The sequence below is a fragment of the Limisphaera ngatamarikiensis genome (assembly GCF_011044775.1).
GTDB classification, from domain to species: Bacteria; Verrucomicrobiota; Verrucomicrobiia; order Limisphaerales; family Limisphaeraceae; genus Limisphaera; species Limisphaera ngatamarikiensis.
The window spans coordinates 69,405-184,747 of sequence record NZ_JAAKYA010000053.1 but is presented as its reverse complement, the minus strand read 5'-3'; the positions used below and the strand labels follow the sequence as shown (position 1 = coordinate 184,747).

Here is a 115,343-nt window from a genome sequence, read left to right as displayed (position 1 = left end):
CACCACCTCCGGTCAAGGCCAGGCTCCGCCCCAGCCACAAGGGCGCTGTGTCGGTCGTCACGAAGTTGCTTACGGTCACGGCCGGGCTGTTGGTGCAGTTGCCGGCCATGTCACAAACGCCCAGTTCCACCTGGCCGGCGGCCGACACGCGCGCCGTGATAAAGCGCCAATCCGAGCCGGTGGAGCTCGCCGTGAGGGTCGGTCCCGCCACGATCGCACCGTTCAAATTCAGCTTCAGTTGAAACAGACCGCCGCCAAGCGCCTCCAAGTAGAGGGAGTAGCCGTTGGTGGTGGCTACATCGAACTTTTCCATCAGGGGTTGGGACGCCCCGCTTCCCGGCGAGGGCCAGGCCCACAACGTGACCGTCCACCCATTGCTCCCGATGTTCAGCGCGGGATGATGGGGCACTTCAACATAGGCCGAGGAAATCAGCAGGGCACCACGGGGCGGAATGGTGGCGGGATCCACCACCACCGGCAGCACCCCGGGAAGAGCGGGTCCCGGCAGCGACCACAGCCCCGGCGTTCCAATGGGCGTGACCGTTCCCGCGCTGTTGCGCGTCACACCCTGGTGCGCTCCGACCAGTTCCAGGACCGCGGTTTGATTGGTGGCGTCGTCCAGAGGCCACCAGGCAACCATGCCGGATGGTGGCTGAAAGCAGGGTTGCCCGGCGCAGTCGGGCAAGGTGATGCAATGGGGGACCTCGCACACGATCTTCCCCTGGGTCGTCAGAACCACTTGCAGACAGACCGTCGCACCCGGCACGGCGTTGGATCCGCCCAGCGTCACCGTGCCCGTAATGGATTGGCCCGGCGACAGGGTGGTGGGAATGGATGCCGGCGTGACGGTGATCCCGGCCGGTGCGATGAGCTGAATTCCCGTCACAACCGCGCTCGAACCGTTGCCCAGCGTGGCGGTGTAACTGAACGTGCCATTGGTCTGACACACGATCGAGCCGTCGGAGACCATGGCACACCGGCATTTGCCAGCCGAATCGGCCGCATACAATGCCTGCACCTCCTGCGGGGTCAGCGCGCGGTTGAACAACTCCAACTCGTCAATGGCAATCGGACACCGAAGGCCGGGCACACGGATCTCGCCAATCCACAGGGGCAGGGCATTCGTGATCCCGCCGGACGGTGGCACAAAACTCCCGGCAGGGGACCCGTTGATGTAGAAGGTGCCCACGCCCGCCGTGCGATCCACCGTAACCGCCACGTGAACCCACGGGCCGATATTGACCCAAGGACCGGTATTGGTTAAGGGAGCCCCACTTGTTGGTAGTGATGCCGCGCTCGTGAAGAGTGCATTGTTGAGCTGCAACTTCAAAAATCCGGTGCCCGGCGAAGGTTGATCCACGAAAAACGAGAAGCCTGTTTGAGTAATCGGGTCCCATTTATCTAGGATCGGTGCAGGATTACCACTTCCAGACGATCCACAGTCGTTCACTCGTATCCAGGCATCAATGGAAAAGTCGCCAGTGAAATCGAGATCCGGGCTGGGGGGCACCTCAATGAAGCTAAGGTGGAACCACAAAGCCCCGGTTCCAACCTTGCCAGGCATGGGGAGGAGGACCGGGCTACCGATGGGGTAGGGTTTGGTCATCCCATGGTCCGGCACCGTGGAATCGGGTGCGGCGGCAATATCACTGACCGTGGACCACCCCGACGGCTCATCCAATGGGTACCAGGCCACCAGACCCGGAGGTGGCGGCACACAGGCCGTTCCTTGCGCAAAACCCAGAGAAAACCCGCCCAGAAGGAGACCAAGAACCAGATACCTGCAGCTGAAGGGGCCAGACGACCTGCGCCCCGCCCCAGCACCCCAACCCAAACCGTTCATGAACATCATCAAGACGCCTTCTGCCCCAGCCGGGACCTTTCGTCAAGCGCAGGTTTCGCAGGGGACCCGATGTCCCTCGTGCGTGAATCCGGAATGCACGCGAGGCCAGGACAAGACGACGACACATGGAGGATACTCCCGTGGCCCGAAGCACAATGGGCCACCGAGTCGGCTCCGGACCACCGACAGCCCCGCCCGGTGGAAAGATTCCCGGCGACGGGCTCTGCCCCCGGGGCATCACCGTTCTGCAGCGCATTCATGAGTTGTCTGCTGAGCAGTCCTGTGACCACGGCGCGAGGACCTATCCTGTCCCACAAGTCGGTTCGGAAGGGTTCAGTGGGGACGTTCGTCAACCGCCGGCCTCTCCACAAAGGGTTCCAACTTCCGCACCTGAATACGCGGGAACACCGCTCGGCCATCCGGGACTCATTTCACCCGAGTCTGGTCCTCGTCCGCTGCTGCCCCATCCTTTCAAAGGCACGGAAAAGCGTGTCGCATCCGTTCGCAGGCCAGAGTCGGTCCATGGGGTGGTGGGTCCCAGACAACCCGTCCGGATCCCTTGTGCCGGGGCACCAGAAACGTCTGTGGGCCGGCGGAGAACGCCCGGGTCGGCCGGCAACGGCAGCAATGGCATGGTTTTTGGCAGGAATCTGCCTTGTCGGTTTTCCGGCCCGGTCTCCATGTTGGGTTGGGTCGGGAGGTTGTTGGAAATGAACAGCTCTCAAGACCCGCAGCTCGACGGGCGTGGTCAAACGCCCGGTGCCGGGATTGCGTCGGATGCAAACCGCCGGCACCGGGCAGCGGGCGCGGCTTGCCCGATCCGGCCGGGGCCGGTCACAGCCGTCAAAATCCATTCGATGACAAACCATTCTTTCAGGAAAGGGATGCCGGGAGGATCGTGGTGGAAGGCGGTCGTGTGCGCCGCCGCACTGATGGTTCCGTCCGTCCTGGCGCAGGAGCTCAAGGTGGATATCAACAACAACAACCGGCCGCTGGCCGAGGGACTCCAACCGGGGTACACGGCCTGGTCGACCAACACCTCCTGGTTCCCCGGGGGCGACGTGATCTCCAACACCTTCGGGACCGTCACGGTGGTGCTGCGTCGGGTGGGTCCGGTGGGTACGGCCCTGAGCCCGGGGTACTGGAAGGACGGCGTTCAGAACCCGGCCTACGATGCCAGGCTGGTGTCGGACGGAATCAAGGTGGCCGACGGCGATGCGGGGGCGCAGATCGAAATGCGGTTGATCGGCCTGGACCCGGGGCCGCACACACTGCTGACGTACCACAACGACTGGGACAACCACGTTTCGACTTCTGTGGCACCGCTGAATATTTACGTGAATGGCGAGTTGGCGGTCACGGGCCTGAAGCCCACCGTCCGTGTCACCAACAACCTGCTGGCCGCCACGGCCTACCTCGCCTTCGAAGTGGGGGCCGATCAGGAAGTGACCATTCTGTTTGCCGCTGACACCGGGACTGACGCGGTGATTCGCAACGTGTATCTGAACGGATTTGAACTGGACACGCCCCATCCCGATCGCCGGGCGACGCAACCCGACCCGGCTCACGAGGACGAACACGTGGACGCCGACGCCGGCGAACTCTGGTTGCGGTGGAGTCCGGCCACCGGTGCCGTGGGGCATGATGTCTATGTGGGAACAGACAGCAACGCCGTCCGCCTGGCCACCCGGGTCTCACCGGAGTATCGCGGGCGATGGACCGAACCCGCCTTTCGCCTGGCACCCGTGAGCCGTCTGCACCGATATTACTGGCGCGTGGACGAGGTGGACGCCGCGGGCGTGGTCACCCGGGGTGACGTCTGGATGTTCCGTGCCCGACGCGTGGCGTTCGAAGGGGCCGAGGGGTACGGCCGTTTCGCCATTGGCGGCCGCGGAGGTGTGGTGGTCAAGGTGACGAACCTGAACGACCGCGGCCCGGGCAGCCTGCGCGATGCCATCGAGGGCGATTACGGCCCGCGCACCATCATTTTCGACGTGGGCGGCCTGATCACGCTGGAATCGGACCTGGTCATCAACGCGGCGCGCCCGTACATCACCGTGGCGGGCCAAACCGCCCCCGGCAAGGGCATCTGCATCCGCAAACACCAGTTCGGTCTCAGCGGTGCGCGGGACGTGATCGTGCGGTTCCTCCGCGTGCGCGTGGGCGACATCAGCGGCGAGACCCAGAACGCCTCCGGCATGGCCGGCGCGGACCACTGCATCATGGACCATTGCTCCATCAGCTGGGGGATTGACGAGGAGATCAGCACCCGCAACGCCAGAAACGTGACCCTGCAACGCACGCTGATTGCCGAGGCGCTGAATATTGCCGGACACGACCATTATCCGCCCGGCACGCGGCATGGATATGCGGCCAGTGTGGGCGGCGACATCGCCAGCCTGCACCACAATCTGCTGGCCCACTGCGAGGGCCGCAACTGGAGCCTGGCCGGCGGCCTGGACGCGCAGGGCCGGTTCGCCGGCCGCCTGGATATCTTCAACAACGTGGTGTACAACTGGGGCGGGCGCACCACCGACGGGGGTGCTCACCAGGTGAATTTCGTGAACAACTTCTACAAACCCGGCCCGGCTTCACGTCACTTCTACATCCTGACCGCCCAGTACGACAATTTCCCGGGCACCCAGCAATACTACTTCGCCGGCAACGTCATGCCGGGCTATTACCAGACCAACCAGCAGGCCCAGGCCCGCAGGGCCACCGGCTATGTACCCACCACCTACAGCCCGTGGGTGGACCAGCCGTTCTTTCCGTCGTATGCCACCATTCACGAGGTGACCAACGCCTACAAAATCGTGTTGTCCGATGTGGGCTGCAACCTTCCGCAACCGGACGACATGGACCAACGCATCATTCACGAGGTGCTCAATGGCACGTTCACCTACCGCGGCAGCGTCAGCGGGGACCCCGGCCTGCCCGACTCCCAGAACGACGTGGGCGGCTGGGAGGACTACCCGGAGGTGCACCGCCCGCCGGACTGGGACACGGATAACGACGGCCTGCCCGACTGGTGGGAAGAGATTCACGGGTTGAACCCGCGATCGCCCGCCGGCGATTTCTCCGATGCCAACGGAGACCTGGACGGCGACGAAATCACCAACCTGGAAGAATATCTGGACTGGCTCGCCCGGCCGCATCTGGACTGCACCAACGGCGTGCCGCTCGAGGTGGATCTGACCGCCTATACGCGGGGATTCACCAACCGCAATCCGGTGTATTCCGTGTTTGATGCCCGGAACGGCGTGGTGAGTCTGGTTGCACCCGGCCGCGCACGGTTCCTTTCCACGGTAAACACCAATGCACTGGGTTCCTTCCAATTTGCCGTGGTGGATGCGGACGGGCACACCATGACCAACCGCATTCATTTGCGACTGATCGCAACGGCCGCGCCGGCCCTGGACCGGCCCCGGCTGGGCATCCGGTTGGCCCAACAGCGGCCGGTGCTGGACGTGACCGGGCCGGCCGGGCGCACACTGGAACTTCAGCAGAGCCACGACCTGCTGAACTGGACCACCTGGACCAACGTGGTCGGTGCCGGGGAAACGGTCACCGTGCCGCTGCCCGATCCAAATGCCGGGTCGCCACGGTTTTTCCGTGCTGTGCTTCGATGAGCCGGAACGTGCGCGCAACCCGCAGTGCCATCCGGGCCGTGTCTCCGGGGCCGGTCCGGAACCGGGCCGGCGAGCGTGTCCGGTTCGGCCGCAACGTCTGCGGTCCGCAAGTCGCCGGATCGCGCACCCGGCCGATGGATTATCCGTCGAAGGTTGATGGATATGAAAGGTTCGGTTTGGCAACCGGTTGAGGGGATCATCCCGCCGCTGGTCACACCGTTGTCGGGGCCCGACGAGCTCGACCATGCCGGGCTGGAGCGGTTGCTGGAGCGGGTGTTGCAGGGCGGGGTTCACGCCGTCTTCATCTTGGGCACCAGCGGCGAGGCACCCAGCCTGAGCTATCGTCTGCGTCGGGAACTGGTGCGGCGCGTTTGCCAACAGGTCAACGGACGAGTGCCCGTCTGGGTGGGAATCACCGACACGGCCATGGCCGAGGCGGTGGCCCTGGGGCGCCTGGCGGCGGAGGCGGGCGCGGCCGCGCTCGTCACCGCGCCGCCCTATTATTTCCCGGCCGGCCAGCCCGAGCTGATCCATTTCATCCGGCTGCTGGTGGCCGAGCTACCCCTGCCGCTCATCCTTTACAACATGCCGCAGATGACCAAGGTCCGATTCGAACCCGACACGCTGGCCGTGCTGATGGAGCTGGAGAAGGTCGTGGGCCTGAAGGACAGCTCGGGGGATCTCGATTATTTCCGCCGGGCGGTGGAGCTGGCGCGGCGCCGGGCGGATTGGCGGGTGTGGATGGGGCCGGAGGAATGGCTGGCGGAGGCCCTGGAACTGGGCGGGCACGGCGGTGTGAACGGGGGCGCCCAGATCGTGCCGGAATGGTTTGTCGGGTTGTTCGAAGCCCATCGTAAGGGTGACATGCCGCGGGTGATGGAGTTGCGCTCGCGGATCCGGGAGCTGGGCCGGATTTACACGGTGGGCCGGCACGCCTCCGCCGTGGTGAAAGGGTTGAAATGCGCGCTGGCCCTGTTGGGGGTGTGCCGCGATGACATGGCTCCGCCGTTCGAAAGTTTCCGGGCTCCGGAACGGGAAAAGGTGCGCGCCATTCTGGCAGGGCTGGGTTTGTTGGACGCGACGGTGCGGGCGGGCTCCGGACAGGGCTGATTGCATGGGCCGACCCGTAACATCGCAGGGGCCACCGGCCGGTGAGTCTGGTCCGGCGGGCGTGTTCCTGGCGGAAAGGTGATCCCAATGAACGAGGCTGGATTACCGGCGGTGGATCTGGTGGTGCTGGCGTTGTACCTGGCCGGCATGTTGTGGCTCGGCTTTGGCTTTGGGCGGCGGGTGACCGGGAGCGACCATTTCATGCGGGCGGGCGGGCGCGTGCCGGGTTGGGCGGTGGGACTCTCCATTTTCGGGACGTACGTCTCGAGCATCAGTTTTCTGGCGTTGCCGGGCAAGGCCGTGGCAGAAAACTGGAATCCGTTGGTGTTCAGCCTGAGTCTGCCGCTGGCGGCCTGGGTGGCCGCGCGCTGGTTTGTGCCGTTTTATCGTCGTGAGGGCGAAGTCTCCGCCTACCATCACCTGGAGAGCCGGTTCGGTCCGTGGGCGCGGACGTATGCGGCGCTCTGTTACATCCTGACCCAGCTGGCGCGGATGGGCACGATTCTGTATCTGGTGGCGCTGGCCCTGGCTCCGTTGACGGGGTGGAGCGTGCCGGCATTGATCCTGCTGACCGGGGTGATCACGCTGGTTTATGCCTGGCTGGGCGGGATTGAGGCGGTGGTTTGGGCGGATGTGATTCAGAGCGTGGTGTTGCTGGCCGGGGCGGTTGCCTGTGCGATCCTTCTGGTGGTGCAACTGCCCGGCGGGGTGCGCCAGTTGTGCGAGGTGGCGGCCGAGCACGACAAGTTCAGCCTCGGCAGTTTCCGATTCACGGTATCGGAGCCGACCTTCTGGGTGGTGCTGGTCTACGGTCTGTTCATCAACCTGCAGAACTTTGGGATCGACCAGAACTATGTGCAACGCTATGCGGTGGCGGCATCGGAAGGCGCGGCGCGTCGCAGCGTGTGGTTGAGCGCGTGGCTTTACCTGCCCACCTCGGCGCTGTTCCTGTGGATCGGCACGGCGTTGTTTGTCCGGTACACGGTGCAACCGGAGTTGTGGACGGGTGCGGTGCCCTGGACGGAAAAGCCGGACACGGTGTTTCCGTATTTCCTGCGGACGGGTTTGCCCCCGGGCGTGACCGGGTTGGTGGTGGCGGCGCTGTTCGCGGCGGCGCAATCCACCCTGTCCAGTTCCATCAACGGTTGCGCAACCCTGACGTTGTGCGACGGGTACCGGCGGTACGTGCGGCCCCGGGCAACGGAAGCGGAATCGTTGCGGGTGCTGCGGGGTGCGACACTGTTCTACGGGTTGGCCGGGATCGGCGTGGCCCTGGCCATGACGCGGGTGCGAACCGCGCTGGATGCGTGGTGGGAACTGGCCAGTGTGTTCAGTGGCGGGATGTTGGGTCTGTTTTTGCTGGGGCAAATTGCGCGGCGCTCGCGTCGGCCGGCGGCGCTGAGTGGTGTGCTGGCCGGCGTGGTGGTGATCGGCTGGATCAGTCTGTCGCGATATCTGCCCGGGGAGTGGTCGGGCTGGCGCAGCCCCTTGCACCCGTTTCTGGCGGTGGTGGTGGGGACGTTGACCATCCTGTGCGTGGGGTTGTTGTGCGGCCGGCGAAGGGGTACAGCAGGGTTACCGGGCTGATTTCGGCCGGTGGGACGGGCCCCGGCGGGTGCAGCGGTCAGGGGCTGCCGGTTCAGGGCTGGGTTCGGGGGTTCTCTGATTGGGTCTGTTGGGTGGCCGATCCGGATTTTGGCGGGGCCGGTGGGGTGGGTTCGGCCTTTTCGAATTTCAATGCGGCGGAATTGATGCAGTAGCGGAGCCCGGTGGGCAGGGGTCCGTCCGGGAACACGTGCCCGAGATGTCCGCCGCAGCGGGCGCAGAGGACCTCGGTCCGGACCATGTCGTGGCTGTAATCGGGTTGCGTGACCACGGCGTCCGGGGAGACTGGCGCGAAGTAGCTCGGCCACCCGCAGCCGGAATCGAACTTCGTGTCGGAAGTGAACAACAGGGCGCCACATCCGGCACAGCGGTAGACCCCTTTTTCCTTGTGGTCCCAATACGCCCCGGTGAAGGCCCGTTCGGTCCCCTTGAGCCGGAGAATGCGGTACTGTTCGGGCGTCAACAATTTGCGCCACTCCTCCTCGGTTCGTTGGATGGGGAAGTCCATGTTGGGTTGGGTCAGTCGAGGTTGCGCGTTTGTGGTCGAGGTTGGATTGTGCGGGGGAGGGGCTTGAGCCAGCGAACCGTGCCACGCCGCCGTTGCAAGGGTGGCTGCCACGGTCAAGGCACGGTTCGGTTGACGAAATCGTCTCCCATGCATGACTTCAATGTCCGCCCGGAACCCGGGAAGTCAACCCGGCGCGGGCGGAATTTCGGCGGGAGTTGTTGGGACGGGGGCGGTGGTGCGGAAGATCCAGTCGGGTTGGGAGTAGCGGGTTTGGATGAGGTGGGCGATGGCGTCGGCCGGGGGCGGTGTTCCGGTTTGGTGGGCGGACCAGATGTGGACGAGTGCCTGGCGGACCGCTTCGGCGGTCAGGGGCAGGGTGGTGAGAAAGTCCGCATGGGATCGGCCCTGGCGGTAGTCCGGCTGCCGCGACGGCATTTTCAGGACGGCGGTCATCAGGTCCAGGGGAATCTGCAGCAGGAAGGTGCCGTGGAACAGGAGGCAATGCCGGCGTCGTCGCTGGGCGTTACCGGAGAATTTGCGTCCGCCGAGGGTTAAATCCGTTTCGCCCTGGAGTTGGACCGGCGGGGAGTTGCGGCCGAGAAGGGCGGTCAGCGCGGTGCGATGGCGTTCGAGGATGTAGCGGTTGGTGGTGGGGACGGATCGGGTCGGGCCGGCCGGGTCGATGCGCAGGATCAGGGTGTAGTTCAGGCAGCCGGGTGCCTGGAGCACGGTGCCCCCGCCGGAACAGCGCCGCAGCACCGGGATCCCCAACCGCCGACAGGCCGCAAGGTCCACCTCCCGTTCAACCTGTTGGCCGTAGCCGACGACCACAAAGGGTCGGTCCGGCATCCAGAAACGCAGGTATTCCTCGGTGCAGCCCGTCTCGGCTCGGGCTTCGCACCAGTCCAGCAGGGCTTCGTCGGCGGCCAGATTGGCCTCCGGCGCGGGCAATGTCCATTCCAGGAGTTTCACCGGGCTCCGGTTGTGCTACGTTTCGGCCTGACAAGTTGTCGGTTTTGAGTTTGGCTGTTGGGCCGTCCCGGTCGGGTTTGGGTGTGGTGCGGATCCCGATCCGGGGCGGGACTTCAACGGAATGCATTGGACAACGTGAAAACGCCAGACAAAGTTCAGGTTGCCTCTGCGGTGGCCGCGATCGGCCGGCCCCGGCAATGGTACGAGTCGCTGGATACGGTGGTGGAGAAGGCCCTGCAACCTTACGGACCCGAGGTGGCGGGGCGGTTTCTCCAGAGTCTGACCCGACGGCTCATTCCGCCCGGTCAGGGCGGGTTCCGCCCCGTCAGCACGCCGTACATCAATACCATTCCGCCGGAGGAACAGCCGGCATTTCCCGGGGACCGTGAACTGGAACGGCGCATCAAGAGCATTGTGCGCTGGAACGCGATGGCGATGGTGGTGCAGGCCAACACGCGGACCAACGTGGGCGGCCACATTTCCAGCTTCGCCTCCAGTGCCACGCTGTATGAAGTGGCGTTCAACCATTTCCTGCGCGGGCCGACCGAGGATTTTGTGGGCGACCTTGTCTTTTTCCAGGGCCATTCCGCGCCCGGCATTTACGCCCGTGCGTTCCTGGAAGGGCGATTGACCGAAACGCAGTTGCGGAACTTCCGCCAGGAACTGGCCCCTGGCGGCGGCTTGTCCTCGTATCCGCATCCCTACTTGATGCCGGATTTCTGGCAGTTCCCCACCGTCTCCATGGGACTGGGGCCCATCGTGTCCATCTACACCGCCCGGTTCATCCGGTACCTGCGGGATCGCGGCCTGTTCAAGGGCGAGGAACCCAAGGTGGTGTGCTTCGTGGGCGACGGTGAAACGGACGAGCCCGAAACACTCGGCTCCATCACCCTGGCTTCCCGCGAGCAGTTGGACAACCTCGTCTGGGTGGTCAATTGCAATCTCCAACGCCTGGACGGCCCGGTCCGGGGCAACGGCAAGATCATCCAGGAACTGGAAGCGGTCTTTTCCGGCGCGGGTTGGAACGTCATCAAGGTCATTTGGGGATCGGATTGGGATCCCCTGTTGGCAGCGGACAAGTCGGGCCTGCTGCTCAAACGCATGGAAGAGGCCGTGGACGGGGATTACCAGAAGTACTCCGTCGAACCGGGCAGTTACACGCGGAAACATTTCTTCGGCAAGTACCCGGAGCTGCTCGAGCTGGTGAATCATTTGACCGACGACCAAATCCGCAAGCTCATGCGCGGCGGACACGATCCGGTGAAGGTCTACGCCGCGTACGCCGCCGCCTGGGCCCACAAAGGCCAGCCCACCGTCATCCTGGCCAAGACCATCAAGGGCTACGGGTTGGGCGAGGCCGGCGAAGGCCGCAACATCACCCACCAGCAAAAGAAACTGAACGAGAAGGAACTGCGTGAGTTCCGGACCCGCTTTGGCATCCCCATCAGCGACGAGGAAATCGCCGAAATGCCGTTTTACCGGCCGCCGGAGGACAGTCCGGAGATGCGCTACTTGCGGGAACGACGCCGGGCCCTGGGCGGTTTCCTGCCCCAGCGGCGCGTGGTGCCGCAAACGCTGCCCGTGCCCCCGCGGGAATTCTTCGCCGAATTCTTCAAGGGCTCCGGAAACCTGGAGGTCTCCTCGACGATGGCCTTCGTGCGGATCCTCACCCTCCTGCTCCGGCACAAGGAGATCGGTCCCAGGATCGTGCCGATCATTCCGGACGAGGCGCGGACCTTCGGGTTGGACGCCCTGTTCCGCGAGGTGGGCATCTACTCGTCGAAGGGGCAGCTCTACGAGCCGGTGGACAAGAAATCGCTCCTCTACTACCTGGAGAAAAAGGACGGGCAGATCCTGGAGGAGGGCATCACCGAGGCCGGAGCCATGTCCTCGTTCATCGCAGCCGGCACTTCCTACGCCAATCTCCGGCTGCCGATGATCCCCTTCTACATCTACTACTCCATGTTCGGGTTCCAGCGCGTGGGGGATTTGATGTGGCTGGCCGGCGACATTCGGGCGCGCGGGTTCCTGTTGGGCGCCACGTACGGTCGGACCACCCTGAATGGCGAAGGACTCCAGCACCAGGACGGTCACAGCCTCCTGTTGGCCAGCACCATCCCCACGCTGCTGGCTTATGACCCCGCCTTCGCCTACGAACTGGCCATCATCATCGCTGACGGACTCCGGCGAATGTACGTGGACCAGCAGGACGTGTTCTACTTCATCACCCTCTACAACGAGAACATGCAGATGCCGCCCATGCCGCCCGGGGTCGAGGAGGGCATCCTGCGCGGTCTGTACAAGTTCAAGCCCGGCCCGGACGGCCTGAAACTCAAGGCCCACATCCTCGGCAGCGGCACGCTCATCCGTTCGGCCCTGCGCGCGCAGGAGATCCTGGCCGAACGTTACGGTGTCTCGGCCGACGTCTGGAGCGCCACCAGTTACAAGGCCCTGCGCAACGACGCCCTGCGCTGCGAACGCTGGAATATGCTCCACCCGACCCAGCCTCCCCGGAAACCCTACGTGGTGCAGCTGCTCGAAAAGGAACAGGGGCCCTTCGTCGCCGTGTCCGACAACATGAAAATGGTGCCCGACCAGATTGCCCCGTGGGTTCCGGGCGGACTCACCACCCTGGGCACGGACGGTTTCGGCCGCAGCGACACCCGGCCGCGCCTGCGCCGGTTCTTCGAAGTGGACGCCGAGTGCACGGTCATCGCCACGCTGTGGGCCCTGGCCAAACAGGGCAGGGTCAAACCCTCCCTCGTCGCCCAAGCCATCAAAGACCTGGACGTGGACCCGGAAAAGGCCCATCCAGAAATCGTGTAGGGCAGTCGGAGCCCTACAAGGCCCACAGTTCCCGGGCTCTTGAAAACGGTCGGCCAGGGCGGAAGGACCGCTTACAACCGGATGCCGGCTGCCCCTTCGAGGGCCAATAGTTTGCGTTTCCAGCCCGACCCGGCGCTGAAGCCGCCCAGACTTCCTCCGGCTCCAATCACCCGGTGACAGGGGACCAACAACGGAATGGGATTGCTCGCGCAGGCGCGGCCCACGGCTCGAGCCCCACCGGCCCGCCCCACCGCACGCGCCACATCGCCGTAGGTGCGCACCTCGCCGCGCGGGATTTGCAACAGCGTCCGCCACACCTCGCGTTGGAAGGGCGTCGCACCCCGCCAGTCCAACGGCGGACACACCGGCGGGGTCCGACCGGCCAGCACCGCCCGCACAGCCCGTTCCGTCTGCGCGTGCCAGCGTCGCACGCAGGCCGGAACAGCCCCCTCAAACGGCGGTGCTGGCGCCTGATCCGGGAATGCCAGCGCCATCAACCCGCAATCCGAATACCACGCCCAAAAACAACCCTGATCCGTTTCCACGGGCAGGGGGCCCACCCAACCGGCAATAGCTTCACGCCTTTCGCTGCGGTTTCGCATCCGTTCGACCAAGGTTGCTCGATTCAAGGTGCCCGGGTAAGCACAAACAGGATCCCGATCACCACCAACACCAGCACCGTCAACAGGGCCAGAAACCGGTTTCGGGCGATCCGCCGTTCGTACCGCAATGGACGCAGTTCCGGCGCTCCGCCCGCCGCCAACAACCGCACCAGCTCCGAGCTGGCCGGCGGCGGAGCCGCCGACCACCGGGCCTTCAACGAGCGCCACCAACCGGGCAGGTCGTACTTTCGCTGCCCGAACTCGTTGTAAAGATGCGGCGTGTGCGCCGGCGATTCCACCACCCCTGCACCGGACGAGCCCGCCGCCGGGAACTGGCGGGTCGTGGCCGGCGGCATGGTCGGCCGTGGATCCGGCGCGGTTGCGGTAAGCCGCCGGTGGGAGGGCGGGTGCGCCGGCCCAACCTCTTCCATACCGATATTGCGCACCCGTTGGAGTTCACCCTCCAAACGACGGATCTCCTCCTCCAGCGACCGAATGCGCTCCGCCAGTGCACGTTCGCGTTCGCTCCAGGGATCCGATTTTCGTCGCCACCACGCCATGCCACGGGCTTCGTGTTTCCGGTTTCCGACGCTCTTCAACCTACGCGGAGGGATTGCGCCCTCTCAAGGCCGCGCGCCGCAAAAAGCAGCCGACGGCCAGAAGGCTAAAACCCACGCAACCCTGCACGGCCAAAAACCGGTCGGACCGCGGCCATGCCGCCGACGGCAAGCCCGCCTCCAACATCACCGCCGCGCCACTCGCCATCAAACTCCAGCCCCCCAACAACCGCAGCAAACGCCGGCCGGTGTCCGTCTCCGAGGGCCCTGGACCAGGAAACCTCCGGTTCATCGCAACACCATCCACAGCACCCCCAGCAACAACACCACCGTGGCCACCGGCCAGGTCAGTGCCAGCCCCCACAAACACAGTCGCCCGAAGGAAACGCCCTCCCACCAGGGCGCCGCACCCACGGATGCCCGGACCGGGTCTGCGCCAGGCTCCACCCCGGCCGGCCGATTCAATACCGGGAACTTCAGCCGCGCACTGTTCCATTCCATGCGCGCATTCTCGATCACCGTCAGAGCCCGCGTCAGCTCCACATTCAGGTTCTCCGGTGTCCAGGTTTCCTCCCGAATGGCGCGAATCTTCTCCAGCGCTTCGCGAAAGGCCTCCAGGGTACGCCCCATCTGTTCGGCCTGCGCCCGCGCCTCGTGTTCGGCCTCCTCCAGAAGCGCGATGCCCCGGGTCAGGTTCTCCAGCATCTCCGCCCGACCCGTCTGGAGTTCGGTCTGCCTTCGACGCAACTCCTCCAGCGCGGCCCGTTCCCGTTCCAAAGCTTCCTGCGCCTGCTTCAGCTCCGCCAACCGCCGCTGCGTCTCCAATACCTTCGACTCCAGCTCCTCCCGGGAAAGGACCCGCGCCGATGCCCCCCGCGGCATCGCGCCCACTCCGGCACCGGTGCGATTCATGCCGCTGTCCGGATCCACAAACTCTGAAGCATCATACACCGAAGGCATACCGGGACTGTAGGTCGCCGCCCCGCCCCAGTAAAGCACAGCCCACCCCGATACGCCGCAGACCCCGATGGGCCCGGTTCAACAAGCGCGCGCGGATCCCACACCACTCTCTCGGGCGCGAACTCGACCTCACACGGTCCTCACACACTGCCCGGAGGCGTCCACAAGCCCGGCCCTGTGAAAAGCCCCACATTCAAACCCGGCTCCCGGTCTGTCCCGGCGCGTTTTGTCCCGCCGCATGCAACCATGCCCCTTGCACAATTTTGAGGGCTCTATGCAAAAGCTCGGGGTTGGAACCTGTGGCAACTCGCCTAAGATGACCGCTGAAGCCGTCATGAACGCAGCGGGTCAACCCAACCGTCGCTGCTCTTCGTGGTGGGTGCCCACCCGCGGTGGGGTTGTCACCACCTCGCGCCGGGGCATCGCATCCCGATGGCACAGACGGATGGTTGGCCCGGCCTTCAACTCGATTCAGAACCCAACCCCCGTAATCATATGAAAACACTGCTTAACCCCTCCGTGATCAGCCATGCGGTTCAATGCAGCCGGTGGATCGCCACTGGCCTGGCCGCTCTGGCTCTGCTCGCCGGCCCCGGCACGGCCCGGGCCGCCAAGATCGCCTACATTCACGACGGCCAGAACAAACGCGATACCGTCAAACTGATCCGGATCCTGCGGGCCCAGGGCCATGACCTGACCGTCATCGCCACCCCACCGGCGGCCAATGTACTCACCGCTGACCAGTATGCCGCACAGGGGTACCAGTTGCTGATCGTGGACGAAAACATCAGCTCCGGCAATGTGGGCAACAAGTTTCGCAATTCGCCCGTGCCGGTGATCAACTGGGAGGGCTTCCTTTACAGCGGTGACCGCAGCGCCCTGAACGCCGACTCGGGTCTGGTCGGTGGGACCTACAACACCGCAGCCGAGGCCGCAGCCGTCAACGGCGGCGCCGGGGCCGATTACGGTCAGGTGGTCAACGAAACCGCCATCAACATCGTCAACCCCTCCCACCCGCTCGCAGCGGGCCTGCCCGCGGGGCTGGTCCACGTGTTTGATCCCAATTTCGTGCCCGCCGACCCCTCCGAGGGCAGCGGCGTCATCACCTTCGTCGGGAACCGGACGCTGACACCGGCCGCGGTGGCCGTGGCCACAGTCCCCGGTTTCCCCAACGGCTATGCCATCATGGCCGTGGACGCCGGCGTGCCCAACGCCGACGGCACCACCACCCGGGCCCGATGGGTTCACCTGCCGTGGAACGACACAGACCCCAGCCGCCGCGTCATGGTCGAGCCGAGCTTCTTCCTCTTTGAAGCCGCGGTGGCGTGGGCCCTCGGCCTCCCCTCACCCACCAAGATCTACAACCTGCAACCCGAACCGGCGGGCTTCCTGCCCACCAACACCCCGATCTCCTTCTCCGTGGACAAAACCACCGCCAGCGGCAGCACCGTGGCGGCTTCCGGCATCCGCCTCACCATCAACGGCACGGACGTGACTGCCGACGCCACCATCACCGACGGCGGCAACCGCTGGAACGTCCTCTACAACCGGCCCCTGCAGCCCAACCGCAACTACGTGATCATCGCCTCCGCCACCGCCGCCGACGGCGGGTTCAGCGCCCGCCAGACTGAAATCGACACCTTCGACGCCAACAACTACACATTCGAAGCCGAGGATTTCAATTTCACCGACCCCTACCCGGGCGGCACACCCGGCCAGTACTTCGACAACCCCATCCTCTGTGACACCATCGGCGGAGGCACGCCCAACTGCTATTTCGACCGTGTCGGCACCCAGGGCATCGACAAATACGAGATCAACAGGGTTGTAACCGTTACCACCCCGGCCACCAACGAGGTGTACCGGTACGGTCCCCAGGTCGCCATCCGCGACGAGTTCATGGACACTTTCGTCAGCAATGACCCGGTCCGACGCCAGAAATACGTGGACGCCGGACTCCTCGAGTACGAAGTCCGCAACCTTGTAACCGGTGAATGGATGAATTACACGCGCACCTTCCCCGCCGGCACCTATCACATCTACGCGCGACTCTCCGCCACCGCACCTTTCACCCTCCAAATGGACTTTGTGGACAACCCTACCGTCGAAAACCAAACTCTCACCAAGATCGGCCGCTTCGTGGGCAATGCCACGGGTGGATATGTGCTGGTCCCGCTGACCGATGACGCCGGCACAGCCCCCTTGGTGGTCCAGTTCGACGGCACCCCGAAGACCATCCGCGTAACGGCCCTGTCCGACGGCGTGGTGCTCAACTACTTCATGCTGGTGCCCAGCGCGGCACCGGTGAACCAGGCGCCCTCCGTCACCATCACCCAACCCGCCGCGGGCGACCGGGTGTTCGAAGGCGATTCACTTGAAATCCGCGCCGACATCACCGACGACGGCACCATCACCAACGTCCAGTTCTATGCCGGGCTGGCCGAGCCGCTGACCCTCATCGGACAACTGACGAGCCCGCCCTGGTCGCTCTCCCACACGTTGCCCCGCCCCGGTGGCGTCAATACCTACACCCTCCGCGTTGTGGCCACCGACAACGGCGGACTCACCGGTCAGGCCGAGGTGACGGTCAAACTCGTGGATCCAACCCTGCGCTTCGTCTCCACGGCCGTCGGTCAGGGCGCCGATGTCCAGCTCAACGAATACAACAACGCCCCGCAGGATACCGCGTCCAATGGACCCCAGCTCAACGCGCGCACCGCGTCCACCGTCAATGAGGTCATCGCCCTGCGATTCGATCTCACCGGGTACCCGATCGGACAATTGCGCGACGTGACCCTCAACCTCATCAACTTCCGCAACAACAGTCAGCGCCTCCTCCACTTCTACGGGGTGAAGGACGGTACGGTGGGACTGGACAACAACGGCGTCACACCGGGCTTCACCGACAACACCTGGGACGAGGCCTCCCCCGACCTGCGGTTCTCCACCATGCCGGGCCTCTACTACAACGGAGAGCCCGATCAGGGCTACGACACCAACAACGTTGTGGACCTCGGTACCCTCACCATGCACGGAACCAAGGGGCAGCCGGAGGTCTTCGCCTCGCAGGCCCTGACCGATTTCATCAACCAGAGCCCCGATCCGCTCATCACCATTCTCGTGGACGTGGACACTCTCAGCACGGGCCAGTCCCGGTTCGCCTCCAAGGAAGCCACCGCCCTGGACGGCGGCACGCCCACGGGTCAACCGGGCGAGTTCGCACCCTACCTGAGCTTCCGCGTCGCCGCCCCGCCCACCCTCCGGATCGAAGCCTTCACCCTGTCCGGCAACCAACTGGTCCTCCGATGGTCGGGCGGCACCGGACCGTTCGCCATCCAGCAAAAGACCCGCCTGGAGGATCCCTGGACCACCGTGCAGTCCGGACTCACCGGTAACAGCGCTACCCTACCCATCACCGGGAACAGCGGTTTCTTCCGCGTGGTTGGTCAATAACGTTCCAGGGTTCGGGTAAGCTGCGGGCGGGCAGGGCCGGTTCAACGGCTCCGGCCCGCCCGAACGTTTCCCACCAATCCCACAAATCCAAGCCCCGGCCCGCCGCAACCACCCACCGGTTCCACAAGCCACGCCCCCGGAGCAGCATCCACCCGAAACCCTGTTCCCGCCGGCCCTGCGGGCGCGGCGCACCGGTGGCCAGTGGGGGGTCTCACCCCGGGAGAACGCGTGGACCGGGCCGTACGGAAGATGCTCAGCGCCCTGCAATAACCCATTGCCGAAGCAGTGAGCGCTCCTTCAAGGAGCGCGGTCGATCACCAACCACTGAAGCCGAACTTTCCGAGGTCATGTCACCCGGGTCTCCCGAGGCTCCGACAATCCCGGCCCAGGCCAGGTTCGGAGACCCTGGGTCGCGAGTACGACCTCGCCAGCCGCGCCATCTCGCTGGTGGCCGTGGTGCAGCGCGAAGGCGACCACCCGGTGAACCCCCTCAAACCCCGGTCGTGCCAGTGAATCTGCTGGAAGACGTGGCCTTTGGTGCCTGTTCCCATCTGCAAGCACCTCCACGCCCGACCCGCATCGGAAGCCTGAGGCGTTCCATCACCGCCCCGCACCTCCAGGAACCGCTAACGAATTGCCGGCGGCGGCCTGTCCATCACTCACTCAGGGCGGCGGAGCGTGCCGCATTCAGGCGGGCACAGAACCGCGGCCCGGAGGAAGACCTTCTTGAACTGTCCGGTCGGTTGCCAGCCAACGGCGGCCTGCCGGGCCCGGCCCTCCAGCAACGCTGGTTCGCCGCGGCCCTGGCATGGCTGGCTTTCCAGGAAGCCGCCGAACATCTCCGGACCATGGCCTTCGAGGCCCATGGGGCGCGGCTGCGCCGTTGGCTCACAGAATCCCCTTTGACCTGGCAGGATTCCCCAAAATCCCTGTGGTGGGAAGGGCGGAGCCGGCGAACTCCCGCTGCCGGAGGTATGGCGGTAGGTCCGGCAACTGCCCGAGGGCTCGCCCATCCAAACCTACCGGTTCCGGGCCTGGTTCGGGATGGGTTCGATCCCGGCCGAGAACGAAAGGGACGAGCGCTCCAATCGCTGAAGGCTCCGGGCGGCGGGTGTCTCTCGTCATGGGCCACCACGCGGCTTCACCGACCGCACCTTCGAGTCCAAATCGGCGACATCACAAGATGGGGATGGCGTGGTGTTCCGAGGCCATCTCAGAGCGTCGAACATGCGGGTTTCTGCATCCGCCGGCGGTCGCAAATGCGGCCCGACCCCGGGAGGACAGGCCCTCACGGCACCTCGCGATGATGTCAGCCGGGCAATGCCAGGCGCGCACTCACTGCATCAGCTCGACCGCAGGGGCATCCCTGGTTCGGGGTTGGTGCCCACCGAGATTGCGGTTCCTGCCCGGCCCCGGCATGGCGGTTGCGGAGCGCGCCGCGCCTTCAACCCGGCCCAGCCCGTGCGCCAAACGCGCGCGGGTAGTGACTTAGGCGTGGAGTTTCCATGAAACAGCGCCCCGGAGGGGCGAAGCTCCGGGGCGCAGTGACGGGGCATGGAGCGGCCGGCATCACTCCGCCGGGTTCACCGGCCGGCCGCTGTGTGTGCTGTCATGCGTGCGGGTGTCCGTTGCGCTTGAGATCGAACCGGTCCAGATGCATGACCTTGCTCCAGGCCTTCACGAAGTCGTGAACGAACTTTTCCTCGCCATCGGCCGAGCCGTAGACCTCGGCCACCGCCCGGAGACGCGAATCGGCGCCGAAGATCAGGTCCACGCGCGTGGCGGTCCATTTCAGTTCGCCCGTCTTGCGGTCACGCCCCTCGAAGCGGTTACCTCGTTCATCGAGGCGTTTCCATTCCGTGCCCATGTCCAGCAGGTTGACGAAGAAGTCGTTGGTCAACACGCCGGGTCGGCGGGTAAACACGCCATCGGGGCTGTTTTTGTAGTTGGCGCCCAGGACGCGCAAGCCGCCCACCAGCACGGTCATTTCCGGCGCGGTGAGTGTCAACAACTGCGCCTTGTCCACCAGGAAGTATTCGGCCGGAATGCTGTACTCCTTCTTCTGGTAATTGCGGAACCCGTCCGCGTAGGGCTCGAGCACGGCGAACGATTCCACGTCGGTTTGCTCCTGGGAGGCGTCGGTGCGTCCGGGGTGGAAGGGCACGGTGACGTTGTACCCGGCCTTGCGGGCCGCTTCTTCCACGGCAGCGCAACCGCCCAGCACGATCAGGTCGGCCAACGAAACCTTCTTACCGCCCTGGGCGGAACGATTGAACTCGCTCTGGATTTGCTCGAGCACGGCCAGGACCCGGGCAAGCTGCTCCGGTTCGTTGGCCTCCCAGAATCTCTGCGGTGCCAGCCGGATGCGCGCGCCATTGGCCCCGCCGCGCTTGTCGGACCCGCGGAATGTGGAGGCGGCCGACCACGCGGTATAGACCAGGTCGCGGATGCTCAGTCCGGAGTTGAGAAGGCGCTGCTTGAGCCGGGCGATGTCGGCCTCGTCAATCAGCGGGTGGTCCACCGGCGGAATGGGATCCTGCCAGAGGAACTCCTCCTGCGGCACTTCGGGCCCGAGGTAACGTGAACGAGGGCCCATGTCACGGTGCGTGAGCTTGAACCACGCCTTCGCGAAGGCCCGGGCGAACTCGTCCGGGTTGGCCAGGTACCGGCGCGCGATTTTTTCGTACACCGGGTCGTAGCGGAGGGCCAGATCCGTGGTGAGCATGGTGGGCTTGTGTTTCTTGTTCGGATCGTGAGCGTCCGGAATGATCTCCGGCGCGTCCTTGGCAACCCATTGCCAGGCTCCGGCGGGGCTTTTCGTCAGCTCCCACTCGTATTTGAACAGGTTCTCAAGGTAGTACAGGCTCCACCGCGTGGGCGTCTGGGTCCAGGTGACCTCCAGCCCGCTGGTGATCGTGTCCGGGCCCTTGCCGGACCGGAAGGTGCTCTTCCAACCAAGCCCCTGCTGCTCCAGGGGCGCGGCCTCGGGTTCCGGCCCCACATGGGAGGCCGGCCCGGCACCGTGGCATTTCCCGAACGTGTGCCCCCCGGCGATGAGGGCCACCGTCTCCTCATCGTTCATCGCCATGCGACGGAACGTCTCCCGAATGTCCCGCGCGGCCGCCAGGGGATCGGGGTTGCCGTTCGGTCCCTCCGGATTCACGTAAATGAGGCCCATCTGGACGGCCGCCAGTGGGTTTTCGAGTTCCCGGTCACCACCGTAGCGCTTGTCCTCGAGCCATTTGGTTTCCTTACCCCAGTAAACGTCCAGGTCGGGCTCCCAGGTGTCCTCCCGGCCGCCGGCAAAACCGAGCGGTTTGAACCCCATGGTTTCGAGTGCCACGTTACCGGCCAGAATCATCAGATCAGCCCAGGAAATCTTCCGGCCGTATTTCTGCTTGATGGGCCAGAGCAGGCGCCGGGCCTTGTCCAGACTGACATTGTCGGGCCAGCTGTTGATGGGGGCGAACCGTTGCTGCCCGCGGCCGCCCCCGCCCCGGCCGTCGCCAATCCGGTAGGTACCGGCACTATGCCAGGCCATGCGGATGAACAACGGCCCGTAGTGACCAAAATCGGCCGGCCACCAGTCCTGCGATTGCGTCATGAGCGCGGCCAGATCCTTCTTGAGCGCCCAATAATCGAGGCTCTCAAATTCCCGGGCATAATCGAAGTCCCTGCCCATTGGATTGGACTTCTCCGAATGCTGGTGCAGGATTTCCAGCGGCAGGGCGTGGGGCCACCAGTCCCGGATGGAAGGACCCATGCCGGCCGGAATGGTGGGTGCATCCAGAATCGCGCCCTGATGGAATGGACATTTGCTTTCTGCGTTCATCTTCGATTGCGTCTCCTCAAGTTTTCTGTTTTGGTTGAACTGCCCTGGCGGGGGTGGCCCTGCGGGCTTGACCCTCTCGCCGGCTCCCAGCAGAGCAGATTTGCAGGAGGAAGGGAAATCGTTCCGCCTTTTCAATGCGATAGGCGAAACCTATGACAACGGACCGGGCGAATCCCTGCGGGGATGGGCGGGTCCCGACGCGCAGAGGACAAAGCCGATCCGGCACGACAACAGCCATGGAGCAGGAGTGCGGATGAACGGGCAGCCGGGATCGATTCATGGGACCATGCGAGGGAGAACGCGACGCAGGACCGCGGGCGCAAACCTGCGAGCCTGGGCGTGGTGGCTCTGTTTCTGCATCGTCGTGCCGGCCACGGGCACGGTCACCGCGGCTGACACACCCCTCCACATCGTGCGCAAAGGCGACACGCTCAGCGGCATTGCCCGGCAGTATGGGGTGTCTGTGACCGAACTGGCCAAGCTCAATGACATGGAGTTGGACGACATCCTTCGGCCCGGGCAGAAGTTGAAGTTGCCCCAGGGGGCTCAACCGGCGGATCCGACGCCGGCGCCGAAAACCGTGGTGGTGCGCAAGAACGACAATCTGACCTTGATTGCGCGGGCTCACGGGGTGGACGTCCTGGACCTGGCGCTTGCCAACGGGCTGACGTTGGATTCCATCATTCATCCCGGGCAACGGCTGGTGATCCCTTCCGGGCCGGTGGCCGCACCTCTCCTTCCGTTGCCGGCCGCAGTGCGCCAGGCCATCGCACGCGCTCCCGTGCAAAAGGGTCGCTGGCGGTACATCGTCATTCATCACAGCGCCACAACCTCCGGCTCGCCCCGGGCCATGGACACGTACCATCGCCAGGTCCGGCGTATGGAAAACGGATTGGCCTACCATTTTGTCATTGGCAACGGCCACGGGATGGGCGACGGCGAGATCCATGTGGGCGCGAGATGGCGACGCCAGTTGCCCGGCGGACATCTGAGCCGCGAAGAACTCAACCAGGTGAGCCTGGGGATCTGCCTGGTGGGGGATTTCAACCGGGCAAAGCCGACAAGGCGCCAGGTGGAAAGCCTCGAGGCCCTGCTGCAGGCGTTGCTGGAACGCTGTGCACTCACACCGGATGCCATCACCACGCACAAACAACTCGTGCCCGGTCATACCGAATGTCCCGGCAAACTCTTTTCATTGAAATCGGTGCTGCGGGGGCTGGAATCGTCACGCGCCCTCAGTCCCGCGTCGTGATTGCAACCGTTGCCGGTGAGAGCCGGTGGTCGGCCGGTCACCCTGCCCGGTACCCGCGGGAGTCAAACCGGAGTCACCACCCGCTCGAACCGCGGGAGCATTTCCCATGGACCACGCCGCTGAAGTTCTCGATGGTTTGACCCGTGTGGTTGGGGAGCTGAGACTGCAGAGTCTGGAGCCCCAGCTGGCTGCCTGCCGCGATCGGTTGCGGGCCGGCACCCGCGTGGAGGTAGCGGTGCTGGGACGGTTCAAGGCGGGCAAGAGCTCGTTCCTCAACCACTTGGCCGGGCGGGCGGTGCTGCCCATCGGCGTCATACCGTTGACGGCGGTCATCACCCGGTTGCGTCACGGCCCCAGAGAACGGGTTCGGGTCCATTTTCTCGATGGATCCTTCAGGGACATACCGCCCGAGCAGATCCGCCACTACGTGGCCGAAGACGAGAATCCCCACAACCTCAAGCAGGTCGCATCGGTCGAGCTGGAGTTGCCGGAGTTGAAGCCCCTGGCACCGCTGGAATTCGTGGACACCCCCGGCCTGGGCAGCGCGCTGACCCACAACACGGAGGTGGCGCTGAACTGGCTGCCGAACGTGGGCGCCGCCCTGGTGGCGGTCAGCGCCGACGCGCCCCTTGGAGAACCCGACCTGAACCTGCTGGACCAATTGCGCCGGCACACGCCAACGATCGCCCTTCTGCTGACCAAGGCCGATTTGCTGACCGAGGCCCAGCGGGCCGAAGTGCAGGCATTCGTCACGACACAGCTGCGGCAGAGGTGGGACGGCGGATTGCCGGTGTTCTTCTACTCGATCAAACCGGAGCTGGCCTGGCCCCGCTCGGTCCTGGTGGCGGAGTTTCTTGAACCGCTCCGGCAGAACCGCCACCAAGCCGGCACGGCCATACTGCGACACAAGCTGGCCTCCCTTCGCCATCAGGCGCTCAACAGTCTGCAGCTTGCCCTGGCCGCCGCCACCCAGGTGGAATCCGCCCGTGCCGCCTTGCGCGAGAAACTGGCTGACGAACGGCGGCAATTCGAGCTCCTCCGAACGGAGCTGGCCCTCTTTGCGCGCGAACAATCGGCCCGGGCGTTGGACACCTACCAGACGGCGCTGCGCCCGGCGCAGGCCGCGCTGCAGGCAAAGGTCACCACCGCCTTCCAGACCCAACCAGAGCTGGGCCGACTGCGCCCGCCCCGCCTGTTCGACGCCTGGCGAACCTGGCTGCAGGATTGGTTGCGCCGCGAACTCACCGAATTGTCCCATTCCCGGCAGGAAATGTTCCTGGCGCCACTCCACCACACCCGGGCCCACCTCACCCGAACCCTGCAGGCTTTTCACGATCGCCTGGCCGCGCACGTAAAGGCCGCCCTGGGCGTGACGCTCGCGCAGCGCGAGTTTGTGCTCGAGGTCTACGAGCCCCGGGCGCCCCCGGTGGACGTGGCCTTTGCCTTCGACCCGGCGTTCACCTCCATCAGCTGGCTCATCCCCATGACGCTGTTCCGGCGCGCGATCCAGCGCTCCCTGCTGCGCAAGGCCCGGTACGAGGTGGAAAAGAACCTTTCGCAGCTGGCGGCGGAATGGCGCGAACGCGTTGCCGTTGCCATCGAGGACCTGCGCCGGCAGGCCGAGTCCGAGGCACGGAACGAATTGGAAGAGCTCGAGCGGATGCTGCAGCAGTCCCCTTCCGACGCGGCGCGACTCCGGGAGCGGATCTCGGAGTTGGAATCGTTGCCGATCCCCTGAGTCCGGTCCGGCGACCGCCACGCCATTGGACCACCGGTGGAAGGGCGCGTACCCCGCGGCGTCGGTTCCCGAAGCCCGTGTCACGCCCGCTTTCGGCACCGGTCACGCACCGGACTCGGGTTCAGCTGAACCCCCGTGGGGCGTGTTCGGTTGCTATTTCCTGCGCGCTGCAGACCCCGGGCGGTTGTGAGGGGACGGCCAGGTCCCTCGTCACGGTGTTCCCGCCACAGGCCGGGGCCCGACAGCAGTTGAAACCTTGGTTCGGCTAGGACAGCCGGGCACTGCGATGGCCGGCAGTTCCTACCGCCGGGGAAGTTTCGCCGTGCCGGGGTCGGGCCTCGCTGCTTTAGAGGGAAGTGTCGGCCCTGTCCCCCCGCGGACTGGACCCATGGAGGGGCCATCGGAGTCGCTGCCGGGAGTCGGCTCGGCTTGGACCATCGGGAGGGAACCCGACCTCTTGGACCAAAACCGCAGGTACGCAAGAGGGTCGCGGTCGGCGGGGAGACCGCGCCCGCTGAAAGCCCATGGGAAGATGAACCAGACCGCGAAACACGTGGGCCGGGATGACGGGTATCTCCCGCATCGGCCGGGTCCGTCGGTCGTTGTACGGGGCGCGGTGGAATCAACCTCGGGTGAGCAGGGTGTGTGAAGCTGGGGCAAACGAACACATCGTGGGAACGCACGGAGATCCTGTCGGCGTCCAGGTTGGCGGGCGGATGGGAGGTTCCAGGGAACCCGGGCGTTGAACGGCCCCCGATCAGGGCCCATGCAGCCCTGGGGAAATGTGGCGGGCAACCCATCGGATCCCCGGTCTCCCAGGGCGCCTGCAAGCGGGCCGGGAATTGAAAGACGGGGTTGTTGCCGGGGATCGAAGGAGTGGTGTGAACCTCGAAGTCCCACGGGGGTCTCGCGGCAGGAATGGTCCCCTTCGTGCATGCGCGGCCGCGGTAGGTTCCGGGTCCGTTGCAGGCCCGGGTCATTGGGAGAATCCCCTGGCGTGCCCGCCCGGTGGGCTTGTTTTTTGGATGGGAAGGGCCTAGGTTGACGCCATGAAGCACGGGGTCGTGCCAGTGCAGATCCGCGGGCTTTGGCCCAATCAAAGTGGTTGCGCCCTGTTCATCGGGAACGAGGACAAGGTCTTCATCATCAACGTGGACCCGTGGATGGGCAAGACCATCAGCGATTTCATTCATCAGCGGGTCCCGGAACGGCCCCTGACGCATCATCTGATGCTCAGCATTTTCAAGGGCTTCGGCATCAGCGTCGAACGCATCGTCATCACCGAACTGAAGAACCAGACCTTCTACGCCCGGTTGATCCTCCAGCAGGAAAACGAACTGGGACGGAAACTGGTCGAAGTGGATGCCCGGCCCAGCGATTGCCTTGCGCTGGCCGTGGCGCTCAAGGCCCCCATGTACGTCACCCGCTCGCTCTTCGACCAGATGGAGGACATGAGTGAACACCTCCAGAGGATCAACGACCAGGAAGAGCTGGAGTGATCCCGCCCCGCCGGGCCCGCCGAAGCCATGTCGCGCCCTGCCGTACCCGACGCCGCCGTTGTTCTTGTCTGCGGTGACGATGAAGTCACCGTGAAGGAGCGTGCCCGGGCCATTTTCGAGGCCTGGGGCGGAGGGCGTCAGTTGGGGGACGAAGTCGTCGATGGCGCCGTGGCCACGGCCGCCGAAGCCCTCAAGGTGATCGAACAGACCCGGCAGGCGCTACAGACGTTGCCACTGCCGGGGTTCACCAAGGTGGTCTGGCTGCGCAACTGCACCTTTCTGGGCGCGGAGCGGCCGGGCGATAGTGCCGCCGTGACCGAGGCGCTGAACAAGTGGGCGCGGGAACTGCAGCAGTTTGACTGGCGGGGAGTCCGCTTCCTGATCAGCGCCGGAAAGGTGGATCGGCGCCGCGGTTTCTTCAAGGTCCTGGACCAGATCGGCCGCGTCGAGGTCCACACCGGCTGGTCGCCGGACGACCGGGACTGGCCGGAGCGGGCCGCCCTCTGGGTTCGGAATCGCCTGCGCGATTCCGGTTACGAAATCGAGGAGGATGCCCTGGTCGCTTTCATCAGCCAGGTCGGTCCTTCCCTGCCCTTGCTGCGCAGCGAATTGGAAAAGCTCTGCCTTTACACGGCCCCGCGGACCCGAATCACGCTCCAGGACGTTGAGGCCGTCACGGTCCGCAATCGTACCGCCCAGGCGTTTGCCCTGGCCGACGCCGTGGGCGCCCGGGACCTGCCGCGAGCACTCCGCTGCCTGGCCGAGGAACGACGCTCCGCCGCAGGTGAAACCGACCGTACCGGCATCGGCCTGCTTTACGGGCTGGTCACCAAGGTCCGGGCCATGTTGCTGGCCCGCGAGCTGGCCGACCGCGGCTGGGTGCACCCGCGCCTCGACTACAACTCGTTCAAGGCGCGGCTCCAAAAAGTGTCCACCGACCTTTTGCCCGGTGACCGGCGCCTCAACCCGCTCTCCATTCATCCCTTCGTCCTCCACAAGGCCCTTCGGGATGCCCAAAATTACTCAAGGGACGAACTGATCCGGGCGATGAAGTACCTGGTGGAATGCAACCGGGCATTGGTCAGCAGCCGGCTCGATCCCGACCTGCTGCTCCAACAATTGTTGGTGCGGATCATGGCCGGGCCCCAAACCGGAACGGGGGCCCGGTTGGAACCGATCGCAACATGAGTTTGCCTCCGGCCAAGGTCATGGTAATGGTCAACGGGCGCGAGGTTTGGCTCCGCATTACCGGGCATGCCAATTTTGCCGCGGCGCCCGACTTCAAGGCCGTGGTCCAGGGTTTGCTCCAGAAGGGGTACCGTCGGTTCAAAGTGGACATGAGCGATTGCATTCTCCTGGACAGCACGTTTCTAGGGTTGCTCTGTCGGCTGGGCATCCAGCTCCACCAGAGTGGAGACCCACAGGCTGGCGTGGACCTGATCAATCCCACCCCTCGTGTGGCCCAGTTGATTGAAAGCCTCGGCGTGACCGAGTACCTGCACATCGTCCAGGAACCGAGAACCCTACCCGCCGGCGGGGAAACCACCGAAACCACCCTCGGGGGCGGCGGTGCCGACCGCGTTGAACTGGCCCGCACCAGCCTCGAAGCTCATCAGACCCTCATGTCCATCAACCCGGCCAACGAGGCCCGGTTCAAAGACGTTGCCCGGTTCCTGCAGGAAGACCTTCAAAAACTCGAGGAGGCCAAACCCGGGAATTCACCCTCCGGCAGCTGAGATCTTGGTCCCGGTGCCGATTGGTCCCTCGATCCCATCCGGAACCAAAAGCCGCGCCGTTGGCCAGCTACGCAAGCCCGTGCCCTGGCCTTTCCAAGCCGTTGAGGATTCGAGTAGGGACTCGTCCCTCCGGCCTGCACCGTTCAACCGGCCGACCCGCAAGACGGAACAACCCGCCCGCAACCGCGTCGTGACGAATCCCTGTCCGGGGCAATTCGGCTGTGAGATTCCTTGAGAAGACCCGGGATGGCCCTGCCGGTTTGTCGAACGAGCCCTATTTGCACCACGGGGAAACGCGTGTCCTGCGATCCGCCTGCCCACGGACGCGCGCCCGCCGGCTCCCGGCCTCAGGACAACGCGCGGTCCATGAGCGCCTGGATGTCCCGCTTGCCCTTGGCACCCACCAGTTGGCCGATCACCTGGCCGTCCTTAAACAGAAGCAGGGTCGGGATCGCCTGGACACCATATTGTACGGCCAGCTGGCTTTCCTGGTCCACATCCACTTTGCCGATGCGGACCCGGCCCTCGTACTCCTGAGCCAGTTCATCCAGCAGCGGGGCGATCATCTTGCAAGGACCGCACCAAGTGGCCCAGAAATCCACCAGGATCGGGGTGGAAGATTTCAACACCTCCTGCTCAAAGTTCTGCTGTGTCAACGTGACGATCAACGGGGAAGCCATGCGGTACAACTCCTGTCAATGACGATGGTACAACCTCCGCTGCGCCGGTTCCCGGCCGCATCAATCCAGCGGAAACAAAAAGCCCAGGTAAACCACCGAAAGCAACGCGAGAACCCCCGCCACAATGGCGCCGATGGCGAGGCCCTGTTCCAAACCCGACACGGTCGGAGCCACCGGTGCCCGTTGAACCACGGGCGCGGCGGCCGGCCGTGCAGCCGCCGGAGCAGCGGCCGGTGCTGCGGGAGCCGGGCGCGCCCCGGCAGCAGGAGCAGCGGTGGCAGCGGCGGGGGCAGCCGGAGCGGCGGTGGCGCCGGTCGCGGGGGCCGGGGCCGGAGGAACCGGAGGACGAGCTGCGGCGCCCGGTCCGGCCGGCGGCAGCGTGGGCAGCTTGATGGTGGGCGCAGCCGTCGGCTTGGGCGGCAACGTGATGCGCACCGTCTCCTTCTTGGGCTGAACCTTGCCTGTCTCCTTCTTTGGGGGTACAGCCCCGCCCGGCAGATTTGGAATGTTCTCGGCCATACGACGCTGGAGCCGAACCTAAGCTGCGCCCACCACCCTGTCAAACGCGAACCTGAAGGATCTTCCCGACCTGATGGCCAAACCTGGCCAACGGCAGTGCGGCCATGAAGGGCTGCGTTGGTGGCTCGTTGGAATCGCCCGTCGAGGGCAAAAGACTGCCCGCTGGTGTGGTTCGCGAGAGCCCTGGCTCGCTCAACTTTCCTCAACAGCGCGGCGGTTACCCATCCGGCTTGACACCCCTCGCAAGGGCGCACCCCCGCTTTGCGGACGTTCCCGGGGTATCCTGCGGCTCTGGGCGGCGCGCAGTTCCGGGGATCCTCGGACCCTCTGGACAGGATGAACCATGGCCCATCCCGGCCGTGGTCCAGCGGCAGCCAACGTCATGGCATGCCACGACACCGACTCCATCGTGGGCATGGGGCCACACGCTGGCGGTTGCAACTCAAGACACGCCGGGTGGCCACCGAACTGCAGGTCCGGGCCGCCGCCGCGGCAAGTCCCGCTGGTTGGCCATCTGAGCGGCCGCAGGAAGCAAAACCGGCGCAAAAATAAATTGGTGCGCGGTGCAAGACTCGAACTTGCGACCCCCAGCGTGTCGAGCTGGTGCTCTACCAACTGAGCTAACCGCGCACCCCTTCGGGACGGCCTTGTCCGTCCGCAAGCCGTGCCGACCCTATCGTTCCCCCGGTTGCCACTCCGTGCAAGTGCAAAAACGCGTCTGGCGAGCATGGCGCCGACCGCTGAACTCCCCTGCGGGCCCGGACCGCCGGCCGTGGAAAGTGCGCGGGGCCATTCACGGGGAGAGGTCATGCCGGAGGCGAGCCGGGACCGAAGCCGGCCGCGGGGCGGTCGGCTCGGCAGGCGCCGGGGCGGTCAAATCTCTGCGGCCCCTGGCAACCCGAGTGCCTGGAGTTGGCGGCGAATTCGCTGCCAATGGGTGCCCCGCCAGAAGAGTCCGTCGCAGTCCTCGCACAGGAAGTACTGGTCCAACCACAGGGCGGTTCGAGGTGGGATCCGATCCGCCACGGCGGCCTTGGCCACCGGAACCAGCGCCCCTCCGCAGCGCATGCATCGGGGCTGCGCCACGCGCAGCGCCAGTTGTTCAAAAACCAGTTTCAGTTGGTCGGGTACGCGGAGCGTGGGCGGAACCCACAGCGTGGGCAATCGCCCGGTCCGAATGATGCGTCGTTCCAGCAGCAGGCTGTCGGGAGTCAACAGCACCGCGCCCGCCCTGAGGGCTTTCTGGATCAGGCGGGTGTCGTCGGTTTCCCGACACCAGACGGCCCGCTGGCCGGCGGCCCACAGCCACCGGGCCAACCCGCCCAAACCCGCGTCGCAGTAGAGCAGCCAGGTGCCCGTGGGCGGGAGGGGCCGGCCCTGCCGACGCCACTGGTATCTGCGCCAGCGTGCCTGGAGCTGAGCGTCGAGGAGCACCAGGGCCTGGCTCAAGGGCAGGCCCTGGTCCCGGCTTTGTTGCCGGGCCTTTTCCATCCACAAGGCCACGGCACGTTCGGGTTGGCGCGCACCGAACTGTCGGGCCAGCGTTTCCAGGCGTTGGCGACAGGCCTTGAGAATCCGTTGCACAAACCCACTGTAGCACGCCGCGCTCCGGGGCGGCATCCCGGCCAGGGACTGAAGGGGCACGGGGACTGCATTTGCCCGGCCCCGGTTTTTCGTGCTACGGTGGCCACGGAAAAGAGAGGGTCGGTCACCGGCTCAACCGATCAGCCGCGCCGGCCCGTGCGATTTCCAAAGGACCGGGATGAACACCCGAACCATGCGATCAGGACACCGCCCTCCGCCGCACGGTATTCCGGCAAGGGTCGGGCGGGGACAGCCTTCGGCAGGCGCCCGGGGTTTGAGCCTGTCGGACCGGACCGGTTCATTGCCATGACGGTGTCGGAACATTTGCGGGAGAAACTGCGGACCGTGCCGCATCGGCCGGGGGTGTACTTGATGAAGGACCGGCTGGGCACGGTCATCTACGTGGGGAAGGCCCGGGACCTGCGCAAGCGGCTGAGTCAGTATTTCCATCCCTCCCACCGGATGGCCTGGGACCCCAAGTTGACGGCCCTGATCGAGAGCATCCACGACTTCGACGTCCACGTCGTCCGGAGCGAGCCCGAGGCGTTGCTGTTGGAGGGCAAGCTCATCAAGGAGTTCAAGCCCCGTTACAACGTCAGTTTCCGCGACGACAAGCGTTTCCTCATGGTGAAGGTGAACCTCAACGATCCCATCCCGCGATTCACCTTCACCCGGATCCGTGCCCCGGACGGCTCGCTCTATTTCGGGCCCTTCCCCAGTTCCACCGCGCTCCGGCAGGTCATGGACCTCGTGCGGCGGCGCTTTCACCTGCGCGGGTGCACGCCGCTCACACCCACGGAGGCCGATTACCGCCACTGTCTTTACGCGCATCTCCAGCACTGTACCGCCCCCTGCATTGGCAACGTCACGGCCGAGCAATACCGGCAGCAGGTGCTGGCGGCGTGTGAGTTTCTCCAGGGACGGTGTCGCGAGGTGGAAAGCCAGTTGGAAGCGGCCATGCGCGAGGCCGCCGCGAAGCAGGAATACGAACGGGCCGCCCACCTGCGCGACCTCCTCTTTGCCCTGCGGGAAACCACCCGCAAGCAGGAACGGTTTGAACGCATCCCCTACAGCCTGCCCGTGGCCGTGGATCCGGAACGGGACCTGGCCGCGCTGGCGGAAGTCCTGGGCCTGCCCGCTCCGCCCGAGCGCATTGATGGATTCGACATCTCCAACATCAGCGGTTCGCTCAAGGTGGCCAGCGTGGTCCGATTTCGTCGGGGTCGGCCCGACCGCGCCCACTACCGCCGGTTGCAAATCAAGACCGTGGAAGGCCAGGACGATTTCGCCTGCATGGCCGAGGCGGTGCGTCGCCGGTACCGTCGCCTTCTCCAGGAGCTTCATCCGGACAATCCCAGTCGCGCTGCCGGAGGGGAGGCCGTCCCGGACGATGCGGAAGGGGTCGACCCCGTCCCGGCTGAACTGCAACAACTCATCCAGGAAACAAGCCGGGCGGTGCGCGAGGGCCGTACCGCCGAACGACCCGCCCCGGCGGGTCTGCCCGACCTCATCCTGATCGACGGCGGCAAGGGCCAGCTCAACGCAGCCAGGGCCGAGCTGGAGAAGCTCGGTCTGGGTCACATTCCGGTCATCGGCCTGGCCAAGGAATTCGAGGAAATCTATCGCCCCGGGGAGAGCGAACCGTTGCGGCTTGGCCTGGATCATCCGGCGCTGAAACTGCTCCAGCGGATCCGGGACGAATCGCATCGGGTGGCCAACGCCTACAACGCCCAGCTACGGCTCCGCAAAATCTCCGAAAGCGTGCTGGACGAATTCCCGGGCATCGGCCCCGTCCGAAAGGCCGCCCTGCTCAAACATTTTGGGTCGGTCCAACGCCTGCGCCAGGCCACGGTCGAAGAAATCGCCGAGGTCCCCGGGTTCGGACCGCGCCTGGCCTCGGAGCTGCGCAAGTTCCTCGACGCCCGCAACCCCGCTAACAAGCCGGAGGGGGTGACCTCAACCGCCCCGGCCGATTCGGCCGGTGCAAGCTCTCCCTCCCCTCCAACCGCGGGTTGAGCAGAGATGTAACACCCGACCTCCCGGCCTGAAGAAACGCCCGTGGCAGGCCCGGCCTGCGGTTTGGTCGGTGCGCCCGGCCACGGCCCCGCATCAACGGACCAATTTCCCATTCGTGCGGCGGGGCCCTTCAGCCTCACTTCCCATGCCGCTGCGGCAGCCCGGACCGGACATGCCCTGCGGCCCCACGGACTCCGCTCCCCACGCGAGCCGGTATTTCATGCGTTCCGGCAGGCCGCGTGTGCACCGGCGTCCGAACCGGCCACGACAACGCCCGGCAGGCTGAGCCGGACGCGGCGGCGGCGGTCTCCGGCCAGCCCGGCCGCCTCGGCGGATTCACGGACAACCTCGGGCCGTTCCCGCCGGTTTTGTCCGGGTGAATGGGTAATTCGGACCGGGAGCGAAGTGGGTCGTCGGCGCAACGGGCAGTGCCTTGCGGGGCTGGCGGGCCGGATGGAAGCGCGTGTCCACGGCCGTCGGCCACAAGCCGCGGCGCGGATCACCCATGCGGTCATATGGATGTGCGCCGGAGCCTCTCGTAGTCCTCGCGGGTGTCGAGGTCCTCACAGGGCGAGGGGTCGGGCGCAGGCCATTCGAACACCTCGGTGGCGTGGGTTTGGAGCAGCCCGCGCAAGCCAACTCCGTCGTGCGACGTCATCACTTCCTCACGCAACGAGGCATCGAAGATCAGCGGATGACCGCGGCGACCCTGCCATACCGGCACGGTAAGGCGCGCTCCGCGCTTTTCATGGGCCTCGAGCAGGGCGCGGATCAACGGTGCGTGCAACAAGGGCAGGTCCGCCGGACTGACCAAACAGGTCCGTACGCAGTCCGGTGCAGCTGCCAGCCCGCAACGAACCGACTCCAGCATTTCACCGTCCGGCCCGGGATTCACCGCCCAATGCACGGCCAGCCCGGTCAAAGCCTCGCGCAGGTCGGCCGCATCCGGAGGCGTCACCACAATCACACGGTCCACGCCGGCGTCAAGAAACGCGGTGGCCACGGTTCGAAGGACCGTGCCGCCCTTCCACGGCAACAACAATTTCGGCGCGCCCATCCGGCGCGATCGCCCCGCCGCCAGCAGAAGGGCACAGGTCATGGGGATGAGGCTGCGGTCTCCCATCGGAGCGGCATTTGCCGAATCCGTCGGCCCGTGGCGTGGGCAACGGCGTTGGCAATGGCCGGCGCCACGGCCACGATGGGGGTCTCACCTCCACCCGCCGGGGACAGGTCCGGTCGGTTCAACAGATGGATCTCGAGTTCGGGCACATCGGTAATCCGCGGCACACGGTACCGGCTCAGGGCGGCGTTGGCAGGCCGCCCGTTGGCAAAACGCACCTCCTCCCACAGGGCCGGTCCCAAGCCCATGAGGATGCAACCCTCGACCTGGGCGCGCAGGTTGTCCGGGTTGACGATGGCCCCGCATTCGAAAACCTGGCAGATCCTGCGGACTTCGATACGGCCGGCCGGTTCGTCCACCGTCACCTCCACGCAGGCTGCCACGAAAGACCCTTTCTCGGTGCCGCAAGCCAGGCCGAACCCCGTGCCCGGCGCGGCCGTGCGACGACGCCCGGTCCAATCGAACCGGCGGGCAGCTTCCTCCAGTACGGTACGCAGCCGGCCTTCCGGCAGGTGACGGAGACGGAATTCGAGCGGATCGGCTTCAACCAGCGCCGCCAGTTCGTCCATGGCGGATTCGCGGGCGAAATGGTTGGCCGTGGCGGCCAGGGCACGGTAGGACCCCTGCCGGAGTGGCGCCCGCGCCGGGACGTAACGACAGAGGGATTGCCTCACGTCGTACGGGGTGTCCAACGCCGCCGGGCCGGAGTTCAGATTCACAAAATACCAGCTTGTCAGGCGGCCCCGGCTGTCCAGGCTGGCCTCGACGTCGATGACCGCAGCCGGTCGGTAATAGGCCCAGGTGAATTCTTCCTCGCGCGTCCAGTGGACGAGCACGGGGCGGTTGGCGGCCCGCGCCAGACGCGCCGCTTCGATGCCCGCCTCGGCCGTATGTTTTCCACCGAAACCACCTCCAAAGTCCGGGACCACCACCCGCACCTTCTCCAACGGCACGCCCAGGGCTCGCGCCAGCTCGTTGCGGCAGCCGAACGGGTTTTGGGTGCCGAGCCAGACGGTGAGGTTGTCGCCTTCCCATTCCGCCAGAGCGGCCCGCGTCTCCATGGGGACGTGTTGTACGTAGGCCACGTTGTAGGTGGCGCGAAACCGGTGCGGTGCGCTTTCCCACGTCGCCCGAAACGGATTGGGCGGGACCGGCTCCTGGAGGTGTTGACGCAGGTATTCGGACAACCCGCGGCTGGATGGTGCTTCGGAGGGCACGGTCCAGCGAGCCGTGGCCGCCAGTGTTTCCACGGCCCGACGCGCCTCGGCGGTGGTGGATGCAGCCACACCCACGAAGTCGCCCTCCCGTACGACCACCACGCCGGGCACGGCCTTTACCGCCGCCTGCAGCTCCACGGATTCAAGTCGAGCCCCCCAGGCGGGTGGCCGCAACACCGCCCCGTACAACAGTCCGGGCCGACGCAGGTCCGACGGGTAACAATGCCGTCCTGTCACCACATCCAGTGCGTTGGGCCGGGCGAGGCTCCGGCCCATGACCTGCCAGTCGGGTGTCGGGGTCAATGGGATGTCGGCGGGGACGGGCTCTGACCATGCGGAATCCCGGGCGGCGTGCCGGGCGGCATCGGCGTAAGTGAACACCAGGTTTCGGTGCGGGTGCCGGACTTGTCCGTCCCGGACCGAAAGTGCGGAGGCATCCACCTCCCATTGACGGGCAGCCAGGCGACACAACCATTGCCGGGCGGCAGCCGCGGCGCGCCGAACGTGGGGTACGGTGGACGGCGTGGTGCGGCTGCCGGCCGTGATGCCGTCATCGGGTACCTCGGCCGTGTCGGCCATGAGGACGCGGACCTTTGCGGGCGACACGTGGAGCTCCTCGGCCGCGGCCTGAACAATCTCGGCCCGTGCTCCCTGGCCACATTCCACCTTGCCGCAAAAGACCGTAATGGAGCCGTCCACGCCGAGGTGGAGTCGCGCCTGCAGCGGCAACCGGTCGCCGCGCAAACCGCCACGCCGTACCTGGGCCCACACGCGCGTCCCGGTAACCATCCACAGCACGCCGGCCCCCAGCCATTGAAGGAACTGCCGGCGATCCATCCCCGGCCGGTCGGCTGGCGTGAAGGTCGGGCCGGGCGGGTCGGGTGGGAGGGAGTGGGGATGAGTCGAGGTCGGAGCGTGGTTCATGACGTCAGCGGTGCCACAGTTGAGCTGCGCGCTGCACCGCGCGAAGGATGCGCGGGTAACCGCAGCAACGACAGAGGTTCCCATTCAGCCACTGGCGGATTTGCGCGTCCGTGGGCCGGGGATGCCGCTGAAGCAGAGCCACGGTGGCGAGGATCATGCCGGGCGTGCAGTAACCGCACTGGAATGCATGTTCGGCCAGGAAGGCTTCCTGTACCGGGTGCAGCCGACCTTCGCGGCCGAGGCCTTCGATGGTCAGGACCGATCGACCGGCAACGTCCTCCACGGCAAGTTTGCAGGCGTGTTCACGCCGGCCGTCCACCAGCACCGTGCACGCACCGCATTGTCCCTCGCCACAGCCGTATTTGGTGCCGGTCAGTCCCAGGTCTTCGCGCAATACTTCCAGCAGGGTGCGGCCCGGCTCACTCATGACCGTGCGGGTCTCGCCGTTGATGACCAGCTCGTAGCTCCGTTTCATGGCGGGAACAGGTTCGGTCATGGCGCGGCCCGTCTCCGGACCGGGTGGCGCGCCCCGCAGCCCCGGCCACGCCTCACCGGACCTTACGGTGTCGAACTTAGAGCACGCACGGGCCAGGGGGCAAACGGTTTTGGCCGCACGGATACGGGTTACCCAAGCCGGCGTGCATCCGACCAATGGAACGCGGCGCATTTACGGGCGCTCGCAGACAATCCCGGGAACGACCTCCCAGGGCAGGTGAGCGCCAGAGCGGCGACGGCCCGGTCCGCCGGGACCGGTTTCCGGACGGATCGCAAAGGCGCGGCCCTTGCCAGGTTCCGCCAGGTGCTGTGCCCGGGAAGGGCAACCTTTGTCGCCGACAGCACCGTGCGCCGGGGCCGGGTGAAGGAGATCCCGGTGCATGCAGGAAGCCGGGGTGCGCACCGGCAGGGGCGAACGTGAGGGACCCCTCAGGACCGGACGGCAGGGACCGAGTCCTTCTGTTTGGCTCAAGCGCAACGTTGCGGAGCCGTCCACCTCGCGTCCGGTTTCCGGCTGCGCTGTGGGGACACGGTCCTGCTCGGGGCTGGCATATGCGCCGCGGGCCATCAGAGATGTTGGCCGCGGCGGAGGGCCGCAGTTCAGGCCGGTAGCAGCCCCGGTGGTCAGGAACCGGCCGGAACGGCCGGGGCTGCGTGAGGGGCAGGTTGACCGGCCCGGGCCAGTTCGGCTGCACCCCAACGCAGGAGTCGTTCCGTGGTTTCCCAACTGATGCACGGGTCGGTGATGGACACCCCGTAACGCAGCTCGTGCACGGGTCGCGGGAACGGTTGATTGCCTTCGAACAGGTTGCTTTCGAGCATGATGCCGACCAGCGACCGGGTGCCGCTGCAACGTTGTTGGATGACGCTGCGCCAGACGTCCTCCTGCCGGGCCGGGATCTTGCCGGAGTTGGCATGGCTGCAATCCACCATGATCACCGGGGGCAGCCCCGCCGCAGCGAGTTGTTGTTCGGTCTGGCGGATACTTTCGGGATCGTAGTTGGGCCGCTGACGGCCACCGCGCAGGACGATGTGGCCCCAGGGATTGCCGGTGGTCCGGACAATGCTGGTGATGCCGTCCTCGTCCACGCCGAGAAAAGCGTGGGGATGCCGCGCGGCCTGCATGGCGTCGATGGCCACCTGCAGACTGCCATCGGTGCCGTTCTTGAATCCCACGGGCATCGAAAGGCCGCTGGCCATTTCGCGATGGGTTTGGGACTCGGTGGTGCGGGCGCCGATGGCCGCCCAGGAGACCAGGTCGGCAATGTACTGCGGCACGATGGGGTCGAGAAACTCGGTGCCGGCCGGCAGCCCCAGGTGCGCGATTTCCAGCAGGAGCGATCGGGCGCGGCGCAGGCCGGTTTCGATGTCGTAGGTCCCGTCCAGGTGCGGGTCGTTGATGAGGCCCTTCCAGCCGATGGTGGTGCGCGGTTTTTCGAAATACACGCGCATGATGATTTCGAAGGAGTCCTGCAGCTCGCGTCGGAGCGCGGCCAGGCGACGTGCATAGTCCAGGGCCGCCTCGGGATCATGAATCGAACAGGGCCCCACCAACACCAGCATCCGGGAATCCGCCCCCTCCAAAATCCGCCGGACGGCTTCCCGCCCGGCCACGACCGTGCGGGCGGCCGCCTCATCCAACGGCAGTTCCGCCAACAAGGCCCGGGGCGGCTTGAGCCGGATCAGTTCCCGGACATGGACGTTCTGAATGCGAACCATACAAGCAACATTATCCCGGCGGCGGTTCTCTTGCAAAAGCCGGAAAACCGGAGGCGGTCGTCGGAAGCCGGTGGCGGAACCGGGCCCCGGCCGGCCGGACTTGCGGGGCCCGGGCGCTGCCCGGGGGAGCTCCCGCGGTGGACCCGAGCCTGCGGGGTCGATGCAGGCGGGAGCATGAGACCGGATCCCATCCCGTAACGCTGCACCGGACCGTCAGTTCACGGCGGGTGGGTCGGGTCCCCGACGCGCGTTCAGGGCCGGTCAGCCCTGGGACGCATCTTGAGCGATGGATTGAGTCGGACTTATGAGGCGGGCAAGGTGACGTGTCGATGGGCCGGGATGGGCCGGGTTTGGTGCAATTTTTGCTTCAAAGCGCTTGACGACCACCGGTTGTGGCGGTAGAAAGGTTGAGCCACGACCGGTTGTGGCGGTTGTTGTATGCGTTGTCCCAAATGCGGGTGTTTGGAAGACCGCGTGGTGGATTCCCGCTCGTCGCGAGAAGGGGCGACCATTCGTCGGCGTCGTGAATGCACCCGCTGCGGGTATCGGTTCACCACCTACGAACACATTGAGCACGAGGACCTGGTGGTGTTGAAACGGGACGGCCGGCGGGAACCGTTTTCGCGCGAGAAACTGGCCTCGGGAATTGCGAAGGCCTGCCAGAAACGGCCGGTCAGCACGGAGGCGGTGGAAGCCCTGATCGAGCGGGTGGTCCAGGCCCTGCGCGAGCAGTACGAGCGGGAGGTTCCGGCCGAGGCGATTGGTCACCTGGTGATGGAGGAGTTGCGTCGGCTGGATCAGGTGGCCTATGTCCGGTTTGCCAGTGTGTACCGCCGGTTTCAGGAGGCGACGGACTTTGTGCATGAGGTGCGGCGGCTTGAGGGTGCGGCATGATCCTGCTGGGCAGCGAGTATCTGGTGTTTGAGCTGGCATCGGGCGAACGGGTCCCCTGCTCGGCCGAAAGCATCGTGGGCGAACTGGTGGGCGGCGACCCGCCCTTGGGGGATGCCGAGGTTCTGGAGCAGACGGTTCGTGCGGTGTTTCACTATTTCCGGCATGACCTGGCGAGGGACAGCGTCACGCTGGACGAGTTCACCCGCACGTTGGAGATGGCGTTGCGTGCGCTGGCGCACGACCGCGACGGACGGCCGGTGCACCCTCCTGCGGCCCCGCAGTGCGGTCCGGCCCAGGACCTGGTGATGCTGGCCCGTGCGGCGGCGGATACGGAGCTGTTCTTCTTTGTCGAATTGCGTCGGGCGGTTCAGACTCAACTGCGCAGGTCGCCGGCCCGGGTCCGGTTTCACGGGTTGCGCGCCTGCGTGAAACGGTTGTTGGGCGTGCGACGATGGTGTCCGCGATGCGAGGCGCTGCGGGACCGGATCGTGGAGTACCTGCGCGCCTGTGTATCTGCGCATGCCACCGGCGATTGCCTGTTGGTGGTGGATTGACCGGCGACGCCCGGTGTGGGTGAATCCGCGCCCGGCCCGGCCCGTCAGGAAAAGGAGAACACGAGCATGAGCAAGACCATCTTCCAGAAAATCTGCGACGGCGAATTGCCGGCCCGTATTGTGTATCAGGACGACCTGGTGGTGGCGTTCCACGACATCAACCCCCAAGCCCCCACGCACGTGCTGATTGTGCCGAGGAAACCGATCCGGAACCTGGCCGCGGTCACGGCGGAAGACGCGCCGTTGCTGGGTCATTTGATGGTGAAGGCGGCCGAGGTGGCACGGCAACTGGGCGTGGCCGAGAGCGGCTGGCGCATGGTCTTCAACAGCGGACCGGACGCCGGCGAGGCGGTGCCGCATCTGCACGGGCACATCCTGGGTGGACGCAAGATGGGTTGGCCTCCGGGTTGAGGTGCCCGGGGGAGGCAGTTCCGGCAGATCGCCCGGCACGGAGGCATGGGGTGGGGCTGGAGGTTGAGCGGTGCGCCCCCGCTTCAAATCGCGTTGTCCGTGACGAGATATCGCGGGCCATGACAGGTGGTCCTTGGCACGCCCGCGCCGGGTCCCGCAGGTTGCCCTGTGAGAACGGGTCGGCCAGGGGCAAATTCCTTCTGGCCGGGCTGCAGAACGAATGTGCATGCTGGCAGCGGTGAACCAATGTTGGAACGTGGAAAGCCGGTCGGTTGCGAAAACCGGGTGCCGCCCCCACGGGACTCGGGAGCGGCAACGGGTCGCAACGGCTGGTTTTCGACTCCGGATGCGGACATGATGAAACAGTCTTTCTCTCTCGCGCAGGTTCGATCTTCGGCGGCACGTGGTGTATCGCGCCGGACCTTTTTGCGTCGTGGCGTGGTGGCGGCAGCGGCGGCCTGGGGGCTGCCGCAGATCCTGCCGCGAAGTGTGTTGGGTGCGCCGGGTCGGCCGGGGCCGAACGAACAGATCGGCATCGGGTTCATTGGCATGGGCCGGCAGGCGGGCAACCTGCTGCAGGGTTTGTTGCGGTTGCCGGAAGCGCGGATTGTGGCGGTGGCGGACGTGAATCTGCCGCGTGCCCAGGCGGTCACCAGTAAGCATGGGGGCGAAGCGTACCAGGACTTTCGGCGGCTCTTGGACCGGAAGGACGTGGACGCGATCATCACGGCCACGCCCGAACACTGGCGGGCCTACATCTGCATCAGCGCCTGTCAGGCGGGCAAGGACGTGTACGCCGAAAAGCCGGTATCGCTGACCATCCGGGACGGTCGGTTGATCGTTCAGGCGGCCCGGAAATACAACCGGGTCTTTCAGGTCGGCAGTCAGCAGCGGTCCATGTGGATTGACATCGAGGCGTGCAACGCACTGCGGCGGGGGGACTGGGGCAAAATCCAAAAGGTCCTGTACATGAACTATCCCACGCCGTGGGAATGCGCACTGCCCGAGCAAAAGATACCGGACGGTCTGGACTGGGACATGTGGTGCGGCCCCACGCCGGTGGTCCCCTACAACGAGGACCTTTACCTGCCGCGAGCCAATCCGGGCTGGCTCTCCTTCCGTCCCTATTCGGGCGGGGAGATGACCGGCTGGGGATCGCACGGGTTCGACATGATCCAGATGGCGCTGGGCATGGACGACAGCGGTCCGGTGGAGGTGTGGATTGAGGGCGAGAAACTGGTGCCGCCGGTGTACACGAAACCGGAGCCGAAAGACCGGGGCGACCGCATTTGCAGCCAGGCCCGGGTGTTCTTCAGGTACGCCAACGGCGTGGTACTCGAGCCGAGCGAGGATCCCAAACCACCCGGGTTCGGCGCCATCTTCATCACCGACCGCGGCCGGTTCCGGGTGGATCGCGGGCGGGTGGAATCGGACCCGGAGGAATACGCCATCGAGCTGCTGAAACGGCGTCCGCGCGGGTTCGACGACGATCACCTCAAGAATTGGCTGGACTGCATCAAGACGCGGCAGCGGCCCAACGCGGATGTGGAGATCGGCCATCGCTCGGCCACGGTTTGTCATCTGGGCAACATTGCGCGCTGGGTGGGGCGGCGGCTGCGCTGGGACCCAGTGCGGGAGATTTTCCCCGACGATCCGGAGGCCAACCAATACCTAGAACGCGAACGGCGCAAACCGTGGCAACATCCCGAAAAGGTTTGAGCCACGACGGAAAAGCCATGCAGAGCGGGATGCCCTCAGGCGCGGCGGGGCCGGGTCGACCGGTACCATGGATCCTCGGACTCGGGTTGGCGGGGGCGGTTTTGTTTACCGCGTGTCAGCAGACCGTGTCGCACCCGCCGGCGCGGTCAAGGGTGGAGTTCGCTCGGGACGACGCACGGGGCCGGCTCGAGCTACGGATTGGCGGCCGGCCGGCCTTCACCTGCGTCTACAGCGAGGATTGGGATTTGCCGCATTTGTATCCGATCTTCAGTCCCTCGGGACAACCGATGACCGTGCAAAAGGCCGAGCCGTATCCGCATCATCGCTCGTTCTGGTTTGCGGACACGGTCCAGCGGGCCGGGCATCGGGAAGCGTCGTTTTACAATGCCTGGTACAGTGGCGCCGGCGGGCCGAAAGACCCGCACCCGCCCTTCCGCGATCGGATCCGTCATGACGGTTTTCTCCTGGTGCAGCCGGGCTCCGGGGCGGGCCGACTCCGGTGGCGGTTGATCTGGGAGATGGACCACGGGCAAACCCCGGTTTTGGAAGAAACCCGGGACATGCGCGTGGTGGCGCTGGAGGACGGGCAATACTTTCTCGACGTGACCTTCACGGTGACGGCGGCGTTTGGGCCGGTGACGTTTCGCAGTGACGCGGTGCATTACGCGTGGCCCTACGTGCGCATGAACGACCGGTTCAACACCAACGGGCAGGGCCGGTTGGTGAACTCCGAAGGCGGCATCGGTCAGGCCGGAACCCATGACCGTCCGGCCCGGTGGGTGGACTTTTCGCGGACCGGTGTGCCGGATGCCGAGGGCCTGGCGTTGTTCAGTCATCCCTCAAACCCGCATCCCCACACCTGGTTGACGCGGGATTATGGGACGTTCGGACCCCGGCGGGAGGCTGCCCGGAACGGGCGACCGTTTACGTTGCCGCAGGGTGCCTCGTTGAGCACGCGGGTGGGTGTCCTCGTCCACCGCGGCGACGGACAGACCGGTCGGGTCGACGATTGGTACCGGGCGTGGTGCGAAGGCCGGCTCTAGAGGGTCCGGTCCGTTGCCCGAGCGGCGCCATCATGCAAGCCACAGGACGGATTCATGCCGGCGGGTCCAGCCGCAGGTGTTCCACCAGACAATCGCCCTCGCCCAGGTGCAGCAGGGCGACGGTTCGCTCAAGGCCGGCCCGGGGCCGGCCGGCATAGCCCGGATTGAGAAACAGCACGCCGTGATGACGGTTCCAGTAGGGCCGATGCGTGTGACCGAAAACCACGCCGTCCAGCTCGCCCCGGGCGATCATTTCGAGAAGGGCCTGTCCGGGCCGGGCGGGATCCACGATGTGCCTCAGTAAAAAACGCCGGCCCCCGACCCGCACCAGTTCGAATTCGCGCAGGGGCAGGTCCACATCGTTGTTCCCGAGCACGGCCGTCACGGGCGCGATTTGTTCCAGGGCGACCAGGATGGAGGCGGGGCCGACATCCCCCGCGTGCCAGATCTGATCCACACCGTCAAAAAGCTCGGGAACTCGCGGGTCGAGGTACCCGTGGGTGTCCGAGATGACGCCGATGCGCATGGGCAGGACGGACCCCGGTCAGGCCGATCGCGTCCCGGCTTCCGGTTCCGGCGTTTCCGCCGGCTCCTCCGCTGCCGGGACGGGTTCCTTTTCCGCGGGCGATTCAGCCGGGGCGGTCAGCCGCGCGGCGACACTGAACAGGGCGGTGAACAGGCCGCTGCTGAGCAGTGTATTGCGGAAAAATTCCCATGTTGGCGGCCAACCGCTGGCCCCCAGGGTCAACGCGCGCAACCAACCCTGCAAGGTCCGGGTGTATTCCGGGTGACCAAACGGGTTGAACCACCAGCTGGCCGTGTTGGTGATGAGGTAGAAAAGCACCGCGCCGATCAACCCCCCGCCAATCAGCTTGAGCAGGGAGGCGTGCGGCTTGAAGCATTGACCCAGACCGATCAGCGTCGCGTAGGCAACGTAGTTGAAGCCCAGTGCCAGCAGGGCCGGGCCCGAGACCACATCGTACCCCAGTTTGAACGCGTAGTAGGCGGTGAGAAACGCGTCCGTCAGGGCCAGGGTGCCCATGGGCAGCGCCCAGGCCATGGCACCCCGGAAGAACACGCCGGCACAAAACGCAAAGGCGTAGGCGGCGCTGAAATTGGGCGGCAACAGCCCGGGGATGCGCGTCAGCGCAAACACCAGCGCAAACAACAACGGCCCAACAATTCTCGACATCACCGCGCCATCATAGACCACCGGCGCGGCCTGACAAGCGGTGGGACACCGTGGATCTTCCGCTCCTCCGTGGCGGGGCGATTCCGGGGATTCACTTGCGGAGCGGGATTAGCTCCACTAGGGTTGAACGATCTTGATTTTGGGGAGCGGTTGATCGTCCGATGCAAACCACGGCTGAAATCGGTTACAACTCCAAGGTGGAGGGCGACGTGGTGATCACGCGCCTGGAAGCCGCCCTGAACTGGTTCCGGCAATATTCGCTCTGGCCGATGCCGATGGGGCTGGCGTGCTGTGCGATTGAGCTGATGGCAGCCGGGGCCAGTCGGTTCGACATCGCGCGATTCGGGGCGGAGGTGATGCGGTTCAGCCCGCGGCAGTCGGACGTGATGATCGTGTCGGGCACGGTGACCTACAAGATGGCCCTGGTGGTGCGGCGGTTGTACGAGCAGATGGCCGAGCCCAAATGGGTGATTGCCATGGGCGCGTGCGCCTCCACGGGCGGGATGTACCGTTCCTATGCCGTGCTGCAGGGGGTGGACCGGATCCTGCCGGTGGACGTGTACGTGGCCGGCTGTCCGCCGCGGCCGGAAGCGCTGTTGGACGCACTGATCAAGTTGCAGGGGAAAGTCCGCCGGGAACCGGTTCTGCGGACGTTGAAACAGCCCGGGCCGGCCCTGCCGGTGCGCCCGCCGGCGCGGCAGATGGAGTTGCAGCCATGAAGGTCGAAACGGTGACCGCCCTTGAGCTGGCCCAACAGTTGCGCGGGCGTTTCCCCGGTTGGTTGGGTGAACCGGAAGAGTTTCGGGACGAGGTGAGCCTGGACCTGGCCGATCCCGAGCAGGTGGCCGAGGTCTGTCGGGTGGCCCGGGACGAACTGGGCTTCGATTTCCTGCTGGACATCACCAGCGTGGACAACTTTGACCGGCCGCCGCGCTGGCTGATCGTGTATCACCTGTACAATCTGCGGCACCGGCAGATGTTGCGGCTCCGGACCCGGGTACCGGAGGAGCGGTCCGAGCTGCCCACCGTCACCGGTGTGTGGCCGGCAGCCGACTGGCACGAGCGGGAGATCTACGACATGATGGGCATCCGGTTTCGCGGGCATCCGGACCTGCGCCGGATCCTGATGTGGGAGGGCTACCCGTATCATCCGCTGCGAAAGGATTTTCCGTTGGGCGGTTTGCCGAGCGAGGTTCCGGGTGTGGCGTTCACCGAGGTGGCGCCGCTGGAGGGAGGGCCGTTTGTCACCGCCCCCGGAGCACCGGACGCCATCCAACGGGAACCGCGGGCCAAACCGGGGCCCACCGAAAGCTGAGCCGGGGCGGTCCTCGCAGGGGGACTGCAATCCGGACCCGGCAGGGAAACCTGGCATGAGCACGGCACACACATTCGAGTTCGGTGACACCGCGGCACGGGCGGAGCGGGCCGGACAGGCCCACGCGACACCGCCGCCGGTGGACGAAACGTGGGAGGAGGTCACGGGGGACCGGATGGTGGTCAACATGGGACCGTCCCATCCCTCCACCCACGGGGTGCTGCGGCTGGTGTTGGAGCTGGATGGCGAGGTGATCACGCGGGCCACGCCCGACATCGGTTATCTGCATCGCGGCGATGAAAAAATCGCCGAGAACATGACCTGGACGCAGTTCATCCCCTACACCGACCGGCTGGATTACCTGGCGCCGCTCGCCAACAACGTGGCCTACGCCCTGGCGGTGGAGAAATTGCTGGGGATCCACGACCGGTTGCCGCCGCGCTGCCAGTACATCCGCGTGATCTGCGCCGAGCTGGCCCGGATCTCGGCGCATCTGCTGGGGTTGGGGAGCTTTGCCATGGACGTGGGCGCGGTGACGGTGTTCCTGCACACCTTCACCGAACGGGAGAAGATTTACAATCTTTGCGAGGCCCTGACCGGGGCGCGTTTCACCACCAGTTACACGCGCATTGGCGGCGTTTCCCGCGACACACCACCCGGTTGGTGCGACGCCGTGGGACGGTTCGTGGACGAGCTGTTGCGCGCGGTGGACGAGGTGGAAACGCTGTTGACGCGGAACCGGATCTGGGTGGACCGGACGCAGGGTCTGGGGGTGATCCCACCCGACCTGGCCGTGGCCTACGGGTTGACGGGTCCCAATCTGCGGGGCAGCGGCGTGGCCCATGACCTGCGCAAGGCCCATCCCTACCTGTGCTACGCCGAGCTGGAATTCGACGTGCCGGTGGGATCGCAGGGGGATTGTTACGACCGTTACCTGGTTCGCATGGAGGAGATGCGCCAGAGCGCGCGGATCATCCGGCAGTGCCTGGCACGGATGCCGGGCGGACCGGACAACGCCACGGGCGAGCCGGTTTGTGTGGACGACGGCAAGATCGTCCTGCCGCCCAAGGCGAAGGTGCTCACCTCCATGGAGGAGCTGATCCACCAGTTCATGCTGGTCACACAGGGGATCAACTGCCCGCCCGGCGAGGTGTACTTCGGGCACGAGAACCCCAAGGGCGAGCTGGGCTTTTACATTCACAGCCGGGGCGGTGGCGCGCCCTGGCGTTTGAAAATCCGCTCGCCCTCCTTCTGCAATTTGAGCATCCTGCCCCGGCTGTTGCCGGGTCACCTGGTGGGTGACGTGCCGGCAATTCTGGGATCGTTGGATTTCGTGATGGGAGAATGCGACCGCTGAACCCCGCCGGAGGTATCCCGGCGGGCCCGGCGGGCCAACCACGGGGAGTTACTGAATCATGGATTGGAGCGTACCCCCGGCCCTGGAGGCGGAGATCGACGCGTTGGTGGCGCGTTATCCGGTCAAACGGAGCGCGTCCCTGATGGTGTTGCACGCGCTGCAGGCGCATTTCGGGTGGTTGTCCCAGGAGGCCATTGAATGGACGGCACGCAAGCTCGGGCTGCAACCGATCCATATTTACGAGCTGGTGACGTTTTACCCGATGTTCCGGCAGGAACCTTGCGGCCGGTGGCAGATCAAGATCTGTCGCACGCTGAGCTGCATGCTGGCGGGCTCGCATGAGCTGCACCGGCGGCTGTGCGAGCGGTTGGGGTTGGATCCGCACCGGCACGGGCCGCAGACGACCGCCGATGGACGGTTTACCGTGGAGTTTGTGGAGTGTCTGGCCAGTTGTCACACCGCGCCGGTGTTGATGGTGAATGATGATCTGTGGGAGCGGGTCGGCCCCGAGCAGGTCGAATCGTGGCTGGCCCATCCGGAGTTCGCCCCGCCCAAGCCGGAGGCGAAATCATGAAGTCCCGGCGATTCATGGGAGGCGTAAGGGCCAAGTTCCCGACCCTGCAGGGCCGGGGGCGGCCGGCTCCTCCGACCCGGCGGATCGAAAAGGGGGAAATCCGGGCAAAAAAGAATGGCTGCCCGACATGGATTCGAACCATGACAAACAGATCCAGAGTCTGCTGTGCTACCGTTACACCATCGGGCAAGCCCGTCTGCTAAAGAGCCTATTCGTTTCGGCGGCGCAGTCAAGAGGTCGAATGCTGGGGAGGGCTTGAGACCATGCCCGCAGAATACCGGTTGATTTTGAAACATGCGAGCGAGCCGGGGTACACGCCGGATCTGGCGTGCTACCTGCGCCACGGCGGGTACGAGGCGTTGCGCAAGGGGTTGACCCTGCCGCCGTTGACGCTACCGGACGGCCGGGTGTTGAGCGCGCAGGAGCAAATCCGCGAAGAAGTGGTCAAATCCGGCTTGCGGGGCCGGGGTGGCGCCGGGTTCCCCTGCGGGTTGAAATGGAGTTTTGTGGATCGGAAAAGCGGCAAGCCGATCTACCTCATTTGCAACGCCGACGAGTCCGAACCCGGCACGTTCAAGGACCGGCAGATCATCCACCGCGACCCGCATCAATTGCTGGAGGGGATGATCCTGGCCTGCTTCGCCAATGACGTGCACCTCGGGTTCATCTATATCCGGGGCGAATTCACCCAGGGCGCGAAGATTTTGGAACGGGCGCTGGCGGAGGCGCGCGAGGCGGGGTTTCTGGGGAAAAACATTTTGGGGACCGGTTACGATTTGGACATCATCGTGCACCGGGGTGCCGGGGCCTACATTTGCGGGGAGGAAACCGGCCTGATCGAGTCCCTGGAGGGGAAACGGCCGTATCCGCGGATCAAACCGCCCTATTTCCCGGCGGTGCTGGGGCTGTACATGTGTCCCACGATCGTCAACAACGTGGAGACCCTGTGCAACATCAAGCACATCGTGGCCATGGGAGGCGCGGAGTTTGCCAAAATCGGCACCCCGAACAACACGGGCACGCGCCTGGTCAGCCTCAGCGGACATGTGCGCCGGCCGGGTTGCTATGAGATCGAGACGGGCAAGGTGACCCTGGGCGAGTTGATTTTTGATCCGGCCTTTGGAGGCGGACTGCGCGAGGGGCGGCAGCTGCAGGCGATCATTCCGGGCGGTGTTTCGGCCAAGGTGTTCCGGGCCGGCGAACGCGTGACCCTGCGTCGGCGGGGTCTCGACGGCAAGGATGTGGTGGAGGAAAAGGACGTGCTGGATCTGCCCTACGATTTCGACACGTTGATTGCGGCCGGGAGCATGTCCGGGTCCGGCGCGGTGATCGTGGTGGACGATTCGGTTAGCATGGTGGATGTGCTGGCGAACATCAGCGCGTTTTTCGCCCATGAAAGCTGCGGCCAGTGCACGCCCTGCCGCGAAGGTTCGCTCTGGATGGCCAAGATCCTGAAGCGGCTGGCCGAGGGACGCGGTCGGCGACGGGACGCCGACGATCTGCTGCACATTGCGGACAACATCCCGGGCGGCCGGACGATTTGTGCCTTTGGCGATGCCTGTTCGTGGCCGGTGCAGAGCACAGTGGCCAAGTTCAAGGAACAGTTTGTGGCCCGCGGTGAGGAGGGCGAGGCGCGCCGCGAGGCGCGCCGGGCGGGTGACGCTGCGGCGGCGGGGTCGGGCCGCGCGGGAGCGACCCGGCCCACTGCGACGGCAGGGGCAAGGATGGCATGAGCACGGTGACTTCCAGTTCGACCTCGACGGCGGCCGGTGCGGCCGCGCCGGCGGTGGAGACGATCCGGGTCCGCATCAACGGACGCGAGATCGAAGTGCCGCGGATGATGCCGGATTGGCAGGGAAAACCGGCGCCCACGACCATGTTGCAGGCGTGCGAGCTGGCCGGGGTAACCGTGCCGCACTACTGTTACCATCCCAAACTGCCGGTGGCGGGCAACTGCCGCATGTGCCTGGTGGAGTACGGCACACCGGCACTGGGACCGGACCGGAAACCGATCCTCAACCCGGACGGCACGCCGCGGATTGTGAAGTCGCCGCGGCCGGCGATCGCCTGTGCCACGCCAATCAGCCCCGGCATGGAGATCTACACCGACACCCCCGGAGTCAGGGCGATGCGGGCCGGCGTGCTGGAGTTCCTGCTGATCAATCATCCGCTGGACTGCCCGATCTGCGATCAGGCCGGCGAATGCAAGTTGCAGGAGTACGCGCTGGATTACGGGGAGGCCACAAGCCGGTTTGTGGAGGCCAAGGTCCACAAGCCCAAGGCGGTGGACCTGGGCCCGCGCATCGTGTTCGATGCCGAACGGTGCATCCTTTGCACGCGCTGCATCCGGTTTACCCGCGACATCGTGGGCGACGATGCCCTGGGGATTGTCAACCGCGGCAGTTACAACACCATTGCCACCGCGCCCGGCCGGCAGTTCGACAACAACTACACGCTCAACACGGTGGACATCTGCCCGGTCGGCGCGTTGACCTCCCGGGATTTCCGGTTCCGCATGCGGGTTTGGTTCCTGAAGGAAACCCCGGGCATCTGTCCCAGTTGCGGCACCGGTTGCAACATTCTGATCGGTTCCCGTCAGGGCCGGATCTACCGTTACACGCCCCGACCCAACGACGCGGTCAACAGCCACTGGATGTGCGACTACGGCCGGCTCAACTACAAGTGGATCCACCGTCCGGATCGTCTGCGCAAGGTTCGGATCCATGGACAGGATTCGAGTTGGGAGCGGGCCACGGCCGAAATCCTGGAACGGTTGCGCGGGGCGGAGCCGGGCACGGTGGGCATCATTGGCTCGGCCCGGCTATCGAACGAGGAACTGTGGCTGTTGAGCCGGTTGAAGGCGCGGTTGCAGGCGATCAGCGACGCGGTGCCGCGCGAGGGCGAGGGCGATCACCTGCTGTTGAATCCGGACCGGAATCCCAACACCCAGGGGGCGCGGCTGACGGGGATTTGCTTTACGGAAATCGGAATCCAGCTGCCGCAGATCCTGCAACAGGTGCGCAAGGGCCGGATCCGGATCCTTCTGGTGTTTGGCGAGGAACTAACCCGGCACGGGTTTGAACCGGCCCTGTTGCGGGGCCTGGACCTGCTGGTGGTGTGTGACGTGCTGCCCAACGCCACCACGGAACTGGCGCATTATCTCCTGCCGGGGTGCGCCCCGGCGGAGAAGATGGGCACGTTCACCAACGTGCGGGGCCGGGTGCAGCGGTTTGAGGCGGCCATTCCCCCGCCGGGCGACGCCCGGCCGGAGTGGGAGGTGCTGGCGGAATGGGTGGGTGCCCTGACTGGGGAACGGCTGCCGGGGCATTTGCCGGGGTTGTTCGATCGCATGGCCACCGAGGTGCCGGCCTTTCGGGGCCTGACCTGGTCGGCTTTGGGGGCGCTGGGCGCCAACGTGCCGGTGTAGGGGGTCGGACCTCGAGCCGGACAAGGGAGGGCGACCATGGGTTTCTGGGAAGGACTGGACGCGACAACGCAGCAGGCGCTGATCACCGTGATCCGCGCGGTGGCGGCGTTTGCGGTGCTGATGTTCCTGGTGTCCTACGTGGTGTTGATCGAACGCCGGGTTTGCGCGTTCATTCAGGATCGCGTGGGACCGAACCGTTGCGGTCCGCTGGGTCTGCTGCAGCCGGCGGCCGACGCGATCAAGGCGTTTCTCAAGGAGGATTTCACGCCGGCGCATGTGCGGCGGGTGTTGTACACGCTGGCACCGGCGCTGGTCATGACGCCCGCGGTACTGAACCTGGCGGTGATCCCGTTCGGGTCGGCCCCCGGCACGCGCTCGGGTTCCTGGGTGATTGCGGACCTGAACGTGGGTCTGGTGTACGTGTTCGGGATCCTCTCGTTGAGCGTGTACGGGATCGTGCTGGCTGGGTACGCCTCCAACTCGCGCTATCCGTTGCTGGGCGGGCTGCGCAGTGGTGCGCAGTTGATCTCGTACGAGGTGCTGATGGGGCTGTCGGTGGTACCGGTGTTCCTGTGGGTCGGGAGCCTGAACCTGAGCGAGATTCTGGCGGCGCAGACCGGCCGGGCCGCGTGGGCCCCGGCATGGCTGCCGGTTCCGAACTGGCTGGTGTTTCAGAGTCCGATGACGTTTTTCTCCCTGTGTCTGTTCCTGGTGGCGGCGTTTGCCGAGACCAACCGGACGCCGTTCGACCTGCCCGAGGCGGAGCAGGAACTGGCCGGCGGTTACAACGTCGAGTACAGCTCCATGCGCTTTGCCCTGTTCTTCATGGGCGAATACGCGGCGATGATCCTGGCCTCCGCGTTGATGACCACGCTGTTTTTCGGGGGTTGGACGCTGCCGTGGTGGGGATTGGACCGGCCGGCGGCGACCGTGTGGGGCGGGCTGTTGCACGTGGCGATTTTTGTGGGCAAGGTGCTGGCGTTGTTGCTGGTGTTCATTTGGGTGCGGTGGATGTGGCCGCGGTTCCGTTATGATCAGCTGATGCGGCTGAGCTGGTACGGCCTGATCCCCCTGGCCCTGGCCAACATCCTGGTGACGGCAACCTGGCTGTGGTGGCGGAGCCTATGAACGGACAAGCGACGGCAACAAGGGACGTTCCCGCTGCGGGCGCCGCGGGCGGTGGTCCGCGGACGTCTCCGGGCGGGGCGGCGGCGTTCGGGGGCCGCGGATCCGTCCGCGTGGTTCCGCGCAAACCGCTGAATTTTTGGGAGCGGTTGTATTTGCCGGCGGTGTGGGGTGGGTTGAAGGTGACGCTGCGGCATTTCTTCCGGAAAAAGGTGACGTTGCAGTATCCGGAGGAGCGGTGGACGGTGCCGGAGGGTTACCGGGGCGCACCCTATCTGGTGCGGGACCAGGACGGCAACACCAAGTGCGTTTCCTGTCAGTTGTGCGAGTTTGTCTGCCCGCCCAAGGCGATCCGCATCACACCGCCCGGACCGGACGGGCCACCGGCCGACCGGCCCAATGCCGAGAAGATGCCGCTGCAGTTCGAGATCAACATGCTCCGGTGCATCTTCTGCGGGTTCTGCCAGGAGGTCTGCCCGGAAGAGGCCATCTTCCTGATGAAGGATTACTCGCTGACCGGCACCAGCCGCGAGGAGATGATTTACAACAAGGAGAAGCTGCTCGCCCTGGGGGGCGTGCATGCGGGGATCCAGAAATGGAAACACAAGCTGGAAGAGGCACGCGCACAGGAGGATTTCCCGGTGCGAACCTGAGGAGGCCCGTGCGCGGGGCCGGTGACACGGCTCCGGCCCGGGCCCGGCCGGGGGAGGTCGGTGGGCGATGACGCTGCCGGATTTGTTGTTTTACGTGTTTGGCCTGGTGGCGCTGGTCAGCGGGGCGCTGGTGGTGTGGAATCCGTTCAGCCGGAATCCCGTGTACAGTGCACTGTTTCTGGCGGTGACGATCCTGGCGTTGTCGGGTCTGTTTGTGTTGTTGGGGGCCTACTTTGTGGCCGCGGTCCAGGTGCTGGTCTACGCCGGGGCGGTGATGGTGTTGTTCCTGTTCGTACTGATGCTGCTGGATTTGCAGGAGGAGGCCCGGCGGCGACTGCGCTGGGCGGGTTTGCTGACCGGCGGGGCGGCGGCGGCCCTGGTGACAGGGCTGTTGTTACGGGCGCTCTGGATGGCGCGACCCGGCCGGGAGCTGGCCGCCCCGGAGATGGACGGTACGGTGCGGTGGCTGGGCCGGCTGTTGTTCACCGACTATTTGTTGCCGCTGCAGGTGATGGGGTTGTTGTTGTTGGCGGCCATGGTGGGGGCAATCGTGATCAGCAAACGCGATCTGCCGTGAAAGGGCGGACCGGAGGACGAGCGCGATGGGAGATGCGATCATGGGCTGGAAACCGGGGTTGGAACACTACCTGACGCTGAGTTTCCTGTTGTTCGGGTTGGGGCTGCTGGGCGTGGTGGCCCGGCGCAACCTGCTGGTGATGTACATGAGCCTGGAGCTGATGCTGAATGCGGCGAACCTGGCCCTGGTGGCCTTTTCACGGTATCGGGCCGAGATGCAGGGGCAGTTGCTGGTGTTTTTTGTGATCACGGTGGCGGCGGCGGAGGTGGCGGTGGGACTGGCCCTGCTGGTGGCGTTATATCGGCAGCGGCGCACGGCGCACGTGGAGGATGTGAGTTTGCTGCGTTTGTAGGAGGGTCCGACCGCCCCGGCCGGGCCGGATTCGACCCGGGGGGCCGGGCGGACCGGGTCGCGGGAAGGAAACGATGAAGGGCGAAGGTTTGTTGTGGTGGATTCTGTTGCTGCCGCTGGCGGCGGCGGTGGGGATCACGTTGACCTCGCTGCGACATCCGCGGCGGAGCGCGGCATGGTCCATCGGGGCCGCGGTGGGGAGTTTTCTGCTGACCGTGGTGTTTTGGGGGCTGAACGGGTGGACGTCCGGGACGGTCTCGGTGCCCTGGTGGAGCATCGGCTCGTGGTCGGTGACCTTCGATCTGCGGGTGGACCCGTTGAGTTTGGTGATGCTGCTGGTGGTGACCGGGGTGGGCAGCCTGATTCACCTGTATTCCCCGGGATACATGCGGGGCGACGCTGGGTTCGCACGGTATTTTGCCTGCCTGAGTTTGTTCATGTTCTCGATGCTGGGGATCGTGCTGGCGGGGAACTTTCTGCAGATGTTTGTGTTTTGGGAGCTGGTGGGGGTTTCGAGTTACCTCCTGATCGGGCACTGGTTTGAGCGGCCGTCGGCGGCCGATGCGGCCAAAAAGGCGTTTTTGACCAATCGGCTGGGGGACCTGGGATTCCTGGCGGGGATCCTGATGTTGTACGGACTGGCGGGGACCCTGGATTTCGGCCGGCTGGAACTGCGCTGGCCCGGGATGGCGGCGGAACTGGGGATAACGGCCACGGCGGTGGGGCTGCTGGTGTTCTGCGGGGTGGTGGGAAAATCCGCCCAGTTCCCGCTCCACGTTTGGTTGCCGGATGCCATGGAGGGTCCGACCCCGGTCAGCGCATTGATTCATGCGGCGACGATGGTGGCGGCGGGGGTGTATCTGCTCTGCCGGGTGTTTTTCCTGTTCACGCCCGAGGCCCTGACGGTGGTGGCCTGGGTGGGGGGCCTTACGGCGCTGCTGGCGGCGCTGATTGCCATCCAGCAAAACGACATCAAACGGATCCTGGCCTACTCGACGTTGTCGCAGCTGGGTTACATGGTGATGGGCGTGGGTTTGCAGGCGCCGGCGGCGGGGATGTTTCATCTGGTGACCCATGCGTTTTTCAAGGCGTTGTTGTTCCTCGGGGCCGGGTCGGTGATCGTGGCGCTGCATCATGAGCAGGACATCTGGCGGATGGGCGGGTTGCGTCGCCGGCTGCCGGTGACGTTCTGGACGTTCCTGGTCGGGACACTGGCGCTGGCCGGTGTGTGGCCGCTGAGCGGTTTTTACAGCAAGGACACGCTGCTGGCGGCGGCCTGGGAACGCAGTTTGCCCTTGTTTGCCCTGGGCGTGGGCGTGGCGGGACTGACGAGTTTTTACATGTTCCGGCTGGTGTGGGTGGCGTTTCTGGGCGAGGCACGCACCGACACGGCGGCGCATGCGACGGAGCCCGGGCAGATGATGCTCTGGCCGCTGCGCATTCTGGCGGTGCTGAGCGTGGCGGGCGGGCTGATGGGGATCCAGGCGGTGTTACAGGGCATGTTGCCGGGTTTGGAAGGTGCCCATGGGGATTCGTGGTGGGCGCAGTTGTGGGAGCCTTTCCATCATGCGCCGGTGCCGGCTCTGGCCGGTCTGGTGGCGATGCTGGCGGGCTTGGGACTGGCCTGGCGGTTCTACGCGGGGGCGTCGGAGGATCCCCTGACCGAGCGATGCCCGCGCGTGGCGCGCTGGCTCCGGCAGCGACTGTATTTTGACGAGTTGTATGAGGCCACGCTCATCGGACTGCACGAGGCATGGGCGATGTTCGTGGCCGGGGTGGAGCGGTGGGTGTTGCAGGGATTCTGTGTGGGATTGTTGCGGGGCGGGACGGACGTGCTGGGCCAGACGATGCGGTTGCTGCAGTCGGGCAACCTGCAGACCTATGCGCTGGTGTTTGCGACCGGCCTGGCGGTCGTTCTGTGGTGGATTTTGGGCGGGTGAGGTGACCGGCTGCGGAAGGAGATGGGAGGAACGGCAATGACGATGCTGGGTTGGTTGGTGGTGATTCCCCTGGTGGCGGCGCTGTTGGTGCTGCTGGTACCACGCGACTCGGCGCGGGCACCCCGCCGGATCGCACTGGTGGCCACTGCGCTGACGGCCCTGTTGGCGGTGGGGGTGTTTGTGCGATATTCCGGGGCGCCAGCGGACGCCGACGGGTACCGGATGGTGACACGGATCCCCGGGCTGGGCGCGCCCTCGCTGGGAATGGAATGCCGGCTCGGCGTGGACGGGCTGAGCGTGGGCCTGGTGTTGATGGGCGCACTGGTGGGCTGGGCGGCCGCGGTTTGTTCACGGGAGATCCGCCGGCGGACCAAGGAGTTTTACTTTCTGTTGCTGGTGATGACGGGCGGCATCCTGGGCGCGTTTGCGTCGCTGGACCTCTTCTTCTTCTATTTCTTCCACGAACTGGCCCTGGTGCCAACGTTTCTGATGATCGGGATCTGGGGGCGCGGAGAGGAACGGGGACCGGCGGCGTTTCAAATGACGTTGTTTTTGACGGCGGGTGCCCTGCTGGTGTTGATCGGGCTGGTGGCGTTGTATCTGCAGGTGCCGGCGGGGGACCGGACGTTCGACATCCCGTCGTTGACCCGGTATTTCCGCGAGCATCCGCTTTCGGCCGGGACGCAGGCCCGGATCTATCCGCTGTTGCTGTTCGGTTTCGGGATTCTGGTGTCGTTGTGGCCGTTTCATGTGTGGGCACCGGCCGGGTATGCGGCGGCGCCGAGTGCAACGGCCATGTTGCATGCCGGCGTGTTGAAGAAGTTCGGGCTGTACGGTCTGTTGCGGGTGGCGCAGCCGTGGTTGCCGGAGGCGGCCTCGGACTGGATGCCGGTGTTGGCGGTGCTGGCGCTGGGGAACCTGTTGTATGCGGGCTGGGTGGCGATGCGGCAGGAGGACCTGGGCCGGCTGCTGGGTTATGCGAGTGTGGCGCACATGGGGTTCGTGTTTCTGGGGCTGGCGGCATGGAATCAGGTTGGCGTGACGGGTGCGGTGGTGGTGATGGTGGCGCACGGGTTGCTGGCGGCGCTGTCGTTCGGGTTGGCCGGACATCTATACAAGCAAACGGGCACGCTGGCGATGCGGCAGATGAGCGGGCTGGGTCGGGCCATGCCGTTTTGGGGGGCGGCCCTGGTGATGGCGGCGTTGGCCGGGTGTGGTCTGCCGGGGTTTGCCAATTTCATCGGGGAGGTGACGGTGTTTTTCGGCCTTTGGGCGGAGCCGGCTTTGCGCGGGGTGACCGTGGCAGCGTTGTTTGCGGCGCTGGTGGTGGGAGCGGTTTACATGTTGCGCGCGGTGCGGCGGTTGGTGCACGGCCCACTGCCGGACGGGGCCCGGCCCGCGGATGTGACGGGTTGGCCGGCCCGGCTGCCGTATGCGGTGTTGCTGGCAGTGCTGTTGTTCTTCGGCTGGTTCCCCGGCGGGTTGGTGGGGAAGATTGATCCTGCCGTGGCCGGGTTGATGCCGCGCACCCAGAGCGGCGTTTTGGCCACTCGCAGTCCGTGAGCCGGCCGGGCGCGGCGGCGATCCCGGCGGCATGGTCAGGGGACGCCGGGCATCGGGCGGGCAGCGCAAAGGGACTCCGGGCCGGAACCGGAAGCGGAACGGTCCGGATTCAGGCCGGTTGATTGCGCGTCCATTCCTCCAGGCGGCGGGTCAGGTCGTGGGCCATCAGAGGTTCGATGACGGGATCGAGGTCACCGTCCAGGATGGCGCCCAGGTTGTAAAGGGTGAGGTCAATCCGGTGATCCGTCACGCGGTTTTGGGGGAAATTGTAGGTGCGGATTCGCTCGTTTCGTTCGCCGGTGCCGACCTGGGCACGACGCTGGGCGGCGTAACGCGCGGCTTCCTCGGCCCGTTTGGCCTCGAGCAACCGGGCGCGCAGGACGCGGAGTGCCTTGGCCTTGTTTTTCTGCTGGGACCGTTCATCTGCGCAACGGACGATCAGGCCCGTGGGTTTGTGAAGGATCTGGACGGCTGAATCGGTGGTGTTCACGCCCTGACCACCGGGTCCGGACGCCCGGGAGACGGTGATTTCGAGTTCCTCGGGTTTGATTTCGACGTCCACTTCCTCCGCTTCGGGCAGGACGGCGACGGTGCACGTGCTGGTGTGGATGCGCCCCTGGGCCTCGGTCACCGGCACCCTCTGGACGCGGTGCACACCGCTCTCATATTTGAGCCGCTGATAGACGTCGGAACCGCTGACCAGGAAGATGACCTCCTTGAAACCGCCGAGGTCGGACGGGCTGGCGTCGATGGGTTCAACCTTCCAGCCGCGAGCTTCGGCGTAGCGGGTGTACATGCGGTAAAGGTCCGCGGCGAACAGGGCGGCCTCCTGACCGCCGGCACCGGCCCGGATTTCCATGACGATGTTGCGGTGGTCGGCCGGGTCCGGGGGCAACAAGCCCCGTTGCAGTTCCCGGGTGAGACGTGCCAGGTCCGATTCGCACCTTGCGATTTCCTCGCGGATGAGCGGGGCCAGTTCGGACTGGGGCGGTTCCGCCTCCAGAAGGTCCCGGTTCCGTTGCAGTTCTTCCTCGACGCGGAGGTACTGGTCCCCGGTGGTGACAAGCTCTTTGAGCCGCGCGTATTCACGTGCCAGTTCCTGAAGCCTGGCCGGTTGGGTGGCCACTACCGGGTCGGCCAGGGCCGTTTCGAGTTCGGCCAGGCGCCGGCGGAACCGTTCGATGTAAGGTTTCATGTCCATGGGACGGCGCGGGCAATGACGCGCGGGTTTCGACCGGGGCGCGGGCGTTCCTCCGGGCGGGACGGTTCGGGCGGCATGGATGGAAAAGCAAACCGCCCGCGGGTGCGCGGCGGCGCACGGCGGCGGGCGGTTGCGGAAATCGGGCGGCTAGCGTTTTTTCTTTTTCTTTTCGGCCAGGGCCGCCTGCAGCGCGGCGGTCTTGGCCTGCCGCTGCTGGAACTTGTCCACGCGCCCGGCGGTGTCCACCAGTTTTTGCTGGCCGGTGTAGAACGGGTGGCAGGCATTGCAAATGCCCACAATGATCACCGGCTTGGTGGACCGGGTTTTGATCACGTTGCCGCAGGCGCAACGGATTTCCGCGTCCACGTATTTCGGATGAATGTCCGCTTTCATATTCCCAAGGCGGGTCAGACTAGCACCATCCGGCGCCCTGACAAGAAGGAAAGTCAGCTAAAGACCGGTGGCAACGCGCCGGGCTTAACCATGCGGCGACGCTCACGTGCCGGTCCCTCCACCTTGGGGCGGTCCACCTATGTCGCGGGAACCTTTCAAACGGACTCCGTAGCAGCCCGGGGCTTCGGCCGCACAAAGACGCGGACCTGGAAGGAGCAAGCCGGGTTTCGAGCATCGGCCCAAGGGCCAACGCCGTAAGGAGTCTGCAACAGCACTGCGGCCCGCCCTTCCACCGCCCGCAGGCGGGCCTGCAAATGCCCGGCCCGCAGGACTCAGGTCCCGAGAGCAAAGACCCAATCCAAAAGATGCTGAGCCGGGCGGGGCAAAGATTTTGCCGAAACGGGTCCTTGCGCCAAAAGTAACTGTTACCCGCCATGAACACCCAAATGAGCGCACCAACCCAAAGGCGAAGTGCCGGCCAAAATGCGGCGTGCGTACGCTCGGCAGAGCGGAGTACTCGTAGCCGGAGCCGATTTCTCCGATGCCGGGATTCTTGAACGGGAACGCGCCGCCCCAAGGGCAGGTGCTGTCGCCTTTCACGCCCCGGGAAATCTGCGCAGCGATCCACGGATCGCGCCCTGGAATTCCTTCGGGAACAAGGCTTGCAACCGGCCAAGGAAGCTCGCGTCCCACTTCTTCGCAAACGCCGCCGCGTAGGGCGCCACGACGGGGTTGCCGTCCCGCATCGCCCGGTGCTTCGGCGAGATGCAGGAGCAAAAGTCGTGAATGGCCGCGTAACAACCGCCTGCCGTAGTCGGTGGTCCGATCAGCACGGTAACCCCAACTGTTGCCATTGGGGCATGCGAGTTTCGTCAAAAAGGCTGATGCGCGGCGGGTGGCGGCCTTCGAAGCAGTTCTTCGCGTGCCTGCAGCAGGGAACAAGCCCGCGAAACACCAGTGCAACGGAGCGTCGGTGTCATGCTCGGCGGTCAATCCCGGAAGGCCATCAGCGCCAGGTCGATCCCGGCGGCTTCCATGTCGGCCAACCGCCTCTTGTGCCAGCGGACGGATTTGCAGGAGAAATGTTCCAGCCCGGGCGGATGCGCGGTGGGCGCGTCAGCGCCGTCCGGATCAGCAAGGTGCGCCCCGGCGTGGATGTCATACCAGTGGAAGGAATAGGTGCCGACGATGCGGTCCCTGGTCAAAAAGCTGCGGCTTTCGGCAACGTCCCCGGGTTTCAGGTTCACGTCGGGGGCCGAATGCCGGTGCAATCTCCCGTTCGGCGGCGCAGGCGAAAACCGCCCCTGCGAACAAGACCCCAGCGTGCCGCACCCACAACCGCGCCCCTCCGTCTGGCGATTCGTGCTTACGGCCATGGCAGGTTTGTCCGACAGGCGCCAATGCCGGGCCCTCGTTCCGAAACCTCCGGGTTTGTTCCGCGCGCGGCTCGCGGCTGCGGTTTCCGGCTCAGGGTGTCCGCCCGACGCCCGTCAAAAAAATCAGCCGCAACCGGGGAGCGGCTGCAGCGGAGTGCGAAGGCGGTGTCGCGCTACCTGGCGACGACGCGGTAGAATCGCTGCCTGACGCTGGAAGCGTCGTCGGTGTAGGACGCGGTCGGGCCACTGGCGATGATTTCCGGTCCCACGTCCCGCCACGGACCGGAGACGGCGTCGGCGGCCTGCAGCTGATATTTCGCCCCGGACCGGGCCTCCCATTCGATCGTGAGCCTGCCGTTGCCGGGGGTGACCTTGAGGATGCGGAACGCGCCGAGCGCCGCCGTGTCCAGCAAGAAGGCTTCCGTTCGCTCTGTTGCCGCGTTGTAGCCTTCACCCACGATGTAACGCCCATCAGCCGAGATGTCTGTCGCCATCGTAAGAAGCGAACCGTTGCTGAGCAGAGAGGCATAGGTCTGGTTTAGATCCTCCAACACGCCCGCCTGTGGGCTGTACCGAAAAGCACGCTGCTGACCGTTTGAAGCCTCGGCAAAACCGACCGCATATCGCCCATCCTGAGAAACACTCCGTGCCAGACTGGTGCTCCCCCCGAAGGTGCCGAGGTCGCGCATCTGCCCATTGTCAGCGTCCCACCAGAAGGCAACCCAACTACCGCCAGGCACCCTCTGAGACCATCCGACCACAACACGGCCATCGATGGAAACACCATACGCGACGCTCCATCCTCCAAGCGTGCCAAGATTGCGCATCTGCCCCGTCACGGCATCCCATAAAAAAGCGCGAACCTCTGGAGAGTCGTCTATCCAGGTATAGCCAGCAATGAAACGCGCATCCGCAGATATATCATAAGCCTCCCCCTGGGAACCGCCCAGCGTGCCAAGATCCGTGAGATGCCCATGGGCAAGATCCCAGACGGTCGGGCGCCGTCTCCCGGAGATATCCCACGCATAACCCGCAACATAGCGCCCATCTGCAGAAACACTGGCCGCAGCCGACCAGGCTCCCCCCAGGGTACCGAGGTCTTGCATCTGCCCCGTCGACTCGCGCCACACAAAAGCACGCCACGGCGGTTGTTCTCCAAATCTGGGTTGTGGATTCTGAGCTGCCCGTCCAACCACAACGCTCCCATCAGCCGATACACCGTAAGCAGTGGCGTGAGAATATCCTATTACATCCAGGGCGCCAAGTTCCTGCATCTGCCCCGTGATCGCGTCCCATCGAAACGCACGATACAAACCACTGGCGTTCTGCGCGTATCCTACCACATACCGACCATCCAACGAAACACTCCAAGCCCCACTTGCGTTGCCCCCCAAAGTACCCATCCAAGTGATGCTCTGGCTCCAGCTCGTTGCACACAACAGACCGGACGTCAGGAACGCGCCACCGATCGCCCAGACACGGCCAACACCGCGCACCCTCGGCCCTGGTTCACTCGTCACCCGTCTCATGGTTCGGGACCTCTTAACCTTTCGTGTGTGTTTTGCTCTGCTTCGCATGCAGCAGTTACGCTGCACGCAACGTGCCATCTCCCTTCTCCATGCAGGCACGTGTAAGTCAAGGTCATCAGCCCCTTTAATACGTGCGATTGCGGGACATTTGTCAAGAAGCAACTGAGATGCTGGCCACTCCCGATGTAAGTCAAACACGATTCCCGGGGTGGGAAGGGCTTTTTACCGAAACGCGTTGTTGCAACAGATCCCGGTCAAATAAGCGCCCCCGAAATAAGCACCGAAAGGGAGAGCAAGAACCCAAACGCGAAGTGCTGGCCAAACTGCGGCGTGCCTACGCCCGGGCCGGCAGGCTTTACAAACGTCAACTGCTCGACCAAGCAGTCAGCTTGTTGGGCTACCACCGCAAGGCCGCCATCCCGGCCTTGCGCGCCCGCCCGGCTGCGCCACGACCGCCGGGCTTGCTCCTGGGCCGGCCCAGGACCTGTCACCCCGACACCCTGCTGCCGATCCTCAGGCCGATCGGGTTCGCCGCCATGCAACCCTGCGGGCTGCGGCTGCGGGCTCTGTTGCCCCAATGGCTGCCGGCCCATGAAGCCGATCACCGTCGTCTGGACTACGACCTGCGCCAGACCCTCCTGAGCGCCAGCGCCCGCACCCTGGATCGGTTGCTCCGACCGTTGCGCGTGGCGGGCCGTCGGCGCGCCGGCACCCGACCGGGCAGCCTGTTGCGCCACAGCATTCCCATCCGTGGCGAATGGACCGAGACCGGGCCGGGCTGGCTGGAGGTGGACACGGTGGCCCTGTGCGGCGGCTGCTTGGATGACCGGCATCTGTGGATGCTCGACGCGGTGGACATCCGCACCGACCGGGCCGGCTTGCGGGCGTTGGAAAACCGCAATCAATACTGCACTTTGGCGCACATCCGCGATCTGGAGGCGAGCCTGCCCTTTGCCCTCCGGGGTCTGGACTGCGACAACGGCGAGGAGTTCCTCAACCATCACCTGGTGGCCTGGCTGCGCCAACGCCCTCGGCCGGTGCTTTTGACTCGGGCGCGGACCTGGCACAAGAACGACAACGCTGCCAGCGGTACGCATCACTGAACGCGGGCTCCCTCTGCATCAGGTTCTGCCGGTCAGTTGTCGGAGACCGTGTGATCGTGTGGGGTGGTTTGGACTCGGCGTGGGGAGGGGGTTCGGCGACATTGGCCCGGGGGAGGAGTTCGAGAGCTGCCGAGGTTCAGGCTGCTCGTCAATCGCGGCTCGGCAGCTGTACGGGAGTTTTCCCCGGATGCGGTGGTCTCCTCGATCGGGCGGGCGCCGGACAACCCGCTGGTGTGGGGCGGGGCGACGGTTGCGGGCCGGGACGCCGGGTTGATCATCCGGGGTTGGACGGTCATGCCGAGCGACCCCGGATCCTCTCAAGCTTTTTTGGTTCAAAATCGGGGCTTGCATTGGCGGGCGGGTGCGATAAAGTATTGGCGGTTGTTCGAGGAAGCGAGCGTAGCTCAGCCTGGTAGAGCGTCACCTTGCCAAGGTGAATGTCGAGGGTTCGAATCCCTTCGCTCGCTCCAATTTTTTTGTCCCGATCCAGCTCCATGAAGGCCGTGGTGCATTGCGGAAGGTTTTTCCCGGGCGGTTCCACAGCGGCGCGACTTCTGGCGGGGTTCGGCCCGGGGATGGTGCTGTGCCTGGCCGGGTTGACCGGCTTGGTGGCCGCGGAAGGATCGGGTCCGGTCGGCAGTCCGGCAGACCGGTTGCCACCGCATATCCGGCAACTGACGTGGTTTGGGGAGCGGGCCGACTGGTCGCATGACGGTCGGCGGATCCTTTTTCTTTCGAAGACGTTCGGGGACGCGATGGAGCTGGATCTTGCGACCGGACGGATTCGCAACCTGACGGCGCATTATCCGCACCACGGTTACACGCGGGCGTTGTATCTGGCGAATGGGGACATCCTGTTGTCGGGGCCGGAGACATTCGATCCGCGCCGGCCGGGCGAGGCGCGGGTGCAGTGTTGGTTGTACGTGTTGAATCCGCGGGTGGAAGCGCCGCCGGTACCGTTGGGCACCAAGTGCAGCGAGGGGCCGGCGGTTTCGCGGCGTCGGCTACATCTGGCATGGACGCATGTGGCGGCGCAGTATCCGGAGGAGATGCCGGCCGGCACGTCACGGATTTGGGAGGCGGACCTGGTGTACGAGGGGGGCCGACCGCGGCTGGCCAATCGGCGGTTGGTGTTGGACAGTCGGGCTCTGCCGTTTCGGTGCACGCTGGAGACGCAGAACTTCCGGCCGCCGGATGAGAAGGAACTGATTTTCAGTGCGTACGGTTACCAGGGCACGGAAGTGTGCGGTGTGAATCTGGAGACGGGGGTAGTGACCAACTACTCGCAGGCGCCGGACCAGTACGACGAGCCGGAGGGGATTTTCCCGGATGGCACGGCCACGTTGGTGGAATGTGACCGGCAGAACCGTTTGGGGCCCGGCGCAGTGGACTTGTGGCGTTTGGAACTGGACGGTTCGGGTCGGTATGAGCGTCTGACGTTCTTCAGCGATTTCCCCGGGTACAAGGCTTCCAATCCGGTGGTGAGCGATGATGGCCGGTACATTGCGTTTCAACTGGCGCGGTCGAAGGATGCGGCGGGTGTTGGGCACGGCATTTTCCTGTTTGATCTTCGGGCGTGGGCGGCGGAGCGGGCCGGCACGGTCTCCGGGTCCCGGTAGCGGTGGGCGAACGGGCGGCCGGGCTCGAGCGGGTTGTGGGCCGGTTGGTTTGGGTGGGGGGACGTCCGGACTGCCGGGAGTGGTGCGGGCCGGCTTGCGGGCTAGTTGGTGGCCGGGGCGAGCACGCGGATGGGTGCGATGCGGAAGACGGCGCCGCGCGGTTCGTTGGGCCGGTATTCGATGTCCCAGCCGTGTGCCAGGACGATCTGCCGGACCACGGCCAGGCCGAGGCCGGACCCTTTGGGGTGGGTGGTGAAGTAGGGTTTGAAGATGTCGTTGCGGTGTTCGGGGGGCACACCCGGTCCGTCGTCGCGGACTTCGAGGGCGATTTGAGCCGGGCCGAGTCGGACGGTGGTCACTTCGATCCGGCCGCCCACGTCGACGGCTTGGATGGCGTTGAGCAGGAGGTTGAAGAGCGCCTGGCGCAGGAGGGGTTCGTCGGCCTCGATGGTGGGCAGGTTGGGGTCGGCGTGCCACTGGATCTGTTTGTCTTCGAGGTCATGGGCCAGGGTGCGACGCAGTTCGTCCACCACCCGGCCCAGTGCGACGGCGGTGCGTCGGACCTCGCGGGGTCGCGAGTAATGGATGAACTCGTTGAGCTGCGCGGTGACGCGATCGGCCTCTTCCATGATCTGGCGGGCGCGGGCCCGGGAGGGTTCGGGAATGGCGTTGTCCTGGGCCAGCATCTGGGCGGTGGTGCGGATGATGTTGAGGGGGTTTTTGGTTTCATGGGCGAGGCCGGCGGCGACGAGGCTCATTTCCTGGAGCTGACGGTTGACTGCGGCGGCCCGGGCCAGGCGGACTTCCAGGTCGGCGGATCGGAGCAGGCTGCGCCAGGCGAGGGCGAAGGCCAGGGTGGTGAGGGTGACGAAAAAAGCGATGACACCGCGCTGCCAGAGGTCCTGTCGGCACCGCTGGGTCATTGCGTCGGTGGAGAGCATGATGACGAAGCTGTGGAGGCCCTGACGCTGGATGGCTTCCTGGTATTCCTGCTCGCTCATCCAGAAGGGTCGGCCGAAGGGAGGTCGGCGATCCCTGGGCCGGCGTCCGTGGAAGGCGTCCTCGTCGCGGTTCTCCGGTCGGATTTCGCGTTCGGGCGGTCGCGGTGCGGGTTGGCCGGTCGGTGCGGCCGTGCCCGGGGGTGGGGTCCCCGGTGGACGGTCGGTGTCGGGCGGGGGAGGTCGTTCGCGGCCGAAGGGTGGCAGTTCCTCCCGGGGGAGGACGAGGGTGGGTCGTTGCGGTTCGGGTTCGGCGGTCAGTTCGGTGCCGAGGTCCACCAGGTTCATCAACGCGACGAAGTTGGGGCCCCAGTGCTGGCCGGTGGGGACCAGGCCGCGCAGGTGGACGTCGATGGGTGCGCCGGCCGAGGCGACCACCTCGCCCGCGGCGTTGAGCATGGCCACGCCCATTAATTCATCCGGTTTGACCAGTTCCTGGAGGGTGGATTCGAGTCTGTCCTTGGGGATGATGCCGAAGCGGCGCTGGGATCGGAGGACGACGCCCAGGGTGGTGGAGATGTCCTGGGCCCTGCGGATGAGGGCCTGACGTGCGTTGTGCCGGACGCGGAGGTGCTCGGCCCATTGCCAGGCGATGAGGGCTGCCCAGACCAGGGCCAGCAGCGCGTAGACCCACCGACTTTGCCGGGCCGGTTGCATGGTGTGGGCGTTTGCGGGGCTTTCAGTGCGGTCCGGGACCGTCCGATTTCATCGGCAGGGTGTCCAGGAACCGGTAGATTTCGGGTTCATTGAATGCCCTGGGCAAGGTTTCCGAGTTCATGCGCTCGCGGTCGGACACCTGAACCAGGTCCTGCGGGTACTTCACGATGTAGGGTGTGAGGAAGATGAGCAGTTCGGTTTTGGCATCGTTTTCCACGCGGCGTTTGAAGGCGTTGCCCAGCAGGGGGATGTCGCCGAGGACGGGCACCTTGCTCTGGGTGGCCATTTTGCTTTTTTGCATGAGGCCGCCGATGACGACGGTGTGGCCATCGGGGACGACCACGACGGTGTCGGCGGACCGGATGTTGATCACGGGGGCGGCTGCGGCGGCGTTGGTGCCGCTGGCGATGGCCACGCTTTGTTCGGACAGGGCGGAAATCTCGGGCGAAATGATCATTTCGACCATGTCATCCGAGGTGATGAAGGGGGTGACGCGCAGGATGATGCCGACGTTTTCGTAGGTGATGGAGTTGATCTGGTTGCCGAAGTTGTCGTAGCGGGTGGCGGTGATGAGGGGGACCTGTTGTCCGATGACGATGGTGGCCTGCTGATTGTTGCGCGCCAGGATGGTGGGCCGGGAGAGGACTTCGAGTTTGCCGTTTTCGGCGATGGCGCGGAGGGTGACCTCCCAGTCGGACCCCAACAGGCCGAAGTTGAAGGCGCCGCTGGTGGGTCCGCCGGTGAGGGCGCGGAAGGCCTGGTCGACGGTCATGGTGGTGTTGCGGCCGATGTTGCGGTTGCGACTGCCCTGGATGCCGAAGTCCAGGCCGTCCCGGTAGGTGGCCTCCAGGAAGGTGACCTTGATGAGGACCTGCGGTTTGGGCCGGTCCAGGTTGGAGATGACCTGGCTGATGGCCTCGGCGGTTTCGTCGTCGGTCACGACGATCAACCTGCGGCTTTCGAGGTCGGCGGTGACCATGGCTTCTCCGACGGAGGTGGGGCTGGGGTAGCCGCCGGTGCCGGTGCGCAGGCCGGCGCCCGTGGTGCGGGTGGTGGCCCGGGGCTGGGCCTGGCCCCACAGTTGCCAGGTCATGGCTGCGATCATGACGGCCGTCAGGAGACGAAGGGTCCGGTTGTGTTGCGTCATGGTCTGTTTCCCCATACGGCTTTCCCTCAGATTTCCCTCAGATTGACGGTTTCAGCGAATTCCTTGTCCGCGCACGGCGCCGCTGCCCTGGAATCCGAAGCCCTGGTTGAAGTTTTGTTGGTTGATCATTTGCTCCTGGCGGGCCTCCAGGGCGGTTCGGTCCTGGGTGGTGGAGGTGCGGCGGGTGTTCTGGCCTTCGAAGAGCTCGCGCAGCACTTCCTGGGCGCGGGTCGGTTCGGCGTTGCGCAGTTCGTAGACGAAGACCTTTTGTTTGCGGGCCGGGTTGCTGTCGAGCTGTTCGATCATGGCGGCGATTTGGGGCATCAACTGGCGCGAGGCGGTGACCACCACGGAGCTGGTGCGGAGGTCGGCCACCGCGATGACCCGGCTTTGTTTGAGGACCCGTTCACTGGGGGTGTTGCCGTTGTTTCTCTGGAGGCCCGGTCCGGCGAAACCGCCGAAGGGACCCGGGCCGAAGAACCGCCGCTGGCCGGTGCCGGTGTTCTGCCGGGTCTCGTCCGGGAAGAGACTGGTGATGAGATCGGCCATTTCCTGCGGGTCGGAATGCCGCAGGGGGAAGACCCGGATTTCGGTGAGGTCCTCCACGTCCACGTCCACGGCGGCGACGAGTTGTTCGATGGTGGGCATGAGGTCCTCGGGTGCGCTGACGACGAGGGAGTTGCTGCGTTCATCGGCGGTGGCGACGACGCGGCTGGCGCCGGGTCGGCCTTCGTTGGAGGCCCCGCCTTCGCCGTCCCCGCCGGGGCCGCGTCCGCCGCGCATGAAGGCGAAGAAACGGGCGCGCGGGTCCAATCCGCGGGCGGTGGAGGTGTCATCGGCGAACACCTCGCGCAGGACGTTGGCCACGGTTTTGGCGTCGGCGTAGCGGAGGGCGAAGACTTTCACGACGGAGAGCGCCGAGACGCTGGTGTCGAGGGCTTTGATGATCTCGACCAGGCGGCGAATGTTGGCCTGGGTGTCGGTGACCACGAGGGCGTTGCCGCCCTCGTTGGCGGCCAGGGTGGCGGTTTGCGGGATCAACGGGGCGAGGTCGCGGCTGAGCTGGACCGCGTTGATGAAGCGGATGGGGATGATCTGGGTGACGATCTGATCATCTTTGGGGATGGCTTCGGGGTCGGAGCCGCGTCGGACCGGGATGTCGCGTTTTCGGGCCTCCTCGCGGGTGACCACGGTGAGGGTTCGACCGTCGCGGAGCACGGCGTAGCCGTTGCGGGCGAGGGCGCGATTGAGCACGTCAATGGCCTCGTCCTTGGTCAGGGGCTGGTTGCTCCAGACGTCCACGCGCCCCTTCACGTCCACCTCGGGGACGATGATGAACCCGGCGGCTTCGCTCAGGTAGTTGAGCACCAGTTCCAAGGGTGCGTTGCGGAAGTTCAGGCGCAGGCCGCGCTCGCCCTCGGCGACCACGTGGGTGGGCGGTGGCGAGACCTCCATGGGCGGTTGTGCCGCCCCGGCCGCCGGCGGTGCGGCGTTGGTGCTTTCCGCCGGTGCCGCTTCGGGGGGCGGGTTGGCCGGAGGGGACTCCGGTACCGTTGGGGTCTCCGGTCGAACCGGGGCCGCCGTTGTGTTTGTGGTTGTGACCGGCTGGCCATGGAGTGGGCCGGCCAGCAGCACGGCAGTCATTGCAAGGATGGGGATGAGCGTTTTCATTGTTCCTCTCTGGCTCGACGTTCCATCAATCGGCGCAACACTTCGTCGGCAGGGCCGCCGGATCCGGATGATCCGGCGGATGCCGCACCCGAACTGAAAGTTGGACCGGACCGATCCGTGTTCCCGCCGCCCGGGCCGGCTGCCAGCGGCAGGCCCACCGCGTCGGCCACCTGCCATGGGCCTTCTTCCTCCCGACGCAGGGCACGGCCGACGGGCAGTTCCCAACGCTGGTCTTCCCGGACAAGATACACCTTGTCGAAGCGAATTTCCTGCACGGTGAGGCCGGCCACCTGTTGACCGGGCCGGACGGCGCGGCGGAATTCGGAGTCGGATCCGTCGAAGAAGGCGATGCGGTCGGATCCGTTTTCCAGCACACCGACGAGGGCCAGGGTATCGACGCGGGCGGGCCGGCGCACGGGCCGCACCGGGGCCGGGCGGGCACCGGAGCGGGTGGCGTTGAAGATGTTACGATCCACAATGATGCGGAAGGCGCTCAGGTCGGCGGGGCCGGAACGGCCCGGGACATTCCCTGCGGGTGGCGGGGTTGGCTCGGTGGCGGGGGTTTGGTTGCGGGGTGCGGCCGGCTCGGTATTGGTGCCGGTCTGGGAGGTTGGTTGCTGGGCCGGCAATGCGACGGCCCAGTGGAGCAGGGCCAACGCCAGCACGAGTTGAAGGATCCGGCGCCGCACCCGAGGTGCGGGGCCGGCCCCGGCGGGGCCGGCCGGGCTCATGTCGGGCACAGGGACGAAGGGGTTGGGATGGATCCCGTTCATCGCGGATTGGTTCTTTGTACGGTGTTGGAGACCAGGGCACTGACCTGCAGACCCATGGCCAGTTGGCTGCCGGTATCATCCCGGGCGGTCAGTTCCAACACGTCCACTTTCACGGCCAGGGGATCGCGTTCCAGTTCGTACAGCAGGCGGGTCAGGGCGGCGAGGCTACCGGCTGCGTCGACGCGGCATTCCAGTGTGGTCCAGTCCCCTGCCCCCAGGCGCCATTGGGGGCGGACGGAGGTGACGGTGACCTGGCTGACCGCGGCCCAGCGTTCAATGGCGCCCAAAAGGCGTGCCTCGGCCTGGGAGGGCTCGGCCGGCAGGAGGTTGGTGAGCATGCTCTGCCAGCGCGCCCGCAATCCGGGCTCGCGGTCCAGCAGCAGGCGGCCCTCGTTCACCCGCGCCCGCAACTGAACGATTCGTTCCGAACGTTCCTTCCACGCCCTGGTCAATGGCGTGATCACGAAGCGGTCGGCCACGAGCAAAGCGACCGCGGCTGCGGCAGCCAGGGCGAGGTATTGCTGGCGTTGCGTGAGGTTCATGATCCGGTTCCCTCCCCCCACTGCAGGTTGAAGGTGAATTGCATGGGGGCGTTCCCCCGCATTTGTTCGACCTGGACGTTTCGGACCTCGGGGAAGGCGCGCAACCGGTCCAGGGCCCGGAGCAGCGCGGCCTGATCCCGGGCCGTGCCGGTGCACACGACGCGGCCGTTGTCCCGGATTTCCACGGTTTTGGCCGAGACGCTCCCCTCTTCGGGGAAGGCCTCGGTGAGTCGTTTGAGCACGGTGAGACTGCGGAACGATTCGTCGAACCAGGGGCGGTACTGTCGGATGCGGCTCTGGATGGTCTCCAGCTCGCGGACGCGCGCTTCCATCCGTTGCCAGTGGCTGCCCCAGTACCAGAGCTGGACCTGCTGGACCAGGAAGGCGGTGCCGATGAGACCGAACAACCCGCCCAGGACGAGCCCGGCCGTGGCCAGCCGACGGGAGGCCAGGCGGGTGCGCAACCGTTGCCAGGCCGTGGTTCGCGGCGGGAGGAATTCAAACAGGGCCGGTTGCCCGGCCAGGGTCCGGGCCGCCAGCGCGACGGCGACCGAGGGGGTGAGGCCTTCCGGCACCTGGAGGCCCCAGAGCTGCCGGGGCATGGACCGCTCCTGGTCGACTTGAAATCCTCGCGGGCCGAGGTAGCCCGCGAGTTTTTCGGCCAGTTCGGTGGCGGTTTCCGTCCGTCCCCATACCCGCAGACGTTGCACGCGTGTCTGGAGCTCGGGCGGGAGTTGGTTCAGACTGAGCCGGATCTCGCGCCAGAGCTCCTCCGTGACCAGGGTGCGTGTGGGGCCTTCCCATTCGAACACGCCCTCGACCGTGCGCAGAATCAGCAGGGCCCCACCGGCGCAGATTTGCATTTGAATGCGGTCGCCGACCGGCCGGAGCGCGATCCAGCCCGATTCCGCGTCGGTGGTCGCGGGGTCGAGGGCGCACAGGCCGGGCGCGACGCTGCACAGTCGCAGCTGGGCCGCCTGCAGGGCGGCTTCGTACCGTTCGGCGCGTTCCCGGCTGATGGCCAGGACCATCCCGTGCCAGCCTCCTCCGGTCACGGGAAACCGTGCGGTGGCCACCCGCAATTCGTCCAGTGCGTGGGGGAAGGTTCGTTCCGCCTCCAACAACATGAGGCTTTCCTGGTCTTCCGGGGGAAGGTCCGGCAGGGGCAGGGCCAGCGCCAGAACGTGTTCCAGCGGCAGATCCAGCACGCACAAGCGGGTGCGGATGCCGGCCGCGTCCAGATGCTGCCGTAGTTCGCGGCCGACCAGTTCCGGTTCGGCGGTCAGGGGATCGAGGGCCAGTGACGTGCGTGTGGTCTGGGTGACGGCCAGGGTACCGTTGGTGCGTTCGACCACGGCGGCCTCGAGTTGACCGCCTTCCAACGAAAGGCCGACCAGCCGGCGCGGTGTTCCGCGCCGGGCTTCCCACCAAGTGGCCCAATCGGTGGGCCACGCCCGCCCGTACCGTGTCCAAAACCGGTTCCAAGTGGTCTTCATGGCATGATTCCCCACGAACGCGCCGCGTCGGTGCGGGCCCGGCTTTCCCGCATTTGGTCGAGCTCCTGTCGGATTCGGGTCCCCAACGCCCAGCCCAGGTGAGTGAGGTCCTGTCGGAACCGCACCACCGGGACACCGTCGTTGGCGTCGAAGACCATGCGCACGCGCCGGTAACCGCGGTCCTGACGGCCCAGGGCGACCACGTCGGCGCTGTAGACCGAGCTGCGTGCGGTCAACCATGGGCCGGCCTGGAGGGCGCGTTCCTGTCCCAGCACTTCGACCACCCAGGCCAGGGACGCCCGCGGATTTTGGCGGCTGAGGCGGTAGGCCACCAGGGCCGCGGCGCCGTCGGTGTCGATCCCCGGGATGCATGCCAGCACCGGTTCCGGTGCGGTGTTGACGTTGACCAGGCCTTCGACGACGCCGTTGGTGGTGGTCAGCCAGGGATAGACCTGGTCGAACTCTTCGGCCGTCATTCCGCTGCGCACGTAGAATTCCATGAGGTTGGTGAAGAGGACCGGGGCACCACCGCCGCCGGGTCCGGCCGGTCCGCCCGGGCCGGGGCCGAGGCTGATGCGGCTGAGGATTTGGTTGGCCCGTTCGGCGCCGAACTGGCTCTGGAGGAGCTGGGCCAGGGACTGGGTGTCGTTGACGTTGGTTCGGTTGAGGCCGGATTCGCGGCTGAAGACCGTGACGTATTCCCAGAGGCCGGGTTGCAACCGTCCGTCGCGGTTGTCGCGCGGGGGGGTCGTGTCGCCGTCATTCTCGTTCGGATCCAGGATGCCGTTCAGGTTGGCGTCCTCGCCGTACAACAGCTCCAGGGTGACGCCGTAGACCATGCGCAATTCTTCCACGGTTTCGAAGGGGGCGTTTTTGCAGCGGTAGGGCGGGTTCAACCGGAGGTACACCTGATCCTCGGCGCCGTTGACCTCCGGTTCGCTGTCGGAGTCGCGCCAGTCCACGATGGCAGCGGCCACCTCCGGGTAGAGTACCAGATTGGTGAGCCGCTCCAGCATTTCGCGGGTGGCGGTGTTGAGGTTCAATTTGGAGGCTTCGTCCACGAGGCCGAAGGCGGGCGTATCGCCCCAGTAGGTTGCGTCGCTCCGGCCCAGCAACCAGAACCGCGCCTCGCCCACCGGGACATCCTCGCAGTCCTGGGGGAACAGGTCGGGGGGCCACCCGGGCATCTCCACCCGGGCCAGCAGGTTGCTGACGTGCAGCATCGCCCCCTGAATCGCCAGTTCGGCCTGGATCCCCGCCACCCGCTGATCCGCGGCGCGCAATTCCAGGCCCATGCTGGCGGCAAAATAGAGCGCCAACGCGACCAGGCCGAACGCCACCCACAGCACGATGATCAGCACCGATCCGCGCCGTGGCGACTGCCAGAGTTCACGTGGCTCACGGATGCTCATGCGCCCTGGCCCTCCGTGGCGGTGACGTTGTTGGTAACCGGTCGGACCCAGACCGGCACCACCAGTTCCAGCGGTTGGGGTTCCACCCGCGTGGTTGGTTCCGGCAGCCGTGCGATGCGGACCCGGATGGCCAGGGGCAGCACCTGCGGCTGCACGGTGGAGTCCCAGGTGGAGACCCACCGGGATCCGTCGAAGAACTCGAAGCGCACGTCCTCCACGCGGTCCATCAAAAACTCCAGCTCCGGCGGTTCCGGGTTCGGGGCCAGGAGATTGCGGGTGACCGCCCGAACCAGTTCCATGCCCTGGGACCGGTTGGTGGGGCTCATCAGGCCGTAGGCCACCTTTTGCACGTTGCCCCAGGGCTGGAAGGCGTCCACGATACCGCTGGCGGTGTAGAAGTCAGGGCTCAGCCGACGCGCCCCCAAGCCCACCAGCAGGTCCACACTCGCGTTGGTACCCTGCGGATCGCTTTGCAACGGTCCGAAGAACACCCCGCCGGGCGGCACCAGGTTCTGCAAATCACGACGCAGCCGTGCCATGGTGAATTCCACGGGACCGGCCGCGTCCACGGAGCCGGCGGTTCGGTTGCGCAACTGGATGGCGCCGTAAAACACCCCGTGCATTGCCAGCAACACGACGGCGAACACCGCCACGGCAATGAGCAGCTCCAGCAGGGTGAACGCGCGGGCCTGCGCGTTCCGGGGCCGGCCGGCCGTGGGGTGCCGGTGGTCGGGCTGCCTGCATGGGAGCGTCGGCTTCATTGGCTTGCGTCCACGAGCGTGGCGAGGTACAGCGCGTACTCCTCCCCCTGCACGGGGAACACCACGCGCACGGTCAAAAGTCGCAACGGCGCCTGCTGCCACGAATCCACCCGGGCGTCCCAGCGGTACACGTCCGTGCCCTCGGCGGCTTCCCCGCTCTGGGAACCGCGCCGCCATTGGCCCGTGGCCACCAGTTCGTTGAGCACCCGCTCCCCCACACGCGCGGCCGCGGCCCGGCGCACTCCCATTTGAGCCGCCCGGGTGGCGACCTGCAGCCCTTCCACGGCCACCGGGATCACGATGGCCATGAACACCAGCGCGGCCAGCACCTCGGCCAGCGTGAAACCGGCGTGCGGCCTGCGGGTGCGCTCACCGTTGGGTGCCCGGAACTTCATACGTCTCCAACTCGTAAGCCAATCGGTTGCGATCCCGCCGAATCACGGCCACGGTCTCGCTAGTTTCGGTCTCCTGGATGAACCGGATGCGTTCGGGGCTTGTGGGGCCCGGCAGTCCGTCCGGGGTGAACCGCAGCACGTAGCGGTTCGGTTGCGTTTGACCTTCGAGGCCCCGGAACACCTGCACCCAGGCGGCCGCCCGGCTGTCCGAAGGTCCCTGCGGCCGCGCGGTTGACTCCACCTCCACCCGGACGCTCGGGTCCAATTCGTACTCGACCGCGCGCGGGTCGGTTTCCTCCCAGGTCCATTCCGCCCGCAGACCGTAGCGACGCGATTCGGTGTCGAGCCACAGCACCATGGGTGTGCCCTCGGCCACCGCACGGCTCTGCGCGTATCGTGTCAGCGCCAGAAACCGCAGGGCCTCCTCCTCCACCTTGCGGCCCTGGAAAAACCGGGAGAGCGAGGGCACCGCCACCGCCAGCACGGTCGCCAACACCGCCATGACCAGGATCAGCTCGATCAGGGTGAAGCCGCCCGCGGCAACCGGGCCGGTGGCGTGCCCTGGTTTGCGGGGTCGTGGCGAGGGGATGCGACATGTGAGCGGTCGTGGTCTCATCCGTGTGTTCACCGGCGTTGGGTGCCGGTGTCCCAGTTGGTGATGTCGTCCTCGGTCCCGGCGCGTCCGTCGGGCCCCATGGACATCAGGTCATAACCGCTGGGGTTGTGACGGCCGGGGCATTCGTAGATGTACGGGTTGCCCCACGGGTCGAGCGGGATCTCGGTGGCCCGGAGGTAGGGTCCCTTCCAGTTGGGGGCATCGCGCGGCTGGATGATGAGGTCTTTCAACCCGTCGCTGCCCTTGGGATAGTAACCGTTGTCCACTTCGAATGCGTCCAGGGCCGTGGCGAACGTGGCCAGCTGCGTGCGCGCGGCGGTGATGCGGGCCTGCTCGGTCCGACCCGCAAACTTCGGCAACACAATCGCCGCCAGGGTGCCCAGAATCACCAGCACCAACAGCAGTTCCACCAGGGTGAACCCGGCCCGGACCGACCGGACCGCGCGCGTTTCCATCCGTTTCGTTTTCATGGTTTCTCAACTCCGTGCCATCCGTTCACCGGATGTAGTCCTGCAGGCTGAAGATGGGCAGGACCATCCCGATGAAAATGATTCCGATGAAACCGGCGATGAAGAACAGCATCAGCGGTTCGGCCATGGAAACCGCCAGCTTCAGTTGCCGGTCCAGATCCGCCTCGGTCGTATTCGCAATCCGTGTCAGTTCCTGATCCAACCGGCCGCTCTCCTCGGCCACGGTGATCATCTCCAGGACCGACCCGGGGAACAGCATGGGACAATCCCGGAGGCTGTTGCCCAGACCCTGACCCTCTTTGACCCGGTCGATGGAACCCGCCACCGCATCCACCAGGATCTGGTTGCCCAGGGATCGCCGCGCCACCTGCAGCCCCTGAATCAACGGCACGCCCGCCGCCAGCAACGTGCCCAGCATCCGGCAAAACCGTGCCATGGCGTACTGGGCCACCAGCCGGCCCAGCACGGGTACCTTCAGAATGAACCCCTCCCACATCCGCCGTCCCGCCGGCGACACCAGCCACTGCCGCAGCATTACGCCCGTGACCACCCCCACGCCCAGCACCAGCACACCGTAGGAGCGCACGACATCGCTGACGGCCACGATCGCCCGCGTCAGTGCCGGCAACTGCCCGCCAAACCCTGCAAACAAGGTGGTGAACCTGGGAATGAAATACACCAGCAGAAACACCAGCACGCCCAGGGCCAGCAGCAACAGGATCGCCGGATACAGCAGGGCCGACATCAACCGGGCCCGCATTTCCTTTTCGCGGGACTGGAAGTCTGCAATCTGGGCCAGGACCAGGTCGAGAAACCCGCCCGTTTCACCCGCCTCGACCATGGCCACGTACACGCGCGGGAACACGTCGGGCAGTTGGGCCATGGCATCGGCCAGAGACATGCCGTCCACCACGCGGTCGTGGATCTCCTTCCATTTCTCGCGTGCGGCCGGGTGCGCCGTTTCCTTCTGGAGGATCACCAGGGCCCGGCTCAACGGCACGCCGGCGGCCAGCAGACTCGACAACAACCGGGTGAAATTCTCGAGCGCGCGGGCGCTCACCTTGCGCGACCGGCTCCAGGGCAGCCGCCATGAGGCGGGCCGGGCGGCGGACGCGGCCGCTGCCGGTTCGGGTCGGCTGTGACCGTTGCCCTTCGAGCGGAGCTGCGCCCTGCCGTTGGTCCCGTCGGTCTGTTGGACCAGGCGGATCGGTCGCAATCCGCGGCTTTCGATCTGGTGAAAGGCCTCCTGGCGACCGCCGGCCTCCAGTTCGCCCTCCACCACGCGGCCATCCGCCTGCAACGCCTTGTACTGAAATCGTGCCATGCGTCCGGTGTCACGGGGCGGCGGCGCCCAGGCGCTCGGCCACGGTCTCGTCGATGCCCAGCAGGCTCTGGTCCTTGGTCACCCGCAGTACCTCTTCCGGAGTGGTGATCCCCATGCGCACCAGTCGCCAGCCGTCCTCGGCCAGGGTCCGCATGCCCGCCTTGCGCGCCGCCGCCCGAATCTCGTCGGCCGAACACCGTTTCAACACCATGGACCGGATCTCCGGCGTGGCGTCCATCCATTCAAAGATGGCGTGTCGGCCGAAATAGCCGGTTTGACGGCATTCCCGGCAACCCACGGCCCGGTACACCAGGGTGTCTTCGGGCCAGCCCAGTTGTGCCTTGAAGGCGCGGGTGGGGGCGGAATCGTCCGGTTGTTTGCAGTGCGGGCAGAGCACACGGACCAACCGTTGCGCCAGCACCGCCTCCAACGACGATGCCACCAGGTAGGGTTCCACCCCCATGTCCACCAGCCGGGTGACCGCCCCGGGCGCGTCATTGGTGTGCAACGTGGAGAACACCAGGTGCCCGGTCAACGACGCCTGCACGGCGATCTGGGCCGTCTCGGTATCCCGGATCTCCCCCACCAGGATCACGTCCGGGTCGTGGCGCAGAATGGAGCGCAACCCGCGGGCGAAGGTCAGTCCGGCCTTTTCGGAGACCTGGATCTGGTTGACGCCCTTGAGCTGGTATTCCACCGGGTCTTCGATGGTGATGATCTTGCGCGAGGTGTCGTTGATCTCCTGCAGGGCGGTGTACAGGGTGGTGGTTTTGCCGCTGCCGGTCGGCCCCGTCACCAGAATGATCCCGTGCGGCAGGCCGAGCACGCGCCGGAAACAGCGCAGTTCACGCTCGGCCATGCCCAACTCCTCCATGCCGCGCAGGGTGGCGCTCTGCCGCAACAGCCGCATCACCACGGCCTCCCCGTGCAACATGGGGATGACCGAGACGCGAATGTCCACCTCGGCGTTGTCCACCCGGATCTTGATGCGTCCGTCCTGGGGGAGACGCTTTTCCGCGATGTTGAGGTGGCTGAGGATTTTTACGCGCGACACGATGGCCGGTTGAAAGCGTTTGACCTGTGCCGGTACGGGAATCTCCTGCAGCACACCGTCGATCCGGTACCGGATCCGGAATTCGTCCTCGAACGGTTCCAGGTGCACGTCGGACGCCCGCAGCTCGATGGCATCGCGGAGCACCTGGTTGACGAACCGGATGATCGAGGCGTCCTCGGCCGCAACGTCCAGGTTGGTCTCCTCCTCACCCTCCTCCTCCACCACCTGGAACGGCGCCTCTTCCTCCAGCGTGTCAATGGTGTCGGCCCCCACCCCCAGCCGCTTTTTCATCTCGCGCTGGATGGCTTCGGTGGGGGCCAGCACCGGCCGCAAACGCAGGCCGGTCATCACCCGCAACGTGTCCAGCGCCTGCGTGGCCAGGACCCGGCTGGTGGCCACTTCCACAAATCCGTTGACCCGGCGCAAGGGCAGCAGCTCCTCCCGCAACAACACCCGCGCCGGAAACAGCGACAACACCTCCTTGTCCGCCTCCACCTCCTCCAGCGTGGTATAGCCCAGGCCGTACTCCCGCGCCAGCCACCGCAACACGTCCTCCTCGGAACGGACCGGCGGGACCTGCCCGGCCTCGATCTGCCGGAGCAACGTCCGTGCGTCGGCCAGCGACAATTGCCGCCGTGCCAGCATCCGGTCCAGCAATTCGTGACCGACCGGGCCGGTTCCCGCCGATGCTGTTGGCTCCGCCGTCATGCGTCCCGCCGATCCGTCCGGGGAGGTTGTCGCTTCAACCCGAACCTTCACGCGTCAGTCGAGCCAGCCGTTGGCCACGGCAATGGCCTCCTGACGCACGGTCAAGACCTTCCGCAGGTCCTCCTGGGCCTTGCGCAGGGCTTCCTCCCTGGCCTTGCGCGCCTCTCGATACCTGGCCAGGGCCGCTTTCAGCTCCGACGCGGACGCTTTTGATTCAATCGCCCTGTTCAAGGCCTCCAGCTCGGGGCTGGGCTGGCCAAAGGCAGGACCCCGACCCGGGCCACCCTGCTGTCCCTGCCCGCCCGGACCGCCACCGCGGCGAGGTCCGGCGACAAAGCCCCGGCCGCCCATCAGGTCCCGCCGCGCTTCAAACACCCTGTTCACCAGCGGCTCGATCGCCCGCCACTCGCTGTCGTTGGTGATCTCCAATTCCTCCCGCACCCGTTCCATCATCCGCTGACGGAACTGTTCGGGATCGAAGTTTCGGGGGCCACGATCCTGCGCCACTGCAGGGGCCGCCGCGCCCAACAGACCGGCCGCCAGGCCGGCCACCATCATCATTCGCACGATTCGTTTCATGGTCCTCACACCGCTCTGTTCTGGTTTTCTGACAACCCACACCCGGGTTGGTTCGGTCAAATCCGCGGTATCCGGCACCCCGAGGTGTCGGCCGCGACTTGCACCCCGACATAAAGCCGGTTCCGTGCCAGCTGTCAGCGGGCCCAAAAAACCGGCTTTCACTCCCACCGGGCGCGCAACGGTTGCACACCTCCCCCCTCCCGCTGCGCAAAGATTGCGCACCCCGGGCACGGTCACGGCCCCGCACAACCTGTTAAAGCCGGCGAAGTCCCGGCTCATCCGACCCACAACTTTGCGACCCGTGGAAACGCACTGCTGTCTCCTGCCAATCTCCGACCCACCCGGACAACCGCCGATGCGGGCCGCGACTCACCAACCGTCGGCGATCCCCCGCCCGCGCCGCAAGAAAGATCCCCAGCCCCTGCGAGGATCCTTCCGGGCAGGAGCCGGTAACCGTCCCTGGCCGGAGCCGAGAATCCCGGCCCGCACTCGGACAAACCGGCCTGGATGAGCTGCCTCCGACCGCCGGGCCGCAGCAGCGCGCTCTCTCCGGCTGGAGACTCGTCCCTTCCACGGCACACCCGGCTTCCCGGTTCACGGGAAGCGTTCTCCAGAGCCGGACGCGGATTCGCGGGGTCGTCCGCGAGTCAGCCCCTGCAGAACCTTGTCCGGTCGGTTGGTTGGCCGCGGTCGGTCAAAAGCTTTGACGAAAAACCGCGGCGTCTGGTTAGCTGGCGCGCCGCCGCGTGGCGAACCGGCGGCGGATCTGGACCCATGAACCACGGCGATATTCACGAAACCACGCGCCCGTCCTACCCCCCGGGTTTTCGGCGGCGACGGGGTTGGAACTGGGGTTGGCTGGGGCTGCTGTACACCAGCTTTTACATGTGCCGCTACAACCTGTCCCTGGCCAACCCGTCGATCAGCCAGGAGTTCGGGTTTTCCCGCGAACAGATGGGGCACATCATCAGCGCGGCGTTGCTGGCCTATGCGCTGGGGCTGATCGTCAACGGTGCCCTGGCGGATCGTCTGGGCGGCAAACGCGCCATGTTGATCGGGGCAGCGGGCACCATTGCCATGAACCTGCTGTTCGGTGCCGCCTCGTTCGCCGGCATGTTGGGGCTTTTTGTGGCCATTCGGGCCCTGGACGGTTACTTCCAGTCCTTTGGCGCGCCCGGCATGGTCAAAATCAACACCGCGTGGTTCGCCCGGCGCGAACGGGGTCGGTTCTCGGGCATTTTCGGGTTCATGATCAACCTGGGACGGTTCGGCATCTTCACGTTGGGCCCGGCGCTGCTGGCCGGGTTCAGCGTGCTGGGCATGGTGCACATCCCGCCACTGCACTGGCGCTGGCTGTTCTGGGTGCCGTCGGTGATTTGTGCACTGGTCGCCGTGGGAGTGGCGGTTTGGGTCAAGGAAACGCCCGAACAGGCAGGGTATCCCGGCCTGATCCCCGACACGGGTCCCGGTGGACAGGCGGACCCGGGGTCCGGCGCGGGCCGCGACGTCCGGGCCGGCGTGGCCGAGGTCCTGCGCACCATCGCCACGCAACCGGTCGTCTGGATCACCGCCGCCGCCTACGCCTGCACCGGCGCAGTGCGCCAGGCCGTGGATCAATGGTTCCCCCGCTACATGCAGGACATGTATCAGGTGGACCTGCGATCGGCCCAGTTCCAGTTCCTGGCCTTTCTCATCCCGTTCATGGCCTCGGTCGGTTCGCTGCTGGCCGGTTACGTGTCCGACACGCTGTTCAAGGGCCGGCGCGCGCCCGTGGCTGCGATCCTGTATTTCACGGAGACGGCGCTGATCCTCCTGGCGGCCCGGTTTCATGGCGTCACGGCCGCGATTGTTTTCCTGGTGCTGATTTCCTTCACAGCCAATTCCACCCACTCCATCCTGGGCAGTGCCGCCCCGATGGACATCGGCGGACGGCGCATGTCCGGCTTTGCCCTCGGGGTGATTGACTCCTTCCAATATTTCGGTGGCAGTCTGGCGGGCATTTTGCTGGGCCGGCTGCTGGACCAGAGCCTGGGCAATTACTTCTATTTCATGGCGCCGTTCGGGGCGATTGGGGGCTTGTTGATGCTCGTGGCCCGTGGCAAGTTCGCTCCACCGCGCCCGGGTGCCACCCCGGCCGCAACCCGCACGGTCGGCCCGGGCGCCACCGCAGAATCGAACAAGCCATGAACCGACACATTCATCCGCATCCGGATCCGGGCCGCGTCCGCCCTGCAAGCCACGCGAACCGGAGTGAAAGCCCCGCCAACCCGGAAGCGCCCGACACGGGGCACACTTTCATGACCCGGCGCCGTTTCCTTGCCACGGGCGCCGCCGCCGCAGGGCTCGTTCTCCTCAAACCCGAACAGGTCCGCGGCACGGCCGCCCAGGAAACCGTCACCCTCGGACTCATCGGTTGCGGCAACCGCGGCCAATGGATCGCCGACCTTTTCCAAAAACACGGCCGGTACCGCGTCACGGCGGTGGCGGACTACTTTGCCGACCGTGCCGACGAGGCGGGCCGGAAGTTCGGTGTCCCCGCCGGAGCCCGCTTCACCGGCCTGAAAGGTTACCTGCGCCTGCTGGAACAGCCCGTGGACGCGGTGGTGATCGAGACCCCGCCGTATTTCCACCCCGCACAGGCCCGGGACAGCGTCGAGGCGGGCAAACACGTTTTCCTGGCCAAACCTGTGGCCGTGGACGTGCCCGGTTGCCTGCAGGTTCAGGAGGCCGCCCGCCGCGCCACCGAACGCAAACTCTGTTTTCTGGTGGATTTTCAAACCCGGGCGCATCCCGCCTACCAGGAAGCCGTGCGTCGCGTCCAACAGGGGATGATCGGCCCGCTCATCAACGGCGAGGCCAGTTACCTCTGCGGGCCCATCTGGCGGCATATGGACCGGCTGTTACGCACCGACCCCGCCAACCCCGAGGTCCGGCTTCGTGCCTGGGGTGTGGACCGCAAGCTCAGCGGCGATGTCATCGTGGAACAAAACATCCATGCGCTCGACGTGGCCACGTGGTTTCTCGACGCGGCGCCGGTGAGCGTCTGGGGCAGCGGCGGCCGAAAACGCGATTTCCTCGGCGATTGCTGGGACCATTTCTCCTGCGTGTTCCGCTTCCCCGGGGATCTCCTCGTCAACTTCATCTCCAAACAGGTCGGGGCGGGCATCGACGACATCATGTGCCGCGTCTACGGGTTCAAGGGCTACGCCGACACCCACTACTTCGGCCGTGTCATGGTGCGGGCGGAGGACGACATCTACAACGGCGGCGAGCTGGGGAATTTGTACACGGAGGGCGCCGTGAACAACATCGCCACATTCTACCAGGCCATCCGGCAGGGCGACGCCAGCAACCCCACCGTGGCCCCCAGCGTCCGCAGCAATCTCACCGCCATTCTCGGCCGCACCGCCGCCTACCGGCGCGCCGAAGTCACCTGGGATGAAATGCTCAAAACCGCCGAGGCGTGGGAGGTGGACCTCCGCGGCTTGAAAGATTAACCACTCGCGTTCCGCCCGGCTGCAACGTTTGCACCTCGAGCGCCCGCGAATTATGCTCGGGTCATGACGGCCCATTCCGCACTGACGCGCCCGCCGGGGTCTCCGGGACCTTCTACAGGCGCAGCATCGCGCGTCCTCTCCGACCGTCAGGCCGGGGCCTCCTTCCCCGGTCCGACGCCGAGTCGGGCGCCCGGCCTGGTCCGGCTCACCCTGACCGCCTGCGCGGTTTGCGGGCTCGGCCGCCTCCACGCCCAACCTCCGCTTCCCCAGGCGCCGCCACCCGCGCCGCCGATCCAGTACGCAACCGCCCCTTCCGTCCCCCGCGCCCAAAACAATCCGCCCCCCGGCGCATCGCTCTGGTCCATCGGCCAACCCACCGACGAGGAGCAGCTTTATCTGGAGTTCATCAACCGTGCGCGGCTCGATCCCGCCGGGGAGGCGGTGCGGCTGGCCACCACCACTGACCCCCGGGTGCTCTCGGCCTACTCATGGTTTCAGGTGGACCTGGCCCAAATGCAGAGTGCCATTGCCGCCCTTCCACCGGTGCCGCCCCTGGCCATGAGCGCCGCCCTCCTCCAGGCCGCACGAGAACACAGCCTCGACATGGCCCTGAACGAGTTCCAGGGCCACACCGGAACGGACGGTTCCTCGCCCGGCGACCGCATCACGCGAGCCGGCTACTCATGGAGCATGTACGGCGAGAACGTGTACGCCTACGCGGACTCGGTTTTCCACGGGCACGCGGCCTTTGAAGTGGACTGGGGCAACGGGCCCGGTGGCATGCAGGATCCACCCGGACACCGACTCAACATCCACCACGCGGGCTTTCGGGAGGCGGGCATCGGCGTGGTCAACACCAACCGACCCGGCGTCGGACCGCAAATCGTCACGCAGGATTTCGCCACCCGTTCGGTCGCCAGCCCGTTCATCACCGGCGTCGTCCACTTTGACCTCAACAACAATGCGTTTTACGACCCGGGCGAGGGCATCGGTGGCGTCGAGGTGATCGTCACCGGCAATGCCTGGTACGGGCTGACCGCCATTTCCGGCGGTTACGCCGTGCCCGTGCCGGGCGACGGCTCCTACACGGTCACCTTTGTCGCGCCGGGACTGTACCACGCCACCAACGTCACCGTCGCCAACCGGGCCAATGTGAAACTGGACCTGCGCCCCGCCTACACGCCCCCATACCCGGTCGGTCCGGACCCCGCCGCCCTCACCAACAACAACCTCTACACCTGCAACGCCGTGGTCGCGGCCACCAATTACCAGTGGCAGACCAGCCAGTTGCTCAACGACCCGTTTTTTGAGGGCGGCGAGAGCGACCAGCCCCAGATCACGCTCGCCGTTTCGGAGGGATACAACACGCGCATCAGCGGCGTCGCCGCCTCCGGTACCTATGCCTTTCACCTGGCCCACCCCACCGCCGCGCCCCAGATCCTCCAGCTCCAACCGACCTTCTGGATCCGATCCAATGCGCAGGTCCGGTTCGCCACGCGCCTGGGCTGGGCCACGTCGAATCAGGTGGCCCGTCTCCAGATCAGCACCGACGACGGCGGCAGTTGGACCGATCTCTGGACCCGCGCCGGCACCGGGACCAGCGGTCAGTCCTCCTACACCACCCAGACCGTCCCGCTGGGCGTGCATGCCGGCAAAAGCGCACTGCTGCGGTTCGTTTACGACTTCACCGGCGGCAGCTACTACTACCAGACCTCGCCCGACGTCGGCTGGCTGCTGGACGACATCCGCGTCGAAGGCGCGGCCCGCATCGTCTCCACCAACCTGACCGATTCGGGCCCCACCGTGCAGTTCGCTTTCCATCCGCTGGTGCCCGGATCCGTTTTGATGCGGGTGCGCGCGCAGTTGCCGGGGCGATACCTGCCCTGGGGACCGGTGCGCGAGATCCAGGTCCAGGCCGTCACCCCGCCCACGGTGCGTTTCACCGGACCCGTCACGTGGAACGGCAGCGAATTGATTGCCCGGTTCGAAGTCACCGCCCCGCCAACCGGCATGGTGTTGCGACTTTGGCGCGCCGCCCAACCCACCGGGCCGTGGGCCGAGGACACCTCCGCCCGGTTCGAAAGCATCTCCGGTAACACGGTGTGGCGGGTGACCACCCCTGCCCCGGCTGCGCAGGGGTTCTATCGAATCTCGGTCAACTGAGGCTGCCCCCGACGGGGCCGGCATGCCCCGGGGCCGGTGCGGTTCCGGCCCGACGGGCAGGATCGGACACTACACCGTGCGGGAATGCCGCCGTTGCTCCGGCGGCGGCAGGGTGTTGTCGAAGCACATCGCAATGTTCCGGATGAACAGCCGCCCGATGTCGGTCACCTCCAGCCCGCCCGGTCGGCGGCGAATCAGCCCGTCCGCCTCCAACGGCGCCAGCGCCGCCAGCTCGGCTGCAAAGTGGCGCTCGAAATCCACGCCCAACCGCGCCGACATCTCGGCAAAGTCCAGCCCCAGATCACACATCACCCGCATGATGGTCTCGCGCCGGAGCCGGTCCTCCTCGGTGAGAAAATAGGCCCGATACAACGGTGCACGCCCCGACTCCACCGCCTGTTCATAAGCCGGCAGATCCTTGAGGTTCTGCCAGTACATGTCCGGCGTCTGCGAGATGCTGGACATGCCGAAGGCATAGATGTCGGCCCCGGCCCGGGTGCTGTAGCCCTGGAAATTGCGCTGCAACCGCCGCTGACGCTGGGCCACCGCCAGTTCATCGTCCGGCAACGCAAAATGGTCCATGCCGATGTACACGTACCCGCCGTCCCGGGTCAGCCGCTCGATCACCAGTTTCAGCAACTGAAGCTTCGTTTCGGGCGCGGGCAGAAATCGTTGCTTCTCCAGGATGCGCTGCGCCGGCTTGATCCACGGCACATGAGCGTAACTGAACACCGCCAACCGGTCCGGCTTCAGCTCCAGCACAATGTCCAGGGTCCGATTGAACGACTCGACCGTCTGATGCGGCAGGCCGTAAATCAGGTCGAGGTTCACCGACTGAAACCCCAGTTCGCGGCACCATTGCAGCACCCGCTCGGTCAGTTCCCGGGGCTGGATCCGGTGCACCGCCTGCTGGACCTGCGGATCAAAATCCTGCACGCCCATGGAGGCCCGGTTGAATCCCACCTCCCGCAACGCCACCAGGTGATCCCGTGTCAACCGCCGCGGATCAATCTCCACGCCCGCCTCCACGTCCGGCGCGAGCCTGAAATGCCGATGGATGATTTCCCCCAGACGCCGGATCTCCTCCGGCCGCAAAAACGTGGGCGAGCCCCCGCCCCAGTGGAGCTGCACCACCGGACGCCGCGGATTCAGCAGGGACGCCATGTGCGCCACCTCCCTGCCCAGCGTCTCCACGTAACGGCGACCCTTGTCGTGGTTCAGGGTGATCACCGTGGTGCACCCGCAAAACCAGCACAGCGTCTCGCAAAACGGGATGTGGAAATACAGCGAGAGGTCCCGCTCGGTCCGGTTGTTCTCGCGAATGCGCGCCTCCACCTCCGACCACGGGATCCCCTCCCGAAAATGGTTCGCCGGCGGGAAGGAGGTGTAGCGCGGGCCCGGCACGTTGTATTTGCGCACCAGGTCCAGGTCCACGGACAACATCGTCATGAACTCAATCTATCGGCGGAAACCGTCCCTGCAAACTCCCGCACGGTTTGAACCAGCGCCTCCATCGAATCCAGTCGGGCCGCCGGCGGCACACCATGACCCAGATTGAAAATCCAGCCCGGTCGGCCGCCCATGACGCCCAGCAGCCGGCCTGCCTCGGACCGCACCACCGCCGGGCCGAGGGTCAAAAGAAACGGATCGAGGTTGCCCTGCACACCCACCGCCGCCGGCAGCCGCGCCGCCACCTCCGGCAGTTCCACCTGCCAGTCCACACCCACCACCGAGACGCCCGGCCCGATCAGGCGCGACCAATCCCCATGGTACCCCCGCGCAAACACAATCACCGGCACGCGACCGGCCACCGAGCGGACCACCTCCTGCAACCAGGGCAGACCCGCCTCCGCATAAGTGCCCGCCGGCAACTCGCCCGCCAGACTGTCAAACACCTGCACCGCATCCACGCCGGCCTCGATCTGCATCCGCAAAACCTCCGTCACCGCCCGGGTCAGCCGCTCCAGCAACGCCTCATACAACGCGGGCTCCTCGAACCACAACCGCTTTGCCCGTTCCCACACCTCCGCGCTGCCGCCCTCGAGGGCAAAGTTGGCCAGTGTCCACGGCGCACCTGCGAAACCCAGCAACGCGGTCTGATCCCCCAGCCCTTCGCGCACGCACCGCACCGCAGCCGGCAGATACGCCAGACGCTCCCGCACCCGTGCCACCTCCAGCCGTTCCAGGTCCCGGGCGCTCTTCACTGCGAAGTCCATGGCAATGCCGCCCTCGTCCCGAAAGCGGTAGCCCTGGCCCAGCCCCTCGTTGGCCACCAGGATGTCACTGAACAGGATGGCCGCATCGAACCCGAACCGTCGCACCGGCTGGAGGGTCACCTCCGCCGCCAGTTCGGGTGTGCGGACCAGGTCCAGAAACGAATATCGCTGCCGCAGGGCGCGGTATTCGGGCAGTGCCCGCCCCGCCTGCCGCATCAACCAGATCGGCGGCCGATCCACCGTCCGGCACCGGCAGGCTGCCAGAAAACGTTCTCGTCCGGTCATGATCGCAGGGGCCCAGCTTGGGCCCGCCCCCCCGCCCCCGGCAAGACCAGAGCCGGCAACTCGAGGCGCGAGCCCCGTACCTCTACGCGTGCCACCTTTTCGGGCCGCGGGAACGCTGTCCCCACCGCCCTCTCGGGTCTCGCAAGGAGTGCTGCGATCTTGCACACCGCGGATGGGGCACGGTCCTCCGGGCCCGTCGCATTCACCACCAAGAGACGGAGAAAACGAACTCCGGAGAGACAGAAGGCCGGAGGTCGGGCAGAGAGAGCCACGGAAAGGCGATTTGAGCCGAAAAGAAGTTACCCGGGCGGGGAGGAGTCGTTTGCCGAAACGGGTCGTTGCGCCAAAAGCCCGTGTTGCCCGCCAAAGACGCCAAAAGGAGCGCACAAACCAAACGCGAAGTGCTGGCCAAACTGCGGCGTGTTTGCGCCCGGGCCGGATTCACGGTCGTCCCCCGGAGAGCGTGGCGGCGACCGATGCACCGCACCGTTGCAGGCCGGGCTGCCGGCCGCCTGCCCCGGTTGCCGGGACGGTTCAGTGCAGGGTTTGGCGTTGTGATCCCGCCGGCCGTGGCGCAGTGTGAAAGGCATGCGAGTTCTGCTGCTGGGAGGCACGGGCAACCTTTCCGCGGCCTGCGCGGTTGAACTGCAACGGCGCGGGCATGAGGTGTTGCTGCTGACGCGCGGTCGCTCGCCCCTGCCGCCGGGTTTTGAGGCGGTCCGGGCGGATCGGCACGACCCGGAGTCGATGCGCAGGGCGTTGGAGGGCCGGGCGGTGGACGTCGTGGTCAACTTCATCGGGTACGACGTGCCCGATGTGGAGGTGGACCACGGCCTGTTTGCCGGCCGGGTGCGGCAATACGTCTTCATCAGCTCGGCCACGGTGTACGCGAAACCGCCGCCGCAACTGCCCATTCGCGAGGATTGTCCGCGGGGCAACCCGTTCTGGGAGTATGCGCAGAAGAAGCTGGCGTGCGAGCAGTGGCTGCTGGCGCGATGGCAAACCGAACGTTTTCCGGTGACCATTGTCCGGCCCTCGCACACGTATTCGGAGCGTTGGATACCCAACCCCGTCTCCAGCGCCGGCTACGCCTTTGCGGCGCGGCTGGAACGGGGCGCTGCGGTGTGGGTGCCGGACCGGGGCGATACGCCGTGGACGCTCACCTGGGCCGGCGATTTCGCCGCCGGACTGGCGGGGTTGATCGGCCGTGACGACGTGTTGGGCGAGGACTTTCACATCACCAGCGACGAGGCGCTCCCGTGGACGCAGATCTACCGCGAAATCGGCGCGGCCGTGGGCGTGGAGCCGGTCATCGTCCCGGTGCCCACCGATTTCATTTGCACGGTGTGTCCCGAAATGACGGGTCCCCTGAAGGGCGACAAGGCGCATCCGGCCGTGTTTGACAACTCGAAACTGCGCCGATTCGTCCCCGAGTTTCGCTGTTCGGTGCCGTTCCGGGAGGGGATCCGCCGGGCGGTGGCCTGGTTGCGCGCGCATCCGGAAGCGCAGCGGCTCGACACCTCGCCCGTGGACCGGGTCATGGACACGGTGTTGCAAGCCTGGCAGGCGCGGGCGGGCCGGTCCACGTGATCCGGAGGCCGGGCGTGCCGGGCCGGGGGCATCGGATCCCCGGCTGCAGCCCCGGTCCACAACGCGCTGGCTGCGGTTCACGGTCCTGCGTAGTCTGCCGTTCGCTTTGGGATGGGAACGCACGAGCAAAGGACGCGCGAGGGCACCCTCATGGCCGCCGGCCCCCGGTGGGGGTTGGCGGACACGGATTCCCGGCTGCGGCGGTGGTGGCCGCTGGTCCGACCGTCGTGGCCCTACCTGGTGGCGGGTTTGCTGGCCGGGGTGGGTTTTGCCGCGCTGAGCGGGGTGGGCCTGCCGGTGATGTTGAAAACGGTGCTGCCCATCTTTTTCGGGCGCGAACAGGAGGCGTCCCCGTGGGTGGTGGCGGCCGGGCGTCGTCTTTTCGGGGAGCACTACCAGGACCGGCTCCTGTTGCTGGCCTGTTGGGGCATGCCGGTGGTGTTCCTGTTGCGCGGGCTCTGCGCGTTTTTGAACCGGTACTGGATCAACCTGGCGGGCTTTGTGTTTTTGGAGAACCTGCGCCGGGCGGCCTTTGAAAAGCTGCAGTCGCTGCCGCTGGCCTTTTACCAGCAGCACCGGACGGGGGATTTGACCAGCCGGCTGGTGAACGACGCCGAACAGCTGCGCTCGCTCATCCTGCTGGTGAGCAACGACGCCATCAAACAGCCGTTGCTGTTGGTGGCGGCGCTGGGATACCTGGTTTGGGTGTCTGCCACGGAACGAAGCGCCCTGTTCACCCTGGTGGCGATGGTGACCATTCCGCTGTGTGTGGTGCCCTTGCGGCTGATGACGCGGCGGTTGTTGCGCCGGGCACGGGCGGTGGCCCGGCAGAGCGGCGAACTGGCCGCCGTGGTGACCGAGGCGTTGCAATCGCCCGTTGAAATCCAGTCCTACAACCTGCAGGAGTTGCAGTGCCGGCGGTTTGCCGCGCGATTGCACGAGATCCTGCGCCTGTCCCTCAAGACGGTGAAGTACGAGGCGATGTTGGGGCCGTCGGTCGAGTTCATTGCCACGTGCGGATTGATGGTGGCGCTGTATCTGGGGGTGCGCAGCGGGATTGATTTCGCCACGTTCAGTTCGCTGGCCCTGGCGCTTTACCTGGCCTACGACCCGGTGAAGAAACTCAGCGGCCTGCAGGCCGCCCTGAAATCCCGACAGGCCTCGCTGGAACGGCTGGAAGAGATCCTGACAGCCCGGGATACCATGCCGAACCCGGTCACTCCCCGGCCGTTGCCACCCGGCAACGCGCCGATCCGGTTCGAGCAGGTGCGGTTCCTGTATCCGAACCGGAGCGAATCCGGGGCCGCACCTGCCCTGAACGGGATTACCGTTTGCATCGAGCCGGGCGAGACCGTGGCGTTGGTGGGGCCCAGCGGTGCGGGCAAGAGCACTTTTGCCCTGCTCATCCCCCGGTTTTTTGATCCTACGGAGGGCCGGGTCACCTACGGGGGCACTGACCTGCGCGAGTTGGACAAGCGCGCCTGGCGGGACCGGATCGCGTTTGTGCCGCAGATGCCGATGCTCTTCAACACGACCATCGCCGAAAACATCCGGTTGGGTCGGCCGGATGCCGATGACGCGGCGGTGCGGGAGGCGGCGCGCCGGGCCGGAGCGGCAGAGTTCATTGAGGCCCTGCCCCGGGGGTACGAGACCGTGGTGGGCGAACAGGGCACGGCCTTGTCGGGCGGGCAGCGCCAGCGCATTGCCATTGCCCGGGCCTTTTTGAAGGACGCACCCATCCTGATTCTGGACGAGGCCACCAGCGCGCTGGATTCCGAAAGCGAGGCACGGGTTCAGGCCGCCCTGCGGGAGCTGATCCGCGGTCGGACCACCATTCTGATCGCCCACCGGTTCAGCTCCATCAGTCTGGCGCGGCGCGTGCTGGTGTTCGAGGAGGGCCGGATCACCGGGGACGGCCCACCCGAGGTCCTCGCCGAGACGCATCCGGTGTACCGCCGCCTGCTGGAGTTGCAGCGCCCGGGATGAGACCGGAACCACCCCCGGCCATCCCATGCAGGTTTCTCCCACAGTATCTCCGGTCTCCGGGCATTTCTGGAGGTGTGGTCGGACAGTTTCGGGCGGGCCGGTTGACGGGTGCCGGCGGGTCACCGTAGGCTCGCGGCCGGCAATCGGATGAACATGGACACGCCCAACGCAACCGGTCCGGACCGGATCCGCGTCAAGTTCCTGGCCAAGGCGAGTCGCGAACACAATCGCGAGGCGTGGTTGGGACGGTTTCCCGGGGGAAAACCCTTCTGGGGCCGGTGCGAGTTCATTTTTGATCCGGACGCGCGCGCATACGACTGGTTGGTGGTGTACGACGACCTGCCCTCGGAGCCGGGTCGGGACATCGAACCTCTGGCCTGTCCGCGGGCCCACACGTTGCTGATCACGGCCGAGCCGAGTTCCATCAAGGTCTACGGCCCCCACTATGTGCGGCAGTTTGGCTGGGTGCTGACGAGTCAGGAGCCCTGGGCTCTGAAGCATCCGCGCGCCATTCGCTGTCAGCCGGGCCTGGTCTGGTATTACGGGGCCACGGGTCACGGCGACGCGGTGATCAGTCCGCGCGGGCGATACGATGCCATTGTGCAGAACCTGCCCCTGAACAAGACCCGGCTGATCTCCACGGTCTGCTCCACCAAGCGGCAGCGGCACACGCTGCACCATCAGCGGGTGCGCTTTGTGGAGCAGCTCAAGGCGGCCCTGCCCGAGCTGGACGTTTACGGTCACGGCTGGAATTACCTGCCCGACAAGGCCGATGCCCTGGACCCTTACCGGTTCCATCTGGCCATCGAGAATCACAGGGCACCCCATCACCTGACGGAAAAACTGGCCGACGCATTTCTGGGCGTGTGCCTGCCGTTCTATTACGGATGCCCCAACTACACCGATTACTTCCCCGCCGAAAGCGTCGTCCCGATCAACATCTTCGACTTCGAGGGGTCGCTGGAGATCATTCGGCGGGCCATCCGGGATCGGGAGGACGAAAAACGACGCGCCGCGCTCCTGGAGAGCCGGCGGTTGTACCTGGAACGTTACTGGTTGTTTGCCCAGGTGGCGCGCATCATCGAGGAACGACACCCGGTCTCGTTCGCACCGCCCGAACCTGAAGGGTTCATTGCCAGCCGACGTCGCGTGCGCCGGGCCTCGCTGGCCGCGGCGGTGTCGGAGTTTTCCCGCAAGGGGTGGACCCGGGTGGTTTCGCTGCTGCGGCCCCGGTACTGAGCCGGCCCGCGCGGAACGGAGACGGGAGGATCAGGGAAGGCCGGCGCCGGCACGGCGCCGGCGGGCCCATGCAAACGTCCGGAATCCATCGGGCCCATCCGCCCGCAGCGTTGTCCGTGATCGCCCCTCCGGGCCGCAACCGGCAGGGCACAGGCACGGGCCATTTCAAGACGTCGGGCGTGGATGCTGCGGAGGCGCGTCGGGGCGAGTATCGGAGAAAAGCTTGTGGAGGTGCGAAGGGGGGCGCATGGGGCCGAACCAGTGCCGTTGCAGCCAGGTCCAAACCTCGTCGACCCTCAGGTCGGCCAGCGATTTGGCCTGCAACCATCCGACTGCAGAACCGGAAGGCCGCAAGCGTTGGGGCTCTGCTTCTCTGCCGTAGAGGACCAGCGTGGGCGCGCCCACGGCGGCCATGAGGTGGACCGGGCCGGTATCGTTGCCCACCACGCCCAGGGCCCGGCGAGCCAGTTCAGCCAATTGTCCGAAGTCGGTTTGGCCGGCCAGGTTGAGGACCCAAGGGGCGAGTCGGCACAGGGTCCGGAGGGCGTCCTGGTCGGCCCGGGTTCCGACTGCAACCACGGCCAGGCCGCGTGATTGGAGCCGTCGCGCCAGTTCGGCGTAGTTCTCCGCGGGCCAACGTTTTTCGGGCCGATGCGGCGAACAACCGGGCACAAAAATGACAAAGCTCGGCGGCAGCTTGAAATCCTCCACGGGTCCGGTGAGCCAGTCCAGGGACGCCCGCCCGGCACGTGGCACACCGGCCGATTCCAACTGACGCAACAGACGTTCGTAGGCCGGAAGTGGCTCCCGCTGAAAGTCGGGTCGGGGGTGTGAACAACCGCGGACAGGTCCGGACCATTCGGGCGGCCGGGGGTGGAGCAGCCGGAAATATGCGGCGGTGCGGTCGTTACCCTGCAGGTCATAGACGCGGGAAAAGCCGGCAGAGCGGAGTTTCCTGCGCCAGGCCAGCACGCCCCACCATTGCCACCAGCGCAGGGCCGGGTCCTCCCACACTTCGTCGAACCAGGGCATCTGACGGGCCCATGAGGCATAGGCCCTGCGGGTCAGCAAAGTGACGTGATCCCGGCGATGGTGCATGCGGATGGCGTGAAACGCGTCGAACGCCAGCACCAAATCGCCAAAGGCACCCAGCTTGATGACGAGAATCCGCTTTTCCATCTTGGGCGGTCACTGCCGGTTTCCCGACCATCCTGAAAGGCTTGCTGCAACGGCAGTACGGCGCTGTGAGCGTACGGGTGGGCGGGTCGGAGGCCAACCCCGTTTTGGAGGCGGCAGGCCGGGTGCGGTGTCCGACCTCCAGCAACCGATCGCTTGACGACCGTCCCATCGGTCCAACACCCCGGCGTCGTGGGGGAATCAGGTCAAAAGCCGGGCCCGACGGCTCCTTCGGATGCGGCAAGGGAACCCGCGCTCCGAACGAGTGGTCCGGATCCGGCGGGGCGGACCGGAACTGACGGCGTGCACCGTTCGGGGGCTCCCACCAAAGCGAGATGTGTCCTGTCGGTTTCAGTGGTTGATGCAAGCCCTCCAAAACCGAAGCAGAAGCCGGCGTTGTCGGGACCAGGATGTGCACCGGAGCCCCGGTGTCGGAGAATGAAAAGGAACGCTCCCCGCTTCGGCTTGGGACGAAGCAGGCAGGCATCGGCAAAGCCGGCCCATGGCTTGAACCTTGCAGGTCTGGCCGGAGCTAGGTGGAACGGATCTCAGACAGGCGGTTCCATCGGCGGAGCCGGAGGCAGTATGGAGACGGCCCGGATGCGAGCAGTGTGCGCTGTGCAGGGATCGTCCAGCCACCTGGACGGTAACGTGTCGGGCAGGTGGTTTGGTGGTCCGCCCATCTAACGGGTCACCCATCGGCAAAGGAGCGTGGTAGTGTCGCCATCGCGTTTCAACCGCAGCGTCGCACGAACGAGCTTGTCGACCGACCGGATTTCGGCCCAACCGGGTTTTCGGGCCCTTTCCCCTGTTCTCTCGGACACGCAGGCTGCAGGCGGAGAGATCCTCTGGTTGGTCCGTCCTACAGATTGGCTCCCGGAGGGGCCGTCCGGATGTGCAGCGGACAAAGAGGAGGGTTTGAATGGATAGCCCGGTCGGTTGCTGAGCCTGCTGGCACGGACACGGTGTGCTGCGCGTCGTGGGGTACGATGGCCAAACGGGCGGCCCATGTGCACAGGTCAGCCCGCCCGTAGGATTCGGCCGGTCCGGCCCGACTTCAGCCGCGGTCTTGCGAACCGCCGATCCGTCCAAACGGACCCTGCCGCGCCTTGTAAAGGCCATCCGGTGGCCGGGCACGCCCCGAGGCGGGTGCCGCATACGCATGGCGCGAAACTTCGGCCTGGTGCTTTGCGCGGAGATCCGGGTCGGCGGCCGCATTCGCGACGGGGTGATCCGGTCGGGTCCGAAACATCGGGCCGGGATCCGGACACCCCGTCGCGGGCGGCTCATCCCGCCGCGAACGTGCTGCACCTTGTGGAATCGGCAGGAGCAGGCAGGAACTTTAGTCGAAGCCGGCGCCCGACAAGCCTTTTTCACGTTGGACGTCCGAAGTGCGCCACGGCTCCGGCCCCGCGCAAACGGGATGTCACATCCGTGCCGCGGTGAGCGGTGCCGGCCAGGGAGGTCGGCAGGGTGTCGAAGGGCGCGGCTTGGGGCCTGCTGCGGCGTGGCGACTCATCGCGGTCCCCCGGGAACGAGGCCGCCGATCCTCGCAGTGGATCGACCTGCCACGTTTGGTCTGCTTTCGTCGGCAGCCTTTTCTCATTCGACGCTGGGCAACGGCCGACGCGAGGCCGGTAGTTGCGCCCGCGCTGGTGAGCTTTCCGCGGTCTCACCGGCCGGGGGGATCCTCCGGGTCAGGGCGCCCGGCTGACTGCTGGTCAGGCGTTGCGGTTGGGCTGGCGGGGGCGGGAGTGCGGTGGGGTTTGGGGGCCAGCCATGTGGCGAGTCCTTCGCGGAAGGTGGGCTGGGTGATGCCGAAGAGGTGCTGGATGGGTTCGGGGTCGCCGATGTTGTGTTCGCTGAGCATGAGGTATTGGTCGCGGTTGAAGGGCGCGGGTCGGCGCAGGAGCGTGGGACAAATCGCTTCCAGGATGGCGGCTGTGAGCCGGGCCACGGGCATGGGCATGTAGAGCAGGAGCCGGCGCCGGTTCAGCACCTCCAGGACCGTGCGGACCATGTCCTTCAGGGTGAAACGTTCGGGACCGCAGACATCCAGGGTGCGTGCGACGGCATCGGGGTGGGTGAGTGCGGCGGCGACGCAGCGGCCGACGACACGGATGAAGACGGGTTGGAAAAGGCTGGTGGGCGAGCCGGGCAACAACAGGACCGGTGTGTAGCGGCTGATCCTGACGAAGAGGTTGATGAACTGGTCGCCGGGCCCGTAGATGAGCGACGGTCGCAGGATGGTCCAGGGCAACCCGCTGGCGCGCACCTGTTCCTCCGCCTCCCACTTGGTGCGGTGGTAACGGGAGGGTGCGTCGGGTCGGGTACCGAGTGCGCTGACGTGGAGCAGCCGTTGGACGCGGGCGGCGCGGGCGGCCTGGACGACGTGGGCGGTGGCGCGGACGTGCATGTTTTCGAAGGTTTGGGTGCCGAACTCGCGGATGATGCCGACGAGATGGACCACGGCGTCCACGCCCGCGACGGCGCGTTGCACGGTGCCGGGGTCCAGGACATCGCCCGGGACCAGTTCGGCGCCGGCGGTTTGGGCGAGGGTTTCGGCGAGGGCGGATCCGGGTTGGCGCACGAGGGCGCGGATGGAGTGTCCGTGTGCCCGGAGCTGGCGTACGACTTCGCGGCCCACGAAGCCGGTGGCGCCCGTGACCAGGACTTTCAGGCCGGGTGCGGATGTCTGGTTCACGCCGGGTAAGGTTGGCAATGGAAGGGCCGGTTGCCAACTCCGGGTTCGGTTGGGCGGGTGGCCCGGGCGGACGGCACGGGGCCGGGCGCACGGGTTTTACCGCGGCGGGTCAACGGAGGTAATCGAGCAGGGAGAGTCGGAGGATGGTGGCGCCGGATTGAAGGGCGGCCTGGTAGGCGGTTTGGACCTGGTTGAGTCGGACGAGGGTTTCGGCGAGGTCGGCGTCGGCCTCACGAGAGACGGCCTGATCGAGAGCGAGCAATTGTTTGTCGGCGAGGTTGGAGGCGGTTTGGATGCGGGCGATGAGTGCGGACTGATTGCCGATGTGGGTGAGGAGGTGTTCCTCGTCCTTGAGGAGTGCAGGTCGGACGGTTTCGGCGATGGTTCGGGTGTCGCCGTCGAGGAGCCGGTTTTGGAGTTCGATGAGGTGGGCGAAGAAATCGGCGCCGGTGCGGCTGTCGGCGACGAGTCCGCGCGGGCCGGATCCGGTGGGGTTGGCGCCGGGGATGTCGATGGCGAGGGTGACCTGGTCATCGATGGGTGCGGCGGCCACTTCGGTGTTGCCCTGGTAGGTGACGGAGGTGACGCGGCCGGTGGCGTCGGTGGTGAGGATGAAGGGGGGCTGATCGGTGCGTGTGCCGCCGAAGAGGTAGGCGCCGCGGTGTTTCTGGTTGAGGATTTGGACGGCCTGTTGGATGAGCTGGGTGACCTCGGTGGCGTAGGTTTGGAGTTCCTGTTTGGAGCGGGTGTCGTCGGCCAGGGTGGCGAGTTCGCCGGCGCGGTCGGAGATTTTCTTGAGGGCTTTGAGGGTGTCGAAGGCGACGTTGGCGCGTTCGTTGAGGGTCTTGAGGTTGGCGCGGTACTGGCGGGTGGCGGCGGTTTGGGTATGGAGGCCGAGGATGCGTTGCATGGCGGCGGGGTCGTCCTCGGGGTTCAGGACGCGCTGGCCGGTGGCGACCTGGGTTTGGAGCCGGTTTTGGCGCGTGCTGAGGAGCTGGAGCTGTTGGATGAGGGTTTCGGGGAATGTGTTGGAGGTGACGCGCATGGCTGGGGGAGCGGGTTTTCAGGTTCAACGTTTCAGGGCAAGCACGGTGTCCAACAGTTCGTCGATGGTGGTGATGAAGCGGGCGGAGGCCTGGTAGGCCTTTTGGAAACGGATCAGGTCGGTCATTTCCTCGTCGAGGGAGACGCCGCTGACGGATTCGCGCTGGCGTTGGAGGAGGTTGAGGACCTGTTGGTGGTCTGCGACCTGGCCGTTGACGGTGCGGAGTGCGAGGCCGAGGTTGGCGACGGTCTGGCTGTAGCTGTCGGTGAAGGTGCGGTTGTTGAGGGCCGCGATGGGTTGGTCGGCCAGTTGTGCCAGGGCGAGTGCGACGGAATTGTTGCCGGGTGCGTCGGGCCGGTTGGAGGCCTGGACGCGGGCGGGGTCGGCCAGGAGATCGGCGTGGACGGCGATGGTGCGTGCATCGGTGCCGGTGAAGAAGTCGATGCCGGTCTGGCCGTCGAGGCTGTAGCCGGTGCGGTGGAGGTTGTTGATTTCGGTGATGAGGGCGGCGGCGAGGGTGTCGAGGTCGTTGCGGAGTTGGGCGAGGGCACCGTCGCGGACCTGGAGGGTGCCGGCGAGGGTGCCGGAGCCGGGGTCGAGGGGCGTGGCGGAGCCGGTGGTGCGGAGCAGGAGCCGCCCGTTGCCGGGGTCGTAGGTTTCGATTTGTTCCAGCACGTTGCGGTCGCTCACCAGAGTGACGCCCTGGAAGGAGATGGTGACGGTGCCGTTGGGGGCGAGGGTGGTTTGGACGGGGAGGATTCGGGCCAGCTCCTCGAGTTTTTGCTGGCGGGTGTCGCGCAGGTCGTTGGCGATGCCGCCGAGGGGGAGCTCGGCATTGACGATCTGGTCGTTGAGCCGGGCGATATCGGCCAGCAACTGGTTGGCCCGGGCAACGTCGGTGGCGAGGCTCTGGTTCAGCTGGGCGGTGAGGTCATCGAGGCGGCCGCTGATCTGGTTGAATCGTATGGCGAGGGATTGGGCCTGGTTGACGAGGACCTGGCGTTCGGGGAGGGAATCGGGCCGGGTGGCCACAGCGCGGAAGGCGTTGAACAGTCCGGTCAATTCGACGGCCAGTCCGGTGACGGTGCCGGCCTGGTCCACGGCGGAGGATTCGTTGAGACCCTGGGCTTGCCGGTCCACCTGTTCCCCCAGGATGGCCTGTCCGGTTTGGAGGGCGGTTTGCTGGGTTGACCAGTAGCCGCCGACGCCGACCTCGGCGAGGATTTGGGCATCGAGGATCTGGTTGCGGATCTGGCGGATGGCGATGGCTTCGACGCCGGTGCCCTGGGGGCCGATGAGGCTCGGGAGGGCGGGTGCGGTTTGGAGTTGGACCTTTTGGCGGGCGTAGGCCGGGTTGTTGATGTTGGCAAGGTTTTGGCCGGCCACTTCCACACCCAGTTGCTGGGCTTGGAGGGCGCGCGTGCCGAGGTTGAGGGATCCAAACAGGCCGAGCATGGTGTCAACCCACTGCGTTGAAGAGCGTGGAGGGTGACCAGCTGCCGCCCGTTGGGACCTGCCCGTTCTCGCTGTAGGTGAGCGGGGCGGATCCCGGCAGGAAGGCGGCCAGGAGCTTTTGCATGAGTTCGACGGCCCGGTGGAGGAGCAGGTGATTTTGACGGGCGCGTTGTTGGACGCGGACGAGCAGGTCGTTGTTTTCCTGCACCAGGGCCTCGAGAAGGGGCCGATAATCCGCGGGGACGCGGGGAAGGATTTCGGCAAACGGGGCGGTTTCGGGCAGGCCCAGTTCCCGGGCGAGCCGGCGCCGGCAGGATTCGCGTTGTTCCCGGGCGTTTTGGAGGTTGCGTGCCTGGGCCTGGATGGCGCCCACGGTTTGGAGCAGGTCGTCGGATCGGCGATGGAGGACACAATCCTGCTGTTGCTCCAGCAGGGCGAGCATTTCGCCGTATTGCTGGAGTTCGTGGCGCAGGGCTTCGATGAGCGGATGAAGGGACTCGTTCATGGATGCCAGAGAAGTTGAGCACCGCGCGCCGGGTCGGCAGGAGATGCCGGTCGCGGGCTGGGATCACGACCGGCGTTTGGCGTGGGAGGCAACGCGGCGTCCGTGCCCGGCTGCGCGGTGCCCGAAGTGGTTGTGGCCGTGCCCCGCGGATGCGGGGTCAGCTGGGTTTGCAGAGTTTGGGCCAGGCCGAGGGCCCCGCTGCGTGCGATGGCATCGGCCAGGTGTTCGCAAAAAAGGTCGCGGTAGATGTCGGAGGCGGTGGATTCGCCCTCCAGGGTGGAGGGGATGACCGGCTGCTGGGTTTCGCGGAGGATCTGGCGCAACAGGAGCGCTTCGAACAGGCGGGCTGCCTCGGCCACCTTTTCCTCCTCGGAGAGGTTGCGACAGGAGGTGAGCCGCTCCAACGGGGGCGGCGTCGTCGAACGGGTGATGGATGGGACGATCTCGAGGTTCATGGCTCAACGGATCACCAGTTCGGCCTGGAGTGCACCGGCCTGTTTGAGTGCCTGGAAGATCGCCATCATGTCGCGCGGGGTGACGCCGAGGGAATTGAGGGCGCTGGCGACCTGTTCCACGGTGGGGAGTTCGGGCAGGGGGACAAGCCCGGCCTTGTTTTCCGTAACCTCGGTGGTGGTGCTCGGGGTGACGACGGTGGTTCCGGCGCCGAGCGGGTTGGGTTGTGAGACGTTGAGCGTGGAAGCGACGTTGATGGTGATGTTGCCGTGGGAGATGGCGCAGGGGGAAATGCGGATGCGGGAGGTGGCCACGATGGTGCCGGTGCGTTCGTTGATGATGATGCGGGCCGGGACCTCGGGTTGGACCTCCACCGCCTCGAGCCGGGCGATGAAGTCCACCGGCCGATCCCGCCAGCTTTCAGGGATGGTGACACGGACGGTGGTGGCGTCGACCGCTTCGGCCCGGTTGGTGAAGAGGTTGTTGATGGCGGCGGCGATACGGGAGGCGGTGGTGAAATCGGGCTCGCGGAGGAGCAGTTCGACGGCATTGTCGCGCACGATTTCGGCCGGGATTTCGCGTTCGACGAGTGCGCCGCCGATGATGGTGCCGACGGTGGGATGATTTTTGGTGACGGTGGCGCCGCCGGCCCCGCCCTGGCCGCCGGTGAAGCCGCCGACGGCGACGGGGCCCTGCGCGACGGCGTAGACGCGGTTGTCCGCGCCCAGGAGCGGGGTTTGCAAAAGGACACCGCCCTGAAGTGACTTGGCGTCGCCCATGGAAGCGACCTGCACGTCGATCCGGGTCCCCGGTTTGGCGAAGGGGGGGATGTCTGCGGTGACCATCACCACCGCGACGTTTTTGGCGGAGAGGGTGGTGGGCGGGACATTGATGCCGTAGCGCTGGAGCATGTTGGCGATGGTTTGTTTCGTGTAAACGGGGTCCTTGTCACCGTCCCCGGCCAGGCCGACCACAAGGCCGAATCCGACCAGTTGATTGTCGCGTGCGCCGGCGATCATGGCCAGGTCGCGCACGCGCACGCCGGCGGCTCCGGAGGTGACCGTCAGCGGCCCGGAGAAGAAGAGCAGGAGGCCAAGCAGGGTGGCGGTGCACCAGCGGGTCCAGCGTTTGCGGGCCCAACGCAGGCCGGGCCGGGAGAGGGGCAGGTTGCCGGCCGGACTGTGGGAGATCGGGGTCGGCCAGGTCCCGCAGGTGCGCCCCGGGGCTTCGGTCCGCCGGGGTTCGGGCACGCGACCGGTCGGGCGCGCGGGCAAAGGATGGGTTTGTGGGCCGGTGGGGATCATGCCTCAGAAGGGGTTGACCTTGTCCCAAATGCGGCTGAACCAGCCCTTGCGCTGGGCGTCGGTGAGGGTGCCCTTGCCGACGATTTCGATTTTGGCGTCGGCGATGTTGTAGCTGTAGACGGTGTTGTTGGCCAGGACATCGTCGGGTCGGACGATACCGCGCAGGATCATGGTTTGGTTTTCGCGGCCGATGACGGTTTCGCGGCGGCCTTCGATGATGAGGTTGCCGTTGGGAAGGACTTCGATGACCTGGACGGCGACGCGGGCGGTGATTTGTTCGGAATTGGCGACGCTGCCGCCGCCGGTGAACTGGTTTTTGCTGTTCCACTTGAGGGTGGGCAACTGGCCGCGCCGGGTCAGGAGCGGGCTGGCGTTGGGGCTGTAGAAGAAGGCACTGAGGCCGGCGTCCATGCCGGATTCACGCGCGGTGCTGGTTTTGTTGTCCTTGGCGGTGGTGGTGTTTTCCTGGACCAGGACCGTGAGGATGTCGCCGACGGCGAGGGCGCGTTTGTCGGCGAACATGGACCGGGAGCGGTCATCCTTCCAAAGGGACTGGGCCCGGGTGGCGGGTGCCAGGAGGGCCAGGGCGAGAGCCGCAAGCGGCACCATCCGAACGCAAGGGCTTGTGAGTGGGGGGAAAGGTTTCATGGTCAGAGCGAGACACGAACGGTCTGGGCGTCCACGACGCGGCCGTAGAGGTCGCGCCGGCTCAACGGGTTCCGCACCCGGACGATCTGGCCGGGTGCACCTTCTTCGAGGACCTCGACGCGGAGGCTGATTCGGAGGGCACCTTCCTCCAGGACGGCCTCGGCGGTTTGTCCACGCCGCAGGACGGGTCGGGGCCGGAGCGCCCGGGCCGGAACAGGGGCACCGGCCGGGACCACGTCACAGAACTCCAGTTCCACCGGGCCGGGGTTGTCGAGGTCGGCCGGTTTTTCACGGAGTGCGATGACGTCGCGGCGTTCGCGGACCAGCTCGGCCTGTTGGAGGGGGGTACCGCGCGGGATGGTGGTCCGGGCGACCCAGACCTCGCGCCAGAGGTGAAGCTGGACCGCGGTTTGCCATGCCCCGACGGGCCTGTCTCCGGCACGCAGCTCGAACCGGAGGATACATTGGGGACCGAGCCCGGTGGCGGGCAGGTTTTGCAGGACGAGGGAAAGAGGTGCGTTGGGAACCTTGACGGGTGTCCAGGGTCGGAGAAGTTGCACTTCGAGCTCACCGGCGTCGGATCCGATATGTGCCTGGAGTGTCCGGGCGACCAGTTGGGTGAGCTCTTCGGCGTCCAGGGTGCGGAGTTCGGGTTCCCCGGCGGGCCGGGCGGGGCCCGGCGCCTCTGCCCGGGTGGCATTGGGTGCGGGAGCGTGCCCGGGATCGGGCTCGCCGGCTCGGACCCGGCCGGCGAACCCGACGTCCAGGCAGGCACAGCAAAGCAGTGCGATGGTGAGGCGGAGTTGCGGATCCGCCTTGCGGGCCGGGTGGAAATGCATGGCAGCGCGGGGCAACATCAGCGTCGGATGTTGTTGGCTTGTTGCATCATTTCGTCGGCGGCCTGAACCGCGCGGGAGTTCACCTCGTAGGCGCGCTGGGCCAAGATGAGATTCACCATTTCCTCGACGACCTTGACGTTGGAGAGTTCGAGGTAGCCCTGTTCGAGTTCGCCGAAACCGTTTTCACCCGGGTTGCCGAGCTCGGGCGGACCGGACGCGAGTGTTTCGCGGAACAGGTTGCGTCCGAGGCTTTCGAGGCCGGCCGGGTTGTTGAAGCGGACCAGCTGGACGCGGAAGGTGGTGTTGCCGTTGGGCCCGCTGTAGGTGACTTCGCCGTTGGGGGAGATGGTAATGTTGGTGGTGCCGGGCGGGACGGCCTGGAACCCGCCCAGAAGGGCAAACCCTTCGCTGGTGACGATGCGTCCGTCGGAGGCGATCTTGAAGGCGCCCGCCCGGGTGTAGGCGCGGGAGCCGTCGGGCAACTGGACCTCGAAAAAGCCGTCGCCCTGGATGGCCACGTCGAGGCGTTCACCCGTCTGCGTGAGTTCGCCGGTGGTGAAGATGCGTGCGGTGGCAACGGGTCGTGCCCCCTGGCCCACCTGCAATCCGGTGGGCAGCACGTTGCCCTGGCCGCTTTCGGACCCCGGTGCACGCAGGGTTTGGTAGAGGAGTTCCTGGAACTCCACCTTGCTTTTCTTGAACCCGGTGGTGTTGACGTTCGCCAGGTTGTTGGCGATGACGTCGAGGTTCAGTTGCTGGGCTTCCATCCCGGCGGCTGCCGAATACAGTGCGCGCAACATGGCGACTTCAAATCATGTGAAGGTTGCGGTTCAACCCGGATTTCCCAGTTCGGCGATGGTGCGGCCCATGCGTTCGTCCTGGGCCTGGAGCACCCGTTGACTCGCCTCAAACAATCGCAGCGTGGTCAGCAGACTGGCCATCTCGTGCAGGGGCGAGATGTTGGAGGATTCACGGGCGCGCTGGATCACACGCGATTGTGCGGCCTGGCGCGGGACCAGCGCCGGGTCCTCGGCCAGGAACAATCCGCCCGGCAACGACCGCAGGGCGTGGGGATTGTCAAATTCCACCAGCCGCAGCTGCCCGCGAACCTCCTGTCCCTGAACGACCTGGCCCTCGGGCGTGATGGTGATGGAATCCGCCAGTTTGGGATCGACCTGGATGGGGCCGTTGTTCCCCATGACACGAAGCCCCTGATAAGTGACCAGGTATCCCTGCGCATCCACTTGGAACTGACCGCGCCGCGTGTAGGCCGGGGTACCATCCGGCAGTTGCACTTCAAAAAAGGCCGGCCCCTCGATGGCCAGATCGGTGGGCGAATCCGAGGGGGTAATTTCGCCCTGACTGAAATTCGTACCCACCGACACGCGGGGGATGTAGAACCGGTTGCCGGGGGCCCAGGGTGCCCCGGAGGCAAACCCCGCCGGCACGGATTCGAAGGACGTTTCCATTCGCCGTGCGGCGGGCACCCCTGCCAGGGCCAGGTTTTGAGCGATCAGGTCCTGGACCCGGGCATGGGCGTTCATTGCGGCTGCGGCCTGGTAAAGGCTCACATTCATCGCACCCAACCAGCGGAGCAACGCATGTGCCAGGCGGAAATCCCACGGGTTCAGGCCCCTGTGATGCGGGGGTTGACGGAAAAACCTGCCAGGTGCCGGTGCAGAGTTTGCCGGGCCAACTCCCATTCACACGCCTCGCAGACGCCCCCGCCCGGCCGCTCCGGCCCTGAGCCGTATGCGATCCGGGCGGCGCGCCAAGAATACAGCGAATCAGCCCGACGTATGGCGAACCTGTAAAAGGGAATCTTAAACCGGGACCGATTCGGGTTTGGTGCTCTGCGCCGCGACGGCCGCCGGTTCCGGACCGCGACGCCCGGTTCGGGCTGGGACGCCCCTTCACAAATGGAGGATGCGCATCGGACCCAAAAGGCCCTTTGCGGCAATTTTTCGGGCCTGCAAGGAATGCGGGGTGATGGCCACGCGCCCACCCGATGCAAGCCAGTAAAACCCTGCACGCGGCACATTCGCCGGCTTCATGCCCTCGCCCTTCAACCATTCGCGCAGCCACTCGAGCTTCTCGAGCACTTCGTTAATTTGCGTTGAGGACGCGGGATGGACCTCGACCCGGGCGACAGCCTCCCCGTGATGTTTGGAAGACCAGAGCCCGATAGCATGGTGCCAACGGGGCTCGTTGGGATGGGAGCTTTTGAGCGCGTCATCCAGGTTCACACTTCCAACCACGGAGCGTGCGTCGCGGCATTTGATCTGAGCCCGGTGGGGGGCTTGGAGGGCTTGAAGACCTTTCTTGAAATGCCCTTCGAGAGGCGCGGTTTCCTCAACCGCTTTGCGAAATGCGCCCGGGGAGCGAGTGGGCCCCGACTTTTGTGGGCGGGCCGTCATCGCGCTTCGACAGCGATGTCTTGACCGGCGCATTCGCTGGTGCCAGGGGACTGCTCGGGTGGAAGCCCGGCCACAAGATCGTTCACGCGCGCGGTGAACTCGGTGAGGCCACCCCAAAAGGCCTCAGGCCAATGCCCTGAGGCAGGGTCCAGGTCGGAAATATCACGACTGTAGCCCCACCAGGACGGTCAGGTCGCCAAATTCGATTCGGGCCTGCTGAATCGGCCCCAGGCTTCCCACTTCCAAGGAAAGAGGTTGGTTCATCCAACGGGAAGGCAATGTAGTCCGGGCCACGGACACCGTCAATCAAGTCGCCCGACAGCCCGCTGTGTCCATGGAGCCTGCCCGAGGCGTCGGGCCGCCCGGGATCGCTCCAACCGGGGATGGCCGATCACCTCGGCCAATAATTCATCCCACAACGTCACCCGGGTGGTTCTCGCAATCCAAAGTTCATTTTCACGGGGCGATGGGGCCCGACCCTGGCGAAAGCACGGCCCATTCGAAGGGCCGCCACAAATCGTGACAGCGCGACTTCCGTCGACAACACGCCGGTTGTCCACGCCGCAAGCGGGGAGGATCCGGAACCCGGGCCGAAGGTCACCCCATGTCCGACCGACCCCGTCATCGGCGCCGCGGAGCCGTCTCACGCAGGAACCTACCCGAGCAGGTCGGGACCCACGCTGCGCAGGATGTGAAGGAACAGCTCGTCGGGACGCGGGTTGTGAAAGCGACGGGTGGGCGGGTGCGGGTGGGTGGCATCGGTGGGGAGCTCGGGGAACTGAAGACGAAAGCGGGAGCTGCGCCCCCGGTGGCGGCCGGGAGCCGACATCGGTGCAGACGAGAATTGCGCGCAAATCGCGGGGCGGCTTCTCTGAGGCCGTGAACGCGGCAGTCCATCCTGCACCGGCCTACCGGTGGCTCTGTTTTGACGCGGACGGGGTCCTGCTGGATTACGATCGGGCAGAACATCGCGCGCTGGCCGAGGCGCTGGGTGCATTGGGGCGTGAACCCACGCCGGAGCTGCGCGCCCTTTACCGTGAGGTCAACCGTGAACTCTGGCAGGCTTGGGAACAGGGCCGGATCAGCGTCGAACACCTCAAGACCCTCAGGTTTGAACGTTTTCTCCAGCGGGCCGGCATCTCTGCCCCGGCGGCCTTGTTTGCCGACCGGTACCTCGAAGCTCTGGCGCGCGGATATGATCTCTGGCCCGGCTGTCGCGAGGTGTTGAGTCTGTTGCGCCAGCGCCACCGTTTGGCCGTGGTGACCAACGGATTGAGCCGTGTCCAGCGCCCGCGTCTAGAGGGCGCAGGGCTCCTGTCGCTCTTCGACGTCGTGATCATTTCCGAGGAAATCGGCGCGGCCAAGCCTGCCAGGGCATTCTTCGAAATCGCCCGGGAACAGATGGGTCGGCCGGAACCGGAGACCATCCTGATTGTGGGCGACAGTTGGGAGGCGGACATCGCCGGTGCGGTGGCCTCGGGTTGGGATGCGTGCTGGTTCAATCCGGACGGCCGGCCCACGCCCCCCGCCCCGACCGTGCAACGGGTTGTGCGGTCATGGGCCGAACTGCGTCAGTGGTTGGTTGACGGTGACCAGATTGGCTGACGGCCGCGGCCGGGACGCCAGGGCCGGCGCAGATCCTTTATCAGCGACGCTGGTTCCAGTAGATCTTCAAATTTCGGGTCGCACGGCCCGAAGCGACCAGGTCGAGGTCTCCGTCGTCGTCCAGATCGGCCACGGCAAGGTCTTCGCAAGCCATCGTGTCGTCAATGATCCGGGCCTCCCACGATTCCCCCGACTCATCGCGCGGCAAGAACATTTGAACACCCACAGACGATGCCTGTCCGCCCCGGCCCCGCCACCCTACCACCACCTGGTCGTGTCCCAGTCCAAGGAAATCGCCGGTCACCACGGCGTGACCCTCGACCAGGTTGGTGGACAGCACCGTGCGGTCACCCGGTCCACGCTCCGGCCGGTAAATTGCCAGCCGATGGCCGTGCATCGGCTCCACGGCAGCCAGAAACCTGTGTCCGTCCCTGCCCCGCCCCACGCGCACCTCGCCCATGCCGCCCAGTTCATTGGTGGCCAGGAGCCTGAGTCGGGCCGGTCCCCCGGGGTTCGGATCCCATAAGAACAGGCCCTGTCGCGAGGCAATTACCAGTTCGTCCGGAGGGTCATCGTCCCAGGCAACAACATCGAAATTGTGGGTCTTGTTGAGGCCCTCAAACAGGAGGGTTTGCGACCATCCTGATTCCGTGCCTGCTCCTGGGGTGTAACGGTGCACGCGCACACCGGGGCCCGTGCCGGTTGCAGGATCGTTCGCCCGCCCGTGCAACGGGAGTGTTACCAGGGACCATCGGCCTGCATCGTCCCGGGCCCAACGAATCCGATGCAGCGTCGGCTCGGCCGGAAGGGGCACGGGGGTCCAAGCCGACCGCCGATCCGTGCCCGCCCGAAGAACGAACAGTGCCCCCGGCGTGGTGGTGTCCCACGGTGCCCAGCCGGCTCCTGCCATCACCTCCGCCCGGCCGTCCCCGTCGAGGTCGAGCGCCGCCACACAGACATGATCCCGTTCCGTCAACCGCTCCGCCATCTCATGGCGGGTCCATGTCGGATTCCGATACCAGAGGATGAGGTGCTGGTCGGCCACAACGAGGTCGAGCCGACCGTCGCCATCCACATCGGCCACCGTCACGCCATAGCCGATGCGGAGGTTGTCGTCCACGGTCTCAGCCCGGAACATCGCCGCGGAAAGGTTCAGACCGACGATGAGCTGGAGCAAACCGACCCGGATAGCGGTTACCTGAGGACGCATCGTGTCCATCGTTGGCACGGTTTGGGCGCGGATGCAAATGAGCAGAAAGCGGCAAGCGATCGCTGCCGGGGCGATTCTTCGCCGGGCCGGCCACCGGCCGGGTCCTGGAAAGTTTCGGAGGGTGCGGCGTTCGGGACTTGCCCGACGGGCCCATGTTTTTCGATGGTAAAGGCACTTTGAGGGCAGCCATGGCGATGCGGTGGCAGCAATGGGTGTGGGCCGGCTTGGCGGCAGGTGCGGTTTGGTCGGCGGGGGGCGCGGCCGTGCCCGTCGAACCACCCGCACCGCCGCGGGAATTCCGCGCCGCGTGGATCGCCACGGTCCGCAACCTGCATTGGCCCTCACGGCCGGGCCTTTCATCGGCCCAACAACAACAGGAACTTCTTCAACTCCTGGATGCCGCGGCCCGTCTGGGATTGAACGCCGTGATCCTCCAGGTCCGCCCCGCCGGCGACGCATTCTATGCCTCGGACAAGGAACCGTGGTCGTACTATCTCACGGGCGAGATGGGTCGACCCCCGGAGCCCTATTACGATCCCTTGGAGTTTGCCATTCGGGAGGCACACGCCCGCGGCCTGGAGCTGCACGCGTGGTTCAATCCTTTCCGCGTGCTGGTGCGGGCACCAACCAATCCTCCCGTGTCGTCCCGGCACATCAGTCGCGTGCGACCGGAGTGGGTCCGTTCCTACGGTCCCTATTTGTGGTTGGACCCGGGTGAACCCGGCGTGACCGACTACGTGATTGAGACGGTGTTGGACGTGGTCCGGCGTTACGACGTGGATGGCGTCCATTTTGACGATTACTTCTATCCCTACCCCGAGAAAGACAGCGCCGGTCGGCCGCTTCCGTTCCCGGATGAACGTTCCTGGGCGCAACGCGACGCAGCGGACGGACCGGACCGGGACACCTGGCGTCGTCAGAACGTGGACCGGTTCGTGGAGCGGCTGTACCGGGCGGTCAAAGAGGCTCGGCCCACCGTCAAGGTTGGGATCAGCCCGTTCGGGATCTGGCGTCCGGATCATCCGCGCGGCGTGCGTGGCCTGGACGCCTACGCGGTACTGTACGCCGATGCCCGGAAATGGCTGCAACAGGGATGGTTGGATTACTGCGCGCCGCAACTCTACTGGCCCACCACCGCCAGGGAGCAACCGTTCGTGCCGCTGCTGGAGTGGTGGGAAGGCCAGAACACGCGGCACCGACATCTCTGGCCGGGACTGAACACGGCCCGCGGCTCCGATTGGGGCGCGGAAGAGATCCTCAAACAAATCCAGTCGGTTCGCAGAACGACCGGCCACGCCGCCGGCCATATCCACTGGCACCTGCCGGGCCTGCTGCGCCAAACCAACCTCGTCCAGGCACTGCTCCGCGGGCCCTATGCCCGGGCGGCCCTGGTTCCGGAGGCGTCATGGCTGCCGGGCCGGCCGCCGGACCAACCCCGGCTTGAAGTGGGCACCGAGTCCGGCTCGCGCCGGGTGCACCTGCATTGGAACGCCGGCACCAACGCAACGGTCCGGTTCTGGTACCTCCAAGTGTTGCAGGCGAACGGATGGACAAGCCGTCGGTTGGACGGGAACACGCGCTCGGCGGTGTGGGATGACGCACGTGCGGTCGCCCTTGTAGCCGTGGGACCGGACGGCCGGACCAGCCCCGCCGCCGTTTGGCGCCGGCCGGCGGACCGTACCAGAAGTCCCTCCGCCGGCAGTGCAGGCCGGAAAGAGGCCGGGCGTTAGACCGGGGGTCGTCGGGGTTGCCCCTGGCTTCCCAAGTGAAGTGGCGGCTGGTCCTGCCGGTTTCGCGATGGCAGCCGCATCGGGGATGAGCCCCCGGTTCGCCCCAACCCCCGGACCGTTGTCGGTCGCGTATTCCCCCGGTGTAGTGTCCGCCGGGTTCATCGCAGAGCCATGGAGGGAATGAACCACAGAGACACGGAGGACCCAGAGGGCAAACCCAAAGAGTGCATGTAAGTGAATCCTTGCGGAGTGCGGGGACGCGGTTCTTGCCGCCTTAATGCATGTTGCGAGTGGCCCGGGGGTCGGTCAGGGGCGGCCGGGCCGGGAGCGGTCGGCGGATCGGCCGTTTTGGTCGGGCGGGTTTTGCGTCGGGAGCGGAATTTGCGGTTGCGGCGGGGAAGGGTTGGCGTATTCTGTACGGGGCCTGGACGTTTCGAGATCCTACGATGAACGCGGAACTTTGCAAGCGAGCGCTGGAGAAGGTTGGGGACCCGAACATTTTGGTGAACATCGTGTCCCGCCGGGTCCGGCAGTTGCTGGCCGGCTCGGGCAGTGTGAGTCGGCCGCAGGTCGCGAATGCCGAGAACATGGACGTGACCGACATCGCGTTGCTCGAGATCGCCGAGGGGAAACTGGTTTGGGAGTTTCCGGATTCGGAGGAGCCGTCGGCTCCCGCCGAGAAACCCCGTCGGCGCATCCGGCGGGCCTGATCGGGTTCCCGGGTTGAGGCGTGAGCGGCAACTGGCCAGGAGGGCGACCTTCTGGCAGTTGTAGTTTATGGAGCCGATTGTGACCAACCCGAAGGCGCGGCATGACTACCACATCCTGGAAACGGTGGAGGCCGGGATTGTGTTGCGGGGCACGGAGGTCAAGTCGTTGCGCGAGAAGCGGGCGAGTTTGCGGGAGGCCTGGGCGGAGGTCCGGAATGGCGAGGTGTGGTTGCGGAATGCGCGGATTGAGGAGTACAAACCGGGGGGGTGGACGAATCACCCGCCCCAGGGGGATCGGAAGCTGCTGTTGCACAGGCACCAGATCCATCGTTTGCAGAGTTTGACCGCTGCCAAGGGAACCACCCTGGTGCCGCTTTCGATGTACTGGAAGAACGGTCGGGTGAAGGTGGAACTGGCCGTGGCCCGGGGGAAATCGCAGGTGGACCGCCGGGAGGAGATCAAACGGCGCGAGGCCGATCTGGAACTGCGCCGGGCGATGGCGCGCCGGGATCGTCGGCCCCCAACATGAACGCCCGACACGCGGTGCGCGGACGCCGGGCCGGCTCCGCCCCGGAATGGGACGCGGCGGGGCGTTGTCGGCGCCGCAGGGTATCCGGCAGTCAGTGGCACGGCGGGCGGGTGCGGACTTTGAATGCATGAGGTTCCTGATTGCCATCACGGGCGCCAGCGGTGCCCTGTACGCCCAGCGGTTGCTGGACAACCTGGATCCGCAACAGCACGAGGTGCATGTGGTGTTGAGCCGGTATGCGCCGCAGGTGATTGAGGCGGAGTTGCCCGGGGGGCTGCGGCTGGCGCCGGGCGTGCGGGTGCACAATGCCCGGAGCATGAACGTTCCGTTTGCCAGCGGGAGCAATCCGCCGGATGCCATGGTCGTCATTCCCTGCACGATGGGCACGCTGGGGCGGATTGCCCACGGGTACAGTGAAGACCTGCTGTTGCGGGCGGCGGACGTGGTGTTGAAGGAGCGGCGCAAACTGATTCTGGTGCCGCGGGAAACGCCGCTGAACCTGGTGCACGTGCGGAACTTTGAACTGTTGTTGCAGGCGGGTGCGGTGATCCTGCCGGCGAACCCTTCGTTTTACACCTGTCCCCGGACGGTCGAGGCGGTGGTGGACACGGTGGTGGCGCGGGTTCTGGATCACCTGGGAGTGCCGCACCAGTTGGTGCCGCGCTGGGCGGAGGAGCTGGAATGAGCGGTCCCACACAGATACCCGGGATGAAGCAGGGTCCGGAGACCGCACCGGAGCACGAACCCGTGGCCGGACCGGCCCGCGGACCGCTGGGGCAAATCCGGAAATGGCTGTCGTTTGTCCGGTTTTCGCACACGGTGTTTGCGTTGCCGTTTGCGCTGGCCGGGATGGCGGTGGCGGCACGGGAGCACCGGGGCTGGCCGGGTTGGCGGACGTTCAGCCTGATTTTGGTGGCCATGGTCTGTGCCCGGACGTGTGCGATGGCGTTTAACCGGATTGTAGACCGGCATTGGGACGCAATGAATCCGCGCACGGCGCACCGGCACCTGCCCACGGGCCAGATCAGCCTGGCCGGTGCGTGGACGTTATGGGCACTGAGCGGGGCGGGCCTGGTGATCGCGAGTTGGTTTTTGAATCCGCTGTGCTTTGTGTTGTCGCCGGTGGCCTTGTTTGTGCTGTGCTTTTATTCGGTCACCAAGCGGTTCACTCATTACACGCATTTGTTTCTGGGGATTGCGTTGGGGTTGGCGCCGGTGGGGGCGTGGCTGGCGGTGAAGGGAGGCGATCTGACGTGGATGGACGGGTTGCGGATGACGGTGCTGGCGGCAGCGGTGGTGTTCTGGGTGGCGGGCTTTGACATCATTTACTCGATTCAGGATTACGAGTTTGACCGGCGCCACGGGCTGCATTCGCTGCCGGTTGCCTGGGGACCGCGCAACGCGCTGTTGGCGGCGTTTCTGAGCCACATGATCATGATGGGGTTGTTGTTGTTGTTCGGCCTGCTGTGCCGGTTTCGGGTGGCGTATCTGGCGGGGTGGTTTCTGATCCTTCTGTGTGTTTTGCTGGAGCACTGGATCGCGCGGCGGCGGAGCTTGAACTGGGTTCAGACGGCCTTTTTCCGGTTGAACGCGCTGATCAGCGTGGTGTTCCTGGCGATCACGCTGGCGGAGGTGGTGTTTCAGGGCGGCTTCCATCTCCGGCTGTGAGGCGGGGGCGGACCGGGTTTTTCCGGGCGGGCAGCGGCCGGGGGGTGGGTCCGGTGGGAACGGAGATGTGGCCGGTCAACGGGGCACGGGGCGAGGGGCGCGCCGGGCCGGTGCGGTGGTCGGCGGACGGTCTTGTCGGGACGGCCGGCCCGGGGGTTCGGACCGGCCGCCCGTGTTGGCGATTTGATCAGTCAGCCTCCCAGGCGACCAGAGTCACGCTGCAGGGGGCGACCTCGATTCGGTCGGTGGATCCGTCGAAGGGCAGTTGTTCGATGCGGACGCGCAGGGGCTCGTCCGGGTCATTGAAGAGTTGCGGGTCGGTGCCTGCGATTTGCCAGCGCATGCCGCGCTTTTTCAGGGCGGCGCCGTGAATCTGGAGGGGGATGACCTGGGCCTGGAGGGTGGGGTTGACGATGCCGAGCGTGAGTCTGCGGCGGTCGAGGCTCCAGGCGGCCTGTGCGTCAATGAGCCCTTCGGTGCGGGTGTGAACCGGCAGTTCACCAAACTGGTGACGATACAGCATGAGGACAAGGCCGGTGGTTTCGAACGCGGCGTTGCGCCGGCTGGTTTTGATGGCGCCGATGACGTTGACGGTCTGGGCGTAGAAGGCCGAGTGGATGAGGTCGCTCTGGCGGGCGTACTCATGAAGGCCGGCGGCGATGCCGAGGGCGTCCTTGAGGAAGTAGCGCGTGCCCAGTTCACCGAACACGTGGGGTCCGTACCAGTAATTCCACTCGGTCATGGCGATGCGGATGTCCCTGCCCTTGAGTTGGGGCAGTTCCGATCGCATGCGCCGATGGAAATCGGCCTTGGCCCGGATGTTGTCGGGGATTTGTCGGACGTGGGCGGCCAGGCCGGATCGTTCCTGGCAGTAGAAATGTTCGGCGATGGCCTCCATGTGATCGGAGCAACGTTCAAGCAGGCCGCGGCTCCAGGGGCCCGCGTTACCGGAGGCGATGCAGAAGATGGTGGGATCCACCTCGCGCATTTTGTCCACGACCCAGTTTTGTTTCAGGACGTAATGGTCCAGGGACATGTAGCCGAGCTGCCAGGGCCCCCACATTTCATTGCCGACGCACCAGTACCGGATGCCGAAAGGTTGGGGGGACCCGTTCCGGGCACGTTGGCGACCCCAGTGGGAGTCGGCCGGCCCGTTGCAATACTCCACCAGGGCGGCGGCGGAGTGGGCGTCGCCGAAACCGGTGTTGACGGTGACCAGTGGCTGGGCGCCGACCAGCCGGCAGAAGTCGATGAATTCGTGCAGGCCGAAGTCGTTGTGTTCGACGCCGGTCCAAGCGGGGTTGGTTCGGGGCGGGCGACGGTCGCGGTCGCCGATGCCGTCCCGCCAGTCGTAACCGCTGACGAAGTTTCCACCGGGCCAGCGGTAGATGGGCGCGGCCAACTGGCGCAGCAGGGCCAATGTGTCGGCGCGCATGCCGTGGATGTTATCGGCGGGCATCAAGGAGATGGTGCCGACCAACAGGTCGCCCTCCTCGGCCCGAATTTCCAGGGAGGCCTGATCCGTGGTGAGGCCGGCCGTAAAACGGAAGGGGTATTTTTGGTAATCGCCGCGGCGCACACGGATTTCCACGGTTTGGGCGTCCGCTGCGGCCTGACCCCAGCGCAGGGTCACGCGGGCCCGGGCCGACCGGTTTTCGGGGTGTTTGAGCCATGCGTACCCGACGTATTCTTTGCCGGCGGTGACGCCGAGGTCATTCTGTCGGATCCCGGTGCCCTGCCGGAGCAGAGGCGTGTGCCGGCCCACGAAGGGCGCGTTGGTCGTCATCTCCACGCCGTCGGGACGGCCGACAATCTGCCAGGGCGAAGCCCCAACGACCGGGTATTGGGTGTTTCGAAGGGCCGTGTAGGGGGCGTAGTTGGAGGTGATGGGGTAATAGAATTTGCGGTCTTCGAGCATTTCGGCCCAGATGCCGCCGTAAATGCAACGGCCGAGGTGTTCGATGAACTGGCCGTAGACAAGCGGCGAAAGGGGCTCACCAATGCGGCTGGCGTCCACTTCGATTTTGGGGGCGGGGGGTTGCCGTTGCTCGAGTTTTTCCAGTGCGATGTCGTCGAACCATGCGCGGCCGCGGGCGCGACCCCAGCCGCCAAAGAGGCAGTTGATCTGCAGCTGGGTCTGGTCGTCCACGTCGAATTCGACCTCCACCCGGGTCCAGTCGCGGGTACCGGTGACGGCCGGTGTGGCCGCGCCTTCCAGGCCGTGGATGTTGAGCAGGGCGCCACGGCCGCCCTGGACCGGTTCCACCGCCTCGGTTTTGATCCAGCCGGAGAGCCGGTACCGGGCAAAGGGGTCCACCGTGACGGTGGTGGCCCAGGCGGCATCGGCGCCGGCCTGGGAGGCAATGCCGACACTTCGTTCTCCCGTGCGGCCGGGCTGGGGGTAGCTGAAATCCGCCTGGCCACCCCACGTTTCGGTCCGCCATCCGCGGGGCCGGTTGCCCTGGGCGTTTTCGAAGGACTCGTTGCGTACCAGGTTTTGGGCCGGCAGGAGACCCACCATGCCGAGGAGGGCGCCGAGGGCCAGTATGAGACGCAGCCTTGGTTTCATGCGATCATTGAGTCCGGGAACGCAGGGTGGCGTCAAGGCGAACCGGCCCGGCACTCTCGATTGTCATGTCCATCGCCGGCCGCCCGGGGAGGTATGGAAACCAGACGGCCATGTGGACTGGGACGCAGCTCGGCGGGGCCCCGGTCAAACGGTCAGTTCGGTGCGTTCGGGCGCGTGACGGGACCAATCCACGTCGCGTTCCACGGGGGGTGCGGAACCGTGGCGGATGTGAATGCGGTGGCGGCCGTAAAAGGCCTCCACGGCACAGCTACCCGTGGCGTCGGTCTCCAACTCGGCCCGGGTCCACCATTCCCGCCGGATGAGCTGGTGTAGTCGCTCGTAAGCCGGTTTGGGGGACATGTCCCTTCGGAGCAGTCCGGCTGCGGCTCCCTGCCAGGCACCGCGGTCCGAGAGGTCCCACCAGGTGAGTGCTTCCACGGCGGGGTGGGCAAAGACCAGGGTGTAGAATGTGGCGACGGCGTCTGCCTGTTGTTGCTCCAGTTCGGGCGTGGTGGCGCCCCAGCGTTCGCCCGGGCCGAGGCGCGGGCCGCTGACCAGGGTGGTTTCGGTGAAATGCAGGGGGCGGCCCAGGGCGGCAAAGCGGTCGCAGATCTCCCAGACGCGTCCCGGGGGCCAAAGTCCGTCGTGCATGTGACTTTGCAGACCGACCGCATCGAAGAGGGGTTGACCGTCGCGGTCCCGCAGGGCGTCCAGGATCTCGTAGTAGCGACGGTCCAGGCGATAATCGTTGACCAGGAGCGTTGCGCGGGGATGGGCTTCGCGGGCCACTTCCAGGGGCCGTCGGGTGTAGGCAATCGGCCCGAGTTTTTCGCCCCAGAGGGCCATGCGGGTTTGGTTGACCCGGTCGGGCAGGTGCGTCGGTTC

General features: G+C 66.0%; 93 protein-coding genes, 3 tRNA genes and 1 pseudogene (2 of these 97 cut by a window edge). 43 read left to right on the top strand and 54 right to left on the bottom strand.

The window, feature by feature from the left end; translation table 11 throughout:
• A protein-coding gene (locus tag G4L39_RS08680; protein WP_205880889.1) for a LamG-like jellyroll fold domain-containing protein crosses the window boundary here: on the bottom strand, window positions 1-1,564 show its 5' portion. The gene continues 1,283 nt to the left of window position 1, outside the view; only the first 1,564 of its 2,847 coding nucleotides appear in the window; the start codon lies at window positions 1,562-1,564; its stop codon lies beyond the left edge, outside the window.
• 1,211 nt (window positions 1,565-2,775) lie between these two features.
• Here G4L39_RS08680 and G4L39_RS08675 point away from each other — a divergent pair.
• The 3 genes from G4L39_RS08675 (at window position 2,776) to G4L39_RS08665 (ending at window position 8,169) form a co-directional block, all read left to right on the top strand.
• The gene (locus tag G4L39_RS08675; RefSeq protein ID WP_205880888.1) at window positions 2,776-5,472 is read left to right on the top strand and encodes a hypothetical protein; all 2,697 of its coding nucleotides are present in this window, start codon (window positions 2,776-2,778) and stop codon (window positions 5,470-5,472) included.
• Between the two features lie 162 nt (window positions 5,473-5,634).
• Window positions 5,635-6,582 (top strand): dihydrodipicolinate synthase family protein, encoded by a 948-nt coding sequence (locus G4L39_RS08670; RefSeq protein WP_205880887.1) that lies wholly within the window; start codon window positions 5,635-5,637, stop codon window positions 6,580-6,582.
• An 87-nt stretch (window positions 6,583-6,669) separates the two neighbouring features.
• The gene (locus tag G4L39_RS08665; protein WP_165107490.1) at window positions 6,670-8,169 is read left to right on the top strand and encodes a sodium:solute symporter family protein; all 1,500 of its coding nucleotides are present in this window, start codon (window positions 6,670-6,672) and stop codon (window positions 8,167-8,169) included.
• A 139-nt stretch (window positions 8,170-8,308) separates the two neighbouring features.
• On the opposite strand, the pseudogene msrB reads toward G4L39_RS08665, so the two are convergent.
• Window positions 8,309-8,695: pseudogene (gene msrB, locus G4L39_RS08660) on the bottom strand (peptide-methionine (R)-S-oxide reductase MsrB); the annotation flags it as partial.
• A gap of 183 nt (window positions 8,696-8,878) precedes the next feature.
• Window positions 8,879-9,667 (bottom strand): lipoyl protein ligase domain-containing protein, encoded by a 789-nt coding sequence (locus tag G4L39_RS08655; RefSeq protein WP_165107487.1) that lies wholly within the window; start codon window positions 9,665-9,667, stop codon window positions 8,879-8,881.
• A 135-nt stretch (window positions 9,668-9,802) separates the two neighbouring features.
• Between G4L39_RS08655 and aceE the strand changes: the two genes are divergently transcribed.
• Window positions 9,803-12,493: a pyruvate dehydrogenase (acetyl-transferring), homodimeric type gene (gene aceE, locus G4L39_RS08650; protein ID WP_343203322.1), complete on the top strand. Its 2,691-nt coding sequence runs from the start codon at window positions 9,803-9,805 to the stop codon at window positions 12,491-12,493.
• Window positions 12,494-12,564: 71 nt separating this feature from the next.
• Here aceE and G4L39_RS08645 read toward each other — a convergent pair whose 3' ends face one another.
• The 3 genes from G4L39_RS08645 to G4L39_RS08635 all read right to left on the bottom strand — a co-directional run bounded on the left by G4L39_RS08645 (window position 12,565) and on the right by G4L39_RS08635 (window position 14,612).
• Window positions 12,565-13,122, bottom strand: a complete 558-nt coding sequence (locus G4L39_RS08645) for a methylated-DNA--[protein]-cysteine S-methyltransferase (RefSeq protein WP_205880885.1) — start codon at window positions 13,120-13,122, stop codon at window positions 12,565-12,567.
• Window positions 13,119-13,655 carry a hypothetical protein gene (locus G4L39_RS08640; protein ID WP_165107486.1) on the bottom strand — a complete coding sequence of 179 codons (537 nt, stop codon included), beginning with the start codon at window positions 13,653-13,655 and terminating at the stop codon, window positions 13,119-13,121. Before G4L39_RS08640 ends, G4L39_RS08645 begins: the two co-directional genes overlap by 4 nt.
• Before the next feature lie 285 nt (window positions 13,656-13,940).
• The gene (locus tag G4L39_RS08635) at window positions 13,941-14,612 is read right to left on the bottom strand and encodes a hypothetical protein (RefSeq protein WP_165107484.1); all 672 of its coding nucleotides are present in this window, start codon (window positions 14,610-14,612) and stop codon (window positions 13,941-13,943) included.
• A gap of 495 nt (window positions 14,613-15,107) precedes the next feature.
• On the opposite strand from G4L39_RS08635, the gene G4L39_RS08630 reads away from it, so the two are divergent.
• Complete coding sequence (locus G4L39_RS08630; protein ID WP_165107483.1) at window positions 15,108-18,065, top strand: Ig-like domain-containing protein; 2,958 nt, start codon at window positions 15,108-15,110, stop codon at window positions 18,063-18,065.
• Between the two features lie 1,609 nt (window positions 18,066-19,674).
• Here G4L39_RS08630 and katG read toward each other — a convergent pair.
• Window positions 19,675-21,897 (bottom strand): catalase/peroxidase HPI, encoded by a 2,223-nt coding sequence (katG, locus tag G4L39_RS08625; RefSeq protein WP_165107481.1) that lies wholly within the window; start codon window positions 21,895-21,897, stop codon window positions 19,675-19,677.
• A 286-nt stretch (window positions 21,898-22,183) separates the two neighbouring features.
• Here katG and G4L39_RS08620 point away from each other — a divergent pair, with 286 nt between their 5' ends.
• From G4L39_RS08620 to G4L39_RS08600, 5 genes are all read left to right on the top strand, one after another.
• Window positions 22,184-23,149, top strand: a complete 966-nt coding sequence (locus tag G4L39_RS08620) for a peptidoglycan recognition protein family protein (RefSeq protein ID WP_165107480.1) — start codon at window positions 22,184-22,186, stop codon at window positions 23,147-23,149.
• Window positions 23,150-23,255: 106 nt separating this feature from the next.
• The gene (locus G4L39_RS08615; protein WP_165107479.1) at window positions 23,256-24,887 is read left to right on the top strand and encodes a dynamin family protein; all 1,632 of its coding nucleotides are present in this window, start codon (window positions 23,256-23,258) and stop codon (window positions 24,885-24,887) included.
• Between the two features lie 1,049 nt (window positions 24,888-25,936).
• Window positions 25,937-26,386: a bifunctional nuclease family protein gene (locus tag G4L39_RS08610; protein ID WP_165107477.1), complete on the top strand. Its 450-nt coding sequence runs from the start codon at window positions 25,937-25,939 to the stop codon at window positions 26,384-26,386.
• Window positions 26,387-26,413: 27 nt separating this feature from the next.
• Window positions 26,414-27,574, top strand: a complete 1,161-nt coding sequence (gene holA, locus G4L39_RS08605) for a DNA polymerase III subunit delta (protein WP_165107476.1) — start codon at window positions 26,414-26,416, stop codon at window positions 27,572-27,574.
• Entirely contained in the window at window positions 27,571-28,122 is a 552-nt protein-coding gene (locus G4L39_RS08600) for an STAS domain-containing protein (RefSeq protein ID WP_165107474.1), read from the top strand. The genes holA and G4L39_RS08600 overlap by 4 nt, the downstream gene beginning before the upstream one ends.
• Window positions 28,123-28,469: 347 nt before the next feature.
• On the opposite strand, the gene trxA is transcribed toward G4L39_RS08600, so the two are convergent.
• From trxA to G4L39_RS08580, 4 genes are all read right to left on the bottom strand, one after another.
• Window positions 28,470-28,802 carry a thioredoxin gene (gene trxA, locus G4L39_RS08595; protein WP_165107473.1) on the bottom strand — a complete coding sequence of 111 codons (333 nt, stop codon included), beginning with the start codon at window positions 28,800-28,802 and terminating at the stop codon, window positions 28,470-28,472.
• Window positions 28,803-28,862: 60 nt separating this feature from the next.
• A complete protein-coding gene (locus G4L39_RS14650; protein WP_205880884.1) occupies window positions 28,863-29,321 on the bottom strand; it encodes a hypothetical protein in 459 nt (152 codons plus the stop codon).
• Between the two features lie 554 nt (window positions 29,322-29,875).
• Window positions 29,876-29,951: transfer RNA gene (locus G4L39_RS08585), tRNA-Val, on the bottom strand.
• 243 nt (window positions 29,952-30,194) lie between these two features.
• Window positions 30,195-30,905, bottom strand: coding sequence for a Mut7-C RNAse domain-containing protein (locus G4L39_RS08580; RefSeq protein ID WP_165107471.1), 711 nt, complete (start codon window positions 30,903-30,905; stop codon window positions 30,195-30,197).
• A gap of 306 nt (window positions 30,906-31,211) precedes the next feature.
• Here G4L39_RS08580 and G4L39_RS08575 point away from each other — a divergent pair, with 306 nt between their 5' ends.
• Window positions 31,212-32,921: an excinuclease ABC subunit UvrC gene (locus tag G4L39_RS08575; protein WP_165107470.1), complete on the top strand. Its 1,710-nt coding sequence runs from the start codon at window positions 31,212-31,214 to the stop codon at window positions 32,919-32,921.
• A gap of 511 nt (window positions 32,922-33,432) precedes the next feature.
• Here the strand turns inward: G4L39_RS08575 and G4L39_RS08570 are convergent.
• The 4 genes from G4L39_RS08570 to G4L39_RS08555 all read right to left on the bottom strand — a co-directional run bounded on the left by G4L39_RS08570 (window position 33,433) and on the right by G4L39_RS08555 (window position 38,396).
• Window positions 33,433-34,020 (bottom strand): nucleotidyltransferase family protein, encoded by a 588-nt coding sequence (locus G4L39_RS08570; protein WP_205880883.1) that lies wholly within the window; start codon window positions 34,018-34,020, stop codon window positions 33,433-33,435.
• On the bottom strand, window positions 34,017-36,182 hold the full coding sequence (locus G4L39_RS08565) for a xanthine dehydrogenase family protein molybdopterin-binding subunit (RefSeq protein ID WP_205880882.1): 2,166 nt from the start codon (window positions 36,180-36,182) through the stop codon (window positions 34,017-34,019). The genes G4L39_RS08570 and G4L39_RS08565 overlap by 4 nt, the downstream gene beginning before the upstream one ends.
• A 4-nt stretch (window positions 36,183-36,186) precedes the next feature.
• Window positions 36,187-36,678, bottom strand: coding sequence for a (2Fe-2S)-binding protein (locus G4L39_RS08560; RefSeq protein WP_240893880.1), 492 nt, complete (start codon window positions 36,676-36,678; stop codon window positions 36,187-36,189).
• 623 nt (window positions 36,679-37,301) lie between these two features.
• Window positions 37,302-38,396, bottom strand: coding sequence for a 3-deoxy-7-phosphoheptulonate synthase (locus tag G4L39_RS08555; RefSeq protein ID WP_165107467.1), 1,095 nt, complete (start codon window positions 38,394-38,396; stop codon window positions 37,302-37,304).
• A gap of 438 nt (window positions 38,397-38,834) precedes the next feature.
• Between G4L39_RS08555 and nrdR the strand changes: the two genes are divergently transcribed.
• The 5 genes from nrdR (at window position 38,835) to G4L39_RS08530 (ending at window position 43,017) form a co-directional block, all read left to right on the top strand.
• On the top strand, window positions 38,835-39,290 hold the full coding sequence (gene nrdR / locus G4L39_RS08550) for a transcriptional regulator NrdR (RefSeq protein WP_165107466.1): 456 nt from the start codon (window positions 38,835-38,837) through the stop codon (window positions 39,288-39,290).
• On the top strand, window positions 39,287-39,844 hold the full coding sequence (locus G4L39_RS08545; RefSeq protein ID WP_165107464.1) for a hypothetical protein: 558 nt from the start codon (window positions 39,287-39,289) through the stop codon (window positions 39,842-39,844). Before nrdR ends, G4L39_RS08545 begins: the two co-directional genes overlap by 4 nt.
• A gap of 66 nt (window positions 39,845-39,910) precedes the next feature.
• Window positions 39,911-40,255 carry a histidine triad nucleotide-binding protein gene (locus tag G4L39_RS08540; protein ID WP_165107463.1) on the top strand — a complete coding sequence of 115 codons (345 nt, stop codon included), beginning with the start codon at window positions 39,911-39,913 and terminating at the stop codon, window positions 40,253-40,255.
• Between the two features lie 354 nt (window positions 40,256-40,609).
• Window positions 40,610-41,974, top strand: a complete 1,365-nt coding sequence (locus G4L39_RS08535; protein WP_205880881.1) for a Gfo/Idh/MocA family protein — start codon at window positions 40,610-40,612, stop codon at window positions 41,972-41,974.
• On the top strand, window positions 41,950-43,017 hold the full coding sequence (locus tag G4L39_RS08530) for a DUF6807 family protein (RefSeq protein WP_165107461.1): 1,068 nt from the start codon (window positions 41,950-41,952) through the stop codon (window positions 43,015-43,017). The genes G4L39_RS08535 and G4L39_RS08530 overlap by 25 nt, the downstream gene beginning before the upstream one ends.
• A 52-nt stretch (window positions 43,018-43,069) precedes the next feature.
• Here G4L39_RS08530 and G4L39_RS08525 read toward each other — a convergent pair whose 3' ends face one another.
• Both G4L39_RS08525 and G4L39_RS08520 read right to left on the bottom strand, forming a co-directional pair.
• Window positions 43,070-43,543 carry a metallophosphoesterase family protein gene (locus G4L39_RS08525; RefSeq protein ID WP_165107460.1) on the bottom strand — a complete coding sequence of 158 codons (474 nt, stop codon included), beginning with the start codon at window positions 43,541-43,543 and terminating at the stop codon, window positions 43,070-43,072.
• A gap of 18 nt (window positions 43,544-43,561) precedes the next feature.
• Window positions 43,562-44,209, bottom strand: coding sequence for a DUF6580 family putative transport protein (locus tag G4L39_RS08520; protein WP_205880880.1), 648 nt, complete (start codon window positions 44,207-44,209; stop codon window positions 43,562-43,564).
• A gap of 161 nt (window positions 44,210-44,370) precedes the next feature.
• Between G4L39_RS08520 and nuoB the strand changes: the two genes are divergently transcribed.
• From nuoB to G4L39_RS08500, 4 genes are read left to right on the top strand one after another with little or no spacing between them, the layout of a single operon-like run.
• Window positions 44,371-44,928: an NADH-quinone oxidoreductase subunit NuoB gene (nuoB, locus tag G4L39_RS08515; RefSeq protein WP_165107459.1), complete on the top strand. Its 558-nt coding sequence runs from the start codon at window positions 44,371-44,373 to the stop codon at window positions 44,926-44,928.
• Window positions 44,925-45,524 (top strand): NADH-quinone oxidoreductase subunit C, encoded by a 600-nt coding sequence (locus G4L39_RS08510; RefSeq protein WP_165107457.1) that lies wholly within the window; start codon window positions 44,925-44,927, stop codon window positions 45,522-45,524. Before nuoB ends, G4L39_RS08510 begins: the two co-directional genes overlap by 4 nt.
• Before the next feature lie 55 nt (window positions 45,525-45,579).
• The gene (gene nuoD / locus G4L39_RS08505) at window positions 45,580-46,881 is read left to right on the top strand and encodes an NADH dehydrogenase (quinone) subunit D (protein WP_165107456.1); all 1,302 of its coding nucleotides are present in this window, start codon (window positions 45,580-45,582) and stop codon (window positions 46,879-46,881) included.
• A 58-nt stretch (window positions 46,882-46,939) separates the two neighbouring features.
• Entirely contained in the window at window positions 46,940-47,455 is a 516-nt protein-coding gene (locus tag G4L39_RS08500; protein WP_165107455.1) for an NADH-quinone oxidoreductase subunit NuoE family protein, read from the top strand.
• A 115-nt stretch (window positions 47,456-47,570) separates the two neighbouring features.
• Here the strand turns inward: G4L39_RS08500 and G4L39_RS08495 are convergent.
• Window positions 47,571-47,644 (bottom strand) — tRNA-Gln (locus tag G4L39_RS08495).
• Window positions 47,645-47,718: 74 nt separating this feature from the next.
• On the opposite strand from G4L39_RS08495, the gene nuoF reads away from it, so the two are divergent.
• From nuoF to G4L39_RS08455, 8 genes are all read left to right on the top strand, one after another.
• On the top strand, window positions 47,719-49,188 hold the full coding sequence (gene nuoF, locus G4L39_RS08490; RefSeq protein ID WP_165107453.1) for an NADH-quinone oxidoreductase subunit NuoF: 1,470 nt from the start codon (window positions 47,719-47,721) through the stop codon (window positions 49,186-49,188).
• Entirely contained in the window at window positions 49,185-50,882 is a 1,698-nt protein-coding gene (locus G4L39_RS08485) for an NADH-quinone oxidoreductase subunit G (protein ID WP_165107451.1), read from the top strand. Before nuoF ends, G4L39_RS08485 begins: the two co-directional genes overlap by 4 nt.
• A 36-nt stretch (window positions 50,883-50,918) precedes the next feature.
• Window positions 50,919-52,010 (top strand): NADH-quinone oxidoreductase subunit NuoH, encoded by a 1,092-nt coding sequence (gene nuoH, locus G4L39_RS08480; protein WP_165107449.1) that lies wholly within the window; start codon window positions 50,919-50,921, stop codon window positions 52,008-52,010.
• 110 nt (window positions 52,011-52,120) lie between these two features.
• A complete protein-coding gene (locus tag G4L39_RS08475) occupies window positions 52,121-52,660 on the top strand; it encodes a NuoI/complex I 23 kDa subunit family protein (protein ID WP_343203321.1) in 540 nt (179 codons plus the stop codon).
• Between the two features lie 67 nt (window positions 52,661-52,727).
• Window positions 52,728-53,237 (top strand): NADH-quinone oxidoreductase subunit J family protein, encoded by a 510-nt coding sequence (locus tag G4L39_RS08470; protein ID WP_165107446.1) that lies wholly within the window; start codon window positions 52,728-52,730, stop codon window positions 53,235-53,237.
• Window positions 53,238-53,277: 40 nt separating this feature from the next.
• Entirely contained in the window at window positions 53,278-53,589 is a 312-nt protein-coding gene (nuoK, locus tag G4L39_RS08465) for an NADH-quinone oxidoreductase subunit NuoK (protein WP_165107444.1), read from the top strand.
• Between the two features lie 73 nt (window positions 53,590-53,662).
• On the top strand, window positions 53,663-55,528 hold the full coding sequence (gene nuoL, locus G4L39_RS08460) for an NADH-quinone oxidoreductase subunit L (protein WP_165107442.1): 1,866 nt from the start codon (window positions 53,663-53,665) through the stop codon (window positions 55,526-55,528).
• A gap of 36 nt (window positions 55,529-55,564) precedes the next feature.
• The gene (locus tag G4L39_RS08455; RefSeq protein ID WP_165107440.1) at window positions 55,565-57,091 is read left to right on the top strand and encodes a complex I subunit 4 family protein; all 1,527 of its coding nucleotides are present in this window, start codon (window positions 55,565-55,567) and stop codon (window positions 57,089-57,091) included.
• Between the two features lie 109 nt (window positions 57,092-57,200).
• Here G4L39_RS08455 and prfA read toward each other — a convergent pair whose 3' ends face one another.
• From prfA to G4L39_RS08430, 5 genes are all read right to left on the bottom strand, one after another.
• Complete coding sequence (gene prfA, locus G4L39_RS08450; RefSeq protein WP_165107438.1) at window positions 57,201-58,292, bottom strand: peptide chain release factor 1; 1,092 nt, start codon at window positions 58,290-58,292, stop codon at window positions 57,201-57,203.
• Between the two features lie 147 nt (window positions 58,293-58,439).
• Entirely contained in the window at window positions 58,440-58,685 is a 246-nt protein-coding gene (rpmE, locus tag G4L39_RS08445; RefSeq protein ID WP_165107436.1) for a 50S ribosomal protein L31, read from the bottom strand.
• A gap of 596 nt (window positions 58,686-59,281) precedes the next feature.
• Window positions 59,282-59,518: a hypothetical protein gene (locus G4L39_RS08440; RefSeq protein ID WP_205880879.1), complete on the bottom strand. Its 237-nt coding sequence runs from the start codon at window positions 59,516-59,518 to the stop codon at window positions 59,282-59,284.
• A 156-nt stretch (window positions 59,519-59,674) separates the two neighbouring features.
• The gene (locus G4L39_RS08435) at window positions 59,675-59,932 is read right to left on the bottom strand and encodes a hypothetical protein (RefSeq protein WP_165107432.1); all 258 of its coding nucleotides are present in this window, start codon (window positions 59,930-59,932) and stop codon (window positions 59,675-59,677) included.
• Window positions 59,933-60,234: 302 nt separating this feature from the next.
• A complete protein-coding gene (locus G4L39_RS08430) occupies window positions 60,235-61,335 on the bottom strand; it encodes a hypothetical protein (protein ID WP_276607561.1) in 1,101 nt (366 codons plus the stop codon).
• 566 nt (window positions 61,336-61,901) lie between these two features.
• Here G4L39_RS08430 and G4L39_RS08425 point away from each other — a divergent pair.
• The 3 genes from G4L39_RS08425 (at window position 61,902) to G4L39_RS08415 (ending at window position 64,312) form a co-directional block, all read left to right on the top strand.
• Complete coding sequence (locus G4L39_RS08425) at window positions 61,902-62,693, top strand: hypothetical protein (protein WP_165107429.1); 792 nt, start codon at window positions 61,902-61,904, stop codon at window positions 62,691-62,693.
• A gap of 393 nt (window positions 62,694-63,086) precedes the next feature.
• Window positions 63,087-63,163, top strand: a tRNA-Gly gene (locus tag G4L39_RS08420).
• Between the two features lie 24 nt (window positions 63,164-63,187).
• Entirely contained in the window at window positions 63,188-64,312 is a 1,125-nt protein-coding gene (locus G4L39_RS08415; RefSeq protein ID WP_165107427.1) for a TolB-like translocation protein, read from the top strand.
• A 101-nt stretch (window positions 64,313-64,413) separates the two neighbouring features.
• Here the strand turns inward: G4L39_RS08415 and G4L39_RS08410 are convergent, their stop codons facing one another.
• From G4L39_RS08410 to G4L39_RS08345, 14 genes are read right to left on the bottom strand one after another with little or no spacing between them, the layout of a single operon-like run.
• Window positions 64,414-65,967, bottom strand: a complete 1,554-nt coding sequence (locus G4L39_RS08410) for a sensor histidine kinase (protein WP_165107425.1) — start codon at window positions 65,965-65,967, stop codon at window positions 64,414-64,416.
• Window positions 65,968-65,989: 22 nt separating this feature from the next.
• Window positions 65,990-67,114, bottom strand: a complete 1,125-nt coding sequence (locus G4L39_RS08405) for a type II secretion system protein GspD (protein WP_165107423.1) — start codon at window positions 67,112-67,114, stop codon at window positions 65,990-65,992.
• Between the two features lie 51 nt (window positions 67,115-67,165).
• On the bottom strand, window positions 67,166-68,785 hold the full coding sequence (locus G4L39_RS08400; RefSeq protein WP_165107421.1) for a secretin N-terminal domain-containing protein: 1,620 nt from the start codon (window positions 68,783-68,785) through the stop codon (window positions 67,166-67,168).
• Window positions 68,782-69,558 (bottom strand): hypothetical protein, encoded by a 777-nt coding sequence (locus G4L39_RS08395; protein ID WP_165107419.1) that lies wholly within the window; start codon window positions 69,556-69,558, stop codon window positions 68,782-68,784. Before G4L39_RS08395 ends, G4L39_RS08400 begins: the two co-directional genes overlap by 4 nt.
• A complete protein-coding gene (locus tag G4L39_RS08390; RefSeq protein ID WP_165107417.1) occupies window positions 69,555-70,100 on the bottom strand; it encodes a GspMb/PilO family protein in 546 nt (181 codons plus the stop codon). Before G4L39_RS08390 ends, G4L39_RS08395 begins: the two co-directional genes overlap by 4 nt.
• Window positions 70,097-71,596, bottom strand: coding sequence for a type IV pilus biogenesis protein PilM (locus G4L39_RS08385; protein ID WP_165107415.1), 1,500 nt, complete (start codon window positions 71,594-71,596; stop codon window positions 70,097-70,099). The genes G4L39_RS08390 and G4L39_RS08385 overlap by 4 nt, the downstream gene beginning before the upstream one ends.
• Window positions 71,593-73,008, bottom strand: a complete 1,416-nt coding sequence (locus G4L39_RS08380; protein WP_165107414.1) for a type II secretion system minor pseudopilin — start codon at window positions 73,006-73,008, stop codon at window positions 71,593-71,595. The genes G4L39_RS08385 and G4L39_RS08380 overlap by 4 nt, the downstream gene beginning before the upstream one ends.
• Window positions 73,005-73,769, bottom strand: a complete 765-nt coding sequence (locus G4L39_RS08375) for a type II secretion system protein GspJ (protein ID WP_165107412.1) — start codon at window positions 73,767-73,769, stop codon at window positions 73,005-73,007. The genes G4L39_RS08380 and G4L39_RS08375 overlap by 4 nt, the downstream gene beginning before the upstream one ends.
• Window positions 73,766-74,164, bottom strand: a complete 399-nt coding sequence (locus tag G4L39_RS08370; protein ID WP_165107411.1) for a type II secretion system protein — start codon at window positions 74,162-74,164, stop codon at window positions 73,766-73,768. Before G4L39_RS08370 ends, G4L39_RS08375 begins: the two co-directional genes overlap by 4 nt.
• On the bottom strand, window positions 74,139-74,780 hold the full coding sequence (locus G4L39_RS08365) for a pilus assembly FimT family protein (RefSeq protein ID WP_165107409.1): 642 nt from the start codon (window positions 74,778-74,780) through the stop codon (window positions 74,139-74,141). The genes G4L39_RS08370 and G4L39_RS08365 overlap by 26 nt, the downstream gene beginning before the upstream one ends.
• Before the next feature lie 8 nt (window positions 74,781-74,788).
• The gene (gene gspG / locus G4L39_RS08360) at window positions 74,789-75,250 is read right to left on the bottom strand and encodes a type II secretion system major pseudopilin GspG (protein ID WP_205880878.1); all 462 of its coding nucleotides are present in this window, start codon (window positions 75,248-75,250) and stop codon (window positions 74,789-74,791) included.
• 25 nt (window positions 75,251-75,275) lie between these two features.
• Window positions 75,276-76,574 (bottom strand): type II secretion system F family protein, encoded by a 1,299-nt coding sequence (locus G4L39_RS08355; RefSeq protein WP_165107408.1) that lies wholly within the window; start codon window positions 76,572-76,574, stop codon window positions 75,276-75,278.
• Between the two features lie 10 nt (window positions 76,575-76,584).
• Complete coding sequence (locus tag G4L39_RS08350) at window positions 76,585-78,336, bottom strand: GspE/PulE family protein (protein WP_165107406.1); 1,752 nt, start codon at window positions 78,334-78,336, stop codon at window positions 76,585-76,587.
• Window positions 78,337-78,390: 54 nt separating this feature from the next.
• Window positions 78,391-78,915, bottom strand: coding sequence for a hypothetical protein (locus G4L39_RS08345; protein ID WP_165107405.1), 525 nt, complete (start codon window positions 78,913-78,915; stop codon window positions 78,391-78,393).
• Window positions 78,916-79,689: 774 nt separating this feature from the next.
• Between G4L39_RS08345 and G4L39_RS08340 the strand changes: the two genes are divergently transcribed.
• The 3 genes from G4L39_RS08340 (at window position 79,690) to G4L39_RS08330 (ending at window position 84,575) form a co-directional block, all read left to right on the top strand.
• Window positions 79,690-81,102, top strand: a complete 1,413-nt coding sequence (locus G4L39_RS08340) for an MFS transporter (protein ID WP_165107404.1) — start codon at window positions 79,690-79,692, stop codon at window positions 81,100-81,102.
• Window positions 81,099-82,412 carry a Gfo/Idh/MocA family protein gene (locus G4L39_RS08335; protein ID WP_165107402.1) on the top strand — a complete coding sequence of 438 codons (1,314 nt, stop codon included), beginning with the start codon at window positions 81,099-81,101 and terminating at the stop codon, window positions 82,410-82,412. The genes G4L39_RS08340 and G4L39_RS08335 overlap by 4 nt, the downstream gene beginning before the upstream one ends.
• A 63-nt stretch (window positions 82,413-82,475) precedes the next feature.
• A complete protein-coding gene (locus G4L39_RS08330; protein ID WP_165107401.1) occupies window positions 82,476-84,575 on the top strand; it encodes a CAP domain-containing protein in 2,100 nt (699 codons plus the stop codon).
• A 69-nt stretch (window positions 84,576-84,644) separates the two neighbouring features.
• Here the strand turns inward: G4L39_RS08330 and hemN are convergent, their stop codons facing one another.
• Complete coding sequence (hemN, locus tag G4L39_RS08325) at window positions 84,645-86,024, bottom strand: oxygen-independent coproporphyrinogen III oxidase (protein WP_240893878.1); 1,380 nt, start codon at window positions 86,022-86,024, stop codon at window positions 84,645-84,647.
• Window positions 86,021-87,076 carry a uroporphyrinogen decarboxylase gene (gene hemE, locus G4L39_RS08320; RefSeq protein WP_165107399.1) on the bottom strand — a complete coding sequence of 352 codons (1,056 nt, stop codon included), beginning with the start codon at window positions 87,074-87,076 and terminating at the stop codon, window positions 86,021-86,023. Before hemE ends, hemN begins: the two co-directional genes overlap by 4 nt.
• A 588-nt stretch (window positions 87,077-87,664) precedes the next feature.
• Here hemE and G4L39_RS08315 point away from each other — a divergent pair.
• The 3 genes from G4L39_RS08315 to G4L39_RS08305 all read left to right on the top strand — a co-directional run bounded on the left by G4L39_RS08315 (window position 87,665) and on the right by G4L39_RS08305 (window position 91,891).
• On the top strand, window positions 87,665-88,666 hold the full coding sequence (locus G4L39_RS08315) for an NAD-dependent epimerase/dehydratase family protein (RefSeq protein ID WP_165107398.1): 1,002 nt from the start codon (window positions 87,665-87,667) through the stop codon (window positions 88,664-88,666).
• 111 nt (window positions 88,667-88,777) lie between these two features.
• Window positions 88,778-90,652, top strand: a complete 1,875-nt coding sequence (locus G4L39_RS08310; RefSeq protein WP_165107396.1) for an ABC transporter ATP-binding protein — start codon at window positions 88,778-88,780, stop codon at window positions 90,650-90,652.
• A gap of 153 nt (window positions 90,653-90,805) precedes the next feature.
• Window positions 90,806-91,891 (top strand): glycosyltransferase family 10 domain-containing protein, encoded by a 1,086-nt coding sequence (locus G4L39_RS08305; RefSeq protein ID WP_205880877.1) that lies wholly within the window; start codon window positions 90,806-90,808, stop codon window positions 91,889-91,891.
• A gap of 165 nt (window positions 91,892-92,056) precedes the next feature.
• On the opposite strand, the gene G4L39_RS08300 is transcribed toward G4L39_RS08305, so the two are convergent.
• The 12 genes from G4L39_RS08300 to G4L39_RS14645 form a co-directional block, all read right to left on the bottom strand.
• Window positions 92,057-93,070 carry a glycosyltransferase family 9 protein gene (locus G4L39_RS08300; protein ID WP_165107393.1) on the bottom strand — a complete coding sequence of 338 codons (1,014 nt, stop codon included), beginning with the start codon at window positions 93,068-93,070 and terminating at the stop codon, window positions 92,057-92,059.
• A 1,669-nt stretch (window positions 93,071-94,739) separates the two neighbouring features.
• Window positions 94,740-95,771 (bottom strand): NAD(P)H-binding protein, encoded by a 1,032-nt coding sequence (locus G4L39_RS08295; protein WP_165107392.1) that lies wholly within the window; start codon window positions 95,769-95,771, stop codon window positions 94,740-94,742.
• A 109-nt stretch (window positions 95,772-95,880) separates the two neighbouring features.
• The gene (locus tag G4L39_RS08290) at window positions 95,881-96,816 is read right to left on the bottom strand and encodes a flagellin N-terminal helical domain-containing protein (RefSeq protein ID WP_165107391.1); all 936 of its coding nucleotides are present in this window, start codon (window positions 96,814-96,816) and stop codon (window positions 95,881-95,883) included.
• Between the two features lie 24 nt (window positions 96,817-96,840).
• Entirely contained in the window at window positions 96,841-98,271 is a 1,431-nt protein-coding gene (flgK, locus tag G4L39_RS08285) for a flagellar hook-associated protein FlgK (RefSeq protein ID WP_165107389.1), read from the bottom strand.
• Window positions 98,272-98,275: 4 nt separating this feature from the next.
• Window positions 98,276-98,776, bottom strand: coding sequence for a flagellar protein FlgN (locus tag G4L39_RS08280; RefSeq protein ID WP_165107388.1), 501 nt, complete (start codon window positions 98,774-98,776; stop codon window positions 98,276-98,278).
• Window positions 98,773-99,231 carry a rod-binding protein gene (locus G4L39_RS08275; protein ID WP_165107387.1) on the bottom strand — a complete coding sequence of 153 codons (459 nt, stop codon included), beginning with the start codon at window positions 99,229-99,231 and terminating at the stop codon, window positions 98,773-98,775. Before G4L39_RS08275 ends, G4L39_RS08280 begins: the two co-directional genes overlap by 4 nt.
• Window positions 99,232-99,234: 3 nt before the next feature.
• Window positions 99,235-100,479: a flagellar basal body P-ring protein FlgI gene (locus tag G4L39_RS08270; protein ID WP_205880876.1), complete on the bottom strand. Its 1,245-nt coding sequence runs from the start codon at window positions 100,477-100,479 to the stop codon at window positions 99,235-99,237.
• 57 nt (window positions 100,480-100,536) lie between these two features.
• Complete coding sequence (locus G4L39_RS08265) at window positions 100,537-101,142, bottom strand: flagellar basal body L-ring protein FlgH (protein WP_165107384.1); 606 nt, start codon at window positions 101,140-101,142, stop codon at window positions 100,537-100,539.
• 41 nt (window positions 101,143-101,183) lie between these two features.
• Window positions 101,184-102,038: a flagellar basal body P-ring formation chaperone FlgA gene (gene flgA / locus G4L39_RS08260; RefSeq protein ID WP_165107383.1), complete on the bottom strand. Its 855-nt coding sequence runs from the start codon at window positions 102,036-102,038 to the stop codon at window positions 101,184-101,186.
• Window positions 102,038-102,820, bottom strand: coding sequence for a flagellar basal-body rod protein FlgG (flgG, locus tag G4L39_RS08255; protein WP_165107381.1), 783 nt, complete (start codon window positions 102,818-102,820; stop codon window positions 102,038-102,040). Before flgG ends, flgA begins: the two co-directional genes overlap by 1 nt.
• A 30-nt stretch (window positions 102,821-102,850) precedes the next feature.
• A complete protein-coding gene (locus G4L39_RS08250) occupies window positions 102,851-103,597 on the bottom strand; it encodes a flagellar hook-basal body protein (protein WP_165107380.1) in 747 nt (248 codons plus the stop codon).
• A 336-nt stretch (window positions 103,598-103,933) separates the two neighbouring features.
• Window positions 103,934-104,122, bottom strand: a complete 189-nt coding sequence (locus G4L39_RS14645) for a hypothetical protein (RefSeq protein ID WP_205880875.1) — start codon at window positions 104,120-104,122, stop codon at window positions 103,934-103,936.
• Window positions 104,123-105,316: 1,194 nt separating this feature from the next.
• Between G4L39_RS14645 and G4L39_RS08240 the strand changes: the two genes are divergently transcribed.
• Entirely contained in the window at window positions 105,317-106,042 is a 726-nt protein-coding gene (locus G4L39_RS08240; RefSeq protein ID WP_165107376.1) for a YjjG family noncanonical pyrimidine nucleotidase, read from the top strand.
• Window positions 106,043-106,082: 40 nt separating this feature from the next.
• On the opposite strand, the gene G4L39_RS08235 is transcribed toward G4L39_RS08240, so the two are convergent.
• Window positions 106,083-107,252 (bottom strand): FG-GAP repeat domain-containing protein, encoded by a 1,170-nt coding sequence (locus tag G4L39_RS08235; protein ID WP_205880874.1) that lies wholly within the window; start codon window positions 107,250-107,252, stop codon window positions 106,083-106,085.
• 188 nt (window positions 107,253-107,440) lie between these two features.
• On the opposite strand from G4L39_RS08235, the gene G4L39_RS08230 reads away from it, so the two are divergent.
• The 5 genes from G4L39_RS08230 (at window position 107,441) to G4L39_RS08210 (ending at window position 111,889) form a co-directional block, all read left to right on the top strand.
• The gene (locus tag G4L39_RS08230) at window positions 107,441-108,982 is read left to right on the top strand and encodes a glycoside hydrolase family 10-like protein (protein ID WP_165107373.1); all 1,542 of its coding nucleotides are present in this window, start codon (window positions 107,441-107,443) and stop codon (window positions 108,980-108,982) included.
• A gap of 446 nt (window positions 108,983-109,428) precedes the next feature.
• The gene (locus G4L39_RS08225) at window positions 109,429-109,692 is read left to right on the top strand and encodes a DNA-directed RNA polymerase subunit omega (RefSeq protein WP_165107371.1); all 264 of its coding nucleotides are present in this window, start codon (window positions 109,429-109,431) and stop codon (window positions 109,690-109,692) included.
• Window positions 109,693-109,759: 67 nt separating this feature from the next.
• Window positions 109,760-110,221, top strand: coding sequence for an SsrA-binding protein SmpB (gene smpB, locus G4L39_RS08220; RefSeq protein ID WP_165107369.1), 462 nt, complete (start codon window positions 109,760-109,762; stop codon window positions 110,219-110,221).
• A gap of 127 nt (window positions 110,222-110,348) precedes the next feature.
• Window positions 110,349-110,906, top strand: a complete 558-nt coding sequence (locus G4L39_RS08215; RefSeq protein WP_165107367.1) for a UbiX family flavin prenyltransferase — start codon at window positions 110,349-110,351, stop codon at window positions 110,904-110,906.
• Between the two features lie 23 nt (window positions 110,907-110,929).
• Window positions 110,930-111,889, top strand: a complete 960-nt coding sequence (locus tag G4L39_RS08210; RefSeq protein WP_165107687.1) for a UbiA-like polyprenyltransferase — start codon at window positions 110,930-110,932, stop codon at window positions 111,887-111,889.
• Between the two features lie 187 nt (window positions 111,890-112,076).
• Here the strand turns inward: G4L39_RS08210 and G4L39_RS08205 are convergent, their stop codons facing one another.
• A complete protein-coding gene (locus G4L39_RS08205) occupies window positions 112,077-114,458 on the bottom strand; it encodes an alpha-L-arabinofuranosidase C-terminal domain-containing protein (RefSeq protein WP_165107365.1) in 2,382 nt (793 codons plus the stop codon).
• A gap of 144 nt (window positions 114,459-114,602) precedes the next feature.
• Window positions 114,603-115,343, bottom strand: partial view of an endo-1,4-beta-xylanase gene (locus G4L39_RS08200; RefSeq protein WP_165107364.1) — the 3' portion only. It continues 579 nt past the right edge of the window; 741 of the gene's 1,320 nt are visible here — the last part of the coding sequence; its start codon lies off the right edge, out of view; it ends in the stop codon at window positions 114,603-114,605.

Coding starts and splice junctions, on each gene's coding strand:
- G4L39_RS08675 (WP_205880888.1), top strand. CDS start 2,776: ATGGTTCCGTCCGTCCTGGCGCAGGAGCTCAAGGTGGATATCAACAAC.
- G4L39_RS08670 (WP_205880887.1), top strand. CDS start 5,635: ATGAAAGGTTCGGTTTGGCAACCGGTTGAGGGGATCATCCCGCCGCTG.
- G4L39_RS08665 (WP_165107490.1), top strand. CDS start 6,670: ATGAACGAGGCTGGATTACCGGCGGTGGATCTGGTGGTGCTGGCGTTG.
- G4L39_RS08640 (WP_165107486.1), bottom strand. CDS start 13,655: ATGGCGTGGTGGCGACGAAAATCGGATCCCTGGAGCGAACGCGAACGT.
- G4L39_RS08635 (WP_165107484.1), bottom strand. CDS start 14,612: ATGCCTTCGGTGTATGATGCTTCAGAGTTTGTGGATCCGGACAGCGGC.
- G4L39_RS08630 (WP_165107483.1), top strand. CDS start 15,108: ATGAAAACACTGCTTAACCCCTCCGTGATCAGCCATGCGGTTCAATGC.
- katG (WP_165107481.1), bottom strand. CDS start 21,897: ATGAACGCAGAAAGCAAATGTCCATTCCATCAGGGCGCGATTCTGGAT.
- G4L39_RS08620 (WP_165107480.1), top strand. CDS start 22,184: ATGCGAGGGAGAACGCGACGCAGGACCGCGGGCGCAAACCTGCGAGCC.
- G4L39_RS08615 (WP_165107479.1), top strand. CDS start 23,256: ATGGACCACGCCGCTGAAGTTCTCGATGGTTTGACCCGTGTGGTTGGG.
- G4L39_RS08610 (WP_165107477.1), top strand. CDS start 25,937: ATGAAGCACGGGGTCGTGCCAGTGCAGATCCGCGGGCTTTGGCCCAAT.
- holA (WP_165107476.1), top strand. CDS start 26,414: ATGTCGCGCCCTGCCGTACCCGACGCCGCCGTTGTTCTTGTCTGCGGT.
- G4L39_RS08600 (WP_165107474.1), top strand. CDS start 27,571: ATGAGTTTGCCTCCGGCCAAGGTCATGGTAATGGTCAACGGGCGCGAG.
- trxA (WP_165107473.1), bottom strand. CDS start 28,802: ATGGCTTCCCCGTTGATCGTCACGTTGACACAGCAGAACTTTGAGCAG.
- G4L39_RS14650 (WP_205880884.1), bottom strand. CDS start 29,321: ATGGCCGAGAACATTCCAAATCTGCCGGGCGGGGCTGTACCCCCAAAG.
- G4L39_RS08575 (WP_165107470.1), top strand. CDS start 31,212: ATGACGGTGTCGGAACATTTGCGGGAGAAACTGCGGACCGTGCCGCAT.
- G4L39_RS08570 (WP_205880883.1), bottom strand. CDS start 34,020: ATGACCTGTGCCCTTCTGCTGGCGGCGGGGCGATCGCGCCGGATGGGC.
- G4L39_RS08565 (WP_205880882.1), bottom strand. CDS start 36,182: ATGAACCACGCTCCGACCTCGACTCATCCCCACTCCCTCCCACCCGAC.
- G4L39_RS08560 (WP_240893880.1), bottom strand. CDS start 36,678: ATGACCGAACCTGTTCCCGCCATGAAACGGAGCTACGAGCTGGTCATC.
- G4L39_RS08555 (WP_165107467.1), bottom strand. CDS start 38,396: ATGGTTCGCATTCAGAACGTCCATGTCCGGGAACTGATCCGGCTCAAG.
- nrdR (WP_165107466.1), top strand. CDS start 38,835: ATGCGTTGTCCCAAATGCGGGTGTTTGGAAGACCGCGTGGTGGATTCC.
- G4L39_RS08545 (WP_165107464.1), top strand. CDS start 39,287: ATGATCCTGCTGGGCAGCGAGTATCTGGTGTTTGAGCTGGCATCGGGC.
- G4L39_RS08540 (WP_165107463.1), top strand. CDS start 39,911: ATGAGCAAGACCATCTTCCAGAAAATCTGCGACGGCGAATTGCCGGCC.
- G4L39_RS08535 (WP_205880881.1), top strand. CDS start 40,610: ATGATGAAACAGTCTTTCTCTCTCGCGCAGGTTCGATCTTCGGCGGCA.
- G4L39_RS08525 (WP_165107460.1), bottom strand. CDS start 43,543: ATGCGCATCGGCGTCATCTCGGACACCCACGGGTACCTCGACCCGCGA.
- G4L39_RS08520 (WP_205880880.1), bottom strand. CDS start 44,209: ATGTCGAGAATTGTTGGGCCGTTGTTGTTTGCGCTGGTGTTTGCGCTG.
- nuoB (WP_165107459.1), top strand. CDS start 44,371: ATGCAAACCACGGCTGAAATCGGTTACAACTCCAAGGTGGAGGGCGAC.
- G4L39_RS08510 (WP_165107457.1), top strand. CDS start 44,925: ATGAAGGTCGAAACGGTGACCGCCCTTGAGCTGGCCCAACAGTTGCGC.
- nuoD (WP_165107456.1), top strand. CDS start 45,580: ATGAGCACGGCACACACATTCGAGTTCGGTGACACCGCGGCACGGGCG.
- G4L39_RS08500 (WP_165107455.1), top strand. CDS start 46,940: ATGGATTGGAGCGTACCCCCGGCCCTGGAGGCGGAGATCGACGCGTTG.
- nuoF (WP_165107453.1), top strand. CDS start 47,719: ATGCCCGCAGAATACCGGTTGATTTTGAAACATGCGAGCGAGCCGGGG.
- G4L39_RS08485 (WP_165107451.1), top strand. CDS start 49,185: ATGAGCACGGTGACTTCCAGTTCGACCTCGACGGCGGCCGGTGCGGCC.
- nuoH (WP_165107449.1), top strand. CDS start 50,919: ATGGGTTTCTGGGAAGGACTGGACGCGACAACGCAGCAGGCGCTGATC.
- G4L39_RS08470 (WP_165107446.1), top strand. CDS start 52,728: ATGACGCTGCCGGATTTGTTGTTTTACGTGTTTGGCCTGGTGGCGCTG.
- nuoK (WP_165107444.1), top strand. CDS start 53,278: ATGGGCTGGAAACCGGGGTTGGAACACTACCTGACGCTGAGTTTCCTG.
- nuoL (WP_165107442.1), top strand. CDS start 53,663: ATGAAGGGCGAAGGTTTGTTGTGGTGGATTCTGTTGCTGCCGCTGGCG.
- G4L39_RS08455 (WP_165107440.1), top strand. CDS start 55,565: ATGACGATGCTGGGTTGGTTGGTGGTGATTCCCCTGGTGGCGGCGCTG.
- prfA (WP_165107438.1), bottom strand. CDS start 58,292: ATGGACATGAAACCTTACATCGAACGGTTCCGCCGGCGCCTGGCCGAA.
- rpmE (WP_165107436.1), bottom strand. CDS start 58,685: ATGAAAGCGGACATTCATCCGAAATACGTGGACGCGGAAATCCGTTGC.
- G4L39_RS08430 (WP_276607561.1), bottom strand. CDS start 61,335: ATGCAGGAACTTGGCGCCCTGGATGTAATAGGATATTCTCACGCCACT.
- G4L39_RS08415 (WP_165107427.1), top strand. CDS start 63,188: ATGAAGGCCGTGGTGCATTGCGGAAGGTTTTTCCCGGGCGGTTCCACA.
- G4L39_RS08410 (WP_165107425.1), bottom strand. CDS start 65,967: ATGCAACCGGCCCGGCAAAGTCGGTGGGTCTACGCGCTGCTGGCCCTG.
- G4L39_RS08405 (WP_165107423.1), bottom strand. CDS start 67,114: ATGACGCAACACAACCGGACCCTTCGTCTCCTGACGGCCGTCATGATC.
- G4L39_RS08400 (WP_165107421.1), bottom strand. CDS start 68,785: ATGAAAACGCTCATCCCCATCCTTGCAATGACTGCCGTGCTGCTGGCC.
- G4L39_RS08395 (WP_165107419.1), bottom strand. CDS start 69,558: ATGAACGGGATCCATCCCAACCCCTTCGTCCCTGTGCCCGACATGAGC.
- G4L39_RS08390 (WP_165107417.1), bottom strand. CDS start 70,100: ATGAACCTCACGCAACGCCAGCAATACCTCGCCCTGGCTGCCGCAGCC.
- G4L39_RS08385 (WP_165107415.1), bottom strand. CDS start 71,596: ATGAAGACCACTTGGAACCGGTTTTGGACACGGTACGGGCGGGCGTGG.
- G4L39_RS08380 (WP_165107414.1), bottom strand. CDS start 73,008: ATGAGCATCCGTGAGCCACGTGAACTCTGGCAGTCGCCACGGCGCGGA.
- G4L39_RS08375 (WP_165107412.1), bottom strand. CDS start 73,769: ATGAAGCCGACGCTCCCATGCAGGCAGCCCGACCACCGGCACCCCACG.
- G4L39_RS08370 (WP_165107411.1), bottom strand. CDS start 74,164: ATGAAGTTCCGGGCACCCAACGGTGAGCGCACCCGCAGGCCGCACGCC.
- G4L39_RS08365 (WP_165107409.1), bottom strand. CDS start 74,780: ATGAGACCACGACCGCTCACATGTCGCATCCCCTCGCCACGACCCCGC.
- gspG (WP_205880878.1), bottom strand. CDS start 75,250: ATGAAAACGAAACGGATGGAAACGCGCGCGGTCCGGTCGGTCCGGGCC.
- G4L39_RS08355 (WP_165107408.1), bottom strand. CDS start 76,574: ATGGCACGATTTCAGTACAAGGCGTTGCAGGCGGATGGCCGCGTGGTG.
- G4L39_RS08350 (WP_165107406.1), bottom strand. CDS start 78,336: ATGACGGCGGAGCCAACAGCATCGGCGGGAACCGGCCCGGTCGGTCAC.
- G4L39_RS08345 (WP_165107405.1), bottom strand. CDS start 78,915: ATGAAACGAATCGTGCGAATGATGATGGTGGCCGGCCTGGCGGCCGGT.
- G4L39_RS08340 (WP_165107404.1), top strand. CDS start 79,690: ATGAACCACGGCGATATTCACGAAACCACGCGCCCGTCCTACCCCCCG.
- G4L39_RS08335 (WP_165107402.1), top strand. CDS start 81,099: ATGAACCGACACATTCATCCGCATCCGGATCCGGGCCGCGTCCGCCCT.
- G4L39_RS08330 (WP_165107401.1), top strand. CDS start 82,476: ATGACGGCCCATTCCGCACTGACGCGCCCGCCGGGGTCTCCGGGACCT.
- hemN (WP_240893878.1), bottom strand. CDS start 86,024: ATGACGATGTTGTCCGTGGACCTGGACCTGGTGCGCAAATACAACGTG.
- hemE (WP_165107399.1), bottom strand. CDS start 87,076: ATGACCGGACGAGAACGTTTTCTGGCAGCCTGCCGGTGCCGGACGGTG.
- G4L39_RS08315 (WP_165107398.1), top strand. CDS start 87,665: ATGCGAGTTCTGCTGCTGGGAGGCACGGGCAACCTTTCCGCGGCCTGC.
- G4L39_RS08310 (WP_165107396.1), top strand. CDS start 88,778: ATGGGAACGCACGAGCAAAGGACGCGCGAGGGCACCCTCATGGCCGCC.
- G4L39_RS08305 (WP_205880877.1), top strand. CDS start 90,806: ATGGACACGCCCAACGCAACCGGTCCGGACCGGATCCGCGTCAAGTTC.
- G4L39_RS08300 (WP_165107393.1), bottom strand. CDS start 93,070: ATGGAAAAGCGGATTCTCGTCATCAAGCTGGGTGCCTTTGGCGATTTG.
- G4L39_RS08290 (WP_165107391.1), bottom strand. CDS start 96,816: ATGCGCGTCACCTCCAACACATTCCCCGAAACCCTCATCCAACAGCTC.
- flgK (WP_165107389.1), bottom strand. CDS start 98,271: ATGCTCGGCCTGTTTGGATCCCTCAACCTCGGCACGCGCGCCCTCCAA.
- G4L39_RS08280 (WP_165107388.1), bottom strand. CDS start 98,776: ATGAACGAGTCCCTTCATCCGCTCATCGAAGCCCTGCGCCACGAACTC.
- G4L39_RS08275 (WP_165107387.1), bottom strand. CDS start 99,231: ATGAACCTCGAGATCGTCCCATCCATCACCCGTTCGACGACGCCGCCC.
- G4L39_RS08265 (WP_165107384.1), bottom strand. CDS start 101,142: ATGGTGCCGCTTGCGGCTCTCGCCCTGGCCCTCCTGGCACCCGCCACC.
- flgA (WP_165107383.1), bottom strand. CDS start 102,038: ATGTTGCCCCGCGCTGCCATGCATTTCCACCCGGCCCGCAAGGCGGAT.
- flgG (WP_165107381.1), bottom strand. CDS start 102,820: ATGTTGCGCGCACTGTATTCGGCAGCCGCCGGGATGGAAGCCCAGCAA.
- G4L39_RS08250 (WP_165107380.1), bottom strand. CDS start 103,597: ATGAATGTGAGCCTTTACCAGGCCGCAGCCGCAATGAACGCCCATGCC.
- G4L39_RS08235 (WP_205880874.1), bottom strand. CDS start 107,252: ATGCGTCCTCAGGTAACCGCTATCCGGGTCGGTTTGCTCCAGCTCATC.
- G4L39_RS08230 (WP_165107373.1), top strand. CDS start 107,441: ATGGCGATGCGGTGGCAGCAATGGGTGTGGGCCGGCTTGGCGGCAGGT.
- G4L39_RS08225 (WP_165107371.1), top strand. CDS start 109,429: ATGAACGCGGAACTTTGCAAGCGAGCGCTGGAGAAGGTTGGGGACCCG.
- smpB (WP_165107369.1), top strand. CDS start 109,760: ATGGAGCCGATTGTGACCAACCCGAAGGCGCGGCATGACTACCACATC.
- G4L39_RS08215 (WP_165107367.1), top strand. CDS start 110,349: ATGAGGTTCCTGATTGCCATCACGGGCGCCAGCGGTGCCCTGTACGCC.
- G4L39_RS08210 (WP_165107687.1), top strand. CDS start 110,930: ATGAAGCAGGGTCCGGAGACCGCACCGGAGCACGAACCCGTGGCCGGA.
- G4L39_RS08205 (WP_165107365.1), bottom strand. CDS start 114,458: ATGAAACCAAGGCTGCGTCTCATACTGGCCCTCGGCGCCCTCCTCGGC.